Here is a 102,852-nt window from a genome sequence, read left to right on the forward strand (position 1 = left end):
AGCGGCGAATTCCTTGCCCTGCAGCGCGTTCTTCTGGCCGCGCGAGCGGATCTGGTCGGCCAGCAGACGTTCCAGCAGTTCGGCGGCCAGGTTCTTGGTCGGCAGCTCGCGGATCTGGGCCAGGAACCGCTCGTCCAGCAGGCTGATGTCCGGCTTCTCCAGCCCCAGCGTGCGGTAGAGGTCGTTCACGCCTTCCACCAGCACGCCCTTGGCCACCAGCTGGCGCAGCGCGGCCTCCTTCTCCAGCCGGGACATGCCGCCGGCCGAGCGGGTCAGCTTGATCAGGCTCACGCGCACGGCCTGGAAGAAGGCGATTTCCTCGCGCGCCGCCATGGCCTCGGCGCGGGTACCGGCCAGGGCCTGGGCCTTGGTCAGCTTGGCCACCTGGTCCAGGTAGGCGCGCACGCCGCGGTTGCGGCCCTTGTCGTCGGGTTCGGGATCCAGCTTGAGGATGTGCTCCATCGCCGGCGCCAGCAGTGCCAGAGCGCGCTTCGGATCCTCGAAACCGCCGTAGTCGAAGCTCGCGAAGAACTCCTTGCGGATCACGTCGAGCGTGTCGAGCAGGATGCCCAGCGCGGCACCGGAGGTGTCCACTGGCTCACGTTCGGCACCGCTGTCGCGGGTGTACTGGCGGATCGCCTTCTTCAGTTCCTCGCCGATGCCGATGTAGTCCACCACCAGGCCGCCGGGCTTGTCCTTCCAGATGCGGTTGGTGCGTGCGATCGCCTGCATCAGCCCGTGGCCCTGCATGGGCTTGTCCACGTACAGGGTATGCACGGGCGGGGCGTCGAAGCCGGTCAGCCACATGTCGCGCACGATGACCAGTTCCAGCGGCACCTCGCCCGCTTTCAGGTCCTCGGGGGACTGCTTGAAGCGCTTCTCCAGCAGCTTGCGGTCGGCCTTGTCGGTGCGGTGCGGCTGGTAGTGCGGCGGGTCGGCCGAGCTGCCGGTCATCACCACCTTGATCCGGCCGGTGTTGATGTCGTCCGAGTGCCACTCGGGCCGCAGCTTGACGATCTCGTCGTACAGGCGCACCGCAGCCTCGCGCGAGACCGCCACGATCATCGCCTTGCCGGCCACCGATTCCTTGCGCGCCTCCCAGTGCTGCACCAGGTCTTCGGCCAGGGTGGCCATCCGGCCGTCGGCCATGGCCAGCGCTTCCAGCCGGGTGTGGCGGCTGGCGGTGCGCTGCTGTTCGGCCTCGTCCTCGTCGCCGGTGGCGTCGAGGAACTCGTCCATCAGTGCCTGCTTCTCGGCTTCGTTGAAGCGCAGCTCGATGATGCGCGACTCGTAGCTGACCGGCACCACCGCTTCGTCTTCCTGCGCGGCGATCATGTCGTAAACATCGACATAGCTGCCGAACACGGCTTCGGTGTCGCGGTCGTCCAGGCTCACCGGGGTGCCGGTCATGCCCAGGTAGATGGCGTTGGGCAGGGCATCGCGCATGTACTTGGCCAGGCCGTACTTGGTCTGGCCAGTCTTGGTGTCCAGGTCGGCGCGGAAGCCGTACTGGGTGCGATGCGCTTCGTCGGCGATCACCACCACGTTGTCACGCTCGCACAGCACCGGCACCGAGGTCTGGCCCGGCTCGGGCGCGAACTTGTTGATGGTGGTGAAGAACACGCCGCCGGCCTGAACCTGCGACAGGTGGCGGCGCAGGTCATCGCGGCTGTCGGCCTGCACCGGCGTTGCGCGCAGCGACCAGGCCCTGTCGGCGAAGGTCTCGTAGAGCTGGCCGTCGAGGTCGTTGCGATCGGTGACCATCACCACGGTCGGGTTGCGGAACTCCGGGCGGTCGCGCAGCGCCATCACGTAGAACAGCGCCAGCAGCGACTTGCCCGAGCCCTGGGTGAACCAGATCACGCCACCCTTGCCGTCCTTGCGCTGGACCAGGGCCTCCACCGCCCGCGCCACGGCCTTGCGGACACCGTGGTACTGGTGCCACTGGGCGATGATCTTGAAGCTGGCCCCACCGTCGGCCCCGCCGTAGGCGACGAAGCCACGGAAGAAGTCCAGCAGGGTGGCCGGGTCGAGCAGGCCGCGCATGAGCACTTCCAGCTCCAGCTGCTCCTTGCCTACCTTCTTCCCGTCCAGCAGCCGCCAGCGCGAGTAGCGGGAAAGATCCGCGCTGAGCGAGCCGTAGCGCGCCACCGTGCCGTCGGACACCACGTTGAGCAGGTTGAACCAGAACAACTGGGGGATCTGTGCCTTGTAGGCCTGGATCTGGTTCCACGCGCCGACGTAGTCGGCGTTGAGGTCGGCCGGGTTCTTCAGCTCGATCACCACCAGCGGCAGGCCGTTGACGAACAGCACGATGTCCGGCCGGCGCAGCTTGGCGCCCTGCACGGTGAACTGGCGAACGGCGAGGAGGTCGTTGTGACCGGTGGAGTCGACCACGGGGACCCGCAGGACCTCCCGGCGGCCGTCGCTGGCGGTGCGCTCAAGCGGCACGCCATTGCGCAGCCAGTCGTAGACCTCACGGTTGCCGTCGATGAGGGACTGGTGGCCGTAACCAGCGACCTTGGCAACCACAGCGTCCACTTCGGCCGCTGACAGGGTGGGGTTGAGGCGGGCCACGGCCTCCCGGAGCCTTGGCGCCAGGACCACTTCCGTCCAGCGTTCGCGCGCCTGGAGCTCGCCGCCAGGCGCAACCGTCTCGCCCTCCAGGACCGTCCAGCCGATACCGGCCAGCCAGTCCAGGCAGGCGTCTTCGAGGTGGTTCTCTTTCATTCCCTTTGCGATCCCGGTGTCCCCCGGGGGCAGTATGCCGCCGAACGATTCCGGCGTCCGGGGCGTCCGGAGGTGTCATGCAAAGGGCCACGTTGGGCCTCGACTGCCCATGGGCCTGGTTCGGGTGTCAGGGTCGTTTCGAGGCGGTCGCCCGCACCTGTGACACTCGGACCTCTCAGAACCCGTTACGGCCATTCGGCGATGTTCGGGGAGGGGAGGGTTGCAACCCTGCGGATGGCGGCCCCAGGAAGCCTGTGACAGTCGAACTGTCACAAAAAAGCCCGCGTCAGAGGCGGGCTTTCATCGCGTGAATCACTGAATTTTCAAGTAAATCTGGTGGCTATGGGTGGACTCGAACCACCGACCCCAGCATTATGAGTGCTGTGCTCTAACCGGCTGAGCTACATAGCCACGCGGTGAACCGCGAATTTTTCACTTTCCGGGGTGGGCTGTCAATGCTCCCCCGCTTGTGGCCCCGACGGGGCCATGGCAGAGTCGGACCCAGTTGATCTTTTTGGAGTCCGCATCGTGATCGATCCGGACGGATACAGGCCGAATGTCGGCATCGTCCTCATGCGCACGGACGGCCAGGTGTTCTGGGCGCGCCGGGTGCGCCGGGACGGCTGGCAGTTCCCGCAGGGCGGGATGCGCAGCGACGAGACCCCGACCGAGGCCATGTACCGGGAACTGCACGAGGAAACCGGCCTGTTGCCCGAGCACGTGGAAATGCTCGGGGCGACCCCCGGCTGGCTGCGTTACCGCCTGCCCAGCCGTGCCATCCGCAGGGGCGGACCCGGCCCGGTCTGCATCGGCCAGAAGCAGGTCTGGTTCCTGCTGCGCCTGGTCGGGGAGGAGTCGCTGGTGCGCTTCGACGCCAGCGAGACCCCGGAATTCGACCACTGGCGCTGGGTGGACTTCTGGTACCCGGTGGAGCACGTGGTCACCTTCAAGCGCGGGGTCTACGCCCGGGCGCTGCGCCACCTGGCGCCGCTGGCCGAGAAGGCCGGGGCCACCGTCCGGCAGATGCCGCCGGCGGCCCTGGAAGCCTGGATGCCCGGCAGCGCGGCCGGCCACAACCGGCCGCGGCGGCGCACGCGTGGTCCGCGGGGCCAGCGTTCATCGGCCTGAACGTGCCTGGCTGAACGGGTCAGAACGAGGGTTCGTTGCGAGCCCCTCGCAATTGACAGCGATTCTCATCCCTGTTTGAATGGCACCGTTCCCCGAAGGTAGCCAGAACGTGTACGTCTGCCTCTGCAACGGTGTCACCGACCGCCACATCCGCGAAGCCGTCGAGAAGGGCTGCGGGAGCGTCGGGGAACTGACCATGCGCACCGGCCTTGGCGCCAACTGCGGCTCCTGCCTGGGCATGGCCGCCGAGATGGTCGAGCAGATGCGCGCCGAGCTGCCCTTGCCGATCCTGGCCGCAGCCGCCTGACCGCGCGCCGCGGGCGCGCCAATTGATCACGATTCGCGTTACCTCGCCGCTTCCCGCGGCGCGCTAGAGTGCGCCCGTTCCCCCTGCGACACGGAGCTGCGGCCATGAAAGGCGACGCCAAGGTCATCGAATACCTCAACAAGGCGCTCTACAACGAGCTGACCGCGATCAACCAGTACTTCCTGCACGCCAAGATGCTGAAGAACTGGGGCCTGAAGGAGCTGGCCGAGCACGAGTACAAGGAGTCGATCGACGAGATGCGCCACGCCGACTGGCTGTCCGAGCGCATCCTGTTCCTCGAAGGCCTGCCGAACTTCCAGGCGCTGGGCAAGCTGCGCATCGGCGAAGGCCCGCGCGAGCTGCTGGAGTGCGACCTGGCGCTGGAGATGGACGGCATCCCGCTGCTGCGCGAGGCCATCGCCTACTGCGAGTCGGTCGGCGACTTCGTCAGCCGCCAGCTGTTCGCCAAGATCCTCGACAACGAGGAAGAGCACGTCGACTGGCTGGAGACCCAGCTGGACCTGATCGGCCGGATCGGCGAGCAGAACTACTTGTTGAGCAAGCTCGAGGACTGAGCCACCGCCGCCTGCGCCTGGGTGGCCGACAGCCACCCCTGCAGGGCCACGCGCGCGCGGGCGAATTCGGCGATCAGCAGGGCCACGGCCACCGCCGGCCGTTCCAGGGTGTTGGAACGGGCGCCCAGCTCGATCCGCTTGGCCGCCGCCGACAGCGCCAGCGCGCCGACGTTGGCGCTGGACGACTTCAGCGCATGCGCGGCCTCGCGCATCACTTCCAGGTCCGGGATCGCCGAGGCCTGCTCCAGCAGCCGGATCAGGCGCGGCGCGTCTTCCAGGAACAGGTTGACGATCGACAGGGCTTCGTCGCCGGCGATCTCGCGCAGCTCGTCCAGCATCTCCGGCTCCAGCACCGGCGGCGGAGGCGGCTGCGTGGTCGGCGCGTCCTGCGGGACCGGTTCGGCGGCAACGGGCGTGGCCGGCGCGGCCGTGGCGGGCGCCGGGGCGGCGGGCGTGGTGGCGTGCATATCGGCAACCGGGTTCGCGCTGGAAGGCGGTGGGACAGGTGCAGCGACGCTGGGTGGCGGCGCAGGCGCAACCTGGGCGGCCGGAACGGCCGGGGCCGCCGGAACCGGAGCAGTCGCATGTGCTGCCGGGGCAGGGGCCGGCGCCGGTGCGGGCGCATGCGCAGGTTCGGCCGGTCGCGAGCTGCGCACCGGCGCGCTGCGCAGCCAGCGGCGCAGGCAGGCATCGAGCTGGTCGCGCGCGACCGGCTTGGACAGGTAGTCGTCCATGCCCGCGTCGAGGCAGCGCTGGCGGTCGCCGGCCATGGCGTTGGCGGTCATGGCCACGATCGGCAGGCGATGGCCCGGGCCCTGGCCGGCCTCGATCTCGCGCCAGCGGCGCGTCGCCGAATAGCCATCCAGCACCGGCATCTGGCAGTCCATCAGGACCAGGTCGTAGACTCCGCTGGCCATGTGCGAGAGCGCGACCTCGCCGTTGGGCGCGGTGTCGCAGTCGTAGCCCAGCACCGACAGCAGCTTCTGCGCGACCAGCAGGTTGACCGGGTTGTCCTCCACCAGCAGCAGGCGCGCCGGCATGCCGGCCGGCGCCGGTTCCGGGTTCGGCGGGGTCGGGTCGGGGCCACTGGGCAGTTCGCGGGCGACCGCCGGGGTGATCGTCTCCACCGGGGCGGGGACCGGGGTGGGCTCCTGCACGGGCGCGGGCTGCGTTTCCAGCAGGGCGGTGCGCAGGTCGGCGTCCGGCACCTGCCGCGGCAGGATGGTGGTGCCTTCGCGCAGCTCGTCCGGGATCTCCTCCTCGCCGTACAGCCAGACCAGGCGGATCCTGGCGTTGGCCGGCGTGCGCAGCAGCGTGCGGTGCAGGGCGCGCGCGCTGTGGCGCAGGCCGTCGTAGTCGGCGAGCACCGCGACGAAGCCTTCGGTCTGCCCCGGCGACGGCGGTTGGCGCAGGCGCTCCAGCGCTTCCTGGGTGGTCTCGACGATGCTGACGGTGACGCCCCAGTTGGGCAGCAGCAGGGCGATGCGCTGGCGCAGGCGCAGGTTCGGGGTGATCGCCAGCACGCGCCGCGCGTCGTGCGCGGTCTGCCGGATCTGCACGTCGCCGATCACCTTCAGCAGCGGGATCTCGAACCAGAACGTCGCGCCCTGGCCGGGCTCGGACTGCACGCCGATGCGCCCGCCCATCAGGTCGACGATGCGCTTGCAGATCGCCAGGCCCAGGCCGGTGCCGCCGTACAGGCGGGTGGTGGAGGCGTCGGCCTGGGTGAAGGCGCGGAACAGGCGCGCCTGCTGCGCATGGCCGATGCCGATGCCGGTGTCGCGCACCTCGAAGCGCAGCAGGTGCTGTGCCGGGGTCTCGCCCAGCCGGCGTACCGCCAGGTGCACGCCGCCGCGCTCGGTGAACTTCACCGCGTTGCCGAGCAGGTTGGTCAGCACCTGGCGCAGGCGCACCGGGTCGCCGCGCACCGGCAGGCGTACGTTCGAATCGATCTGCAGGTCCAGGCGCAGGCCCTTGCCCTCGGCCGGGCGCTGCATCAGCTGCAGCACGCCTTCCAGCAGCTCGCGCAGGTTGAAGCTGGTGATCTCCAGCTCGAGGCGGTTCGCTTCCAGCTTGGAGTAGTCGAGGATGTCGTCGACGATGCGCAGCAGCTGCTGCGAGGATTCGTGCGCGGTGCGCAGCATCTCGCGCTGGTCCGGGGCCAGGTTGCCGCGCGCGATCAGGTCCAGCATCGGGATGATGCCGTTCAGCGGCGTGCGGATCTCGTGGCTCATCGTGGCCAGGAACTCGCCCTTGGCCAGCGCCGCCGACTCGGCCGCGCGCTTGGCCTGCAGCAGCTGCTGCTCGAGCTGGTCGTGGCGGTTGACGTCGCGCTGCAGCAGGTTGCACTCGTCCTCGGCCGCCGCCGCGCGGGCCAGGGCCTCGTTGAGGTCGCGCGCCAGCGCGCCGGCCGACAGCAGCGAGACCAGCGCCAGGCCCAGGGTCAGCAGGGCCAGGCCGCCGGCCACGCGCCACCACGACGCATCGGCGTTGCCGGTCAGGACCAGGCCGATGGCGACCACCGTGCAGGCCCCCGCCATCGCGGTCAGCACGGGCCAGATGCGGCGCAAACCCGGTGCAGCCATCACAGCACCGCGTTCTTGAAGTCGAAGTCCAGTTCCGAACCGACCGAACTGACGAGGTTGCCCTGGATGTAGTCGATGCCGCCCATCCACATCGCGGCGGCCGCCTGCGGATCCTCGATCTGCTGGCCGATCACCTGCAGGCCGAGGCGGTGGGCCTGGTCGATGACGCCGCGCAACTCGTCGCGCAGCTGCGGGTCGTTGTGCGCGGCGGCGAAGCGCGAGGACATGCGCACGTAGCCCAGCGGCAGCTGGTTGAGCAGGGCCTCGGCCTCGGCGCCGGGCTCGAACTGGCTCAGGCAGAACTGCACGCCGGCGGCCATCAGCCGGCGGCAGAACTCGCCCAGGGTCACGCTGTGGATCAGCGCGTCGCCCAGGCGCAGGTCGATCACCACCGAGGTGCCGTCGATGCCACGGTCGGCGATGGCCTGCAGCAGCCAGCCGGCGAAGGCCTCGCGGGCCAGGGTGCGCGGCGACTGCGAGACGAACAGGCGCAGCGGGCTGCCGGCGGCGTTGCGCCCGGCGATCATCTCCAGCGCGTGGTCCATGATCTGCTGGTCGAAGTCGGCGATGCGGCCGCTGGCCTCGGCCGCGGGCACCACCTGGCCGGCCGACAGCAGGCTGCCGTCGGGACGGCGCAGGCGCAGCAGCACCTGGTACTGGGCCTGCTCGTTGCCGGCCACCGCCACGATCGGCTGGTAGGCCAGTTCCAGCTGGCCTTCGAGCAGGGCCATGCGCTCCTGCGCCTCGGCGTCGCTCGGCGGCTGGTAGGCGGCGATGCCTTCGCTGCTCAGGCGCGCCTGCAGGGCGCTGCGTTCGGTCGCCTCCAGGGCGCTGCCGGCGTCGTCGAAGCCGGTCGACAGCGCGGCATAGCCGACCGAACTGCGCAGCTGCACCTGCTCGTCGTCGCGCACAAGGAAACCGCGCGCAGAGAGGCCGCCGCGCAGGTCGCGCGCGATCCGTTCCAGGTTGGCCTCGTCCTCGTCCGGGAGCAGGGCCAGGAAGCTGTTGTCGTTGAGCCGCGCCAGCGGCGCCGGCGCGACGATCCGCGCCAGGGCGATGCCGGCCTGCGCCATCAGCCGCTCGAACGCGGCGTAGCCGTAGCGCTCGCGCAGGCCCAGCGCGCTGGCGACCTCGATGAAGAACAGGCCGCCGTGGGCCTTCGCCGCCAGCGCCGCGTCGACCTGCTGCAGCAGCCAGCCGCGGGTGGCCAGGCCGGTATCCGGGTGCTTGCGCAGCACCCCGCCGTGCGGGGTGGACTGGCGCAGCTGCGCGCGGGTGCGCTGGATGCGGTTGGACACCGCCGCGATCAGGTGACGCGGGCGGATCGGCTTGGTGAGGAAGTCATCGGCGCCGCTCTCGAGGACCTCGAACTGGCGCTCCGGGTCCGGGTCGCCGGTCAGGAACACGATCGGCAGCAGCTGGAACTCCGGCTGCTGGCGGATCAGGGTGGTCAGGCGCATGCCGTCCAGGCCGGGCATGTGCAGGTCCATCAGGATCAGGTCCGGGTCGAAGCGGCCGATCGCGTCGATCACCCCGTCCGGTTGCAGCTGCACTTCGGCCTGCATGCCGGCGCCGTGCAGCACGCTCTGCGCGAACAGCGCCTGGGTGCGGTCGTCCTCGACGATGAGGATGCGGTAGGGCGAATCGGCCGGACCGGTCTGGCGCGCGGACGCGCCGGCATCGGCGGCGGTGCTGCGCACCAGCAAGGGTGCCGGGGTGGGCTCGGGTGCGATGGCCGGGGCGGCGGCCACTTCGGGGGCCGGCGCGGCAGCGACGGGCGCCGGCCGGGTTTCCGGCTCGGCGACGGCGGCCGGGACGGGTTCGGAGGCGACGACTTCCAGGTGCGGCGTCGCCGGCGGGGCGGGCGCCTCGCTGGCGTCGGCCACCCAGCGCCGCCAGTAATGCGGCGGCGGGGTTTCAGCGCGCACTCGCTGGCGGGCAGCCGCGTCCTCCGGCACCGAAGCGGGTTCTCGAACGGCCATCAGATTTCCCCCTGCTGGGACCGCATTATGTGAACAAGAGCACTCATTCGAACAAGTCCGCTCCCCGGGCGGTTCATGCCGCCGGTCTGGTGAACAGGCGCCGCGCGCCGCGGGTGAACATCCGCCAGATCCACCACACCACCAGCGCGCCGAGCAGGCTCGTGCCGAGCACCAGCACCAGGGCGATCCACGGATGGGCGATGGCCAGGGCCAGGCCGCCGACCACGACCGTGTCCTCGGCCACCGAGGCGACCCAGTTGCTCGCCGGTTCCGGCGAGGTGTTCAGCAGCGCCCGGGTACCGGCCTTGAGCCCGTGGCTGGCCAGGGCCACGCCAGCGCCGGCTGCCAGCGCGCCGGCGCCGAGCTGGCCGTCCGGCGACAGCGCGGCCGCCGCGAGGAAGGCGCCGGCCGGGATCCGCGCGAGGGTCTGCAGCAGGTCCCACACCGAATCCACGCCGGGGATCTTGTCGGCGAAGAACTCGGCCAGCGCCAGCGCGCCGGAGGTGCCCAGCACCCACCACGAGGTCGTCGGCTCCAGCGCCGGCGGCAGGTCGACCCAGCCCAGCAGCCCGGCCAGGCCCACGCCGAACACGGTCAGGTAGGCACGGATGCCCGCCATCCATGCCAGCAGGATGCCGATCACGTAGATGTGGGCGTCGGTCATGGCGATCTCCCTGGGGCCTGCGGGCGTTTGCCCGGTCCGCGCAGGCGCTGCGCTAGACTGCCCCGTCCGCCCCGGAGTATAGGCAGAAAACGGGCCGTGCCCGACCACGCGATGAGCGAACCGCTTCCCCGATTCCAGGTAGTGCCCCGCCGTCCCGGCCTGCCGCCGCGTGGCTGGCTGATCGCCATCGGCGTCGCCTGGCTGCTGACCCTGGCCGGCACCTGGATGCTGGCCACCTGGCTCGCCGAACCGGGCCTGGGCGACACCCGCGCGAAGCTGCGCGCGGCCGAGCGCACCGTGGCCCAGCAGAAGCGCCAGATCGACGAGCTGGACCAGCGCCTGGTGACCCTGGCGCGCTCGGACCAGATCAGCCGCGCCGCCAACACCGAGCTGCAGTCCTCGCTGGCCGAGCGCGACGAGGAGATCTCCGCGCTGCGCGCCGACGTGGCCTTCTACGAGCGGCTGGTGGGCTCGACCTCGCAGCGCAAGGGCCTGAACGTCCACTCGATCGACTTCTCGCCGACCGAGGCGGGGACCTGGAACTACCGCGTCGTGCTGACCCAGAATCTGAACCGGGGCGCGATCAGCCAGGGCCAGATGCGCTTCGCGGTGGAGGGCGTGCGCGCCGGCAAGCTGGCCACGATCGCCTGGGACGAGCTGCACAACCGCGCCGACACGCCCGGGCAGGACTATTCCTTCCGCTATTTCCAGGAATTGACGGGCAACGTGATGTTGCCCAAGGATTTCACCCCGCAGCGTGTGCGAATCTCGCTGCGTGGCGGCGCCGGCAGCGTCGAGCAGACCTTCGACTGGAAACCCGCGGGGAGCGGAGGGGGAAACTGAACATGTTCAAGAGCAAGTCGACCCAGCGCGACGGCTTCGCCATCGACACCCTGATCGGCCCGGACGTGGTCATCCGCGGCGACCTGGAATTCAGCGGCGGCCTCTACGTGGAAGGCCGCATCGTCGGCAAGGTCTCCGCCATCGACGGCAAGGCCGCCAGCCTGCTGCTGGCCGAGCAGGGCAGCATCGAGGGCGAGATCAGCGCCCCGGTGGTGATCATCAATGGCAGCATGACCGGCGACGTCCATGCCGGCGAACGGATCGAGCTGGCGCAGAAGGCGCGGGTCGAGGGCAACGTCCATTACACCGTGGTGGAGATGAGCGCCGGCGCGCAGCTGACCGGCCGCCTCGTCCACGCCGGTTCCGGCCAGGGCAAGGTCGTCCCGCTGGCCGAGGCCGGCGCCACCCCGATCACCGCCGCCAAGGCCGCCAAGGCTTGATCCGGGGCCGCTTCGGCCCCATCTTGGCGGGATGGAAATCCTGCCCACCTACCAGCAGCTCGAGCAGCCGCTGCGCTTCAGCCATGCCGCCGCCAGCAAGGTGCGCGAACTGATCGCCGAGGAAGGCAACGCCGACCTCAAGCTCCGCGTGTACATCCAGGGAGGCGGGTGCTCCGGCTTCCAGTACGGCTTCGAGTTCGACGAGAACCAGGCCGAGGACGACATGGCGGTGAACACCGACGGCGTCACCCTGCTGGTCGACCCGCTCAGCCTGCAGTACCTGATGGGCGCGGAAGTCGACTACAGCGAAGGCCTCAGCGGCGCCCAATTCGTGATTCGCAACCCCAACGCCAAGACCACCTGCGGCTGCGGCAGCAGCTTCAGCGTCTGACCTTGGGCGTCGCGATGTCCCCGCCCGGCGGCCTCGGCGGCTACGCGTTCGCGCAACCGTCCCTGGACCGCGCCGATCCGCTGCGTGGCGATGCCGGCGCGCTGCGCGCGCTGTGGCCGGCCGCGCGGCTGCTGGTGCTCGACGCCGAGGGCCGCGCGCCCGCCGATGAAGCCGGCGATCCGCTGCCGCTGCTGGGCGCCGATGTCGGCGGCGGACCGGGCACGGCGATCTTCCTCGGCCGCGCCGGCGAGGAAGCCTGGTTCGCCATCGACCTGGCCACGCTGCCGGCGCTGCAGGCGCCGCAGTGGATCGACCTGCGCCGCGCCGCCGCGCAGTGGCCCGCGCAGGTCGCCAGCGCTTTCGCCTATGCCCGCGGGATGCTCTACTGGCAGGCCCGCTGCCGGTTCTGCGGGGTGTGCGGCGGCCCGGTGGCCTTCACCCGTGGCGGCTTCGTCGGCCACTGCGACCAGTGCGGCACCGACCACTATCCGCGCGTCGACCCGGCGATCATCGCCGCGGTCAGCGACGGCGAGCGCCTGCTGCTCGGCCGCCAGTCCAACTGGGCGCCGCGGCGCTGGTCGGTGCTGGCCGGCTTCGTCGAACCCGGCGAAGCGCCGGAGCAGACCGTGGTGCGCGAAGTCCACGAGGAAACCCAGGTGCGGGTGCGCGCCTGCCGCTACCTGGCCGCGCAGCCGTGGCCGTTCCCCGGCGCGCTGATGCTCGGCTACGAGGCACTGGCCGAACCCGACCCGCCGCAGGTGGACGGCGAGCTGGAGGAGGCGCGCTGGTTCACCCGCGAGGAGATCGGCGCGGCTCTGCAGCACGACGGTTCGGAAGCAGAAGGCATCCTGCTGGCGCCGCCGATCTCGATCGCCCGCTCGCTGATCGAACACTGGTACCGCCACGGTCCGCTGATCACGCAGGCTTAGCGTCGGGCGCCCGCCGCCCGGGCTAGAATCGCCGGAGGGAGGATCCCCTTCGATGTTCACAACGCTGGTCGCCGTCATCGCCGCGCTGGTGCTGGGCCACGTCGCGCCCGCGCCGGTGGCCTCCCTGCGTCGCTTCCACTGGTACACCCGCTGGCTGGAATGGCTGGGCGGGCAGGCCGCGGACGGCGGCTTCTGGCGCGGCCGCTACGGCATCGCGCTGGCGCTGCTGCCGCCGGTGCTGCTGGTGGCGCTGGTGCAGGTCGCCCTGTCCGGTCGCTGGCTGGGGCTGGTGAGCCTGCTGTTCGGCGTGCTGATGCTGGCCTGGACCTGGGGGCCGCGCGACCTGGACACCGACGTCGAGTCGGTGCTCGATGCCCACGACCTCGATACCCGCCGCGCGCGCCTGGCGCAGCTGGCACCGGCTCCCGACACGGTGATGGCCGAAGGCCCGACGCTGCCGGGCAACGTGATGCGCAGCGCGCTGCGCCGCTGGTTCGCGCCGCTGTTCTGGTTCCTGCTGCTCGGTCCGGCCGGCGCGCTGCTGTACCGCCTGGTCGAGCGCGCCGCCGTGGCCAACCCCGGCGTGCTGCCGGAAGAGAACGCGGCCGGCACCCGGGTGCTGCTGCAGTGGCTCGAATGGCCGGTGGCGCAGCTGATGACCCTGGCGCTGGCGTTGGCAGGCAACTTCGACCTGGTGTTCCGCGCCTGGCGCGGTGCCGGCGGCGACCGCTGGCAGCCGGAGAGCCTGTTCCTGGAGGCCGTCGGCCGCGCCGCGGTGAGCGGCGAGCTGGCCGAGGAAGCCGAGGACTACCTGCGCGAGGGCCGCACCCTGCCGGTAAGCGGCGAGCTGCTGGAACTGCGCGACGCGATGAGCCTGGTCTGGCGCATGCTGCTGCTGTGGCTGGCCCTGCTGGCGCTGCTGGTCATCGCCGGCTGGGTGAGCTGATTCCGGCTACCGGCGCCGGTCAGGTTTGCTGGCGCCAATCACGACAAGGGCCTCGACACGGCGGCTTGCCTCCGCCTCGCCGCGCCGGGAACGCACATCGGCGCTGGCCACGCTTGGCGCATCGCCACGCGCACGCCAGCCCACCGCTACACGGTGGTCGGGCTCAGCCCGGCGCCAGCAGGGTGAAGGGGAACCACGGCAGGTTGCGCGCCACCCAGTACACCGGCAGCACCACCAGCCACAGCTTCGGTTCCATCACCACCGTCATCAGCGGGCGCAGCACGCGCGGCTGCCAGCCCTGGCCCCATGCCGCCATCAGCGGCATCAGCGGCAGCATCAGCATCGCCAGTGGGTTCATCGCGAAGGCGCCGGCGATGTCGCCATGGACCAGCGCGTGCAGGGCGCGGGTCAGGCCGCAGCCGATGCAGAACAGCCCGGTGAACTGGCGGAACATGCATGGCGGGAACGGACTTCCCGCCACGTTGGGATCGAACGTGCGCAGCAGCCACACGCCGGCGCCGGCCGCGATCGCGGCCGACACCAGCGCCAGTACCCACAGCGCACGCCGTGCAGCCATCGCGCGCTTACTGCGCCTGCTGCATCTGCTCGATCCACTGCTGGTACTCGGCCATGCCGCCGCTGGAGTACATGTAGATGTTCAGCAGCAGGCCGATGATGGCCAGGGCGGTGGCGACCCAGCACCAGGTCTTGGCGTTGGCCGAGGCGCGGCGCGCGCCGTCGATGTCGCCGGCGGCCAGCAGGCCGTTGACCTTGGCCGCGAACACGATGGCGACGATGCCGACCAGGCCCAGCGGGCAGCACAGGCAGGTGGCCAGCACGGTCGAGATGATCGCCCACGCCAGGTAGTTGGGGACCGGCCCGTAGGCCTGGGCGGTGTTCGGGGTGGGGGGCGGGACGTAGCTCATTGCATTGCCTCCTGCGGACGTGTGTTGGATGCGGTGGGTGCTTCGGCTGCGACGACGCCGGCGAGCGGACGTCGCCGGAGGTGCCTTGCTACGGGCCCGTTCCCGTGCCCTGCGGTCCCCCCCGGACCGTTCGTCGCAAGCCTAACCGACCGGCCGCCGGCGGCAAAGCGGCATCGCGGCGCTTCAGGCCGCGTCGCCGCGCAGTGCGCGCACCTGCGCTTCCAGTGCCGCGGCGGTGACGCCCTCGCCCGGCATCGGTGGCGCCACGGCCACGTCCACGTGGGCACGGAACCGGCGCGGCACGCGCATCCGGCCCAGGCGCGAATCGCGCCGGCTCCACATGCTCGCCCACATCCCGCGCAGCGCCATCGGCACCACCGGCACCGGGCGGCCGGCCGCCGCGGCGCGCTCGAGGATCTTCTCCACGCCCGACTTGAACGGGGCGATTTCCCCGTCCTTGGTCAGCGCGCCCTCGGGGAAGATGCACACCAGCTCGCCCTCGGCCAGCGCCGCGTCGATCTCGTCGAAGGCGCGCTGCATCAGCGCCGGGTCTTCGCGCGCGCCAGCGATCGGGATCGCGCGGGCGGTGCGGAAGATCCAGCGCATCACCGGGATGTTGAAGATCCGGTAGTACATGACGAAGCGCACCGGCCGCGGGATGCTCGCCGCCAGGATCAGCGCGTCCATGTAGCTGACGTGGTTGCACACCAGCAGCGCCGCGCCCTCGTCCGGCACGTTCTTCTCGATGCCGTGCAGGCGCAGCCGGTACAGCGCGCGCACCATCACCCAGCTGAGGAAACGCATCAGGAACTCGGGCACGATGCTGAAGATCCAGATCGCGACCAGGGCATTGGCGATGGCCAGGGCCAGGAACAGCTGCGTGCTGCTCAGGCCCAGCACCTGCTGGGCGACCAGGCCGGTGACTGCGGCCAGGACGATGAAGCCGGAGTTCTGGATGTTGACCGCGGCGAACACGCGCGACATCCGCGACAACGGCGTGCGGCTCTGGATCAGCGCGAACAGCGGCACCAGGAAGAAACCGGTGAACACGCCGATGCCGAGCAGGTCGACGATGATCCGCGTGCTGCCAGGCTGCTGCAGGAAACCCGCCAGGTCCAGGCCGCCGACCGGCGCCGGGCCGGGGCGGGCGAAGTACAGGTCCAGCAGGAAGCCGGTCATGCCGAACGCGCCCAGCGGCACCAGGCCGATCTCGACGGTGCGCGCGGACAGCTTCTCGCACAGCAGCGAGCCGGCGCCGGTGCCGATCGAGAACAGCGCCAGCGCGCCGATGTAGAGCACCGCCGAATCGGAACGGCTGCCCAGGTGCACCTCGGCGTAGGCCGGCAGCTGCGAGGTCAGCACCGTGCCGAAGAACCAGAACCAGGACACGCCGAGGATGGCATTGCGCACCGCCAGCTGCTCGCGCGCCATGCGCAGCACTGCCAGCGACTCGGGCAGCGGGTTCCAGCGCACGCGCAGCTGCGGCTCGCCGGCGTCGATCCGCGGGATCAGCCGCGCGACCAGGTTGCCGGTCACCGCCAGCGCGACGATGGCGGTGGCCGCGGTGGCCGGGCCGTACTCGCCGGCCAGCTCGAAGATCAGCACGCCGCTGATCATGCCGCACAGGATCGAGATCGAGGTGCCCATCTCGACCAGGCCGTTGCCGCCGGTCAGCTCTTCCGGCTTGAGGATCGCCGGCAGCACCGAGTATTTCACCGGCCCGAACAGGGTCGACTGCACGCCGGTGAGGAACAGCGCCACCAGCAGCACCGGCATGGCCTGCAGCAGGAAGCCGACAGCCGCCAGCGACATGATCGCGATCTCCATCGTCGTGGTGATCACGATCAGCCGCTGCTTCTCCAGCTTCTCGGCGACCTGCCCGGCGATGGCCGAGAACAGGAAGTAGGGCAGGATGAAGATCGCCGGGGCGATCACCGCGTAGAGCGAGCGCTCCTGGGTGCTGACCCCGAGGAAGAACAGCAGGCCGATGATCGCCTGCCGGTAGAGGTTATCGTTGAACGCGCCCAGCGCCTGCACGATGAAGTAGGGCAGGAAGCGGCGCTGCGTCAGCAGCGAGAACTGGCTGTAACCGGACATGCACGTCTCCGCGGGACTGCGCGGAGCCTAGCAGACGGCCCGCGCCGGCTGCCCGGGTCCCCGGTCGCCGCCGCAACGGTCCGTTGCGGTCCGCCCGTGCCGGCCAGCGGCGCGGGCGCGTACAGTGGCCGGGCCCACCCCGAGGTTATCGCGCGATGTCCGCCACCACGCCCATGCCGGCCGCCTTCCTCGGCCATGGCAGCCCGATGAACGCGCTGGAGCGCAACCGCTATACCGAGGCCTGGCGCGCGTTCGGCGCCTCGGCGCCGCGGCCACGCGCGATCCTGGCGGTGTCGGCGCACTGGTACGGCAACTTCACCGCGGTCACGGCGATGCCGAAGCCGCGCACCATCCACGACTTCTACGGCTTCCCGCAGGCGCTGTTCGACGTGCAGTACCCGGCGCCGGGCCTGCCGGAACTGGTCGAGGAGGTCGCCGACGCGGCGCGCCCGGACCAGGTCGGCGCCGACGTCGATGGCTGGGGCATCGACCACGGCACCTGGTCGGTGCTGGTGCATGCCTTCCCCGACGCCGACGTGCCGGTGGTGCAGCTGTCGATCGACGCGCGCCGCCCGCCGGAATGGCACCTGGCGCTGGGCGCGAAGCTGGCGGCGCTGCGCGGGCGCGGGGTGATGGTGGTCGGCAGCGGCAACGTCGTGCACAACCTGCGCGCGATCGACTGGAACCGGCCCGATGGCGCCTTCGACTGGGCGCGCCGCTTCGAGGAGGACGCGCGCGCGCTGATGCTGGAGCGGCCCGCCGACGTGCCCTCGCTGGTCGCGCACCCGGACTACCGCCTGGCCGTGCCCACGCCGGACCACTTCCTGCCGCTGCTGTATGTCGCCGGGCTGGCCGCCGCGTCCGCGCGCGCACCCGACGTACTGGTCGACGGCTACGCCTACGGTTCGCTGTCGATGACCTCGTACGCGCTGGACGCGCATTGCCCGCAGGCCGCGGGTGGCGAGGGCGCCGCGCCGCTGGCCACGGCCCTGCCGCCGGAAGACGCCAACGTCTGAGCAGGCGGCGGCGTTACCATCGGCGCTCCCCACGGAGCCTGCCCATGACGATGACCCTGCGCGCCTGTGTCCTGCTGTCGCTGCTGTTGCCGGCCTCCTGGGCGACGGCCGCCGATGCCGTCACCGGTGCGGCGGCACGGCAGCAGCCGGCGATGGTCGAGTGGCGGCGCGACTTCCATCGGCACCCGGAACTGGGCGGGCACGAGGTGCGCACCGCCGACACCATCGCCCGCGAACTGCGCGCGATGGGCCTGGAGCCGCGCACCGGCATCGCCCGCACCGGCGTGGTCGCGGTGCTGAAGGGCGCGTTGCCCGGGCCGCGGATCGCCCTGCGCGCGGACATGGATGCGCTGCCGGTGAAGGAGGAGACCGGGCTGGCGTTCGCTTCCACCGCCACCTCGAGCTATCGCGGCCAGCCGGTAAGCGTGATGCACGCCTGCGGCCATGACCTGCACATGGCGATCCTGCTGGGCGTGGCGCGCGCGCTGGTCGAGCGCCGCGACAGCCTGCGCGGCGAGGTCATGTTCGTGTTCCAGCCCTCGGAGGAAGGTCCGGACGAGCCGGGTGCGCCGTTCGGCGCGCGGCTGATGCTCGACGAGGGCGTGTGGAAGGATTTCCGTCCCGAGGCGGTGTTCGGCCTGCACGTGTGGTCGTCGCTGCAGGTCGGCCAGGTCGGCTTCCGCAGCGGACCGCTGCTGGCCAGCGCCGATGAATGGACGTTGACCGTGCGCGGCAGGCAGACGCACGGCTCGCGGCCGTGGGACGGCGTCGATCCGATCACCATCGGCGCGCAGGTGCTGCTGGGCACGCAGAGCATGATCGCCCGCCAGGTGAACATCGCCAGCACGCCGGTGGTGCTGACCGCCGGCCAGTTCAACAGCGGCGTGCGCTTCAACATCATTCCCGACGAGGCGGTGCTCGTCGGCACGCTGCGCACCTTCGACCCGGAGGTGTGCGAGGACGTGGTCGCGCGCTTCCGTCGCATTGCCGATGCCTACGCGCAGGCGGCCGGCGGCAGCGCGGAGCTGTCGGTGGTGAGCAATGCGCCGGCGACGGTCAACGATCCGGCACTGGCGCGGCGGGTGCTGCCTTCGCTGCAGGCTGCGGTGGGCGCGGACAACGTGGTCGAGATGCCGCTGCAGACCATCGCCGAGGATTTCTCGCAGTTCGCCAACGAGGTGCCCGGCGCGTTCTTCCTGGTCGGCACCACCCCGGCGGGGCAGGACCCGGCGAAGATGCCGATCAACCACTCGCCGAAGTACGCGCCGGACGAAGCGGCGCTGGAGCTCGGCGCGCGGGCGATGCTGCAGGTGGTGCTGGACTACCTGGGCGGCGAGCCGGGCTGAGGCTTCAGCGGATCCGCGGCTGCGCCGCGAACCACGGCCGCAGCCGGCGCAGCGCCTCCTCCACGTGCACCGTGGCCGGGGCGAAGCTGAAGCGGATGAAGTGGTGGCCGTCCACCGGATCGAAGTCCACGCCCGGGGCCAGGGCCACGCCGGTGTCGGCGAGGATGCGCCGGCACAGCTCCAGGCTGTCGTCGCTGAGGTGGGCGACGTCGGCCCAGATGTAGAACGCGCCATCGGGCGGGGCGATGCGCTCCAGCCCCAGGTCCGGCAGCGCCTCCAGCAGCAGCTGGCGGTTGCGCGCATAGGTGGCGCGGTGGCCTTCCAGCTCCTCCGTGCAGTCCATCGCCACCAGCGCCGCCTGCTGGCTGGGCGAAGGCGGGGTCAGGAACAGGTTGCCGGCGTAGGCGCGCGCGGTGTCCACGTGCGCCGGCGGCACCAGCAGCCAGCCCAGGCGCCAGTCGACCATCGAGTAGTACTTGGAATAGCTGTTCACCACCATCGCGTCCGGCGCGTACTGCAGGATCGAGTGCGCCGGCCGGGTGTAGTGCAGGCCGTGGTAGATCTCGTCGGACAGCAGCACGATGCCGCGCTCGCGGCAGACCGCGGCGATCGCGCGCAGCTCGTCGGGTTCGATGATGGTGCCGGTGGGATTGGCCGGGCTGGCGAGGATCACGCCGGCCGGCGCCGGATCCAGCGCGGCGATGGCCGCGGCCGTGAGCTGGTAGCGGCTCTCCGGGCCGCAGCCGATCTCCACCGGCTGCAGGCGCGCGGCGATGGCGGTGTTGCGGTAGGCGATGTAGCCGGGACGGGCGAAGGCGATGCGGTCGCCGGTCTCGAAGCGCGAGAGCATCGCCAGCAGCAGCGCGGGCGAGGCGCCGCAGGTGAGGATGAGCTGCGCCGGATCGATCTCCACGCCGTAGGCATCGCGGTAGTGGCGGGCGATGCGCTGGCGCAGCGGCACGCTTTCCCAGTAGCCCGGTGGCGGCTGCCCGAGGCCCTCGCGCACCGCCGCCAGCGCCGCGGCCGGCGCCGGCGTAGAGGGCTGGCCGAACTCCATGTGCACCACGGAGCGGCCTTCGGCCTCCAGCGCACGCGCCAGCTGGCTGATGGCGATCGCGCGGAACGGTTCGACGCGACCGCCCATGGCTCAGTGGCCCTGTTCGCGGGCGATCGCGCGCCAGCCGATGTCGCTGCGGTGGAACCCGTTGGCCCAGTGGATCGCGGCGACGCCGGCATAGACACGGCGCTGCGCGTCGGACACCGAATCGCCCAGCGCGGCCACGCACAGCACGCGGCCGCCGGCGCTGACCACGCGGCCTTCCGCGTCCAGCGCGGTGCCGGCATGGAACACCTTGGTATCGGCGGGGACCGCGTCGAGGCCTTCGATCACGTCGCCGGTGACGGGCGATTCCGGATACGGGCGCGCGGCCATCACCACGCCCAGCGACGGGCGCGGATCCCAGTGCGCCTGCACCTCGTGCAGGCGGCCGTTGATCGCCGCCTCGACCAGTTCGACCAGGTCCGACTGCAGGCGCAGCATCACCGGCTGGGTCTCCGGGTCGCCAAAGCGCACGTTGAACTCGATCACCTTCGGTGCGCCGTTGCGGTCGATCATCAGGCCGGCATAGAGGAAGCCGGTGAACGGGATGCCGTCGGCGGCCATGCCGGCCACGGTCGGCTCCACCACCTCGCGCATGATCCGCGCATGCACCTCCGGGGTGACCACCGGTGCCGGCGAGTACGCGCCCATGCCGCCGGTGTTCGGGCCGGTGTCGCCGTCGCCGACGCGCTTGTGGTCCTGCGAGGTGGCCATCGGCAGCGCGGTCCTGCCGTCCACCATGGAGATGAAGCTGGCCTCCTCGCCCTCGAGGAATTCCTCGATCACCACCCGCGCGCCGGCGTCGCCGAAGGCGTTGCCGGAGAGCATGTCGCGTACCGCGGCCTCGGCTTCCTCCAGGGTCATGGCCACGATCACGCCCTTGCCGGCGGCCAGGCCGTCGGCCTTGACCACGATCGGAGCGCCCTTCTCCCGGATATACGCCAGCGCGGCGTCGACGTCGGTGTGCACGGCATAGAACGCGGTGGGAATGCCGTGGCGGGCGAGGAAATCCTTGGCGTAGGCCTTGCTGCCTTCCAGCTGCGCCGCCGCGGCGGTGGGGCCGAAGATGCGCAGGCCGGCCTCGCGGAAGCGGTCGACCACGCCGGCCACCAGCGGCACCTCCGGACCGACCACGGTCAGCGCCACGCCCTCGTCGCGGGCCAGCTGCAGCAGGCCGTCCAGGTCGGTGACCTTGACCGGCGCGTTGCGGCATTTCGTCTCGGTGGCGGTGCCGGCGTTGCCCGGGGCGACGATCACTTCGGACACGCGCGGCGACTGCGCCAGCTTCCAGGCCAGCGCGTGCTCGCGCCCACCGGATCCGATCACGAGGACTTTCGACATGGTGGAAGGAATTCGACGGAAGGGGAGCGCGATTCTAGCCTGCCGGGGCGTCGCCCCGGCCGCGCTCAGTCCTTCTCGTGGTGGCCGAAGGCCGGGTGCAGCACGACTTCGCCGGCGGAGGCGGCATCGGTGAAGCGCAGCGCCTGGAACGCCCCCTCGGGGGCGCCGGGCAGGGTCAGCAGCGGCTCGGCCTCGAAGCCGAAGCGGCCGTAGAAGGCCGGGTCGCCCAGCACCACGCAGCCGTTGGCCTCGCGTTCCTGCAGGATCTGCAGGCCGGCGTGGAGCAGCGCGCTGCCGACGCCGTGGCCCTGGTCGGCAGGGTCCACCGCCAGCGGACCGAGCACGTACCATCCGTCGCCATCGCGCGAGGGCCGAGCCGGCGAGAAGGCGATGTAGCCGGCGACGCGGCCGTCGATGTCGGCCACCAGCGAGACCGCCAGGGCGTGGTCGGCGCGCAGGGTGTCGACGATGCGGCATTCCAGCCTGCCTTCGCCGGGTGCGTCGGCGAAGGCCTTGCGCAGGACCTCGTTGATGCCCCCGGCGTCTTCCGGGATTTCCTCGCGGATCCACATGGCTGCACTCCCTGCATGGACTGGGCGCCAGCCTAGCCCGGCAGGCCGGAGCGCGGGATCAACGCGCGCCCCGGCGGGAACCGGTCAGTGGCGGAAGTGGCGCACGCCGGTGAAGACCATGGCGATGCCGTGCTCGTCGGCGGCGGCGATCACCTCGGCGTCACGCATCGAACCGCCCGGCTGGATTACCGCCTTGATGCCTGCGGCGGCCGCGGCGGCGTCGATGCCGTCACGGAACGGGAAGAACGCGTCCGAAGCCATCACCGAGCCCTCGACCACCAGGTCCGCGTCGGCGGCCTTGATCCCGGCGATGCGCGCCGAATACACGCGGCTCATCTGCCCGGCGCCCACGCCGATCGTGCGGTTGTCCTTCGCGTAGACGATCGCGTTGGACTTCACGAACTTGGCGACCTTCCAGGCGAACAGCAGGTCGGCGAACTGGGCCTCGGTCGGGGCCAGCTTCGTCACCACCTTCAGTTCGTCGCGGGTCACCACGCGGTCGTCGGCGGTCTGCATCAGCAGGCCCGAACCGACGCGCTTGACGTCGATGAAGCCCGGCGATGGCGGCGCCATCGGGATGCGCAGCACGCGCACGTTGGCCTTCTTCGTCGCATATTCCAGGGCGCCGGCGTCGTAGTCCGGGGCCAGCAGCACCTCGACGAACTGGCGGTCGAGGATGGTCTTCACCGTGGCCGCGTCGAGCGGGCGGTTGAAGGCGAGGATGCCGCCGAAGGCGCTGGTCGGGTCGGTGGCGTAGGCCAGCTCGTAGGCCTCGCCCACGTTGGCCGCCACGGCCACGCCGCAGGGGTTGGCGTGCTTGACGATGACGCAGGCCGGGGCGTCGAACTGGCGCACGCATTCCCAGGCCGCATCGGCGTCGGCGATGTTGTTGTAGCTCAGCTCCTTGCCCTGCAGCTGGGTGAAGGTGGCCAGCGAGCCCGGCGCCGGATGCAGGTCGCGGTAGAACGCGGCCTGCTGGTGCGGGTTCTCGCCGTAGCGCAGGTCCATCACCTTGACGAAGCTGCCGTTGGACTGGGCCGGGAACTGCGCGCGCACCGGCACTTCAGCCGAGGTGTCGGTGACGGCGGACAGGTAGTTGCTGATCGCCGCGTCGTACTGGGCGACGCGGTTGAACGCGGCCACCGACAGGGCGAAGCGGGTGGCGGCGGAGAGCTGGCCGTCATTGGCTTCCAGCTCGGCCAGCAGGCCGGCGTACTGCTCCGGCGAGGTGGCCACGGCCACGCGGGCGAAGTTCTTGGCCGCGCTGCGCAGCATCGCCGGGCCGCCGATGTCGATGTTCTCCACCGCGTCGGCCAGGGTGCAGTCCGCCTTGGCGGTCACCGATTCGAACGGATACAGGTTCAGCACCAGCAGGTCGATCGCACCGATGCCGTGCTGCGCCATCACCGCGTCGTCGATGCCGGCGCGGCCGAGCAGGCCGCCGTGCACCAGCGGATGCAGGGTCTTGACCCGGCCGTCCATCATTTCCGGGAAACCGGTGACCTCGGACACGTCCTTGACCGGCAGGCCGGCTTCGCGGATGGCGCGGGCGGTGCCGCCGGTGGACAGCAGTTCGATGTTGCGCGAGGCCAGGGCGCGGGCCAGGTCGATCAGGCCGGTCTTGTCGGAAACGGACAGCAATGCCCGGCGCACGGGCAGGAGGTCGGCGGTCATGGGGTCGGGGTGGTGCGGGAGGAAGGAGCGGAATTATAGCCGCCCACCCCGCATCGACCCGCGGGTCGGCCCCGGCCGCCCGGCCCGGGCCGGTCAGGCCAGGCCGTAGTCCTTCAGTTTCTTGCGCAACGTTGCCCGGTGGATGCCCAGCAGGGCCGCGGCGCGGCTCTGGTTGCCCTCGCAGTGGTTGAGGACTTCCACGAACAGCGGGATTTCCATCTCGCGCAGCACGATCTCGTACACGTCGTTGGCTTCCACGCCATCGAGGTCGCGCAGGTAGCGGCGCACCGACTGGGCCACGTGCTCGCGCAGCGGCGGGCGGGAAGCGGTGCGGCCGGAGTCGGCGCGGGAGCTGGCGTTCTGCTGCACGGGAATTCCGGATCTGCGGATCCGCATCGAAGCGGGCAGGGGAGTCTAGCGCGGCAGCCGGGTCGCTGCCATTGGGCCTTGGCCGCGATCCGCGCGTTCAGCGGAATTCGAACGAGAACGCCACGGTGCCCGGCGCGGGCTCCTGCACCATAAAGGTGATCTGCGCGCTCTGTCCCGGAGACAGCAGCGTGTCCGGCGCGGCGCCGAGGTATTCGGCGGGCAGGAACACGCGGCTGCCGAGCACGCGCCCGTCGGCATCGGACAGGGCCAGCTGCAGCGCCGGCCAGGCCTGCGCCCAGCGCGCGTCGTTGCGGAAGCTGGCGTCCACGCGCAGCGCGCCCGGCTGCGCCGCGGGACGCACCTGGCGGTCGAGCATGGTGAACGCGGCCGGTTCGTGCCACGGCGGCAGCTCGCACTGGAACACGCCGCACAGCATGGCGACCACCGGCCGCCAGCGCGCATCGGCGGCCAGGCGCGCGCGGTCGGCGAGCAGCACCTGCACGACCAGCAGCAGGGCCAGCAGCGCGATCAGCGGCCATTGCCAGCGCGCCGCGCCGCGGCGTGGCGCCACGGCTGCCGCCAGCGCTGCGGGCGCAGCCGCGCCGGCGTTTTCGGCGGCGGCAGTGAACCGCTGCGCGGTGTCATCCGCCGGCGAGGACGCGGCGATGTCCGCTTCGACCGGCGCAGCGCCTGCAGCCGCGGCCGTCGCCGGGTCCATGCCCATCTCCTCGCCGCTGCCCGGCTCGTCTTCCAGCGGCCGGCCGCAACGCGGGCAGGCGGCCGGCAACGGCCGCGACTGCGGGTGGTAGGCGACCAGGAACTGGCAGTGCGGGCAGGGATAGAACATGCCCGCTATTCAAGCATGCCCGGCCCGGCGCCTGCGATCCGGGCAAGTCCGATGCCGCGGGCGCAGCTCAGCGGCGCACGCCCTCGATGCGCACCCAGTCTTCCTCGGTGGCCACTTCCAGGTCGTCGAACCACTCGGCGTAGCGCTGCAGCAGTTCGCCCTCCTGGCCGCGGAGGATGCCGGACAGGGCGATCCGGCCGCCCGGGGCGACGCGCGCGGCGAGCACCTCGGCCAGCGCGTCCAGCGCCACGGCCAGGATGTTGGCGACCACGATCGGATAGGTCGCGGCCGGCTCGTCCTGCGGCAGGTACACGGCCAGGCGCTCGCCGACCTCGTTGCGCGCGGCGTTGTCGGCGCTGGCCAGCAGCGCCTGCGGGTCGTTGTCCACGCCCACTGCCTGCGCGGCGCCGAGCTTGAGCGCGGCCAGGGCGAGGATGCCCGAGCCACAGCCGAAGTCGAGCACGCGCACGCCGTCGAGCATGCCTGCGCCGGCGAGCCGGTCCAGCCAGCGCAGGCACAGCGCGGTGGTCGGATGGGTGCCGGAGCCGAAGGCCAGGCCCGGGTCCAGGCGCACGATCGCCGCCTGTGCGTTGTCGGCCTCCGGCGGCAGCTCGTGGTTCCACGGCACGATCCAGGTGCGCTCGCCGAAGCGCATCGGCTTGAACGTGTCCAGCCACGCGCGCTCCCAGTCCTGGTCCTCGACCGTGCGGAACGAGGCGCTGGCCCAGTCCAGCTCCGGGTCGAAGGCCTCCAGCGCGGCGAGCAGGGCCAGCGCGTTGGTGCCGGCGTCGAACAGCGCGGTCAGCACCAGCGATTTCCAGATCGGGGTCTCGCCCACGCCCGGTTCGAGGATGGCGCGCTCGTTCGGGGTGTCGGCGTCGGCGTCGAGCAGGGTGACCGACAGCGCGCCGACGTCCTCCAGCGCGCGCTCGTAGCGCGGCTGCTCGGCTTCGGTGCTGCGCAGGCTCAGTTCCAGGTAGGGCATGGCGTCGTGGGGCGGTGCGTGCGGGGAATGCGATTGTCTCACGCGCCGGCGAGGGCGGCCCCGCAAGGCGGATCTACGCCGATGCGGGGCTCCCGGTGCAGGAGGCGCCGGCAACGGCCGGCCTCCACGACGCAAAGGGGCCGGCGATGCCGGCCCCCGTGCGTTCCCCTGCGATCGCACGATCAGCCGAGGGCGATGGACTGGTTCTTGCGTTCGGCCAGGCGCTTTTCCAGGTAGTGGATGTTCTGGCCGCCGGCCTGGAAGCCCTTGTCGCGCATGATCCGCTGCTGCAGCGGGATGTTGGTCTTGATGCCGTCGACCACCATCTCGCTCAGCGCCACGCGCATGCGGCAGATCGCGGTCTCGCGGTCCGGGCCGTGCACGATCAGCTTGCCGATCATCGAGTCGTAGTTCGGCGGCACGCGGTAGCCCTCGTACACGTGGGTGTCCACGCGCACGCCCGGGCCACCCGGGGCGTGGAAGTGCTGGATCAGGCCGGGGCTGGGGAAGAACGTTTCCGGGTCCTCGGCGTTGATGCGGCACTCGATGGCGTGGCCGTTGAGGACCACGTCCTCCTGGCGGATGCGCAGCTTCTGGCCGGCGGCAATGCGCAGCTGCTCGGCGACGAGGTCGATGCCGGTGACCATCTCCGTCACCGGATGCTCCACCTGGATGCGGGTGTTCATCTCGATGAAGTAGAAGCGGCCGTCCTCGTACAGGAACTCGAAGGTGCCGGCACCGCGATAGCCGATGCGCAGGCAGGCCTCGACGCAGACCTTGCCGATCTGCGCGCGCTGCTCCGGGGTGATGCCCGGCGCCGGCGCTTCCTCCACCACCTTCTGGTGGCGGCGCTGCATCGAGCAGTCGCGCTCGCCGAGGTGGATGGCGTTGCCCTGGCCGTCGGCGAGCACCTGGATCTCCACGTGGCGCGGGTTCTCCAGGAACTTCTCCATGTAGACCTCGCCGTTGCCGAACGCGGCCTTGGCCTCGGTCTTGGTGGTCTCGATGGCCGCCTTCAGCGCGCCCTCGGCGTGGACCACGCGCATGCCGCGGCCACCACCGCCGCCGGCGGCCTTGATGATCACCGGGTAGCCGATCTCGCGCGCGATGCGGGTGTTGGCGACGATGTCGTCGCCCAGGGGGCCGCCGGAACCGGGCACGCAGGGCACGCCGGCGGCCTTCATCGCACGGATTGCCTCGACCTTGTCGCCCATCAGCCGGATGGTGTCGGCCTTGGGGCCGATGAAGATGAAGCCGGACTGCTCCACGCGCTCGGCGAAGTCGGCGTTCTCGGAGAGGAAGCCGTAGCCGGGGTGGATGGCCTGCGCGTCGGTGACTTCGGCCGCGGCGATGATCGAGGCCATGTTGAGGTAGCTGTCGGTGGAGGGCGCCGGGCCGATGCACACCGACTCGTCGGCCATGGCCACGTGCTTGAGGTTGCGGTCCACGGTGGAGTGGACGGCCACGGTGCGGATGCCCATCGCGTGGCAGGCACGCAGGATCCGCAGGGCGATCTCGCCGCGGTTGGCGATGACTACTTTATCAAGCATGGGATTCGGGATTCGGAATTGGGGATTCGTACAAGGCGCCCGGATCGCGAACGGTTCGCGCGGTGTCGAGCGAGCGGATCAATGCATTGAGTCGGGAGAACGTGCGATCGAGCTGGTCGTTGGTTTCGGCGTCGTGTTCGCAGTAGCCCAGGCGCCCGCCGATCTCCAGCTGGGTACCGGTTTCGGCGAGGGAACCTCGTGCCATGGACAGGAAGCGCAGGTATTCGGCGGTCGAGCAGCGGGCGCCGCCCTCCGCGATGTTCGACGGTCCGCTTACCGCCGCCCTGCGCAACTGCATGCTGAGGCCAAGCCGTTCTTCTTGCGGGAAACGGGCCGTGATCCGGTAGATCGACTCGACCAGCGCCATCGCGTCGCGCCATACGTCCAGGCGCTCGTGCGGTCGCTGCTTTTGCGAATCACGAATCACGAATCACCAATCCCGTCGTGACCGGCGTCAGCCGATCACGAACAGCGGCTGGTCGAACTCGATCGGCTGGCCGCTTTCGCACAGGATCGCGACGACGGTGCCGGCGACGTCGGCCTCGATCGGGTTGAACATCTTCATCGCCTCGATGATGCCCAGCGTCTCGCCGGCCTTGACCTGCTGGCCGACGGTGACGAACGGCGGCTTGTCCGGGGCCGGGGCGGCGTAGAAGGTGCCGACCATCGGCGCGCGGACCACGTGGCCCGGCGGCAGCTCGGCGCCGGCCTTGGGCGTGCCGCCGGTGGCGGCCTCGACCGGCGAGCTCATCGGCATCGGCGCCGCCGCCGGGGCGGCGGCCGGGCTGCGCACTTCCAGCGCGGCGGCCGGGGCGGCCACGGCCACGCCGGTCGGGATGCGCGACAGGCGCACGCTTTCCTCGCCTTCCTTGATCTCGATTTCGGCGAGGTTGGATTCTTCCAGCAGGTCGATGAGCTTCTTGATCTTGCGCAGGTCCATGATGGCCTCGGTGTTGCAGAAAGGGGGGGCGGTCAGCCCGGCAGGCGCGCGAGCGCGGCGTCCAGGGCGTAGCGGTAGCTGTCGGCGCCGAACCCGCAGACCACGCCGACCGCCTTGTCGCTGAAGTAGCTGTGCTGGCGGAAGGGTTCGCGGGCGTGCGGGTTGGACAGGTGGATCTCGATGAACGGGATCGCCACCGCCGCCAGCGCGTCGCGCAGGGCGACGGAGGTATGGGTGAAGGCGGCGGGGTTGATCAGGATGAAGGCGGTGCCGTCGCCGCGCGCGGCCTGCACCCGGTCGACCAGGGCGTGCTCGGCGTTGGACTGGAACGATTCCAGCGCGTGGCCGGCAGCGCGGGCGCGCGCGGCCAGGTCGGCATCGATGTCGGCCAGGGTGGTGCGGCCGTAGACCTCCGGCTCGCGGGTTCCGAGCAGGTTGAGGTTGGGGCCGTGCAGGACCAGCAGTTTGGCCATGGAACGTTGCGGAACCGGAAAGGGCGGCAGTCTGCGCGAAGGCGCCATTCGTGTCCAGTTCGGCGAAGTTCGCAGTGTTTCAAGCAAATGTTTGAATTGCGGCTGGCTTCCCGCCCCGGATGCGACTGGCGTCAGGGTTCCGCCGATTTTCCCCCTCCTCCGGGAGAGGGGCCAAGGGCGAGGGTCGGCAGCGCCGCGGCGGTCAAACCCTGGCGCCAGCCCTCGGCAGCGCGCTCAATCCCGCGCCCACCCCTCGATCTCCCCGGCCTCGAACGGCCCCAGCTTCTGCCGCACCACCCGCCCGCCCGCGTCGACCAGCACGCTGTACGGCAGCAGGCCGCGGGTATTGCCCAGGTGCACGCTGGCGTCGGCCGGGCCCGGCTGGTCGAGCAGGATCGGGTAGTCGACCGGGACGCGGGCGAGGAAATCACGCACGTTCTCCGGCGTGTCCAGGGCCAGTCCCACCACCTGCACCCCGTCGGCGCCCTGGGCGCGGGCGTAGCGCTGCAGCTCGGGCATTTCCTCGACGCAGGGCCCGCACCAGCTGGCCCAGACGTTGACCAGCAGCGGGCGTCCGGGCGCGATCGCGGCCAGATCGACGACGTTGCCGTCCAGGTCCGGAAGCCGGATCACTGGCATCGCATCACCCGGCCTGGCCGGGTCGACCCCCGCGGGAACCGCGGCCGCGGCCGCCGCCTCGTCGCGCGCAGCCTGCCGGCCCTGCCACCAGCCGGCGGCCACCAGCCCCAGCCCGCCCGCGGCCAACGCCACCAGCAGCAGGCGCCAGGTGGCCGGGTTCATCGCGCCGCCGCACGCAGCAGGGCGTCCTCGACGATGGCGCCGGTCAGCACCGGCGGCAGCACCGCCGGCGGCGCGCCCGGGCCGTAGACCACGTACAGCGGCACGCCCACGGCCTTGTGCTCCTCGAGGAAGGCGCTGATCTGCGGGTCGGCATTGGTCCAGTCGCCGCGCATGTAGACCGCGTCCGCGCGCTGCAAGGCGGTGTGGAAGGCCTCGCTGGACAGCACGTTGCGCTCGTTGGCCTTGCAGGTGACGCACCAGTCGGCAGTCATGTTCACGAACACCACCCGGTCCTCGCCGCGCAGGCGGTCCAGCGCCTCGGGCGAGTAGGCGAGCACGCCGTCCTCGGCGGCGCGCGCCGCCGGCGGCGCCAGCCGGGTCACGCCCCAGGCCGGCAGGATCGCCACCAGCGCCAGGGCCAGGGCCAGCGCCTTGCCGACGCGGCGGCCCTGCCAGCGGCTGCGTTCGAACCACCACAGCGCCAGCGCCAGCACCGCCGCGCCGGCCAGCACCAGGGCGACCGCATCCACGCCACGCTGGCGGCCGAGCACCCACAGCAGCCACACCGCGGTGAGGTACATCGGGAAGGCGAGCACCTGCTTGAGCGTCTCCATCCACGCACCCGGCTTCGGCAGCCGCCGCGCCAGCGCCGGGACGAAGCCGATCAGCAGGAATGGCAGGGCCAGGCCCAGGCCCAGCATCAGGAACACCAGGATCCCGACCGCCGCCGGCGCGGCGAAGGCGTAGGCCAGCGCCGGGCCCATGAACGGGGCGATGCACGGGCTGGCGACCACGCAGGCCAGCACGCCGGTGAGGAAGTCGCCGGCCGGGCCGCTGCGCCCGGCGGCCAGGCCGCCGCCGATGCCGGCGCCGAGGGTGAACACCCCCGACAGGCTCAGGCCGACGGCGAACATCAGGTAGACCAGGGCGGCCACGAACCACGGCTGCTGCAGCTGGAAGCCCCAGCCGGCGGCCATGCCTGCGCTGCGCAGCGCCACCACCAGCACGCCGACCGCGGTGAACGCGACCAGCACGCCGGCGGTGTACCAGAGCGCGTGCCGGCGCGCGTGGGCGCGGCTCTCGCCGCTCTGCGCCAGGCCCAGGGCCTTGAGCGAGAGCACCGGCAGCACGCACGGCATCAGGTTGAGGATCAGGCCGCCGAGCAGGGCCAGCACCAGGATCCCGGCCAGCGCCGGGGCCGAGGCCTTCGGCGGCGCGGTGCTGCGCAGGGCATTGCCGGCCGAGGCGTCCGGAACGGAGGTGGCCACACCGGCTTCGTCCGCAGCGGCTGCCTCGGCGGCAATGGCCTCGGCGGTCGCGCTCGCGGGCGTCGCCTCCGGCAGCGGCGGTGCCTCGCGCGGCGGCGGGGTGGCGTCGACCGTGCCGGCCGGCAGGTCCACCAACAGCCGGCGGGTCATCGGCGGATAGCAGATGCCGTCGGCCTGGCAGCCCTGGAAGGTCGCCACCACGGTGGCCTGCGCCGGATTGGCGTGGCTGCGGTGCACCGGCAGCTGCACCTCGACCGCGTCGAAGAACACCAGCACGTCGCCGAAATGCTCGTCGCGGTGGCGGCTGCCCTGCGGCCAGCGCGGGGCCTGCAGCTTGAGGCCCGGGTCGCCCTCGAGCACGAAGCGGCTGCGGTCGCGGTAGATGTAGTAGCCCGGCGCCGGCTCCAGCCGCACCAGGACGCGGTTGCCGCCATCGGCGATGGCGTCGGCGGTGAAGGCCTGGGCTTCGGGCAGGGCGGCCTGGCCGGGCAGCTGCAGGCCGCGCCGGTTCGCGCCGCCGAACACGGGCAGGCCGCCCGCCGTGCCGCCCACGGGCAGGTCCACCTGCAGGCGCCGGGTCTGCGGCGGGTAGCAGATGCCGATGTCGGCGCAGCCCTGGTACTTCACTTCCAGCTGCACGGGCCCGGCGCCGGGGGTGGCGCCCTCGAGCATCGCCAGCAGTTCGCCGCGGTAGGTCTCCACCGGGCCGAAGAATTCGTCGGTGTGGCGGTCGCCGTCGGGCAGGCGCAGCTCGCCGCCGGACAGGCCGCCGCTGGCCTTCACCGAGGTGCGGTGCCGGTACAGGTAATAGCCGTCGGCGATCTTCCAGCGCAGCTCGACCCGGTCGGGCGCGGGGGCGCTGGCGGAGAGCACGAAGGCCTGGTCGACCGGGAGCAGGTCGTCCTCGTCGACGGCCAGGGCGGGCAAGGCAGGCAGCAGCAGGCCCAGGGCCAGCAGCAGGCGGAACAGGCGGGGGAGGGGGGAGGTCATCGCAGCGGGGTCAGTCGCGGGTGGCGGCAGCCACCCAGTCCAGGTAGGCGGGCAGGCCGGCCCCGGCTTCGACCGCGACGATCTCGGGGAGTTCGTACGGGTGCAGGGCGCGCAGGCGCTCCACCAGGGCGGGCAGGCGGTCGGCCGGGGTCTTGGCCAGCAGCAGCACCTCGTCGGCCTGCTCGACCGCGCCCTGCCAGCGGTACACCGAGCGCATCGCCGGCAGCTGGCTGACGCAGGCGGCCAGCCGCTCCTCGACCAGGGTGGTGGCCAGGCGGTGGGCGGTGTCGGGGTCGGGGCAGCTGCAGAACACGAGATGGACCGGCATGCGCGGAAGTGTACCCGGCCCCCCTTGAAAGTCCTCCGGGCCTACCCCATCTGCCACTTCAACCCCGGTCCCCGCACCGGGTTTCGCCCGCCCGCGGCGCTGGCAGTCGCCCCCGACGAGTGCTAGAGTGGCCGCCCTTTTTCCAACCCAGTCAATCACTTGAGAGGGATTGAAATGAGCAACATCAAGCCGCTGTACGACCGCGTTGTCATCAAGCGTACCGAGGAAGAGAAGGTCTCCGCCGGTGGCATCGTGATCCCGGATTCGGCCACCGAGAAGCCGATCAAGGGCCAGGTCATTGCGGTCGGCGAGGGCAAGGTGCTGGACAACGGCACCGTGCGTGCCCCGAAGGTCAAGGTCGGCGACCAGGTCCTGTTCGGCAAGTACGCCGGCACCGAGGTCAAGCTCGACGGCACCGAGTACCTGGTGGTGAAGGAAGACGACATCTTCGCCGTGCTGGGCTGAGTGCCCGCCGTCCCCGTTTCCCGACTCCAACCAAATCAACTGAGGTAATACCACAATGGCTGCCAAGGATATCCGCTTCGGTGAAGACGCCCGCGCCCGCATGGTGCGCGGCGTGAACGTGCTCGCCAACGCCGTCAAGGCGACCCTGGGCCCGAAGGGCCGCAATGTCGTGCTCGAGAAGAGCTTCGGCGCCCCGACGATCACCAAGGACGGCGTGTCCGTCGCCAAGGAGATCGAGCTGGCCGACAAGTTCGAGAACATGGGCGCGCAGATGGTCAAGGAGGTCGCCTCCAAGACCTCCGACAACGCCGGCGACGGCACCACCACCGCCACCGTGCTGGCCCAGGCGCTGATCCGCGAGGGCATGAAGGCCGTGGCCGCCGGCTTCAACCCCATGGACCTCAAGCGCGGCATCGACAAGGCCGTCGTGGCCGCCGTCGAGGAGCTGAAGAAGCTGTCCAAGCCCACCGCCGACGACAAGGCCATCGCCCAGGTCGGCACCATCTCGGCCAACTCCGACGAGTCGATCGGCAACATCATCGCCGAGGCGATGAAGAAGGTCGGCAAGGAGGGCGTGATCACGGTCGAGGAAGGCTCGGGCCTGGAGAACGAGCTGGACGTGGTCGAGGGCATGCAGTTCGACCGCGGCTACCTGTCGCCGTACTTCATCAACAACCAGCAGAGCATGCAGTGCGAACTGGATGATCCGTTCATCCTGCTGCACGACAAGAAGATCTCCAACGTCCGCGACCTGCTGCCGATCCTCGAGGGCGTGGCCAAGGCCGGCAAGCCGCTGCTGATCGTGGCCGAGGAGGTCGAGGGCGAGGCCCTGGCGACCCTGGTGGTCAACACCATCCGCGGCATCGTCAAGGTGTGCGCGGTCAAGGCCCCGGGCTTCGGCGACCGCCGGAAGGCGATGCTGGAGGACATGGCCGTGCTGACCGGCGGCACCGTGATCTCCGAGGAGGTCGGCCTGCAGCTGGAGAAGGCCACCATCAAGGACCTGGGCCGCGCCAAGAAGGTGCAGGTCTCCAAGGAGAACACCACCATCATCGACGGCGCCGGCGACACCGCCGCCATCGAGGCGCGCATCAAGCAGATCAAGGCGCAGATCGAGGAGACCTCCTCGGACTACGACCGCGAGAAGCTGCAGGAGCGCGTGGCCAAGCTGGCCGGTGGCGTTGCCGTGATCAAGGTCGGTGCTTCGACCGAGATCGAGATGAAGGAAAAGAAGGCCCGCGTCGAGGACGCCCTGCACGCCACCCGCGCTGCGGTCGAGGAAGGCGTGGTCCCGGGCGGCGGCGTCGCCCTGATCCGTGCGAAGGCCGCGATCGAAGGCCTGAAGGGTGCCAACGAGGACCAGAACCACGGCATCCAGATCGCCCTGCGCGCCATGGAAGCCCCGCTGCGCGAGATCGTCGCCAACGCCGGCGAGGAGCCCTCGGTGGTCGTCAACCAGGTCAAGGCCGGCACCGGCAACTTCGGTTACAACGCCGCCAACGGCCAGTACGGCGACATGGTCGAGTTCGGCATCCTGGACCCGACCAAGGTGACCCGCACCGCGCTGCAGAACGCGGCCTCCATCGCCGGCCTGATGATCACCACCGAAGCGATGGTGGCCGAGCTGCCGAAGAAGGAAGAGCCGGCGATGCCGGGCGGCATGGGCGGCATGGGCGGCATGGACTTCTGAGTCCTGCTGCAGCCAACCGCTGCATCCGCTGTACAGGAAACCCCGCCGCGAGGCGGGGTTTTCTTTTGCGTGTCGCCCGGCGCGCGGCCGCGTCCGGCCGCCGTTGCCGCTGAAACGGTTGCGCGGCCCGGAAGCGGCTGTTATCAATGGCCCCGTGAACACGCCGCGCGCCAGCTTCTACTTCTGGTACTACTTTCCGAAGCCCATGGCGGAGGAAGGGTTGCGCGCGTCCTGAAGTTCGAACAGACACGACACACCCCGGAAGCCGCCAGAGACCCTGGCGGCTTTTTTGTCGCCACCTCCGGCGGGATCGACCGACATCCCAGGAGCACCCAGATGGCACCCCACACCGACGACCTGCGCATCCGCCGCATCGATACGCTGGTTTCCCCGGCCCGGCTGATCGCCGAGCTGCCCTGCACCGAAGAGGCGTCGCAGACCGTCGCCGACGCGCGCCGCGCCCTGCACCGCATCCTGCACGGGCAGGACGACCGCCTGGCGGTGGTGATCGGGCCGTGCTCGATCCACGACCCGGCCGCGGCGATGGAATACGCGCAGCGGCTGCGCCCGCTGCGCGACAGCCTCGGCGACGCGCTGGAGATCGTGATGCGCGTGTACTTCGAGAAGCCGCGCACCACGGTCGGCTGGAAGGGCCTGATCAACGACCCGGACCTGGACGGCAGCTTCAACATCAACAAGGGCCTGCGCCTGGCGCGCGGGCTGCTGCGCGACATCAACCTGCTCGGCCTGCCGGCCGGCTGCGAGTACCTGGACACGATCTCCCCGCAGTACATCGCCGACCTGGTCGCCTGGGGCGCGATCGGCGCGCGCACTACCGAGAGCCAGATCCACCGCGAGATGGCCTCCGGCCTGTCCTGCCCGGTGGGCTTCAAGAACGGCACCGACGGCAACGTGCGCATCGCCGCCGATGCGGTGATGGCGGCCTCGCAGCCGCACCATTTCCTGGCCGTGACCAAGGATGGCCATTCGGCGATCGCGGCCACCGCCGGCAACCCGGACGGACATGTGATCCTGCGCGGCGGCAAGGCGCCGAACTACGACGCCGACAGCGTGCAGGCCGCCGCCGAGGTGCTGGCCAAGGCCGGCCTGCCGGCGCGGATCATGATCGACGCCAGCCACGCCAACAGCGGCAAGAACCCGGACAACCAGCCGGCGGTGGTCGAGGCGATCGCCCGCCAGGTGGAAGGTGGCGACGGACGGATCATCGGCGTGATGGTGGAAAGCCACCTGGTCGGTGGCCGCCAGGACCTGGTCGACGGCCGCGCCCCCACCTACGGCCAGAGCATCACCGACGGCTGCCTGGACTGGGGGCGTTCGGTCGGCGTGCTGGAGCGGCTGGCGGAGTCGGTGCGTACGCGCCGCGCGCTCGCCCGGGAAAGCGCCGCGGCCTGACGGCAGTGGGCACTCGCGCGGGCAGCGGGCTGCCTTGCGCACGTGGCCGCTTCAGGCATGCTGCACGCCATGGACACGCTGCAACGGGCGAAGGCATGGAGCCGCGATGGATGGCGTCGCGGGATCACCTGGTGGCTTCGACGCCCGCGCTGGCTGCGCCGCGCGCTGTGGACCATCGTGCTGGCCTGGGGCGGTTACCTGGTGCTGGGCAACCTGCTGCTCAACACCCTGCTGCATCCGCTGGCCAATCGCCGGCCTGACGCGTTCCAGGCGCAGTGGGGCCTGGCGCATACGCTGTTCCCCGGCCACGTATCGGCGCGGCAGGTCCGCCTGCAGGGACAGGTGCGCGATCTTGCCTGGGACGTGCAGGCCGACCATGTGACGGGTCGCATCGCGTTGTGGCCTCTGCTGCGCCGCGAGCTGCGCGTGCCCTCGGTGGTGGCCGGCAATGTCGGCGGCGGCGTGCGCCACGTCGACCGCGCGCGACCCGCGCCGGCACCGCGCGCCGGTGGCTGGACCCTGCTGTTCGAGCGCATCGCCAGCGACAGCGTGCGCGAAGGCCACTACGACGGCCTGGTGCTGGAAGGCAACGGCACCGCGACCTTCGGCTTCGCCAAGCAGCTGCGCGGCGGGCCGATGCAGGTGTTCGACTCGACCGTGCATTTCGATGGCGCGCGGGTGCGCTCCGGCGCGAACACCCTGCTCGATGGCGCGACCCTTGATGGCGCGTTCTCGATCGCACGACATACGCACGCCGAAGCCTCCGGGCTGCGCACCCTGCTGCTGACCGACGGCACGCTGAGCCTCGATGCCGAAGGCGCTTCGCTGCGCGGCTACGTGGATCCGGACGGGCAGTTCCGCGTCGGTCTGGCCCCCGGCGGCGGGCGCCTGCAGGGGCGCCTGGTGATCGATGACGGCGTGCTGCAGCCCGGCGGCCGGCTGGTGTGGACCGCGCCGATGCGGGGTACCGGCGTGGCCGGCGACGTGCTGGACGACACCCTGAGCGTGGCAGTGCAGGTGGACGACGACATCGGCCTGCGCCTGCAGGTGCCCGGCCGCGACGGCGGCCCGCTCGACCTCGATGCCGAGCTGCGCCTGCAGGGGCGCCAGCTGCCGGTACAGGGTGCGCTGGCCGAGCTGCTGCCGCGCGCCTCCGGGCATGTCGCCGGGCGCTGGCACTTCCCCTCGCTGGGCTGGGTGGCACCGCTGTTCAACGCGCCGCCGTGGTTCGCGCTGGAAGGCGCCGGCGAACTGCGCGCGGACCTGCGCGTGGAGGGTGGCCAGGTCGCGCCGGGCAGCCATGTCGAGTTGCCGGAAGTGGATGCGGTGGCCACGGTGATGGGCACCGTCGTCAGCGGCCGCGGGCGCGTGCGCGCGGAGCTGGGCAATGGCGACGCCGGCACGCTGCAGACACGGCTGGAGGCGGCGCTGGACGGCTACGCGATCGCCGCCGCCGACGCGCCGCAGGCGCCGTTCGCGCGCGGCGACAACCTGCGGCTGGACGTGATCGTCGACGGCATGCCCGCACGCGGCGAAGGCCTCGCGGCGACGACGGCGCGGCTGCGCTTCAGCGATGCGGTCGTACCGGACCTGCGCGTGTACAACCGCTTCCTCTCCGGGCAGATGCGCATCGACGGCGGCCAGGGCAGCGCCAGCGCCGACCTGCGGCTCGACGGCCGCGGCAACCTCGGCCATGGCCAGGCCAGCGTGCAGGGCAGGGGCGCGCGGATGTCGTTCGCCGGCCGCCAGCTGCGCGGCGACCTCGGCATCGACGCGCACCTCCGCCGCGCCGACCTGGAGCAGCGCCGCTTCGATCTCGACGGCAGCAAGGTGCGGCTGCGCGACGTCAGCTTCCGCGACGCCGCCGGCCGCTCCCGCCAGGGCTGGTGGGCGGACGTGGACCTGCCCGAGGCGCGGATCGTCCTGCCCGCCGCCGCTCCGGCGCTGGTGCACGGGCGGGTTGGCGTCCAAGCGCGCGACGCCGGCTTCCTGCTCGACCTGTTCGGCGACGCCGACCGCCCGCGCTGGATGGAACGACTGGTCGATTCCGGCAAGGCCCGGGCCGAGGGCCGGGTGCGCTGGCAGGGCGACACGCTGGTCCTGGACGGCGTGCATGCGCGCAACGACCGCTACGACGTCCACGCGCGGTTGAAACTGTCCGGCGGCCAGCGCCGGGGCCAGCTGCTGGCCAGCATGGGGCCGCTTACGGCCGGACTGGACCTCCAGGGCGAGCGCCACCAGTGGCACCTGTTGCGCGCGCGGGAGTGGTTCGAGGCGCAGCCGGCGCTGCTGCACTGAGCGGGCAGCCCGGTGCCGGCTCGGAGCGCTCGTGCGATGGTTTCATCTGATACCGGTGTCATCCTGCAGGTTTCCCCTATTCAGTAAATTTCCCAGTAAAAACAGGAAATTGAACCTGCCGGTGCTGTTTTGCAGTGCAGCGTGCAAAGCCCCTAACGTCTCCTTCACGATGGCCCCGCATCCCGACGTGGGGGAGGGAGCAGGCCCGCTGGCAGTTCGCTGCAAGCGGGCTTTTTTTATCTCCGGACCGGACACCCGGTGGCATTGCCGCGACCTGCGCCGCGTGGACAAGCCGGCGTGCGCACGCGACCGGACGCGCCCGCGACGCATGCCACAATCGCGGCGATGACGACTTCCGCCGCTTCCCCCTCTCCTGCCGCTGCCACTGATCGTGACGCACTGCGCGAACGCATCGGCGCGCGCGCCCTGGCCACGCTGCGCGGCGCCTCGCCGCGGCACGCGGCCCTGCTCGAGGACGCAGGCCTGTGCGAGCGGGTGCAGCGGGTGGCGCTGGCCAGCGACTTCGCGATCGAAACCCTGCGCCGGCAGCCGGCCCTGCTCGAACACTTGGCCGCCGCCGATCCGGCGCCGTTGCCGGCGCCGGTGCTGGATCCGGAACAGCCGACGGCCTGGCCGACGCAGCTGCGCCTGTACCGCACGGCCTGTTCGACCCGGCTGGTGTGGCGCGACGTGCTCGGCCTCGACGACGTCGAGGCCACGCTGGCCGGCAGCACGCGCCTGGCCGAGGAGTGCCTGCAGCTGGGCCTGGACGCGGTGGAGCGCGAATTCGCCGGGCGCCATGGCGTGGTCCGCAGCCCCGACGGCGCGGTGCAGCGGCTGGTCGTGTTCGGGCTGGGCAAGCTCGGCGGCGGCGAGCTGAACTTCTCCTCCGACGTCGACCTGGTCTACGCCTACCCGCAGGACGGCGAATCCGACGGCCGTCGCGCGCTGGCCGCGGAAGACTACTTCGCACGGCTGGGCCAGCGCCTGGCCAAGCTGCTGGACGAGACCACCGCCGACGGTTTCTGCCACCGCGTCGACCTGCGCCTGCGCCCGTTCGGCAGTGCCGGCCGGGTGGCCTGGTCGTTCGCGGCGATGGACGGCTACTTCCAGCGCGAAGGCCGCGACTGGGAACGCTACGCCTGGCTCAAGGCGCGCACCGTCGCCGGCGACATCGCCGCCGGCGAGGCCTGGCTGGAGACGCTGCGTCCGTTCGTCTACCGCCGCTACCTTGACTACACCGCGCTGGACGGCCTGCGCACGATGAAGGCGGCGATCGTCGCGGAGATGCAGCGCCGCGACATGGCCGAAGACCTCAAGCGCGGCCCCGGCGGGATCCGCGAGATCGAATTCCTGGTGCAGTCGCTGCAGCTGATCCGCGGCGGCCGCGAGCCGGAGCTGCGCGGGCGCAGCCTGCTGCCGGCGCTGCAGGCGCTGGTGGCTGGCGGCCAGATCGCCCCGGACCACGGTGCCATGCTGGCCGACGCCTACCGGTTCCTGCGCCGGCTGGAGAACCGCGTGCAGATGCTGCGCGACGCCCAGACCCACGCGCTGCCGGAGTCGGCGGAGGACCGCGAACGCCTTGCCCTGGCGCTGGACCGCGACAGCTGGGAAGCGCTGCACGCCGAACTGGCGCAGTGGCGGACGCAGGTATCGGCCGAGTTCGAGGCGCTGCTGGTGCCGCGCCGCGGCACCGCCGCGCCCGACGCGCTGGAAAGCTACTGGCGCGCGCTGCCCGACGGGGCCGGCGCCGACACCCTGGCTGCCGCCGGTTTCGCCGATGCCGAAGGCGCCGACGCGGCGCTGCGCGACTTCGCCCGCAGCGGCGGCGTGCGCGCACTGTCCGATGCCGCCCGCGCGCGCCTGGACCGGGTGGTGCCGGCGCTGCTGGGCGCGGCGGCCGGTTCGGCGCAACCCGAAGCCGCGTTGCGGCGCCTGCTTGGGGTGCTGCAGGCGATCCTGCGCCGCGCCAGCTACCTGGCCCTGCTCGACGAACAGCCCAGCGCGCTGGCGCGTCTGGTCGACGTGCTGGCGCGCAGCGCGCTGCTGGCCGAGCGCATCGCCAACTACCCGCTGCTGCTGGACGAACTGCTCGACGCGCGCGTGGCCGGGCCGATGCCCGACGCCGACGCGATGCACGCCGCCTGCGCCGCCGCCGCGCAGGACGAGGATCCCGAAGTCGCGCTGCGCTCGCTCAACGAGGTGCGCCAGGCGTTGAGCTTCCGCATCGCCCTGGCCACGCTGGACCGTCGCCAGCCGGCCGAGGACTGCGCGCGCCGGCTGGCGGCGCTGGCCGACGCGGTGGTCGTGCAGGTGCTGCGCATGGCCGAGTCCGAGGTGCGGGCCGCGCACGGCGAGCTGCCGGGCGGACGCTTCGCGGTGATCGGCTATGGCAGCCTCGGCGGTCGCGAGCTGGGCTTCGGGTCGGACCTGGACCTGGTATTCCTCTACGACGCCGATCCGACCGCAGTCTCCACCGGCGCGCGCGCGCTGGAAGCCTCGCGCTGGTACACGCGCTTGGCGCAGAAGGTCGTTGCTTTGCTCGGCGCGGTAACCAGCGCAGGGCGCCTGTACGAAACCGACATGCGCCTGCGCCCGGACGGCGGCAAGAGCCTGCTGGTGTCCTCGCTGGCCAGCTACTCCGAATACCAGCAGCAGCGTGCCTGGACCTGGGAACACCAGGCGCTGGTGCGGGCGCGCCCGGTCGCCGGCGAGGCTTCGCTGCTGGTCGACTTCGAACAGGTGCGTGCGCAGACCCTCGGCCGCGCCCGCGATGTCGCCGCACTGGCCGCCGATGTCGGGCAGATGCGGCAGCGCATGCGCGCCGAGCTGGACCGCAGCGATGCGGGGCGCTTCGACCTCAAGCAGGGCGCCGGTGGCCTGGTCGACCTGGAATTCCTGTTGCAGTTCGGCGTGCTCGCCCGTTCGGCGCAGGTGCCGGCGTTGCTGGAGCCGCGCGACAGCCCCGGCCTGCTGCAGGCGCTGGGCGACTGCGGCTGGCTTGAAGCAGGGGAGATGGAGGCGCTGCACCAGGCCCACCAGGTGCTGCTCGAAGCCGGCCTGGCCTGCACCCTCGACCGCCGTCCGCGCCTGACCGCCGAAACCGACGCGATCGCCGGAGCGCGCGCCGCGATCACCCGGGCGGTGGCGGCGCACGGGCTGGCGTTCGATCCGCCCGCGGCGTAGCGCAGCGCGGCGCGTACGCGTCGCCCAGCGCCGGTGCAAGCGGCTACAGCGACAGCCGCTCGCGCACGATTGCGGCCACCCGCGCGGTCTCGCGCAGCGGCACCGCCGGGAACGGCGTGGCGGCGGCGTTGAACGGACGCACCCGGCCGCGCTCCAGCAGCGAGCGCAGGAACACGCCGATCCGTCCGTCCGCGCAGCCGGCCTCCAGCACGTGCACCGGCGCGCGGGTCGCGCAGGCCTCGGACACCATGTTCACCGAGTCGGGCGTGCACACCAGTTCGTCGGCGCAGGCGAGCATGCCGGGGTAGGGATTGGCGCCGCTGCCGTCCCACAGCAGGCCGGGCAGGCCGCGCAGGCCGTTGCGCAGCGCGTCCATCGCGGCGGCCGGCGTGCGCCGCGACACCGTGGCCAGCAGGCTGCCGCCTTCGGCGGACACGCGCTGGCGCAGCGCATCGAGCAGGTCCGGCAGCGCTTCGACCTTCCATGGCGCGTGGCGGGTCGGGCCGCCGACGAGCAGGACGATGCGTGGCCGCTGCAGCCGCTGCAGCGCCGGATAGCGTGCCGCCGCGGTGGCCAGCCAGTCTTCGTCGACGGGGTTGAGGCTGCCGAGCACGGACACTACATTTTCGCCGCGCAGGCCGTCGTGCCCGGGTGCGACGACGACGTCCCAGTGGCGGGTGTCGATGCGCGGGTCGAGGATCTGGACCACGCGCGCGCCGCGTCCCCGCAGCAACCGCGTCGCCAGCGCGCCCTGGCGGCCGCAGCCGATCGCCAGTGCGGGCGGGTGCGCCAGGTCCGCGGCGAAGTCCGGGCCGAACGCATGCGTCGCGCCCGGCAGCAGCCGTGGCGCCACCCAGCGCCACGGCGCCTGCGGGAACAGCGCCGGCGCATGCGGAGCGGCGGAGTGCAGCGCGCGCGCGAGCGCTTCGGCCTGGCGCAGGTTGCCGGCGTTGCCGTCGGTCAACACCCAGGTGCCGCCATCCGTCGCGGGTCGTTGCGAAAACGACATTGATTCGTTCCGTACTGATCTGGCGCCGACTGCTGCTGCAACAGCCTACACTGTGGCAAGCCTTGGGGAGGGCCAACGATGGCCCGAAGCCTGCCCGCAGAAACTGATAGAAGGACCACCATGCCGCACCCGCTGAACGACGCCGCCCTCGACCAGCTGTTCCGTACCGCCCGTACCTACAACGCCTTTTCCGGCGAAGTCAGCGACCAGACCCTGCGGCAGCTCTATGACCTGGTGAAGTTCGGTCCCACCCAGGCCAATACCACCCCGGCCCGTTTCGTCTTCGTGAAGTCGCCCGAAGCCAAGGCCAAGCTCGGCCCGGCGCTGGCCGAAGGCAACTACGCCAAGACCATGGCCGCGCCGGTGACCGTGATCATTGGCCGCGACGAATCCTTCCACGAGAAGCTGCCCTACCTGTTCCCGCACACCGACGCCAAGGCCTGGTTCGACGGCCCGCGCGAGAACCGCTACACGCCGTCGCTGCGCAACTCCTCGCTGCAGGCCGGCTACCTGATCCTGGCCGCGCGCGCGCTGGGCCTGGACGCCGGCCCGATGACCGGCTTCGACGCCGCCAAGGTCGACGAAGCGTTCTTCGCCGGCACCAGCATCAAGTCCGACATCCTGGTGAACCTGGGCAAGGGCGATCCGGCCAGCATCTTCCCGCGTTCGCCGCGGCTGTCGTTCGACGAGGCCGCGCGCATCGAATGACGCGTCGTTAGCGTCGATCGCCGCACCATCCACCGCGTTCCAACCTCAACGACACTCCCAGAAAGGAGCCCACATGCGCATCCGCCTGCTTTCCGCCGCCGCACTGCTGTCCCTGGCCGTCGCCCCGGCGTTCGCCGAGCCGGTCACCTACAAGCTCGACCCGAGCCACACCAACGTGCTGGCGCAGTGGAGCCACTTCGGCTATTCGCATCCGTTCGCGCATTTCGGCGATGTCGAGGGCACCCTCGTCTACGACGCCGACAACGTGGCCGGCTCCAGCGTCGAGGTGACCCTGCCGCTGTCGGGCCTCAACGGCTTCAGCGAGAAGTTCAACGAGCACCTGCGCAGCGCCGACTTCTTCGACGCCGCGAAGTACCCGACCGCCACCTTCAAGAGCACCAAGGTCGACGACCTCGGCGGCAACAAGCTGAGGGTCGCCGGCGACCTGACCATCAAGGGCATCACCAAGCCGGTGGTGCTGCGAGTGGTCCTCAACAAGGCCGAGGAGCACCCGATGAGCAAGGCCCCGGCGATCGGCTTCGACGCGACGGCGAAGATCAAGCGCTCCGACTTCGGCGTCGGCGCCTACGCCCCGAACGTCAGCGACGAGGTCACCGTGCGCATCACCACCGAAGCCGTGGCGCCGAAGACCAGGTAATTCCCCCCCCTGCGCGGCGGTCGTCCCCTCCCCCCGGAACTGCCGCGCCCGCCGGCCCGTGGACCACGGGCCGGCATTTTTTTGCCCGCCGGCGCCCTGGCGGGCGGCGGGCCGCGGGCCCCGCTGCTAGAATCGGCACCTGTTTCCGCTCCATCCCCGCATGCCATGACCAGCACCGCCAACGCGCCCGCCAACGCCGAGAAGCGCTACACCGTGCACCGCAGCGACCTGCCGCTGAGCTGCCCGACCCCGGAAATGGCGCTGTGGAACTCGCACCCGCGGGTCTACCTGCCGGTGCAGGACGAGCCCGACCACCAGGCCCAGTGCCCCTACTGCGGCGCGGTCTACCAGCTGGTCGACTGACCTCCCGCCCGGCCGCGGACCGGCCCGCCGATGCGCCGCCTGACCGTGGTCCAGCTGCTGCCGGCGCTCGGGTCCGGCGGCGTCGAACGTTCAACCCTGGAAATCGCCGCGGCCCTGGTGGCTGACGGCCACCGCGCGATCGTGGTCTCGGCCGGCGGCCGCCTGGTGCCGGCGCTGCTGGACAGCGGCGCCGAACACGTGGAGCTGGATATCGGCCGCAAGTCGCCGGCGGTGCTGCGCCACGTGCCCGCGCTGCGCGCGCTGTTCCGCCACGAGCGCGCCGACATCGTCCACGCCCGTTCGCGCCTGCCGGCCTGGCTGGGGCGGATGGCGCTGGGCAGCCTGCCGGCCGGGCAGCGCCCGCGCTGGGTCACCACCGTGCACGGGCTCAATTCGCCCGGCCGCTACAGCGCGGTGATGGCCAGCGGCGAACGCGTGGTCTGCGTATCGCGGACCGTGCACGACCATGTGCGACGGCATTACCCGGCGGTGGATCCGGCGCGGCTGCGGGTGATCCCGCGCGGTATCGACCCGGCGCAGTTCCCGCGCCGGCCCTATCCGGACGAGGCCGCACGCGCGCAGGTGGCGCAGGAACATCCGGCGCTGGCCGGCATCGGCCCGCTGCTGCTGCTGCCCGGGCGCGGCACCCGTCTCAAGGGCCATGCCGACGCCCTGCAGCTGCTGGCCACGCTGCGCGCCGGACCCTTCCCCGATGCGCGGCTGTGGCTGCCCGGCGCGCGCGAGGCCGGCCGCGACGCCTATATCGAGGAACTGCTCGCGCAGGCGGCGGCCCTGGGCATCGCCGACGTCGTGGCCTTCACCGCGCCGACCGCGCGGATCGCCGAGGCCTACGCGGCCAGCGACCTGGTGCTGCAGCTGTCGCGCAAGCCCGAAGCCTTCGGGCGCACCGTGGTCGAGGCGCTGGCGGTGGGACGGCCGGTGCTGGGCTGGGCGCATGGCGGCGTCGGCGAACTGCTGGAACGCCTGCAGCCGGGCGGCGCGGTCGCGCCTTTCGATACCGCCGCGCTGGCCACGGCCGCCGCCTCACTGCTGCGCACGCCGCCGGCGATGCCGGAGGCGATCCCGTTCACGCTGCAGGCGATGCAGCGGCAGACCCTGGACCTGTATGCCGAACTGGCCGGCTGAGCACGAAGCGGCCCGCGCCCGCGCCTTCGCCTGGACGCCGGCCTGGGTGCTGGCCTTCGTCGCGCTGTGGCCCTGGCCGGGCCCGGCCGAAGGCGTGCTGGCGCTGGGCGCGCTGGCGGTGCTGGTGCAGCTGGCGCTGTGGGCCGGCAAGGGCCGTGCGCTGCCGCTGGACCGCGGCGCGTTCTGGCTGGCGGCCGGCGTGTTCGCGGCGTACTGGCTGCCGGAGCTGCTGTCGGCGCCCGATGCGCTGGATCGTGGCCGCGCGTGGAAGGAAGTCGTCGCCGACCTGCGTTACCTGCCGTTCCTGTGGGGCGTGGCGATCACCCTGCATTCGGCGCGCGGACGCGCCGTGGTGTCGACCGGGCTGGCGCTGCTGCTCGCCGCATGGACGCTGGACGCGCTGCTGCAGGCGCTGACCGGCACCAGTCCGCTGTTCTGGAGCCTCGACGCGCTGCGGCGGCTGGCGACCGGCGGCGGATCGTGCAGCGCCGCCGAAGCGCTGGCGGTGGACCGGCTCAGCGGCGTGTTCGGGCCGTGCAACCTCAAGCTGGGCCTGGTGCTCGCCAGCCTGTCGCCGTTCCTGCTGGACGCCGCGTGGCGGCGTGGCGCCCGCATCGGCTGGGGCGTGGCGGCCGTGGCCCTGGGCGTGGCGATCCTCCTGGGCGGCGCCCGTGCGGCATGGATCAGCTATGCGCTGGTGCTGGCCTTCACCGGCTGGCGGGTGCTTGGCGCACGCCGCCTGCTGGCCTTCGCCGCTGCCGGCGTGGTCGCGCTGGGCGCGCTGTACATCGCCTCGCCGCAGCTGCAGCAGCGCGTGGCGCGCACCGCGCTGGCGTTCGAGGCGGCGGGCGAGGGCGTCGACGGCGCGCTCTCCGGCCGCGCGCGCATCTGGCAGGGCGCGGCCTGCATGGTCGCGGCGCATCCGCTCAACGGCGTCGGCGTGCGCGGGTTCCGCGAGGCCTGGTCGCAGTGCGATCCGGCGCCCGCACAAGCGCCTGCCTGGGGTGGAGGCGAGGCCTTCCACGCCCACCAGCTGGTGCTGGAAGTGCTCAGCGAGACCGGCGCCCTCGGCCTGCTGCTGTGGCTCGCCGGCGCCTGGCTGGTATGGCGCAGCTGGCGCACGGCCACGGCCGCCGTGCGCGAACGCGCGCATCCCGCGCTGCTGGCGCTGGCGGTGACCGCGTTCCCGCTCAACACCCACCTGGCGTTCTATTCGACCTTCTGGGGCGGCCTGGCGATGCTGCTGTGCGGGCTGTACATCGGTGCGCTGAAAGGGCGCGAGGCGTGAGCCCCTCTCCCGAGGAGAGAGGAGAGAGGGGAGAGGGGAGAGGGGAAGCTACGACCTCGATGCGCCCGAACACGCGGTCGTGCGCGGGTATCACCAGCAGGTCGCCGGCTGATGCGGTGAGGAGGGCGCCTTGACGTTGAAGCCCCCTGAGGAGGGTGAAGACGCGCCTCAGCGCGACCCCGGCAGCGTCGCGTCGCGGTCGTAGTAGTTGCTGCGGCCCTGCGGCTGGCGCTTGAAGCGGCGGTGGATCCACAGGTACTGCGCCGGCGCCTCGCGCACCATCGCCTCGATCGCCGCGTTGACCTTCGCGGTATCGGCGACCACGTCCTCGCCCGGGAAGTCCGGCAGCGGCGGCGCTACCCGCAGGATGTAGCGGCCGCCCTCGCGGCGGTGGAAGAACGGCACCACCGCGCAGCCGGTCAGGCGCGCCAGCTGGTGCGTCGCGGTGATCGTCGAGGCCGGCATGCCGAAGAACGGCGCGAACACCGTGTCCTTGCCGCGCATGTCCTGGTCCGGCGCGTACCAGAGGAAGCCGCCCTTCTTCAGGTGCCGCACCGCGCCGCGGATGTCGCCGTTGCCGAACATCGCCGTCGCGTAGCGCAGTCGCCCGCGCTTGACCGCCCACTCCATCACCGGGTTGCGATGGCGACGGTACATCCCGGCCAGCGGCACCTGGCCGCACATCAACCGGCCGCACATCTCCAGGGTCATGAAGTGGCCGGAGACCAGCAGCACCCCGCGGCCCTGTTCCTGCAGCGCGCGCAGGTGCTCCATGCCCTCGATCGTGGCCTGCGAACGCATCGGCTCGTCCTTGCCCCACCACGCGCGGGCGAACTCGAACAGGCCGATGCCCAGCGCGTCGAAGCTGTCGACCAGCAGGCGCCGGCGCCAGGCTTCCGGCTCGTCCGGGAAGCACAGCGCCAGGTTCACGTCGGCCGCGCGCCGGCGGGTCCGCGCCAGGCGCAGCGCCAGCCAGCCCACGCCGCGGCCGATCGCCCGCTGCCACAGCCATGGCAGGCGCGCGGCCGCCACCGCCAGGCCCAGCCCCAGCCACGAGAGCCACAGGCGGGGCGTGAAGGGCGGGCGCGGGGGTACCTGGTCGGGTGCGGTCATGCGGGAATTCTAAGCCCTGCACGCGATCGCCGCGTCCGCCTCGGCTATGCTGCGCCGATGCCGAACGAAGCGATACGGAAGGAACCGGGCGAAGGCTACGTGCGCGCGCTGTATTCGTTCGCGCTGTACCTGCTGTCGCCGTTCACGCTCTACCACCTGATCGCCCGCGGGTTCCGCGTGCGCGAATATTTCCGGCGCTGGGACGAGCGCTATGCCGCCTACGGCACCGAGCCGGGCACCCCCTGCGTGTGGCTGCACGCGGTCTCGGTGGGCGAGGTCAACGCCGCCGCGCCGCTGGTGAACGTGCTGCTCAAGGAGCGGCCGGACATCCGCTGGGTCATCACCACCATCACCCCGACCGGCTCGGAGCGCGTGCGCGCGCTGTGGGGCGAGCGCGTCGACCACGTCTACCTGCCGTACGACCTGCCGGGCAGCGCCGCGCGTTTCCTGCAGCACTTCCGCCCCAGCCTGGCCCTGATCATGGAAACCGAGCTGTGGCCGAACATGCTGTTCGGCTGCCGCGACCTGCGCATCCCGGTGTACATCCTCAACGCGCGCCTGTCGGCGCGCTCGCTGCGCGGCTACCGCCTGCTGCGGCCGCTGATCGGACGTGCGCTGCGCACGGTCAAGTGCGTGGCCGCGCAGTCGCTGGCCGACGGCCGCCGCTTCATGAAGCTCGGCGCGCTGCCCGAACAGGTCCGCATCCTGGGCAACCTCAAGTACGACATCACCGTGCCGGAAGGCCTCGACGCCTTCCGCAGGGAGTTCTCCGCCGCGCTCGGCACGCCGCGTCCGGTATGGCTGGCGGCCAGTACCCACGAGGGCGAGGAGGCCGACGTCATCGAGCTGCACCGACGCCTGCGCGCGCGCTGGCCGGAGCTGCTGCTGGTGTGGGCGCCGCGCCATCCGGAGCGCTTCGCGCGGGCGCGGGCGCTGGCCGCCGAGGCCGGCTGGGCCGTGGGTTCGCGCTGCCAGCACCGCTGGCCGCGGCCGGCCGAGGACGTGTTCGTGGTCGACACGCTGGGCGAGCTGATGATGTTCTATGGCTGTGCCGACGTGGCCTTCGTCGGCGGCAGCCTGCAGGCGATCGGCGGCCACAACCTGCTGGAGCCGGCCGCGGTGGGCACGCCGGCGGTGACCGGGCCGCACCTGCACAACTTCGCCGAGATCTCCGCGCGGATGAAGGAAGCCGGCGCGCTGCGCGTGGGCGCCGACGTCGACGGCGTGGCCGCGGAACTGGAAGCGCTGCTCGCCGATCCCGCCGCGCGCGCGGCGATGGCCGCCGCCGGCACCGCGCTGATCGACCAGGGCCGCGGCGCGCTCGCGCGCACCCTGGCGATGCTCGGCGAGGACCTGCCGGCGCCGGTGGCCGCGCTGCAGGGCACCACCGCGACGGCCTGAGCCCCGCGCGAGATCCGGAAAAGGAAAGGGCCGCCCGGAGGCGGCCCTTTCCACATGCGAGGTGCGGCGGCGCTTACTGCTGGTTCGCCGGACGCGACAGCTGCGCCTCGGCGTCGGCGGTCAGCAGCGCGTTGATCTGGCGCAGCTGGTCCACGTCGAGCTCGCCGGTGGCCTGGGCCAGCAGCAGGCGGTTGAGCAGGAAGTTGTAGCGCGAACGCGCGTACTCGACGTGCGCCTGGAACAGGGTGCGCTGGTTCTGGACCACGTCCAGCACGGTGCGGGTACCGACTTCCAGGCCGACCTGCGAGGCGTCGAACGCGCTCTGCGCCGAGACCACCGCCAGGCGACGGGCCTCGACCTCGCTCACGCCGGCGACGAGCGCCTGGTAGAGGTTGCGGGTGTTGCGGTCCAGGGCGCGGCGCTGCTGCTCGTACTGGTCCTGGGCGATGTCGCGCTGGGCGATCGCCTGGCGCACGCGCGACTGGGTCGCGCCGCCGGAGAACAGCGGCACGCTCAGGGTCAGGCCGATGCTGCTGCCGGTGGTGTCGCCGCGCTGCGTACCGGTGCCGGTGGTATCGCCCCAGGCCGCATCCTTGCCCCAGCCGCTGCTCAGCGACAGGGTCGGGTAGTGGCCGGCGCGCGCGGTCTGCACGCTGTGCTCGGCGGCCTCGGCCTGCAGGCTGGCGGCGCGTAGCGACGGGTTGTTCTGGATCGCCGCGGCGACCCATTCGTCGGCGCTGGCGCGCAGCGCCGGCAGTTCCGGACGGAAGTCGGCCGGCAGCGCGCGCAGCTGGTTCACCGGCTGGCCGGTCAGCTCGGCCAGGGCCTGGTAGGCGTCTTCCAGCGCGTTGCGGGCGAGGATGGTGTTGGCGCGGGCCTCGTCGTACTGGGCGCGGGCCTCGTGCACGTCGGTGATCGGCGCCAGGCCGACCTCCAGGCGCTTGTCGGCATAGTCGAACTGGCGCTTGCCGGCGGCCTCGTTGGTCTCGGCGGCGGCCAGCGACTCGATCGCCACCAGCACGTCGAAGTAGGCGGCGGCGGTGCGCACCATCAAGTCGTCGTTGGCCGCGTCCAGGGTCTGGTCGGCGGCCGCGCTCAGCGAGCGCTGCGCGCGCAGGCTGGAGAACTGGCCCCAGTTGAACAGGGTCTGGGTGGCGGACAGGCCGTAGCTGCGCGAGCTGCTGGTGCGCGAACCCGGGACGCCCTCGACCTCGGTGCGGCTGCGCTTGTAGGAGGCGTCGCCGGACAGCTGCGGCAGCAGCGCGGCGCGGGCCTGGACCTGGCCTTCCTTGGTGTAGAGCGAGTTGGACTCGGCGATCGCCAGCGTCGGGTCGCCATTGCGGGCCATCTCGTAGGTCTGCAGCAGGTCGGCGGCCTGCGCGCTACCCGCGGCGAACGCGGCGGCCAAAGCCAGGACGAGGGAACGGCGGATCATCAGCGGCTTCCTTTCTTGGTGGGCGCCTCCCGGTCAATCGGGAGGCGTCGAGGGGGAAAATCAGTGCCGACCGCGCCGTGCGGCTGCGGTCAGAACAGGAACTGCGGGACCGGCTCGGCGCCGTGCAGGTACTCCAGCTCGGTCTCGAACAACGATTCGGTGGCCGCGGCGTTGACACCTTCGCCCTTGACCACGCGCACGGCTTCCATCACCGGCGCCTGGCCGCGGACCACGAACAGGCGGCCACCCGGGCGCAGCCACGCCAGGAAACGCTCCGGGATCCCGGTGACCGCGCCGGTCACGCAGACCGCGTCGAAGCGGCGCTCGCCGGGGTCGTACGCGAACGCGTCGGCGGTTTCGATGCGGACGTTGACGCCCAGGCCGGTCGCGTCCAGGCGCGCGCGCGCGGCGGCGGCCAGTTCCGGTACCAGTTCCAGGCTGATCACCTCGCGGGCCAGTGCGCCCAGGCAGGCGCTGGCGTAGCCGCTGCCGGTGCCGATCTCGAGCACGCTGTCGCCGGGCTTCAGCTGCAGGGCCTGCAGCATGCGGCCTTCGACCACCGGCTTCATCATCTTCGCGCCGTGGCCGAGCGGGAGCTCGAGGTCGGCGTAGGCGAGGGCACGGTGCGACTCGGGCACGAACGCCTCGCGCGGCAGGCGCCCGATCACGTCCAGCACGGCGAAGTCCAGCACCTCCCAGGGGCGGACCTGCTGCTCGACCATCAGTTCGCGGGCACGGGCGTAATCGATCGTCATGGGGATTCATCCAACGCGGGGAGCCGGCATTCTACCGGGCCCGGCCGCGGCTTGCCGGAAAGGATGCGGGGGCGGGCGCCCATGGCTCAGTGCCGGAAGTCACCGCGACCTCCGTCCCGCGGCCGTGGCGGCCCGGCTCAGGCGCCATACGCCCGCAGGAAGAACTCGACGGTGGCGTCGATGTGCCGATCGACCTCGTCCGGGCCGGGGGCCTCGCACAGTCCGCAGGCCATCAGCGGGTGCAGCTCGCCCTTGAGCAGGGAGAAGAACTGCGAGGCGGCCAGCGGCACGTCGTCGATGCGCAGCCGGCCCTCGTCGACGTGGGCCTGCAGGAACACCGCGAACACCTCCTGCACCCGGCGCGGGCCGGCGTTCCAGAACAGCTGGCGCAGCGAGTGCTCGGCGGTCCCGGGGGTGTTCATCATGCGGTGGATGCTGATCGCCTCCTCGCTGGTGATCAGCGAGAAGAAGGCGTGGCCGATGGTGCGCAGCTGCTCGCGCAGCGGCCCGGCCGGCGGGCTGACGAACAGGTCGTCCGGCAGCACCTCGCGGCACTTGGCGGCGATGGCCTCGGAGAACAGCGTCTCCTTGTCGCCGAAGTGGCTGTAGACGGTCAGCTTCGAAACCCCGGCCTCGCCGGCGATCTGGTCCATGCTCACGCCCTGGTAGCCCTGTTCGAGGAACAGACGCTTGGCGGCATCCAGGATCGACGCGCGCTTGCCCAGGTCCTTCGGCCGGCCGGGGCCGGGGGACTGCGCGGGAGCGGCAGCGGCGGGGTTCTTGAGGCTCATGCGGCAATACTAGACTACGAAGTTTTCTATTTATACCATACCGGCTGGTTCAATTATTGAACGCAGGCGGCGACGATGAAGAAGGGACTCCGCTGGGCCGGTCTGCCGGTCCTCGCATTCGCGACCGTGCTGGCCGCCGGCTGCGGCCGCGGCGAGCAGGCCACCGAGGCGCCGCGCCCGGTATGGGTGGTGCAGCCGCAGGCCGCCGGAGGCGGCGCGCTCGCCTTCGCCGGCGAGGTCCATGCGCGCGAGGAGAGCCCGCTGTCGTTCCGCATCGGCGGCAAGCTGGTGCGGCGGCTGGTTGATGCCGGCGCGCGGGTGGAGCAGGGCCAGGTGCTGGCCGAACTCGACCCGGCCGACCAGGACCTGCAGGCCCGCGCCGCGCAGGCGCAGCTGGCCGCCGCCGAGGCCGAGGCCACCCGCGCCAAAGCGGACCTGGACCGCTACGCGAAGCTGGTCGAGCAGCAGCTGGTCAGCCGCTCGGCCTACGAGGCGCAGAAGACCGCCTACGAGGCCGCGGCCGGCCAGGCCCGCGCCGCCCGCGCGCAATACGAAGTGAGCCGGAACCAGGCCGGCTACGCCGAGCTGCGCGCGCCGCGTGCCGGCGTGATCGCCTCGCGCCAGGCCGAGGCCGGGCAGGTGGTCGGCGCCGGGCAGACCATCTTCGTGCTTGCGGCCGACGGCGGCCGCGAGGTCGCCATCGACCTGCCGGAAGACCGCATCCGCGAGTTCAAGGTCGGCGACGCGGCCAGGGTCGAGCTGTGGAACACGCCGGGCCGGCAGCTGCCGGGCCGGATCCGCGAGATCGCCGCGGCCGCCGATCCGCAGACCCGCAGCTTCGCCGCACGCGTGGCGCTGGACGACTTCGCCCAGGGCGAGGTCGAGCTGGGCCAGAGCGCGCGCGTGTACCTGGCGCAGGCCGCGGCGGGCGGTGGCCTGCAGGTGCCACTGTCGGCGCTGCAGCGCGGCGACAAGGGCGAGGCCGCGGTGTGGGTGGTGCGCGAGGGCCGCGCCGTGCGCGTGCCGGTGGAGGCCGGCCGCTTCGGCAGCGAGACCGTGCCGGTGGCAGGCAAGGACCTGCAGGCGGGCGACTGGATCGTCGCCGCCGGCGGACACCTGCTGCGCGAGGGCGAACCGGTGGCGCCGGTGGACCGCGACAACCGCCCGGTGGCCGCGGCGGCCGCGCGCGCGAAGGTGGACTGAGCCATGCGCCGCTTCAACGTCTCGGCCTGGGCGCTGCACAACCGCGGGCTGGTCCTCTATTTCATGATCGCCCTGGCGGTGATCGGCTCCTGGTCGTACCTGCGGCTGGGCCAGAGCGAGGACCCGCCGTTCACCTTCAAGGCGATGGTGGTGCGCACGCTGTGGCCGGGCGCCACCGCCGAGGAGGTGTCGAAGCAGGTCACCGAGCGCATCGAGAAGGCGGTGATGAACACCGGCAAGTACGAGTTCGTGCGCAGCTATTCGCGCCCGGGCGAGTCGCAGGTGATCTTCATGGCGCGCGACTCGATGAAGTCGAAGGACATCCCGGACCTGTGGTACCAGGTGCGCAAGAAGGTCGGCGACATCCGCGCGACCCTGCCGGAGGGCGTGGTCGGGCCGTTCTTCAACGACGAGTTCGGCGACACCTTCGGGAATATCTACGCGCTGACCGGGCCGGGCTTCGACTACGCCATCCTCAAGGACTACGCCGACCGCATCCAGCTGGAACTGCAGCGGGTGCCGGACGTGGGCAAGGTCGAGCTGGTCGGCCTGCAGGACGAGAAGGTCTGGATCGAGATCGACAACACCCGCCTGGCCACCCTGGGCATCCCGCTGCAGCAGGTGCAGCAGGCGCTGGAGGGGCAGAACGCGGTGGTGCCGGCCGGCTTCTTCGAGACGCCGTCCGAACGCGTGCAGCTGCGCGTGGACGGGCCGTTCCGCAGCGTCGAGGAAATCCGCGCGTTCCCGATCCGCGCCGGCGGCCGCACCATCCGCCTGGGCGACGTGGCCACGGTGAGCCGCGGTTTCTCCGACCCGGCCGCGCCGCGCATGCGCTTCATGGGCCAGGACGCGATCGGCATCGCCGTGGCGATGAAGGACGGCGGCCATATCCTGCGCCTGGGCGAGGAACTGGAGGCGCGCTTCGCCAAACTGCAGGAGACCCTGCCGGCGGGCATGGAACTGCGCAAGGTCTCCGACCAGCCGGAAGCGGTGCGCGAATCGGTCGGCGAGTTCGTGCGCGTGCTCGCCGAGGCGGTGACCATCGTCCTGCTGGTCAGCTTCTTCTCGCTGGGCTTCCGCACCGGCCTGGTGGTGGCGGTGTCGATCCCGCTGGTGCTGGCGATGACCTTCGCGGTCATGTACTACTTCGGCATCGGCCTGCACAAGATCTCGCTGGGCGCGCTGGTGCTGGCGCTGGGCCTGCTGGTCGACGACGCGATCATCGCGGTGGAGATGATGGCCATCAAGATGGAGCAGGGCTTCGACCGCCTGCGCGCGGCCAGCTTCGCCTGGGAGTCCACCGCCTTCCCGATGCTCACCGGCACCCTGATCACCGCCGCCGGCTTCCTGCCGATCGCCACCGCCGCCTCGAGCACCGGCGAGTACACCCGCTCGCTGTTCCAGGTGGTGACCATCGCCCTGCTGGTGTCGTGGATCGCAGCGGTGCTGTTCATCCCGTGGCTGGGCGACCGCATGCTGCCGGACCTGGCGCATCCGCAGCCGCCGAAGCCCGGCAGTTTCGCCGCGCGCCGGCGCGCCTTCCGCGAGCGCCTGGCCGACCGCTGGCCGCAGTACGCCTTCGTCCTGGCGCCGGCGCCGCTGGACGCGCACCACCATGACCCGTACCAGCGCCCGTTCTACGTGCGCTTCCGCCGCCTGCTCGACGCCTGCCTGCGCCGGCGCTGGCTGGTGATCGCGATCACCGTCGGCCTGTTCGTGCTGTCGCTGGTGATGTTCCGCTTCGTGCCGCAGCAGTTCTTCCCGGATTCGACCCGGCCGGAGCTGATGGTCGACCTGGAGCTGGCCGAAGGCGTCTCCCTGCGCGCCACCGAGGCCCAGGCGAAGAAGCTGGAAGGCCTGCTGCAGGAGCGCGAGGACATCCGCAACTACGTGGCCTATGTCGGCACCGGTTCGCCGCGCTTCTACCTGCCGCTGGACCAGCAGCTGCCGGCGACCAACTTCTCCCAGTTCGTGGTGCTGGCGAAGGACCTCGAGGCGCGCGAACGCGTGCGGGCGTGGCTGCTCGACGAGGTCGCGCCGCAGTTCCCGGAACTGCAGTTGCGCGTGACCCGCCTGGAGAACGGCCCCCCGGTGGGCTACCCGGTGCAGTTCCGCGTCTCCGGCGAGCACATCGAGCAGGTTCGCGCGATCGCCCGCCAGGTCGCGGAAAAGGTGCGCGCCAACCCGCACACCACCAACGTCAACCTCGACTGGGACGAGCCGAGCAAGGTCGTGCGCCTGGAGGTCGACCAGGACCGCGCCCGCGCGCTGGGCGTCAGCAGCGCGCAACTGGCGCAGTTCCTGTCGGCGCAGCTGTCCGGCTACACCGCCAGCACCTACCGCGAGGGCAACGAGCTGGTCGGGATCATGCTGCGCGGCGGCGCCGGCGACCGCGAGCAGCTGGAACTGCTCGGCAGCCTGGCGGTGCCGACCGGCGACGGCGGCAGCGTGCCGCTGTCTCAGGTCGCGCGCCTGCGCCAGGTGTTCGAGGACGGCATCATCTGGCACCGCGACCGCCTGCCGACGATCACCATCCGCGCCGACATCCGCGACGAGCTGCTGCCGGCGGCGGTGACCGCGCAGATCGACCCGACCCTCGACGGGCTCCGCGCGGGCCTGCCGCAGGGCTACCTGCTGCAGGTCGGCGGTTCGGTCGAGGATTCGGCGCGCGGCCAGAACTCGATCAAGGCCGGCCTGCCGCTGTTCCTGGTCGTGGTGACCACCCTGCTGATGCTGCAGCTGCGCAGCTTCTCGCGCACGGTGATGGTGCTGGTGACCGCGCCGCTGGGCCTGATCGGCGCCACCTGGTTCCTGCTGATCTTCCGCATGCCGTTCGGCTTCGTCGCCATGCTCGGCACCATCGCCCTGGCCGGCATGGTGATGCGCAACTCGGTGATCCTGGTCGACCAGATCGAGCAGGACATCGCCGCCGGCCACGACCGCTGGCACGCCATCGTCGACGCCACGGTGCGCCGCTTCCGCCCGATCGTGCTGACCGCGCTGACCGCGGTGCTGGCGATGATTCCGCTGTCGCGCAGCGCCTTCTACGGCTCGATGGCGGTGGCGATCATGGGCGGCCTGGTGGTGGCCACCGCGCTGACCCTGCTGTTCCTGCCGGCGCTGTATGCGGCGTGGTTCCGGGTGAAGCCGGAAGAGGCAACAGCCTGACGGGCGGGACGGTGTAGCCGAAGCAGTGCCGCTGCTTCGGCTATGCCCGGGCACCCCGATGAAGCCGCTCTCCCCTCGGGAGAGGGAAACCCGGGTGCGCTTCGCTCACCCGTCGGCCAGCGCCGTCGTCCCCGCGAATCACCAGTCACGAATCCCGAATCACGAATCCCGAATCACGAAACCCCGCGCAACAGCGCCACGAATGCCTGCGCCGCCCGCGACAGCGTGCGGCCGCCGTGCACGACGTAGCCCAGCTGGCGCTGCAGCTTCACCCCGTGCACCGGCAGCACCTGCACCTGCGCGTCGAGCATCGTCTCCGGCAGCGCGCCCCAGGCCAGGCCGACGCTGACCATCATCTTGATGGTCTCCATGTAGTTGGTGGTCATCCGCAGCTGCAGCGACAGGCCGCGGCGGGTGAAGGTCTCGGCGACGATGCGGTGGGTGAAGGTGCCGGCGTCCGGCAGCACCGCCGGATGCGCGGCGATGTCGGCCAGGCTCACCTTCGCCAGTCGCGCCAGCGGATGGTCCGGGGCCACCGCGAAGCGCAACGGGTCGTCCCACACCGTGGTCGCCTGCAGTGGCGGCTCGGTCGGGCCCAGCGTGGTCACCGCCAGTTCCACATCCCCGTGCAGCACCTGCGCGTAAGCCTGCTCCGAGTCGAGGAAGCGGATGTCCAGCGCCACCTGCGGATGCAGCGCGGCGAAGCGGCGCAGCAGCGCCGGCAGGCGATGCAGGCCGATGTGGTGGCTGGTGGCCAGGCTCAGGCGGCCGCCGATGTGCTGGCCGAGGTCGTGCAGCGCCCGCCGCGCCGCCTCGGCTTCGGCCAGCATCTGCCGTGCCCGCGGCAGCAGCAGTCGCCCGGCCTCGGTCAGCACCACCTGGCGGCCGAGCCGGTCGAACAGCCGCGCCTGCAGCGAGTCCTCCAGCTGGGCGATGCGCTTGCTCACCGCCGGCTGGGTCAGGTGCAGCTGCTCGGCGGCCGCGGAGAAGCCGCCGTGCTCGGCGACGGCGACGAATGCGTTCAGTCCGGCCCAGTCCATCGCGCGGCTCCATGGATTCCTGCTGGGAATCCAGTGGATGAAAAATATGCATTTGAGTTATCGATGGCAAGCCGGCACGATGGCCTTCCAGCCGGCGGCGCCGCACCGCGCGCACCGCCACGCCAGAACCGATCCGAGGCAGCAGATGGCCGGCAAGACCCTGTACGACAAGCTGTGGGAGATGCACGAGGTGAGCCGTCGCGACGACGGCTCCTCGCTGATCTACATCGACCGCCACATCCTCCACGAAGTCACCTCGCCGCAGGCCTTCGAGGGCTTGCGCCTGGCCGGCCGCAGGCCGTGGCGGGTGGACGCCAACATCGCCACCCCCGACCACAACGTGCCGACCACCAAGGCCGAGCGCGCCGGCGGCCTGGCCGCGATCGTCGACGAGGTCTCGCGCCTGCAGGTGCAGACCCTGGACGAGAACTGCGACGACTTCGGCATCCTCGAGTTCAAGATGGACGACGCCCGCCAGGGCATCGTCCACGTGGTCGGCCCGGAACAGGGGGCGACCCTGCCGGGCATGACCGTGGTCTGCGGCGACTCGCACACCTCCACGCATGGCGCCTTCGGTGCGCTGGCCCACGGCATCGGCACCTCCGAGGTCGAGCACGTGCTGGCCACGCAGTGCCTCATCGCCAAGAAGATGAAGAACATGCAGGTGCGCGTGGAGGGCAGGCTGCCGTTCGGCGTCACCGCCAAGGACATCGTGCTTGCGGTGATCGGGAAGATCGGTACCGCCGGCGGCACCGGCCACGCGCTGGAGTTCGCCGGCAGCGCGATCCGCGACCTGTCGATCGAAGGCCGCATGACCATCTGCAACATGGCCATCGAGGCCGGCGCGCGCGTGGGCATGGTCGCCGTCGACGAGAAGACCATCGAATACGTGAAGGGTCGCCCGTTCGCGCCGAAGGGTGAGCAGTGGGACGCGGCGGTGGCGCTGTGGCGCACCCTGGTGTCCGACCCTGACGCGCACTTCGACACCGTGGTCGAGCTGCGCGCCGAAGACATCAGGCCGCAGGTCAGCTGGGGCACATCGCCGGAGATGGTGCTGGCGGTGGACCAGCAGGTGCCGGATCCGGAGCGCGAGGCCGATCCGGTGCGCAGGGATTCGATCGAGCGCGCGCTGAAGTACATGGGCCTGCAGCCGAACCAGCCGATCACCTCGATCCGCCTGGACCGGGTGTTCATCGGCTCGTGCACCAACTCGCGCATCGAGGACCTGCGCGCGGCCGCCGCGGTGGCGCGCGGGCGCAAGGTCGCGCCGACGGTGAAGCAGGCGCTGGTGGTGCCGGGCTCGGGCCTGGTCAAGGCGCAGGCCGAGGCCGAGGGCCTGGACAAGGTGTTCGTCGAGGCCGGCTTCGAATGGCGCGAGCCGGGCTGCTCGATGTGCCTGGCGATGAACCCGGACCGGCTGGGCCCGGGCGAGCACTGCGCCTCCACTTCCAACCGCAACTTCGAAGGGCGCCAGGGCGCCGGTGGCCGCACCCACCTGGTGAGCCCGGCGATGGCCGCCGCCGCCGCGGTGGCCGGCCACTTCGTGGATGTCAGGGAGCTTGACGCGCTCGCCCCGTGAGCCGTCGCGACGGGTCGTTGCTTCCAGCCAATCCCGAATCCCCAATCCCGGATCCCGAGACTTCCATGAAAGCTTTCACCACCCATACCGGCCTGGTCGCCCCGCTGGACCGCGCCAACGTCGATACCGACCAGATCATCCCCAAGCAGTTCCTCAAGTCGATCAAGCGCACCGGCTTCGGCCCGAACCTGTTCGACGAGTGGCGCTACCTGGACATCGGCCAGCCTGGCCAGGACAACAGCAAACGCCCGCTCAACCCGGACTTCGTGCTGAACTTCCCGCGCTATGCAGGCGCCAGCGTGCTGCTGGCGCGCGAGAACTTCGGCTGCGGCTCCTCGCGCGAGCACGCGCCGTGGGCGCTGGACGAGTACGGCTTCCGCGCGATCATCGCGCCGAGCTTCGCGGACATCTTCTACAACAACAGCTTCAAGAACGGCCTGCTGCCGATCGTGCTGAAGGTCGAGGAAGTCGACGAGCTGTTCCGCCAATGCGAGGCCACCGAAGGCTACCGCCTGACCGTGGACCTGGCCACGCAGACGGTGACCCGCCCGGACGGCGTGCAGTACACCTTCGGGATCGATGCCTTCCGCAAGCACTGCCTGCTCAACGGCCTGGACGACATCGGGCTGACCCTGCAGGAGAAGGACGCGATCGTGGCCTTCGAGGCGCGCCACCGCGCGGCGCAGCCGTGGCTGTTCGGGGCGGGTTGACCGCCCCTGGCAGCGGACCTCTCACTTCACCGCTGGCAGCAGCTTCCCGGTCAGCAGGCGGAAGGTGAGCCGGGGCGCGTTGGGCACCTGGTAGCTGGTGGTGGTGACGACCACCACCATGTCCTGCGCCGGGAAGACCCGCACCGTGTTGCCGTCGGTGCCGTTCATCGCGAACGAATCGAACGCGCGTCCCTGGCTGGTCTCGTGGTGCAGCCACCACAGGTAGCCGTAGTCGATGCCGTCCTCGATGCGCGCATGTGGGCGCGTGGATTCGGCCACCCACGCCGCCGGCACCAGCTGGCGGCCGTTCCATTCGCCGCCGCGGCGGTACAGCTCGCCCAGCGCGAGCAGGTCGCGGCTGCGCAGGGACAGGCCGCCGCCGGCCTGGGCCAGCCCCAGCGGCGAGAACTCCCAGGCCGGGGCCTCGATGCCCAGTGGGCCGAACAGCTTCTCCTGCGCGCAGTCCTGCAGCGGCCGGCCGACGGCCTCCTGGATCGCCGCGCCCAGCGTGGTTACTCCGGCGGTGCAGTAGCGGAAGCTGCGCCCGTACGGCGCGTCGTCCGGCCGCGTCATCCACGCGGCGAAGCCCTGGATCGGCAGGTCCAGGTAGAAGCCGACCCAGTCCTCGACCAGGTACATGCGTTCCTCGTTGCCGCGCGACCACTGGTTCCAGTCGTCGCATTCCAGCAGCGAGGACATGGTCATCAGGTCCTCGACGGTGATCGCGTCCTTGCGCGGATCCGGGTTGGCTGGCGGCGGCCGGTGCAGTAGCGGCAATACCGGCGTCTGCGCATCGAGCCTGCCTTCGCCGCGGGCGATGCCGGCGAGCATGCCGGCGACGGTCTTGGTGGCCGAGCGCGTGTTGCGCAGGGCTTCGGCGCCGCCTTCGTCGAAATAGCGCTCGTAGACCAGCACGCCATCGCGGGCCACCAGCACGCTGGTGACCTCGGCGAAGTCGCCGGCTTCGATCGCGCGTTCCATGTCGGCGAGGGCCGCCGGGTCGAGTCCGTGTTCGGCGGGCGGTTCGACGCGCCAGGCCGGCTGGGCCGACGCGATGGGGGCGAGCAGGGCGAGGAGCGGGACGAACGGGAAGCAGCAGCGGCGCATGCGTGACTCCGGCAGTCTGGGAGGAGCGGAGGCTGGCACGAAGCGGCCCGCGCGGCAGGGGGGCGTGCGACGGAACCGGAGGCGGGCCGACGGAGCGGGGGAAGAGCGGGGTGGAACGGCGGGCCGGCCCGCCGCCGGATGCCGGGTTGGGCCAGTCGCCGCGCCGGCGCGGGCGCCTAGTACACGCCCTGCGCCAGCATCGCATCGGCCACCTTCACGAAGCCGCTGATGTTGGCGCCGTCCACGTAGTTGACCGAGCCGTCCCTGCGCCGGCCGTGGCGCACGCAGTTGCCGTGGATGTCCTTCATGATCGCGTGCAGGCGCTCGTCGACCTCGGCGTGGTGCCAGGACAGGCGCAGCGCGTTCTGGCTCATCTCCAGGCCGGAGGTGGCCACGCCGCCGGCGTTGGAGGCCTTGCCCGGCGCGTACAGCGTGCCGGATCCGAGGAACACGTCGACCGCTTCCAGCGTCGAGGGCATGTTCGCGCCCTCGGCCACGCAGATCACGCCGTTCTTCACCAGGGTGCGCGCATCGTCGCCGTCCAGCTCGTTCTGGGTGGCGCAGGGCAGGGCGATCTCGGCGGGGATGTGCCAGGGGCGCCTGCCGGGCAGGTAGTCGAAGCGCGGATCGTCGCCGAGTTCGGCCAGGCGGCCGCGGCGTTCGTTCTTCAGCGCCATCACCGCCTCGATGGCTTCCATGTCGAAGCCGTCGCGCGCGTACAGGGTGCCGTCCGAATCGCTGAAGGTCAGCACCCTGCCGCCCAGGTCGGTGGCCTTCGCCGCCGCGTACTGGGCGACGTTGCCGGAGCCGGAGACGAGCACGCGCGCGCCGCGGGTCGGGCGCCCGGCGTGGTGCAGCATCTGCTCGACGAAGTACACCGTGCCGTAGCCGGTGGCTTCCGGGCGCATCAGGCTGCCGCCATAGGCCAGGCCCTTGCCGGTGAACACGCAGCCGGCCTGGTTGGACAGCTTCTTCATCATGCCGGCCATGTAGCCGACCTCGCGCGCGCCCACGCCGATGTCGCCGGCCGGCACGTCGGTGTCCGGGCCGAGGTGGCGGTACAGCTCCAGCATCAGCGCCTGGCAGAAGCGCATCACCTCGCCGTCGCTCCTGCCCTTGGGATCGAAGTCCGAGCCGCCCTTGCCGCCGCCCATCGGCAGCGTGGTCAGCGCGTTCTTGAAGGTCTGCTCGAAGGCCAGGAACTTCAGGATCGACAGGTTCACCGTCGGGTGGAAGCGCATGCCACCCTTGTACGGGCCGATCGCCGAACTGTGCTGCACGCGCCAGGCGCGGTTGACCTGCACCTGGCCGCGGTCGTCGACCCAGCTGACGCGGAACTGCAGCACGCGCTCCGGTTCGACCAGGCGCTCGAGCAGGCCGTCGCGCGCGTACCCGGGGTGGCGTTCGAGGAACGGCCACAGGCTGGCCGTGACCTCCTTCACCGCTTGCAGGAACTCCGGCTGCCCGGGGTCGCGGCGCTGGACCCGTTCGAGAAAATCCTGCCTTGAGCCTGGCATGGCGCATCTCCTGGATGGCGCCCGCTGGCGGGCGCCAGCCGGGCGTGCGCGGCTCAACCCAGCCGCTCGATCACCGCCTGCGCGGCCTGCTGCGTGTCGACGGCCTGGCCCGCCGCGGCGAGGTCGGCGGTGAACACCTTCGCGTCCAGCGCCGCCGACACCGCGGCCTCGATCGACGCGGCCTCGGCCTCCAGCCCCAGCGAATGGCGCAGCAGCATCGCCGCGCTGAGGATGGTCGCGTAGGGGTTGGCGATGCCCTTGCCGGCGATGTCCGGGGCCGAACCGTGGATCGGTTCATAGATCCCGGTCCTGCCGTCGCCCAGCGAGGCCGAGGCCAGCAGGCCCAGCGAGCCGGCCAGCATCGAGGCCTCGTCGGTGAGGATGTCGCCGAACATGTTCTCGGTGACCACTACGTCGTAGGCGCGCGGCTTCGACAGCAGGTGCATGGCCATCGAGTCGACCAGCTGGTGTTCGAGGGTCACGTCCGGGAACTCCTCGCGCACGATGCGGCTGGCCACGTCGCGCCACAGGCGCGAGGTCTCCAGCACGTTGGCCTTGTCCACCGAGGTGAGGTGGCCGCGGCGGCTGCGCGCCAGAGCGGCGGCGCGGCGCACCACGCGCTCGATCTCCCCGACGGTGTAGCGGCACACGTCGCTGGCGTCGGTTTCGCTGCGGGTGCGGTCGCCGAAATAGATGCCGCCGGTCAGCTCGCGCACGATCACGATGTCGACGCCTTCCAGCAGCTCCGCCTTGATCGGCGAGGCGCCCAGCGCCGCCGGGTGCGGGCGCACCGGGCGCAGGTTGGCGAACAGGCCCAGCGCCTTGCGGATCGCCAGCAGGCCCTGCTCGGGACGCACCTTCGCGTTGGGATCGGACCACTTCGGGCCGCCGACGGCGCCGAGCAGCACCGCGTCGGCGCCCCTGGCGGCTTCCAGCGTGGATTCCGGCAGCGGCACGCCGTGGCGGTCGATGGCGACGCCGCCGATGTCGTGTTCCTGGAAGGCGAAGCTGTGGCCGTGGCGGCGGGCGACGGCTTCGAGGACGGGCAGGGTGGCCGAGACGATCTCCGGGCCGATGCCGTCACCAGGCAGGACGACGATGTTGGCGTGCATTGGGTTCTCGTGTTGGAGCTGCGGGAAAGTCGTTCGTGGGTGGTCGCGGCGTCGCCGGGCTTGCGGCGTCAGCCGCCCGCGGGCGTGGCCTCGCCGTCCGCCACTGCCGCGTCCGTCTTCGGCGCGAAGGCGCCGGCATGCGGGGCCGGGGCGCCGTTGTGCGGCCACGGCGTGTCGGCGGCGCGGCGCGCCAGGGCGCGGTGCACGGCGGCATCGAAGGTCAGCGTGGCGGCGGGATTGCTTTCGGCGATCGGCATCGGAATGTCCGCGGTTGCAGGCGGCGCCGGGAGGCGTCGCGTGGATGGATGTGATGGGCGCAGGCGTGGCCCGGCCGGATGCCGGGCCGGGCGCCAGCGTCAGGCGGTGGCGAACTGTTCGCTGGCGGCGCCGCGGCGTTGCCGCAGCAGGCGGTTGGCCACGTCCAGCCAGGCCAGCGCGCTGGCCTCGATGATGTCGCGGCTGGTGCCGGTGCCGTCGTACTCGGTGTCGCCGTGGCGCACGCTGAGGTTGGCCTCGCCGCGCGCATCGGTGCCCAGGCCGACGCTGTGTACCTGGTAGCTCTCCAGGCTCAGCTGCACGCCGGTGGCCGCGGCCAGCGCCGCGAACAGGGCGTCGACCGGGCCATCGCCCTCGGCGGTCTCGCGTACGCGCTGGCCTTCCGGATCGGACAGCTCGACCGTGGCGCTGGCGCGCTGGCCGGCGTCGCTGACCGTCATCGAGGCCAGGCGGTAGCCCTCGCCGTCGCGGGTGTCCTGCATCAGCGCCTGCAGGTCGGTGTCGGTGACCACGCGCTGCTGCTCGCACAGCGCCTTGAACTGGGCGAAGACCAGTTCCAGCTCGGCCTCTTCCAGGTAGTAGCCCAGCGCACGCAGGCGCTGCTCGACCGCGGCGCGGCCGCTGTGGCGGCCCAGCACCATCTGCGTGTCCGGCCAGCCCACGTCCTGCGGGCGCATGATCTCGTAGGTGCCGCGGTGGCGCAGCATGCCGTGCTGGTGGATGCCCGACTCGTGGGCGAAGGCATTGCTGCCGACCACGGCCTTGTTGCGCTGGACCGGCATGCCGATCAGGCGCTGCAGCAGCTGCGAGGTCGGGACCAGGCGGCGGGTGTCGACGCCGGTATCGGCCTCGAAGAACGCGTTGCGCACCTTCAGCGCCATCACGATCTCCTCCAGCGCGCAGTTGCCGGCGCGCTCGCCGATGCCGTTGATGGTGCACTCGACCTGGCGGGCGCCGCCCTCGATCGCGGCCAGGGTGTTGGCCACGGCCAGGCCCAGGTCGTTGTGGCAGTGCGCGCTGAAGACCACGTCGCCGGCGCCCGGCACCTGCGAGATCAGGCGCTGGAACAGGCCGCGGATCTCCTCCGGCGTGGTGAAGCCGACGGTGTCGGGGATGTTGATGGTGGTGGCGCCTGCGGCAATCGCCGCGGCCACGACCTCGTGCAGGAAGTCCTCCTCGGTGCGGGTGCCGTCCTCGGTGGAGAACTCGATGTCGTCGATGTGGCCCCGGGCGAAGGTGATGCTCTCGACCACCCGGTCCAGCACCTGCTGGCGGCTCATGCGCAGCTTGTGCTCGCGGTGCAGCGGGCTGGTCGACAGGAACACGTGCAGGCGCGGGCGGGCGGCGGCCTCCAGGGCACGCAGGGAGATGTCGATGTCGGACTGCAGGCAGCGCGACAGCACCGCCAGGGTCGGTTCGCGGATCTCGCGGGCGATCAGGGCCATGGCCTCGCGGTCGGACTGCGAGCTGGCCGGGAAGCCGGTTTCGATGATGTCCACGCCCAGGTCGGCCAGGGCGCGGGCCATCACCAGCTTCTGCGGCGGGGTCATGCTGCAGCCGGGGGACTGCTCGCCATCGCGCAGGGTGGTATCGAACACCCGGATTCGGGCCGGGGAGACCTGGGGGTTGGCTTGGGACTGTTGCGCGTTCACCAGGTGAACTCCTCTTCGCTGACTGGCCGGGGCGCGTGCGGCGCCATCGGGGCTGAAATGGTGGTGGGGTGGAACAGGTTAGCGGCTGGGCGTCGCCTGGGCACCGCGTTCTTCCCTCCCGGAAGCGCGGTGCCCTCCGGGTCGGCGGCGGCGAGCCCGGCGGTGCGTCGGCGCGGTTTGCGCGGCGGCCGCGGCCGCACCTCGGAAAGCAGGGCGGCCAGGGTGACCGCGTCGATGTTGCCGCCGGAGACGACCGCGCACTTGCGCTTGCCGGCGACGCGGCGGCCGGCGGCCAGGGCCAGGGCGCCGGCGCCCTCGGCGATCAGGTTCTCCTCCAGGGCCAGCCGCACCAGGGTCTCGCGCAGCTCGGCCTCGCGCACGACGACCACGTCGTCGAGCAGGCGCGCGCACAGGCGGCGGGTGATGAAGCCCGGCACCTTGACCCGCACGCCGTCGGCCAGCGAGGGCACCGGGTCGATCTCGCGGACGTCGCCGCGGATCGCGCGGGCCATCGAATCCACGCCCTCGACCTGGGCGCCGACCACGCGTACGCCCTGCGACTTCAGCGCCAGGGCCACGCCGGAGGCCAGGCCGCCGCCGCCGATCGGGACGATGACCACGTCCGGCGCGTAGGGCGCGATCTCGATGCCGATCGTGCCCTGGCCGGCGATCACGTCCGGGTCGTCGAACGCGGACAGGAAGCGGTAGTCGTTCTGTTCGGCCAGCTGGCGGGCGAAGGCGTAGGCCTCGTCGTAGCTGTCGCCGTGCTGGCGCACGGTCGCGCCCCAGTGGGCGACGCCGGCGATCTTGGTCTGCGGCGCGCCGTGCGGCATCACCGTGATCGCCTGCACGCCCAGGCGGTAGGCGGCCCAGGCCACGCCCTGGGCGTGGTTGCCGGCCGAGGCGCAGATCACCGGGCGGTGGTCGCCGCGCTCCTGCGCGGCCAGCATCGCGTTGAGCGCGCCGCGGACCTTGTAGGAACCGGTGCGCTGCAGGTTCTCCAGCTTCAGCATCACGCCGAAGCGCTCGGCGTGGTGCATCGGCGTCACCGGCAGGAAGCGGCGCAGCCGCGACTGCGCGGCCAGCACCTCGGCGACGCCCACGTCGAGGACACCGACGTCGCCGACGTCCGCCTCCTTCGAACCGGAGCTGGCGCGGCCGCTCTCAGGCATGGCCGCCGTCCCGCGCGAGATGTCGAAGAAGGCACCTCCGCACCACGGCCTCCGCGCGGGCGGCCATGGCGACGGGGGCGACGGCAGGCAGGCGGCCCATCACGCCGCCTCCTGCGCGCCGGTTTCCAGCGGCGCGATCTCGACCGACTCGCAGTCGTAGACCTTCTGCAGCTGGCGCTTCAGCGTTTCCGCCGGGCGGCTGCCGTCGACGACCAGCTGCAGGCGCCAGCGGCCGTCGCCGGCGTCGGCGCCGCCGCTGATGTGCCGCGGCGCGAATCCGCGGCGCTCGGTCATCCCGATCACCCGGACCAGCGCGCCCTCGACGGGCTTCAGCACCAGGTCAAGCCGGTAACGCATGCGCGGACTCCGCCTTCTGTTCGTTGGGGTTGGACTCCAGCATCTGGCTGTTGGCCGTGTTCGGCGGCACCAGCGGCCAGACGTTGGCGCGCGCATCGATCTTCACGTGCAGCAGGCCGGGGCCCGGCGCGGCCAGCAGCGCGGCCAGCGCGTCCTCGACCTCGCCGCGCTGGGTGATCGCGGTGGCGGGAATGCCGCACACCCGCGCCAGGGCGGCGAAGTCCGGGTTGTCGGACAGGTCGATCTCGCTGTAGCGCTTGTCGAAGAACAGCTCCTGCCATTGCCGGACCATGCCCAGCGAGCTGTTGTCCAGCAGGATCATCTTGATCGGCAGCTGGCAGCGGGCCACGGTGACCAGCTCCTGCACGTTCATCATGAAGCTGCCGTCGCCGGAGACCATCACCACCGGGCGGTCCGGGCAGGCGAACTGCGCGCCCATCGCCGCCGGCAGGCCGAAGCCCATCGTGCCCAGCGCGCCGGAGGTCAGGTGGTTGCGCGGATGGCTGAAGCGGCAGTGCTGCGCCACCCACATCTGGTGCTGGCCGACGTCGCAGGCGACCACCGCGTCCGGGGCCAGCTCGCTGACCCGCTTCAGCAGCGCCGGCGCGTAGATGTCCTGGCCGGGCGCGTCGTAGCGGGCGGCGTGGCGTTCGCGGTTCTTGGCGCAACGCTGGCGCCAGTCGCTCTGCGCGTGGTTGGTCGAATAGCTGCGCGCGGCGGCGGCCAGCGCACGCAGGCCGGCGCGGACGTCGCCGGGCAGGGCGATGTCGGCGGTGCGCAGCTTGGAGATCTCGTAGGCGTCGGCGTCCAGGTGGACGACCCGGGCGAACGGCGCGAACTCGGCCAGCTTGCCGGTGGCGCGGTCATCGAAGCGCGCGCCGACCACCACCAGCAGGTCCGACTCCTGCACGGCGATGTTCGCCGCGCGGCTGCCGTGCATGCCCAGCATGCCCAGGAACTGCGGGTGGTTGCCCGGCAGCGCGCCCAGGCCGCGCAGGGTCAGCACGGTGGGGATGCCGCTGGCCTCCACGAACTGGCGGAACTCGTCCACCGCATCGGCCAGGGCGATGCCGCCGCCGCCGTAGACCACCGGCTTCTCGGCGCCGGCAATCGCGGCGATGGCCTCGGCCAGCGCCGCGTCGGCCGGCGCTGGCTCGCGTTCGACCACCGCCGGCACGTGTGCCGGCAGGTGCGCCGCCGGACCGACCTGCACGTCCTTCGGCAGGTCGACCAGCACCGGGCCGGGCCGGCCCTCGCGGGCCAGGCGGAAAGCCTCGGCCAGCACGTGCGGCAGGTCGTCGACCTTCCGCACCAGGAAGCTGTGCTTGACGATCGGCATGGTCATGCCGAACACGTCCAGCTCCTGGAAGGCGTCGGTGCCCAGCAGGCTGGTGGGCACCTGGCCGGTGATGCAGACCATCGGCACCGAATCCAGCATCGCGTCGGCGATGCCGGTCACCAGGTTCGACGCGCCCGGGCCGGAGGTGGCCACGCACACGCCGACCTTGCCGCTGGCGCGGGCATAACCATTGGCGGCCAGCGCCGCGCCCTGTTCATGGCGGACCAGGATGTGGCGCAGTCCCGAGTCCACCAGCGCATCGTAGAACGGCATGATCGCGCCGCCCGGATAGCCGAAGATCGTATCCACCCCCTCGGCTTCCAGCGCGTGCGCGACCCAGGCCGCGCCATTGCGCAGCCCGGCCGCCGCTGTGGGGGAGGTGGCGTTCATGCGGCTGCGGTCCTCTGCGCGTCGGCGTCGTCGGTATCCGGCTGCGCCGCGCCGGCCTGCAGCCAGACCATCTTCGCGCGCAGCTCCTTGCCGACCTTCTCGATCGGGTGGTCCTTGTCGGCCTGCTGGAAGCGCTTGTAGTTCGGCAGGCCGGCTTCGTACTCGGCCACCCAGTTCTTGGTGAAGGTGCCGTCCTGGATGTCCTTGAGCACGTCCTTCATGCGTGCCTTGACCGAGGCGTCGATGATCCGCGGGCCGCTGACGAAGTCGCCGTACTGCGCGGTCTCGGAGATGAACTCGAGCATGCGGGTGATGCCGCCTTCGTAGAACAGGTCGACGATCAGCTTCAGCTCGTGCAGGACCTCGTAGTAGGCGATCTCCGGCTGGTAGCCGGCTTCCACCAGGGTCTCGAAACCAGCCTGGACCAGCGAGGAGGCGCCGCCGCACAGCACGGCCTGCTCGCCGAACAGGTCGGTCTCGGTCTCTTCCTTGAAGGTGGTCCTGATGACGTTGGCGCGGGCGCCACCCAGGCCGGCGGCGTAGTCCAGCGCGTACTGCTCGGCCTTGCCGGACCTGTCCTGGTAGACGGCGTAGATGCACGGCACGCCGCGACCGATCTCGTACTCGCGGCGGACCAGCGCGCCCGGGCCCTTCGGCGCGACCAGGACCACGTCCAGGTCCTCGCGCGGGGCGATCATGCCGAAGTGGACGTTGAGGCCGTGCGCGAACAGCAGCACCGCGCCCTGCTTCATGTTCGGCTCCAGCACTTCGGCGTAGAGCTTCTTCTGGACCATGTCGGGGGTCAGCACCGCGACCAGGTCGGCGTCCTTCACCGCCTCGGCAGGCGACTTGACCACGAAGCCGTCGGCCTGCGCCTTCGCTTCGGTCGGGCCGCCCGGACGCAGGCCGACGGTCACGTCGAAGCCGGAGTCGCGCAGGTTCAGCGCATGCGCGCGGCCCTGGCTGCCGTAGCCGACGATCGCGATCTTGGGAGAGGTGCTGCTGGTCATGGGTGTGGTCCTGTGCGGTAGCGGTGTGGTGAAGGGGTTGGAATGTGCCGCAATCAATTCGTTTCTGCTGTTAGCTTCCGCCGGGCCCTGAAACAAAAAACCCCGCGCCTTTCGGTGCGGGGTTTTCGGAATCTGGCGTCTTTTCTGCTTACACGCCGGTTCGTCCCGCACCTGTTGGCGAGCTAATAAGGACGAGGACAAGGACCGACGCGGAGTTCGCGTTCTGGACGTTGGCCGGTGGCGTGTGGCGGTGCAGCATGGGCCTAGGGAAGCACGCGACTTTGCGGCTTGTCAAGTAACTGTTCCGGCCGCTCTACTGTTGCACCTGCAACCGTGGAAACGCAGCACAATCCAGGTGCATGCGGAGTCCCGTTCCGCGGCCTTCCTTCCATGTCCCACGGCGCTGCAGGCGCCGCCCATCCAGCCTTCGCCCGATGCCCGAATACCGCTCCAGGACCTCCACCCACGGTCGCAACATGGCCGGGGCCCGCGCGCTGTGGCGCGCCACCGGCATGCAGGATGGCGACTTCCAGAAGCCGATCATCGCCATCGCCAACTCGTTCACCCAGTTCGTGCCCGGCCACGTCCACCTCAAGGACCTCGGCCAGCTGGTGGCGCGCGAGATCGAACGCGTCGGCGGCGTCGCCAAGGAGTTCAACACGATCGCCGTGGACGACGGCATCGCGATGGGCCACGACGGCATGCTGTATTCGCTGCCCAGCCGCGAGCTGATCGCCGACGCGGTGGAGTACATGGTCAACGCGCACTGCGCCGACGCGCTGGTGTGCATCTCCAACTGCGACAAGATCACCCCGGGCATGCTGATGGCCGCGCTGCGGCTCAACATCCCCACCGTGTTCGTCTCCGGCGGACCGATGGAGGCGGGCAAGACGCGCCTGGCCGACCACAAGCTCGACCTGATCGACGCGATGGTGATGGCCGCCGATCCGAGGGCCTCGGATGAACAGGTCGCCGCGGTGGAACGCAGCGCCTGCCCGACCTGCGGCTCGTGCTCGGGCATGTTCACCGCCAACTCGATGAACTGCCTGACCGAGGCGCTGGGCCTGTCGCTGCCGGGCAACGGCACGGTGCTGGCCACGCATGCGGACCGCGAGGCGCTGTTCAAGCGCGCCGGCGTGACCGCGGTGGAGCTGTGCCACCGCTGGTACGGCGCCGGCGACGAGAGCGCGCTGCCGCGCGGCATCGCCAGCTTCGCCGCGTTCGAGAACGCGATGGCGCTGGACATCGCCATGGGCGGCTCGACCAACACCATCCTGCACCTGCTGGCCGCGGCCCAGGAGGCGGAGGTGCCGTTCACCCTGCGCGACATCGATCGCCTGTCGCGGCGCGTGCCGCAGCTGTGCAAGGTCGCGCCGAACACGCAGAAGTACCACATCGAGGATGTGCACCGCGCCGGCGGGATCATGGCGATCCTCGGCGAACTGGCGCGCGGCGGGCTGATCGACACCAGTGTGCCGACCGTGCATTCGAAGACCCTCGGCGATGCGCTGGCGCGCTGGGACGTGGCCGCCACCGCTGACGAGGCGGTGCACACTTTCTTCAAGGCCGGCCCGGCCGGCATCCCGACCCAGGTCGCCTTCAGCCAGGCCACGCGCTGGCCGTCGCTGGACATCGACCGCGCCGGGGGCTGCATCCGCGACGTCGACCACGCCTTCTCCAGGGAGGGTGGCCTGGCCGTGCTCCACGGCAACATCGCCGTCGACGGCTGCGTGGTGAAGACCGCCGGCGTCGACGAATCGATCCTGGTGTTCGAGGGCCCGGCTCGGGTCTACGAAAGCCAGGACGCGGCGGTGAAGGGCATCCTCGGCGACGAGGTGCAGCCGGGCGAGGTGGTTGTGATCCGCTACGAAGGCCCCAAGGGCGGCCCGGGCATGCAGGAGATGCTGTATCCGACCAGCTACCTGAAGTCGAAGGGGCTGGGCAAGCAGTGTGCGCTGCTCACCGACGGCCGTTTCTCCGGCGGTACCTCGGGCCTGTCGATCGGCCACGCCTCGCCGGAAGCGGCGGCCGGTGGCGCGATCGGCCTGGTGCGCGACGGCGACCGCATCCGCATCGACATCCCCGCGCGCACCATCGACCTGCTGGTCCCGGACGAAGAGCTCGCCGCGCGTCGCGCCGAACAGGACGCCAGGGGCTGGAAGCCGGCGCAGCCGCGCGCGCGCAAGGTCAGCACCGCGCTGAAGGCCTACGCGCTGCTGGCGACCAGCGCCGACAAGGGCGCGGTACGCGACCGGGCGCTGCTGGATGGCGCCTGATCGCCTGCGCCGCATTGGCGGCGCCGCACTGGCTGCATTGACGCTGGCGCTGGCGTGGACCGGGGCCGGGGCAAGTGCGCCGGGCGACGGCAATGGCGGCGCGCCATGGGTCGTGGCCACCTACGCCTATCCGCAGCGCGACCGTGCCGCGGCGGTGCAGCCGCTGGCCGATTACCTCGCGCGCCGTTCCGGCCATGCGGTGCAGGTCAGGATCCTGCCGTCGCCCACCGCCCTGGTGGAAGCGCTGCGCGCCGGCGAGGTGGACGTGGCCGTGCCCAACCTGCACGGCTACCTGCAGGCGCGGGCGGGCGAGGGTGCCATCGTCGCGCTGCCGGTGCCCGACGTGCCGCCGGTGCAGGCCGACCGTTACCGCGCGGTGCTGGTGGCGCGCGATGGCGCCACCACGCTCGCGGATCTGCCGGAACGCGCGCGCGACCTGCGCCTGGCGCTGGTTGGCGCGGATTCGGCGTCCGGTGGTTTCGTCCCGATGGCGGCGCTCCGTGACCTGGGACTGGATCCGCGCACCGGCTTCGCCGCGCTCGACTACGCCGGCTCGCATGCCGCGGCGCTGCAGGCGGTAGCCGAGGGCCGGGCCGATGTGGCCGCGCTGGCGGCCGATGTCTACGACGCCGCGCCGCCCGAAGGCGTGCACGAACTGTGGCGTTCCGGGCCCATTCCGCCCGGGCCGCTGCTGTGCCGCGCCTCGGCCGCGGTGGACTGCGGGCAGGTCGCCGGGTGGCTGCTGCAGGCGCACAGCCAGGCTCCGGCGGTGATGGCCGCGCTGCGCGCGGGTTGGCCGGAGTTCGGCGATGCGACCGCATTCACGGTCGCGCCGCCGCTGCAGGACCTGGCCATCGACTAGGCGCGACCGGCGCGGCGGGATCGTCTATCTTCGGCCGATCCCGCAATGGTGCACCGGCATGTCCCTGCTTCGATCCTCGCTGCTCCGAACCTCCGTCCTCTGCGCCGCGCTGCTGCCGCTGGCCGCCGGCGCCGCCGACCGCATCACCGGCGAACTGTTCGCCACCCGCTCGGAAGTGATCGCGCCGCATGCGATGGCGGCCACCTCGCATCCGCTCGCCACGCAGATCGCCCTGGACGTGATGAAGCAGGGCGGCTCGGCGGTGGACGCGGCGATCGCCGCCAATGCCGCGCTCGGCCTGATGGAACCGACCGGCAATGGCATCGGCGGCGACCTGTTCGCGATCGTGTGGGATCCGAAGACTAAGAAGCTTTACGGCTACAACGGCTCCGGCCGCTCGCCGAAGTCGCTGACCCTGGAGGAGTTCCAGCGCCGCGGCCTCAAGGACATCCCGCCGCTGGGCCCGCTGCCGGTGTCGGTGCCCGGCGCGGTCGACGGCTGGTTCGCGCTGCACGGCCGCTTCGGCCGCCTGCCGATGGCCGACAACCTGGCGCCGGCGATCCGCTACGCCCGCGAAGGCCATCCGGTACACGAGGTGATCGCCTACTACTGGGACCGCTCGGTGCCGCGGCTGTCGCAGTTCCCGGGATTCAAGGAGCAGTTCACCATCGACGGCCGCGCCCCGCGCAAGGGCGAGCTGTGGAAGAACCCGAACCTGGCCGACACCCTGCAGACGATCGCCGACGGCGGTCGCGACGCGTTCTACAAGGGCGCGATCGCCCGCACCATCGATGCCTACTTCAAGGCCAACGGCGGCTTCCTGTCCTACGAGGACCTGGCCGCGCACCAGGGCGAATGGGTCGAGCCGGTCTCGACGAACTACCGCGGCTATGACGTGTGGGAGCTGCCGCCGAACAGCCAGGGCATCGCCGCGCTGCAGATGCTCAACATCCTCGAAGGCTACGACTTCTCGAAGATCGCCTTCGGTTCGCCCGAGCACGTGCACCTGTTCGTCGAGGCCAAGAAGCTGGCCTTCGCCGACCGCGCGCGCTTCTACGCCGACCCGGCGTTCCAGCCGGCACCGGTGGCGAAGCTGGTGTCCAAGGAATACGCCGCCCAGCGCCGCCAGCTGATCTCGATGGACAAGGCCCTGCGCGAGGCGCAGCCGGGCACGCCGAAGCAGCTGGAGGAGGGCGACACCATCTACCTGACCACCGCCGACGCCGACGGCATGATGGTCTCGCTGATCCAGTCCAACTACCGCGGCATGGGCAGCGGCATGGCGCCGACCGGGCTGGGCTTCATCCTGCAGGACCGCGGCGAGATGTTCGTGCTGGCCGGCTGCGATGCCGAGCCGCGGCATCCGAACTGCTACGCGCCGGGCAAGCGTCCCTTCCAGACCATCATCCCGGCCTTCATCACGAAGGACGGCAAGCCGTGGGCGAGCTTCGGCGTGATGGGCGGGGCGATGCAGCCGCAGGGCCACGTGCAGATCGTGATGAACCTGGTCGACTTCGGCATGAACCTGCAGGAGGCCGGCGACGCGCCACGCATCCAGCACGAGGGCTCGACCGAGCCGACCGGGCAGGGCACGGCGATGTCCGATGGCGGCGAGGTCAACCTGGAGACCGGCTTCCCCTACGAGACCGTGCGCGCGCTGATGCGCAAGGGCCACCGCATCATCTTCGCCGACGGGCCGTACGGCGGTTACCAGGCGATCCACCGCGACCCTGGCAGCGGCGTCTATTACGGCGCCTCGGAAAGCCGCAAGGACGGGCACGCGGCCGGTTACTGAGCCGCCGGTGCGCCGCGGCGCCGCGGGCATAGGAGGTATGCGCGCTGCACATGCGCGCCGCAGCGTGTAAGGTCGGCCGGCCCGCAGGGTCGCGGGCCACCCGCCGGGAGTCGTACGCATGCGCATGCCTGGAAGCTTCTTCGCCGGCCCCCTCCGGCTCGTGCTGTGGTGCCTGCTGTCGTTGCTGCCGCTGGCCGCGCCGGCGGCGGGACAATCGGGATTCGTGCAGGTCGAAGGCACGCGCTTCGTGCTGGACGGCAGGCCCTACCGCTTCGCCGGCGCCAACTTCTGGTACGGCGCCTATCTCGGCGCGCCTGGCGACCTCGGCGACCGCGAACGCCTGCGCGCCGAACTGGACCAGCTCAAGGCCGCCGGCATCGACAACCTGCGCGTCCTGGCCATGTCCGAGGCCAGCGGCTTCAGGCGCGGGGTCAGCCCGGCGATCATGGCCGAGCCAGGGAAGTACGACCAACAGCTGCTGCAGGGCCTGGACTACCTGCTGGCGGAGATGGCCCGCCGCGACATGAAGGCGGTGCTCTACCTCAACAACTTCTGGCAGTGGTCCGGCGGCATGTCGCAGTACGTGTCCTGGGCCACCGGCGAACCGGTGCTGGATCCGGACGCCAACGGCGACTGGGACGGCTTCATGCAGAACTCGGCGCGCTTCTATGGCATCGCCGAGGCGCAGGCCTGGTACCGCGATGCGATCCGCCAGGTGGTCGGCCGCACCAGTACCGTCACCGGCGTGGCCTACATCGACGATCCGACGGTGATGTCCTGGCAGCTGGCCAACGAGCCACGCCCGGGCAGCGACCGCGACGGTCGCGCGAACTTCGAGGCCTACCGCGCCTGGATCGACGACACCGCCGGCTTCATCCGCCGGCTGGCGCCGAAGCAGCTGGTCAGCACCGGCAGCGAGGGCGAGAAGGGTTCGCTGGGCGACATGGACCTGTACGCACAGGCGCACGCCACGCCCAATGTCGATTACCTGACCTTCCACCTGTGGCCGTCGAACTGGGGCTGGATCGACCACGGCGACCCGGCGGCGCGGCTGGAATCCGGGCTGGCCACCTCGCTCGACTACATCGACCGCCACATCGAGGTGGCCGGGAAGCTAGGCAAGCCGATCGTGCTGTCGGAGTTCGGCCTCAACCGCGATGGCGGTTCCTACGATCCGGCCTCCGGCGTGGAGGCGCGCGACCGCTTCTACCGCGCCGTCTACGAACGCCTGCTGAAACGCGCCGGCGAGGGCAAGGCCATCGCCGGCTCCAACTTCTGGGCCTGGGGCGGGCGCGGCCGTACGAGCAACCCCGACTGGATGTGGAAGGCCGGCGACCCGTTCACCGGCGATCCCCCGCAGGAAGCGCAGGGCCTGTTCTCGCTGTTCGACAGCGACAGCTCGACGCTCGGGCTGGTCTCCGCCCACGCCCGCGCGATCCGCGCGCTGCCCTGATCCGCCGGGCTATTCCTTCGAGTAGGGCGGCGGTGCAGGCCCGCGGGTGTGGTGCGGGCCGTAGACCCAGTGTTCCAGCGCGTGGCGCAGCTGCTGGGCGCGGCGGCGGCGCACTTCGCGTGCGTGCGCGAGGGTGCGGTGCATGGCCAGGATCACCAGCGCCAGCAGCAACGCGAACGGCAGCGCCGAGATCGTGACCAGCCCCTGCAGCGCGTCGAGCCCGCCGGCCAGGAGCAGGGCCGCCGCGACCACGGCGATGGCCACGCCCCAGGCGAGCCGGCGCAGCGGCGGCGGGTCGCCGGCATGCTCGCTGGACATGCTGGCCAGCACCAGCACCGCCGAATCGGCCGAGGTGATGAAGAAGATCACCAGCAGCAGGACGGCCACGCCGCTCAGCAGGGTGCTGCCGGGCAGCTGCTCGAACAGGGCGAACAGCACGTTCTGGTAGCCGCTTTCCAGCACCGGCCGCAGGTCGGTCACGAACAGCTGCTGCCACAGCGCCGTGCCGCCGAACACCGCGAACCAGGCGAAGCCCAGCAGGCTGGGGGCCAGCACGCTGCCGACCACGAACTCGCGGATGGTGCGGCCGTAGGACACGCGCGCGATGAAGGTGCCCACGAACGGCGCCCAGGAGATCCACCACGCCCAGTAGAAGATCGTCCAGTCGCTGACCCAGGCGCTGCCGGAGAACGGCGACATGCGCAGGCTCATCCCGACCAGCCGGTCGAGGTAGCCGCCGAGGGCGTTGGTGAACACGTCGAACAGGAACGCGGTCGGGCCAAGCGCGAGCACCAGCAGCATGAGCAGCGCCGCCAGCGCCAGGTTGAAGCTGGATAGCCATTTGATGCCGCGCTCCACGCCGCTGAGCGAGGACGCCATGTACAGCACGAAGGCCACGGCGATCACCACCAGCTGCATGGTCGTGCCGGACGGGGTGCCGAACACGGTGGCCAGGCCGGCGACGATCTGCAGCGCGCCAAAGCCGAGGGTGGTGGCCACGCCGATGGCGGTGGCGACCACCGCGGCGATGTCCACGCAGTGGCCGGCCCAGCCGCGGTGGTGGCGGCCGAGGATGGGCTGCAGCAGGTCGCTGAGCTGGCCGCGCCCGCGCCGGTTGTACTGGAACCAGGCCATCGCCAGCCCGACCAGCGCGTAGATGGCCCAGGGATGGAGTCCCCAGTGGAAGAACGAGTAGCGCATCGCCGCGCGCGCGGAGGCCATGCTCCGCGGCTCCAGGCCCTCCGGAGGGTTGAAGTAGTGCGACAGCGGCTCGGCCGCTCCCCAGAACACCAGGCCGATGCCCATGCCGGCGGCGAACAGCATCGCCAGCCAGCTGCCCACGGAGAAGTGCGGCTCGGCATCCTCGCCGCCGATGCGCAGCTCGCCCATGCTTCCGAACGCCAGGTACAGCATGAACAGCAGGGTGGCGAAGACCACCAGCAGGTAGAGCCAGCCGGTGTTGGCAAGCATGCCGCCGAGCAGGTCGCTGACCACCGCGGCGAACCGCGCCGGCGCCAGGCCGGCCGCGGCGGCCAGCAGCACGATGACCAGGAAGGAGATGCGGAAGACCATGCCGGCTCCGGGGGCGCCTCGGGCGGGCAGTCTAGCAACGGCCCCCGTGGGCGCTCCGTCGCCGCGGGCGGCAGCGGAACGCGGTCTGTGGTCTAATCGGCGCCGAAGCGGGGGTACCGCGGCGCCGGCACGGGTCGACGGTTGAGACAGTCCCTTGGAACCTGATCCGGTTGATACCGGCGTAGGGAAGCTTCGCAGGACGGGATGCGTCCGTCCTGTGTCCGCCCGCTTCGGGCGACTCGCAAGGCCTGCCCGATGGGGCGGCCGCGCGTCGTCCTGGACCGCACCCGATGGTGCGGTGGCCCCTTACCGGACGGACACCCGCATGAATGCCATTCCCGCCTCGCTGCTGCAGCAGACCGCGCAGCTTTCCGAATCCGTCACGCGGCCCATCCCGGGCTCGCACAAGATCCACGTCGAAGGCTCGCGCCCGGACATCCGCGTGCCGATGCGCGAGATCGCGCTGACCCGAACGCCGACCGTGTTCGGCGGCGAGGACAACCCGCCGGTCACCGTCTACGACACTTCCGGTCCGTACACCGATCCGGATGCGCGCATCGACCTGGCCGCCGGCCTGCCGGCGCTGCGCGCGCAGTGGATCGCCGAGCGCGGCGACACCGAGCAGCTGCCCGGGCTGACCTCGGAGTTCGGCCGCGCCCGCGAGCACGACCCGAAGCTGGCGCCGGTGCGCTTCCCCGGGCGCATCCTGCCGCGCCGTGCCAAGGCCGGCGCCAACGTCACCCAGATGCACTACGCGCGCCGCGGGATCATCACCCCGGAGATGGAGTTCGTCGCCATCCGCGAGAACCAGCGGCTGGAGGCGGTGCGCGACGCCGGCCTGCTCGCCCAGCATCCGGGCGAGAGCTTCGGCGCCAGCATCCCCAAGGTCATCACCCCCGAATTCGTGCGCGACGAGATCGCCCGCGGCCGCGCGATCCTGCCCAACAACATCAACCATCCGGAAAGCGAGCCGATGATCATCGGCCGCAACTTCCTCACCAAGATCAACGCCAACATCGGCAACTCCGCGGTGTCCTCCGGCATCGCCGAGGAGGTGGAGAAGCTGGTATGGGCGATCCGCTGGGGCGGCGACACGGTGATGGACCTGTCCACCGGCAAGCACATCCACGAGACCCGCGAGTGGATCATCCGCAACTCGCCTGTACCCATTGGCACGGTGCCGATCTACCAGGCACTGGAGAAGGTCGACGGCCGCGCCGAGGAGCTGACCTGGGAGATCTTCCGCGACACGCTGATCGAGCAGGCCGAGCAGGGCGTCGACTACTTCACCATCCATGCCGGCGTGCTGCTGCGCTACGTGCCGCTGACCGCAAAGCGCGTCACCGGGATTGTTTCCCGCGGCGGCTCGATCCTGGCCAAGTGGTGCCTGGCGCACCACAGGGAGAACTTCCTCTACACCCACTTCGAGGACATCTGCGAGATCATGAAGGCCTACGACGTGGCCTTCTCGCTGGGCGACGGCCTGCGCCCGGGTTGCATCGCCGACGCCAACGACGCGGCCCAGTTCGGCGAGCTGGAGACGCTGGGTGAGCTGACGAAGATCGCGTGGAAGCACGACGTCCAGACCATGATCGAAGGCCCCGGCCACGTGCCGATGCAGCTGATCAAGGAGAACATGGACAAGCAGCTGCGCGAGTGCGGCGAGGCGCCGTTCTACACCCTGGGCCCGCTGACCACCGACATCGCCCCCGGCTACGACCACATCACCAGCGCGATCGGCGCGGCGATGATCGGCTGGTTCGGCACGGCGATGCTCTGCTACGTGACGCCGAAGGAACACCTGGGCCTGCCCAACCGCCAGGACGTGCGCGACGGGATCATGGCCTACAGGATCGCAGCGCATGCCGCCGACCTGGCCAAGGGCCATCCCGGCGCGCAGGTGCGCGACAACGCCCTGTCCAAGGCAAGGTTCGAATTCCGCTGGGAGGACCAGTTCCACCTCGGCCTGGATCCGGAGAAGGCCAAGGAGTTCCACGACGAGACCCTGCCGAAGGAAGCGCACAAGCTGGCGCACTTCTGCTCGATGTGCGGCCCGCACTTCTGCTCGATGAAGATCACCCAGGACGTGCGCGACTACGCCGCCGAGCACGGGGTGGACGAGCAGGCCGCGCTGGAGAAGGGCATGGCCGAGAAGTCGGCGCAGTTCCTCGAGCAGGGCGCGAAGGTCTACCAGGCCGGTTGAAGCCTGGCCGCGGCTCCCTCTGCCGCGGCCAGGCGGGCGGCACCGGCCACCGGCCGCACGGGGGAGAGAGATCCGATGCGGCCGGGGCCAGTGTGGAAGCACCGGCGGGGATGCCGTTATCCCGTAATGGCTGGCCGGCTTTGCCGTTCCTGGCGAAGCCGGTCGGGCCGCGCGCGCGGGCCGCATGAGTCGCGAATGAACGCCGGGTATGCCACGGATACGCCCCCGTACGAAAGGCACATGGCCGGGCCAGGAAGCGACGGGTAGCGTGCGGGCTTCGCTTCGTGCGGGATGGCCCGCGGCATGACCTGCCGCGCCCGCGACCGGAGCGGCGGCGGAGCGCCGGACGCTCCACTGACCGGAACACAGGGGTTTGGATGGTGGCGCAGGCGGAAGGCGCCCCGGGCGGCACTGCGACGACGGACGGCAGTCGGCTGCGCGTGGGAGACCACGAGATCGACATCGCCCGGCGGGTGGTGTCGCGACCGGGCAATGGCGGGACCGTCCGGCTGACACTGAAGTCGCTGCAGGTCCTGCTCGCGCTGGTCGAGGCCGAGGGCCGCGTGGTCAGCCGCGAGCAGCTGCTGGCGAAGGTCTGGCCGAACACGCTGCCGACCGACGACGTGCTCACCCAGGCCGTGGCCCAGCTGCGCCGCGCCTTCGAGGACAGCCGCGAGGCGCCGCGCTACATCGAGACCATCGCCAAGGGCGGCTACCGGTTGCTGGCCACGCATCGCCGGGTCGGACCGGAGGCGGAGTGCGGCCCGCCGGCGGCTGCCGTACAGGAAACCGCAGCGTCCGCCGCCCCGGCGCATGAGGTGGTTGCCGTGCCCGCGCCGCAGGCGCCGCGCCGGGCCTCGCGCGCGCCCGCGTTCGTCCTGGCACTGGTCGCCATCGTCCCGATCGCCGCCGGCCTGTTCCTTTGGCAGGCGCGCAACCCGGTGCCCGTGGCCGCGGCGGCGGCGCCGACCGGTGCGTCGCCAGCGGTGCAGTACCAGGCCATCGCCTCCACGCCGATGCGCGAACGCGCGCCGGCGCTGTCGCCGGATGGCGCCCTGGTCGTGTTCTCGCGCCAGGCGCAGCCCGATGGACCGCACGCGCTCTACCTGCAGCCGCCGGCCGACGCCAGCGCCCGCCAGCTGACCTTCCCGGGCGCCGGCGCCGGCGACCAGCTGCCGGCCTGGTCGCCCGACGGACAACGCATCGCCTTCGTGCGTACCGGCGCAGGCGGTTGCCGGATCATGGTCGTGGCCGCGACCGGTGGCAGCGAACGCGAGGCCGGGCGCTGCGAGGACGGCCACTTCGCCGCGTTCGACTGGACCCCGGATGGGCGCGCGCTGGTGATGGGCGGACGCAGTGGCGGCACGGACCAGTCCGCGCCGCTGCGCCGGCTCGACCTGGCCAGCGGCCGCTGGGACGTGCTGCGCTACGAAGGCGCCGGCATCGACACCCTGCCGCGGCATTCGCCGGACGGGCAGTGGCTCGGCTTCCGTCGCGGCACCTCGCTTGGCGACCTGTGGCTGATGCCGGCCGCTGGCGGCACGCCGCGGCAGCTGACCCGCCTGCACGGCGACATCCGCGGCTGGGACTGGCTGCCGGATGGCAGCGGCCTGGTCTTCAGCCTGATCAAGGAAGAGGCGCGGCTGTACCGGCTCACCTTGGCCGACGGCACGATTAGCGGACTGCCGCCGCTGGGCAAGGGCAATCCGATCCATCCCAGCATCGCCGATCGCGCATGGGCGATGACCTTCGAGATCGACCGCTTCCACAGCGGACTGTATGCCTTCGACCTGGACGGACCCGGGGAGACGGCTGGCCACGGCGAACCGGTATTCGCTTCCAGCGGCGTGGACATGATGCCGGCGATCTCGCCGGACGGCGCCACCCTGGCCTTCGTCTCCGACCGCAGCCTGGCGGCGCAGCTGTGGATCGCGGAGATCGCCCAGCCGCAGACGCTGCGGGCGGTGCCCGGGATCGTGCCGGTGCCACGGCATCCGCCGGTGTGGTCGGCGGACGGGCGCCGGCTGCTGGTGCTTGGCGCCACCGGCAAGGGCGGCGACCGCCTGTTCGAGGTCGATGTCGGCCTCGACACGGTGCGGGTGCTGCCGGTGCCGGGCGTGCCCGCGTTCGCCGCGTATCCGCCCGAGCCTGGCCAGTTGCTGGTCGGGGTCGACGGCGGCGGCGGACGCATGCGCCTGGTCCGCTACCAGCTGCCGGAGTGGCGCGAACTGGCCAGCCTCGACGACGTCGCGGTGGCGCGGTACGACCATGACGGCGATCGCGTCTGCTTCACCCGTCCGGCGCGTGCCGGCCTGTGGTGCGCGGATCCCTCGCTGGGCAAGGTGGTCGAGCTGAGCCGGACCACGCCGGTGCCGGACCAGTACCGCGAATGGGCGATCGCCGGCGGACGGATCTTCTCCACCGGCCCGGCGCCCGGTTGCGCGACGGCGTGGACGGAGATCGGCGGCAAGGCCGACGGCGCGGTGCGCTGCCTGTCGCGCCTGCACACCGTGGTCGCCGGCTCGACCAGCGTCGATGCAGCCGGTCGGCGGGTGTACCTGTCGCTGCCGCTGGAGCAGAACGTCGACGTCGGCTGGGCTTCGCTGCAGCCGTTGCGCGGCACCGGCGCCGCCGGTGCAAGTGATTGACCCGCAAGGGATCGGAACGCCTGGCGAGATAAATATCGGAAAGATTTCGGCGCAGTTTCCTGTCTCCCGCGGCCCCGCGCGGCAAACAGATGGCCATGTTCCCCCGAGGAGATGGCCATGGAGATCAGGACACTGTGCGGTGACCGCGGACAGGCGCTGGAGCTGCACTGGCCGCGCGGCTGGCGCGAGCGCCCGCTGCTGGCGACGCTGGCGCGCGGCGCGACGCTGGAGGTGACCGCGCCGGCCGCCAGCATCTGGCTGGTGCTGCGCGGCGAGGTCGAGCTGCAATGCCGCGAGGGCCGCTTCGCCCTCGGCACCGGCGAATGGCTGTACCTGGACCGCGACTCGCTGCCGTCGGTGCGCGCCGGCTCGCGCGCGCTGGTGCTCGGCCTGGCCCTGTCCTGCGGATTGCAGGCGCAGCTGCAGCAGTCGGCCTACGCGCCGATGTATCCAGGCCGGGGCCATGCCCCGCCGGTGGCGCGGCGCATGGTGCTGGGGCTGTGGCGCCAGCTGTGGCTGGCTGCCGCCGCGGAGGGCCCGGACGTGCCGCGCCTGCTCACCCGCCTGCTGCGCGCCCTGGCCAGCCTGCAGGAAGACTGCAGCGCGCAGGTCGACCGCTGTCCCGGACGTTCGCTGCACCGCCGCCGCCAGGTGTTCGCGCGCATGCAGGGCGCGCTGCAGTACCTGGAAGGCAACCTCGACCGCACCGTGCGCAGCTCCGAGCTGGCCGCGCGCGCCAGCATGTCGGTCTGGTACTTCACCAAGACCTTCCAGGCCGTGTATGGCGAGCCGCCGCAGGCGGCATCGACGCGGCTGCGCCTGGCCCATGCGGCGCGGCTGCTGCGCGACGGGCGCCTCGCCGTCAGCGAGGTCGGGGCGGCCTGCGGCTTCGAGAACAACTGCAGCTTCTCGCGCGCATTCCGTGCGCAGTTCGGGCTGCCGCCGTCGCTGTACCGCATCCATGGAGGGGTCCTGCCGCCACTCCAGGCAAACGCAGCGGACATGCACGGCCAAGCGGGTTGAGCACACGTCTCCTTAACGTCTTGTTGCCATCCGGCCCATCTCTCACGTCACTGGAGAATCCCTTATGAAGTTGCATCATCCGCGCCCCGCATCGAAGTGGGCGGCGTTGCCGCTGGGCATCGCCTGCGCCCTCGCCGCGGGCAGCGCGGTCGCCCAGGAGGCGGCTGCCGACGAACCGCAGACCCTCGACCGGATCCAGGTCACCGGCTCGCGCCTCAAGCGCGCCGACATCGAGGGCGCGGTGCCGGTCACCGTCATCGACCGCGCGGCAATCGACGCCAGCGGCGACGTCTCGGTGGCCGACGTGCTGCGCGACACCACCTTCTCGTCCTTCGGCAACTTCCGTCCGCGCTCGGGCAGCACCGCCCAGTCCACCGCGGACATCGACCTGCGCGGCCTCGGTTCCGACCGTACCCTGGTCCTGATCGACGGCCGCCGCGCGCCCTACGCGCCGTCCACCGGCACCAGCGCCGACCTCAACACCATCCCGCTGGCCGCGGTCGACCGCATCGAGATCCTGTCCGACGGCGCCTCGGCGCTGTACGGCTCCGACGCCATCGGCGGCGTGGTCAACATCATCCTGCGCAAGGACTTCGACGGCGCCGAAGTGCGCATCGGCAAGGGCAACACCGCGATCAAGGGCGGCGACACCGACGAAGCGTCGCTGGTGGTCGGCACCTCGTCCGACCGCGGCTCGCTGCTGTTCGGCGCGTCCTACAACTCGCGCGGCATGGTCTTCACCCGCGACCAGCACGGCGGCGACGTGCGCGGCGCCTCGCCGTACGGCAACAACTTCTATTTCGAGAGCGACACCGCGCCGGGCGAGGAGGGCGAGTTTGGAGGCGCGCTGCCGGGCTACGCCTGCAACGACCCGGGCTTCTGGATGAACCAGGGCAACTGCGTGTTCGACTACAACTCGGTGCAGGCCGACGAGGCTTCGGTGAAGAACCGCTCGCTGTTCGCGCGCGGCGAATACCGGATCAACGAGGACTGGACGCTGTACGCCACCGCCAGCTACAGCCACGCCAGCAGCTTCGGCCGCTACGCGCCGACCCCGGGCGTGCTGTACGTGGCCGAGGGCACGCCGAACGACCCGGTCAAGGGCGACGGCCGCGGCGCCTTCATCTACCACCGCTACGCCGCCGCCGGCAACCGCGACGACTTCGTCGACAACACCGTGCTGGACATCAACGCCGGCGCCAGCTGGCGCGCGAGCGACCGCCTGCAGGTGGACTTCGGCCTGCGCCGCAGCAACGCCGACTTCGACCAGATCGGCCGCGGCTACATCGTCACCCCGCTGGCCGAGGCCGCGGCGGCCGACGGGCGCTACAACCTGTTCGATCCGTTCGGCAACCCGGAGGAGGTGATCAAGGGCATCACCACCACCACCACCCGCGACGGCAAGTTCGACATCGCCGAAGCCTACGCGACCGCCACCCTGGACCTGTTCGACCTGGGCGGCGGCACCTCGGCGATCGCCTTCGGCGCCGAGTACCGCGAGGAGAACTACGCCGACATCTTCGACTCGCTGTCGGAAGCCGGCGTGGTCGCCGGCTCGGCGGGCAACTCGGCCGCCGGCAAGCGCGAGATCCAGGCGGCCTACGCCGAATGGCTGTTCCCGCTGGCGCCGAACTTCGACTTCACCCTGGCCGCGCGCTACGACCGCTACAGCGACTACGGCAGCGACGTCTCGCCGAAGGTCTCGCTGCGCTGGCAGCCGCTGGACAACCTGACCCTGCGCGCCTCGGCGGGCGAGGGCTTCCGCGCCCCGGCCCTGCCGTACATCCACTCCAAGCGTTCGTTCTCCGCCGAGCAGGTCTCCGACTACCGCACCTGCCTGGCGATCGGCTACACCTCGGCACAGTGCGGCGGCGACGCCAACAACGACGGCATCGCCGACGGTCCGGAGGCCGGCGACGTCTCCTACCAGGTCGACAGCTACATCTCCGGCAACCCGGAACTGGAGTCCGAGCACTCGCGCCAGTACAGCATCGGCCTGGCCTGGGATGCGACCGACTGGCTGAACATGACCCTGGACTACTACGGGATCCAGATCGAAGACCGCATCCGCCAGATCGAGTACCAGGAGCTGGTGAACTTCGACAACAACGGCGTGGCGCTCCCGCCGGGCACCTCGGTGACCCGCCGCAGCAACGGCGCGATCAGCGAGATCGTCACCGCCTACGCCAACGAGGGCACGCTGGACACCCGTGGCCTGGACCTGAACCTGCGCGTGCGCCTCGCCACCGGCTGGGGCCGCTTCGACCACTGGCTGCAGGTGGGCAAGGTCCTGGAGTTCACCGTCACCGACGGCAGCAAGGTGACCGACCGCCTCGGCTGGGTGACCGCGCCGGACATGCGCGCCAGCCTGCGCAACACCTGGACCGAGGGCAACCTGAGCCTGAGCTGGAACATCAACATGATCGGCTCGCAGGAGAACCCGGCCAAGCCGCCGGCCTACGGCTACGTCGCCGGCGGCGAGGGCACCCGCATCGGTACCTACACCACCCACGACCTGTCGGCCAGCTACAAGCTGCCGTGGGAAGGCACCGCCACCTTGGGCGTGGTCAACGCGGGCGACCGTTATCCGGAGCTGGTCGGCTACAGCAACCGTCCGTGGAACTTCAACCTCTACGACGGCTACGGCCGCACGGTGTACATCCGCTACGCGCAGACGTTCTGATGCGCTGACGCGGTACGGTGACGGGGGGAGGCCTGGCGGCCTCCCCCCGTTTCTTCATGCCTTGCGCATGCTCACGACGGGCGGCCGCGGGCCGTGCTAGCGTTCGCCGCTACTGCATGCCACGGAGGCCACCATGCGTCTTTCCCGCATCCTGCCGACGGCCTGGCTTGCGTTCGTGCTGCTGCTCCTGGCCGGCTGCGCCAGTGGCCCCACGATCCGCGCCGACGCCGACCCGCAAGCCGATTTCGGCCGCTACCGCAGCTGGGCCTTCTACGAGCCCATCGCGATGGAGGCCAACGGCTACACCAGCTTCACCACCGAGCGCATCCGCGAGGCGGTCCGCCGCGAGATGGACGCCCGCGGCTACATCTATGACCCGGCGGCGCCGGACCTGCGGGTGAACTTCCAGGGCATCGTCCAGGACCGGACTGACGTCTACACGATGCCGCGCACCGACTACCAGTACTTCTACAGCTACCGCGCCCGCACCTACGTCGCGGTGCCGGTGTGGTACGACGAGACCCAGGTGCGCCAGTACCGCGAGGGCACGCTGACCGTCGACCTGGTCGACGCGCGGCGCAACCACCTGGTGTGGACCGGCTCGGCGATCGGCCGCGTGACCCGCAAGACGCCGCAGGAGCGCGCCGCAGACGTCGACGCGGCAGTGGCCGCGATCTTCGCGAAGTACCCGTACCGCGGCGGGATCGCGCCATGAGCCGGGTATCCGGCGGCGGCGTGGTGCGCGCCGGGATCGGCTTCGGCACGGCCCTGGCGATCACCATTTCCTGGACGGCGAACAAGTCCCTGCTGTGGGTGCTGGTGCACGGCATCCTCGGCTGGATCTACGTCGTCTACTACGCGCTGGTCTACCACCTCTGAGTGGCGAGGTTCTGGCACCTGCGCTGGTGGGTGCTGGCCAGGCGGCATCCGTCCGCATGGCTGCTGCTGGTGCAGCTGTGCGGGCTGCTGCTGTATCCGGCCCTGGACGGCATGCCGATGGGCAACGTCCTGGTCACCATCTTCGGCGCCATCGTCCTGGCCCTGGCGCTGTGGGTGGTCAGCCGCAGCCCCACCGTGGCCTGGCTCGCCTGGTGCCTGGCCCTGCCGGGTGCGACCTTCTCGCTGCTGGCGGCGTGGCGGGCGGATCCGCAGATGCTGGCCCTGGGCCATGTCTTCGAGGGGGCGCTGTACTTCTACACCGCGGCCGGCCTGATCGCGTACATGCTGCAGGACCACGAGGTCACCAGCGACGAGTTGTTCGCCGCCGGCGCGACCTTCACCCTGCTGGCCTGGGGGTTCGCCTTCGCCTTCTCGGTCTGCCAGATCCTGCGGCCGGGCAGCTTCGTCGCCGCGGTGCACCCGGAATACCAGCGCAGCTGGATCGAACTGCTCTCGCTGAGCTTCAGCATGCTGTCGGGCGTGGGCCTGAGCGACATCATGCCGGTGCGGCCGGGCGCGCGCGCGCTGGTGATGCTGTCGCAGTTCGCCGGGGTGATGTACATCGCCCTGGTGGTGTCGCGGCTGATCGGGCTGAGTATCCTGCGCCACGGGCAGCGGCGTCCCTGAACCCCTGAACGGCCATGCCGACCGGCACTACAGGTTCCCCCGCGGGTGCGGGACAATCGACCGCTCATTCGCGCCGTGAGTCCCGATGAAGCTGCAGGTCCCGTTTCTCCAGCTCCCCGTCCAGTTCGACGCCGCCGCCCTGGCCGCCGAAGTCGCCGCCGTCGATCCGCGCTGGTGGCGCGGGCGTACCCAGCAGGACGACGGCAACAGCGCGCTGACCCTGGTCACCACCCACGGCGATCCCGACAGCGACGAGCTGTCCGGGCCGATGCGGCCGACCCCGGCGCTGCAGCAGTGCCCGTACATGATGCAGGTGCTGGAGACCCTCGGCGCGACCTGGGGCCGCGCGCGGCTGATGCGCCTCAACGGCCAGGCCGAGGTCCGCGCCCACGTCGACATCAACTACTACTGGCGCGAGCACATGCGCGTGCACGTGCCGATCGTGACCACGCCCGACGTGCGCTTCCAGTGCGGCGAGGGCGAAGTGAACATGGGCGCCGGCGAATGCTGGATCTTCGATACCTGGCGCCGCCACCGCGTGCTCAACGCCGGCCAGGAGACGCGCATCCACCTGGTCGCCGACACCGTCGGCGGCGAGCGCTTCTGGGACCTGCTGGCGCAGGCGCGGCCGCCGGGCCAGCGCGGCCCGGAATGGCAGCCACGGCTGGTGCCGCCGCAGCCGGGAAAGCCGGCGCCGGTACTGGATTTCGAGACCTTCAACGCGCCGAAGGTGATGTCGCCGTGGGAGCTGCGCGAGCACATCGTGTTCCTGCTCGGCGAGACCGTGCCGGATCCGCGGCTGGGGCCGATCCAGCAGGCGCTGCTGCGTTTTTCGCGGCGCTGGCAGGCGCTGTGGGCGGCATTTGGCGACAGTGGCGAAGGCCTGGCGCGCTACCGCCGCCTGCTCGACGGCGTAGGCGCGGAGCTGGAAGCGCTCGGTGCCGGCCAGCTGGGGCTGAAGAACGAGCTGGGCTTCCTGCAGGTGCTGCACGTGCAGGTGCTCGGCATGGCCCTGGCGACGCCGGCCGACCAGGAAGACGAATCGCGCCTGGACCGCCACGGCTACGGCGGTGGCGAAGGCGTGCACGCCGGCGCGATGGCGGTGCCGGAACCGGTCGAGGCTGCGCCCGCGCAGGCGCCCGTGCGCCGCGCCGGCAGCGATCCGCTGTTCGAGCGGCCGCTGTTCATCGTCAGCCCGCCGCGCTCGGGTTCGACCCTGCTGTTCGAAACCCTGGCGCAGGCGCCGGGGCTGTACTCGCCGGGCGACGAAAGCCACGCGCTGATCGAGGGCGTGCCGGGCCTGGCGCCAGCCGCCCGCGGCTACGAATCCAACCGCCTGCTCGCCGGCGACGCCACCCCGCAGGTCGCCGCCGCGCTGCGCGAGCGCTTCTTCCGTTCGCTGCGCGACCGCGAAGGCCGCGCGCCCAGCGGTGCGCCGGTGCGGATGCTGGAGAAGACGCCGAAGAACGCGCTGCGCATCCCGTTCCTGCGCGCGGTGTTCCCCGAGGCCCGCTTCGTCTTCCTGTACCGCGATCCGCGGCAGGTGCTGGGCAGCATGATCGACGGCTGGAACTCGGGCAATTTCCGCATGTACCCGCAGCTGCCGGGCTGGCAGGGGCCGACCTGGTCGTTCCTGCTGACGCCGGGCTGGCGCGAAACCAGCGGCCAGCCGCTCGAAGTGGTGGTGGCGAAACAGTGGGCGTCCGCGGTGCAGGTCCTGCTCGACGACCTGATGGAGCTGCCGGTCGACAGCTGGATCGCGATCGACCACGCCGGTTTCGTCGCCGACCCGCAGGGCCGGATGGAACGCCTGTGCGCGTGGGCGGGGCTGGACTGGGACCGCCGCCTGGGCGCGCAGCTGCCGCTGTCGCGCTACACCCTGACCGCGCCGGATCCGCAGAAGTGGCGGCGGCACGAGGCGGGGATCGAGGCGAACCGTGCGGCCTGGGAAGCCCAGGCCGAGCGGGCGCAGGCGCTGCTGGCGAAGTTCGCCCGCTGAAAAGCAACGGGGCGCCATCGCGGCGCCCCGTCCGGTGCTGGCGGGTGGCCGGCCGGGCCGGCACCCGCTTCGCGCGATCAGGCCTTGTCGGCCACGCGCTTCATCGATTCGACCAGGATCTGCTTGGCCTCGGCGGCGTTGCCCCAGCCGGAGATCTTCACCCACTTGCCCTTCTCGAGGTCCTTGTAGTGCTCGAAGAAGTGGCCGATGCGCTCGAGCCAGTGCGGGGAAACCTGGTTGATGTCCTCGACGTGGGCGTAGCCGTTGAACACCTTGGCCACCGGCACGGCCAGGATCTTCTCGTCGCTGCCGGCCTCGTCGGTCATCTTCAGCACGCCGACCGGGCGGCAACGCACCACCGAGCCCGGGATCAGCGGCAGCGGCAGCACCACCAGCACGTCGGCCGGGTCGCCGTCGCCGCACAGGGTGTTCGGCACATAGCCGTAGTTGCAGGGGTAGCGCATCGGCGTGGACAGGATGCGATCGACGAAGATCGCGCCGCTTTCCTTGTCCACTTCGTACTTGACCGGCTCGGAGTCCTTCGGGATCTCGATGACGACGTTGATTTCGTCGGGCGGATTGCGCCCGGAATTGACCTGGTCGAGACCCATCTGCTGCTCCGTAACTGAGGGTGGAAATAGGGCGGTTATTTTACGCTCTTGCCTGTTGCGCCGCACAAACCCCCTGGCGGGTGCCCCCGGAAGCGCGAAGCCCCGGCCAGGCCGGGGCTTCGTTTCCAGCAGTATCAATGACTTGGGCCATGCTGGCGGCGGGCGCCCGGCGCCGGCATGGCGGCCAGGCCTACAGCAGTGGCACCAGCAGCAGGGCCACGATGTTGATGATCTTGATCAACGGGTTGATCGCCGGGCCGGCGGTGTCCTTGTAGGGATCGCCGACGGTGTCGCCGGTGACCGCGGCCTTGTGCGCCTCCGAGCCCTTGCCGCCGAAGTTGCCGTCCTCGATGTACTTCTTGGCGTTGTCCCAGGCGCCGCCGCCGGTGGTCATCGAGATCGCCACGAACAGGCCAGTAACAATAGTGCCGATCAGCAGCCCGCCCAGCGCCTTCGGTCCCAGCAGCAGGCCGACCACCACCGGCACCACCACCGGCAGCAGCGAGGGCAGGATCATTTCCTTGATCGCCGACTTCGTCAGCATGTCGACCGCGCGGTCGTACTGCGGCTTGCCGGTGCCCTGCATGATCCCGGCGATCTCGCGGAACTGGCGGCGCACTTCCTCCACCACCGAGCCGGCGGCGCGGCCCACCGCCTCCATCGCCATCGCGCCGAACAGGTACGGGATCAGGCCGCCGATCAGCAGGCCGATGATCACGTAGTGGTCGGACAGGTCGAAGGCGAAGGTCTGGCCCGGATTGCTGGCCTGCAGGTTGTGGGTGTAGTCGGCGAACAGGACCAGCGCGGCCAGCGCGGCCGAACCGATCGCGTAGCCCTTGGTCACCGCCTTGGTGGTGTTGCCGACCGCGTCGAGCGGGTCGGTGACGTTGCGTACGTCCGGCGGCAGTTCCGACATCTCGGCGATGCCGCCGGCGTTGTCGGTGATCGGGCCGTAGGCGTCCAGCGCCACGATCATGCCGGCCATCGACAGCATCGCGGTGGCGGCGATGGCGATGCCGTACAGCCCCGCCAGCGCGTGGGCGCCCCAGATCGCCGCGCACACCGCGACCACCGGCAGCGCGGTCGATTTCATCGAGACGCCGAGGCCGGCGATGATGTTGGTGCCGTGGCCGGTGGTGGAGGCCTGCGCGACGTGGCGCACCGGAGCATAGTCGGTGCCGGTGTAGTACTCGGTGATCCACACGATCAGGCCGGTGAGCACCAGGCCGATCAGGGCGCAGCCGTACAGCGCCGAGGCGCCCACCGGCGAGTTGCCCATCAGCGCGGTGGTGACCGGCCAGAACGCGATCGCCGCCAGCACGCCGGACACGATCACGCCCTTGTACAGGGCGCCCATGATCGAACCGCCTTCCTTGGTGCGCACGAAGAACGCGCCGATGATCGAGGCGACGATCGACACGCCGCCCAGCACCAGCGGGTAGAGCACCGCGTTGGCGCCCACCTGCTCGAGCATCAGCCCGCCCAGCAGCATGGTCGCGATCACCGTGACCGCGTAGGTTTCGAACAGGTCGGCGGCCATGCCGGCGCAGTCGCCGACGTTGTCGCCGACGTTGTCGGCGATCACCGCCGGGTTGCGCGGATCGTCCTCGGGGATGCCGGCCTCGACCTTGCCGACCAGGTCGGCGCCGACGTCGGCGCCCTTGGTGAAGATGCCGCCGCCCAGGCGCGCGAAGATCGAGATCAGCGAGGAGCCGAAGGCCAGGCCGACCAGCGCGTGCAGGTTGTCGGCCTGGCTCAGCCCGAGCTTCTGCAGCAGCCAGTAGTAGCCGGCCACGCCCAGCAGGCCCAGGCCGACCACCAGCATGCCGGTGATCGCGCCGCCGCGGAACGCCACGTCCATCGCCGGGCGCAGGCCGCGGCGCGCGGCCTCGGCGGTGCGGACGTTGGCGCGCACCGACACGTTCATGCCGATGTAGCCGGCGGCGCCGGACAGGATCGCGCCGATGGCGAAGCCGATCGCCGTGTACCAGTTGAGGAACACGCCGACCAGCACGAACAGCACCACGCCGGCGATGGCGATGGTCAGGTACTGGCGGTTGAGGTAGGCGCGCGCGCCTTCCTGGATGGCGGCGGCGATCTGCTGCATGCGTTCGTTGCCCGCGGGCTGCGCGAGGATCCAGCGTGCGGACACGATGCCGTAGAGGATGGCGAGAACAGCGCAGAGCAGAGCCAGCGCCAGGCCGTATTGTTCCAGCATGAACCCCTCCCAAGGTTGGTGGATGCCGTCCAGCGAGGACGAACATGGGGCAACGCCGGACGAGTCGTGAAGCACTGGAACGGACTCGAAACCGAGGCGCGTTACACCGTGTTCAACATCCCTGGAGTGGGGTCGAGTATGACCACGGCAGGGCGCCAAGGCCACATGCCGTTCATGCGGGGGGTGACAGGCTTTGCATTCCACCGGCAATCCACCGACCCGATGACCCCCGATCGGACCCTGACCCGCCGCACTCCACGCGCCACCGTCCGCCACGCCGCCCCGCGCCCGGGCAACCGTGAACTGTTCCGCCAGGCCCTGCTGCTGGTCGTGTTCGCCACCGTCGCCGCGATCGCCTTCCCGCTGCGCGCGGCCGAGCCGCAGCCCCGCCGCGGCGAGCGTCCGCCGGGCACGCCGCAGGCGGTGGGCGCCCTGCATACCGTGCGCACCATCCCCGAGGCCTGCATCCGCCTGGAAGGCATGTTCACCGGCGACGCATCCGCGCCGTACCGGCTGCAGCCGGTGCCGGTGGGCGGCACCTGCCAGGCGCGCGCGCGCTGGATCGAGCCGGCGCAGGCGCGGCCGGCCGGGGCGGAGGGCTGGGTGTTCGAGGACCGGATCCGGATCCCGGCCGCCGGCTGTCCTTCGCAGGAGGCCGTGGTCGAGGTCTGGCACAAGCCGGTCGAACAGCCGCTGGCTCGTGATGGCCAGGGCCAGGTGCGGATCTACCTGCAGGATGCGCAGAAGCAGGCGGCCGCGGGGAAGATGGCGCCGCTGCCGGAGTTCACCGCGCGGATGAAGTTCGCCGGCAAGCCCTGCGGCTGAGGCAGGCCGCCCGTAAACGGAAGGGCCGCCGCCGGTTCCGGCGACGGCCCTTGCCGTGTCCGTCTGCTCAGCCTTCCCAGGCCGGCAGCTTCTTCTTCACCGCGACGTTCTCGAGGGTGACGTACTTCGGCAGGCCGTCGCGGCCCCAGGCCAGAGGCGCCTCGCCGCGGACCAGCGGCTCCAGGTACTCGCGCGCCTTGGCGGTGATGCCGAAGCCGTCCTTGCGGATGAAGCCGGCCGGCATGGTCTTCTCGTGGTTGGCGACCTTGTGCAGCGGCGCCGCCTCGATCTTCCAGCGGTACGGCGCGGACGAGGTGCGCACGATCACCGGCATCACCGCGTTCTGGCCCTTCAGCGCGTACTGCACCGCGGCCTTGCCCACCGCCTGCGCCTGTTCCCAGTCGGTCTTGCTGGCGACGTGGCGGGCCGAGCGCTGCAGGTAGTCGGGCAGGGTCCAGTGGACCTTGTAGCCCAGCGCGTCCTTGACCTTGCCGGCCAGGTACGAGGAAACGCCGCCGAGCTGGGTGTGGCCGAACGCGTCCTTGCCGCCGCCGGCGTCGGCGACGAACCTGCCGTCCTTGTCGCGGATGCCTTCGCTGGCCACGACCACGCACCAGCCGACCTTCTTCACGACCTTGTCGACCTGGGCCAGGAACGCGGCCTCGTCATAGGCGCGCTCGGGGAACAGGATGACCTGCGGGGCGTCGTCCGGGGTCTGCCCGGCCAGGCCGGCGGCCGCGGCCAGCCAGCCGGCGTGGCGGCCCATCGCCTCGTAGACGAACACCTTGGTCGAGGTCTCGGCCATCGCGGCCACGTCCAGCGCGGCCTCGCGCACGGACACGGCGGTGTACTTGGCGGCCGAGCCGAAGCCCGGGCAGGTGTCGGTCACGGCCAGGTCGTTGTCGATGGTCTTCGGCACGCCGATGCAGGTCAGCGGGTAGCCGAACTCCTTCGCCAGCTGCGAGACCTTCCAGGCTGTGTCGGCCGAATCGTTGCCGCCGTTGTAGAGGAACCAGCGCACGTCGTGGGCCTGCAGGACCTGCAGCAGGCGCTCGTACTTGGCGCGGTCGGCTTCCAGCGACTTGAGCTTGTAGCGGCACGAGCCGAAGGCGCCGCCCGGGGTCTGCGCCAGGCCGGCGATGGCCGCGGCGGATTCCTTCGAGGTGTCGACCAGCTCCTCGCGCAGGGCGCCCAGGATGCCGTTGCGGGCGGCCAGCACCTTCACGCCGCGGGCGCGGGCCTCGGCGATGACACCGCTGGCGGTGGCGTTGATGACAGCGGTGACGCCGCCGGACTGGGCATACAGGAGGGTGCCTTGCTGCTTGGCTCGAGCCATGGTTGGGAATCCTCGGGATGGGGCGGTTTCTTGGGACTGCGGTGCCGGATGCGGTAAGCTGCGCCGCGATGGTGCGGTGCAATGCGGAGCGCGCGGGCTGCAAAGTCTAGCGCCCCGGGCCGCGTGGGAACATTTCTCCAGGGAGCAATCGATGCGACTGGTACTACTCGGCCCGCCCGGTTCGGGCAAGGGAACGCAGGCGGCGCGCCTCAAGGAAACCCTTGGCGTCCCCCATATTTCGACCGGCGACCTGCTGCGCGCCGAAGTGGCGGCGGGCACTCCGCTGGGCCTGCAGGCCAAGGAAGTCATGGCGCGGGGCGACCTGGTGTCCGACGAGATCCTGCTGGGCATGCTGGAATCGCGGCTGGGCCGCGAGGACGTGACCGGCGGTTTCATCCTCGACGGCTATCCGCGCAACCTGGCCCAGGCCGATGCGCTGGACGGGCTGCTGGCCAAGATCGGCCAGCCGCTGGACGCGGTGGTGCAGCTGGACGTGGCCACCGACCTGCTGGTCGAGCGCATCGCCGGCCGCGCCCAGGCCGAAGGCCGCGCCGACGACAACCCGGAATCGGTGCGCAAGCGCCTGCAGGTCTACAACGATTCGACCGCGCCGGTGATCGGCTTCTACGAGAACCGCGGCACGCTGACCCGCATCGACGGCGTCGGCACCATGGACGAGATCACCGCCCGGATCCTGGCCGCCCTCAAGAAGGCCTGATCCACCGTCCAGCGCAAACGAAGCGCGCGTCGCCGCAAGGTGGCGCGCGCTTTTTCGTGGGCGCGGTGGAAGCGGTTGCAGGAGGGCTGACAACGGAAACGGCAACGGTAACGGTAATAGCCACAGCCACAGGCACAGGCACAGCAAAGGCAACGGCATCGGGGGGGCGAGCTCCGGATGGGGCCGCCGCCCCAAGGGGGTATGGCGCATCGCGCGGTTCCGCGTCCTGCTCCAACGCGCGAACGCGGCACATCCATGTGCCGCTTGCGCCATACCCCCTTGGGACGACGTCCTCGGGTGCGTTGGGGCCATGGCTTCTATCGGCGTCGCGGAAAGCCCGTCATCCCGCAAGTCGCGCCGCCCGTAGAGTCGGGCTTGCCCGACTCCCCCGCCCTGATGTCCCAGCACACGCGAAAGGCAGCGGGGCAAGCCCCGCTCTACAGGGGCGTCCCCTTCCGGGACGGGAAGGAAACAGCGAACGAAGCCACGACCCGAACGCACCGAAAGACGCGGTAGCGCGGGGGTATGGCGCAAGCAGGCCATGGATGGCCTGCGTTCGCGCGTTGGAGCCATGGACGGCGGAACCGCGCGATGCGCCATACCCCCGCGCTGCCGCGGCTCCGTCCGAAGCTCGCACACGCCGCTGCCGTTGCCGTTGCTCCTTCCGCCCCACCGCCCGCTGGCCCGCAATCCGGTGCATGAGCGGCCCAAATCCCCGCGCCCTTGGGCGACAATCGGCGCATGAGCACCATCCATATCCTCGGCATCGCCGGCACCTTCATGGGGGGCGTGGCCGCGCTGGCACGCGAACTGGGCTATAGCNGCGAGCAGGACCGCAATGAGGACGGGGATACCGGGAAGGGAACGGATCGGAAGCTCTTTCATGGCGTGTCTCCTGGGTGCAAGACGAAGATATCAATTTGATATCAGTCGTCAAGTCCCCGGCTCCCCAGGCCTCTCTCCCGCCGGGAGAGGGGTTGCCGCGCCATCCCAAGGCACCTTGCTCCCATGCTCTGGCTGCGCCCTTCGCGGTGTATCCCCGAGGAGCAGAGCCGCCAGCTCCGGACGGGGCCGCCGCCCCAAGGGGGTATGGCGCATCGCGCGGTTCCGCGTCCTGCTCCAACGCGCGAGCGCAGCACATCCATGTGCTGCTTGCGCCGCGCCGGGAATGAACAAGGGCGCTGGCGACGTCTGGCGCGTCGCCACGCGCCAGCCTCCTTACCGCCTCAGCCGGCGCCTGATGACACCCCTTGGGACGGCGTCCTCAGGATGCGTTGAGGCGATGGCTTCTATTGGCGGCGCGAGAAGCCCCTCTCCCACCGGGAGAGGGGTTGGGGAGAGGGTCGGTGTGCTGGCGTGGCGAGAGATCCCTACCCTCACCCCTGCCCCTCTCCCGGAGGGAGAGGGGAGGTAGAAGCCACAACCCCAAAGCACCGAAAGACGCGGTAGCGCGGGGGTATGGCGCAAGCGGCACATGGATGTGCCGCGGTCGCGCGTTGGAGCAGGACGCGGAACCGCGCGATGCGCCATACCCCCGCGCTGCCGCGGCTCCGCCCGAAGCCCGCGCCCCCAACGCTGTTGCTGTTGCTGTTGCTGTTGGCGTTGCCGTTGCTTTGGCCAGGCCGTCCGGCGAGGGCCGGAAGATGGGAAGGTCAGCCGCTTCGCACCTTCGCGACCTGGGACCCGTGAGTTGGCAGGGCACCGACCCTCACCCCCTGCCCCTCTCCCGGGGGGAGAGGGGAGGAACGCCTACCGCGTCGTCAGCTTGAGGCCGACGATGCCGGCGACGATCAGGCCGATGCACAGCAGGCGGGCGACCGTGGCCGGTTCGCGGAACACGATCATGCCCAGCAGCGCGGTGCCGACCGCGCCGATGCCGACCCACACCGCGTAGCCGGTGCCCAGCGGGAGGGTCTTCAGCGCCGTCGCCAGCAACCAGAAGCTGCCGAGCATCGCCACGCCGGTGACCACGCTGGGCACCAGGCGGGTGAAGCCTTCGGAATATTTCAGGCCGACCGCCCAGACCACTTCCAGCAGGCCGGCCAGCACCAGGTAGATCCAGGCCATCGCGTTCCTCCTTCTGTGCGCCAGGCCACAAAACGCGAAAGCGGCCCGGAACGTGGTTCCGGACCGCCGTCGGTCCTGCGTTCGCGGCGGTGCCGCGGGCGGGTCGTCCCGCCTGGTTTTCTCAGCAGGCGCCAGTATGCCCGGCGCCGCCGCAACCGCGCGTAACCGTCACTCCACCAGGTTGCGGCCGTGGAACAGCTCCTCGATCTCGCGCTTGAGCAGCGCCTCGATGCGCATGCGCTCCTTGAACGAGAGGTTGCGGGCCTTCTCCTCGAACAGGTACGTGTCGAGGTCGAACTCCTTCAGGTGCATCTTCGTGTGGAAGATGTTCTCCTGGTAGACGTTCACGTCGATCATCTCGTAGCGCGAACGGATGTTCTTCGCCAGGAAGTCCTGGATAGAGTTGATCTTGTGGTCGATGTAGTGCTTCTTGCCCTTGATGTCGCGGGTGAAGCCGCGCACGCGGTAGTCCATCACCACGATGTCGGACTCGAAGCTCTCGATCAGGTAGTTCAGCGCCTTCAGCGGGGAAATCACCCCGCAGGTGGCCACGTCGATGTCCGCGCGGAACGTCGCGATGCCGTTCTGCGGATGCGTCTCCGGGTACGTATGGACGGTGATGTGGCTCTTGTCCATGTGCGCGACGACGGCGTCGGAGATGACCTCCTTGCCCGCCTGCTTCTTGTCGATCACCGGCTCCTCGGAGATGAGGATGGTCACCGACGCACCCTGCGGGTCGTAGTCCTGGCGGGCCACGTTCAGGATGTTGGCGCCGATGATCCGGGCCACGTCGGTCAGGATCTGGGTCAGGCGGTCGGCGTTGTAGGCCTCATCGATGTACTCGATGTAGCGCTGGCGCTCGTCCTCGGAGACCGCGTAGCAGACGTCGTAGATGTTGAAGCTGAGCGCCTTGGTGAGGTTGTTGAAGCCTTGCAGCCTCAGGCGCGGCAGGGGTTTGACCACGGCGGTCATGCCTCTGGGGGGTGGAAAACGCGCCATTATGGGCCAAACCGGCCCGGGGTGATATGCAGGGCGTGAAGATGTACGTGAAGGATTTGCCCACGGGGTCCGAGCGGGCTATCTTCGGCGGTCATTTTCCCCCGTCACCCCTAGGAAAATCCTGCCGTGAGCCCCGTCCTGCGCTTCACCAGCAGCCCCCTGTCGCTGGACCAGGCCGCCGTCGAGCGCTTCCTGGCCCATTGCCAGCGTCGCCGTTACCCGAACCGGACCGACGTGTTCCGTCCCGGCGACCCGGCTGGCACGCTTTATTACGTCGTCAACGGTTCGGTCAGCATCATCGCCGAGGAAGAAGACGGGCGTGAACTGGTCCTCGGCTACTACGGACAGGGCGAGTTCGTCGGTGAAATGGGCCTGTTCATCGAATCCGACAGCCGCGAGGTGATCCTGCGCACGCGCAGCGCCTGCGAGCTGGCCGAGATCAGCTACGACCGCCTGCAGCAGCTGATGCTTGGCCCGCTGGCCGGCGACGCCCCGCGCCTGCTGTACTCGATCGGCGTCCAGCTTTCCCGCCGCCTGCTGACCACCAGCCGCAAGGCCAGCCGCCTGGCCTTCCTCGACGTCACCGACCGCATCGTGCGCACCCTGCACGACCTGGCCAAGGAACCGGAGGCGATGAGCCACCCGCAGGGCACGCAGATGCGCGTCTCGCGCCAGGAACTGGCCCGCCTGGTCGGCTGCTCGCGCGAGATGGCCGGCCGCGTGCTGAAGAAGCTGCAGGCCGACGGCCAGCTGCACGCCCGCGGCAAGACCATCGTCCTCTACGGGACCCGCTGAGGGTCGCCGGAGCACGCCGGCCCCTACTACACAGGGGGACGGGCCGGCGACGCTCCGTGGTTCCGCGAAGACCCGGCGCCCTGGCGGCGCCGCAGGCCATGGCGCGCCGGCCCGACCGGGTCGGTGGCGCTGCACACATGCTCCACGCAGGCCCGGCAGCCGGCCACGGATACGCCGGTCAGGCGGCCGCCACCGGATCGCCGCCGCGGTCGCGGCAGCCCCAGTTGAGGATCGGCGTGCCGGCCGGCAGCACGCGGCGGAAGAATTCCACCCGGTTGCGCTTGGGATTGACCACCACCGGGCGCCGTGCCGCCTTCAGCAGCGGCAGGTCGGCGCTGGAGTCCGAGTAGGCCACCTCGATGTCGCCGTAGCCGCGCTCGCGCAGCATGCGCATCTTTTCCTCGTTGTGGCAGTGGCGGGTGGCCACCACCGCACCCAGCCGCGGGCCGACCGCGGTACCCACCACCGGCACGTCCTCGTGGGCGACGAAGCCCAGGATCGCCCGCGCCAGCTCCGGCGGCGCGCCGGTGGCCACGACCACCCGGTCGCCACGCGCGCGGTGCGCCGCGAACACCTCCAGCGCCACCGGCAGCAGCCGCGACGCGATCTCCTCGCGGTGCGTGGCCACGTAGCGGTCGATCACCCGGTCGAACTCGCGCACCCGGTGCACGCCGAAGCTGCCGATCCACACGTAGCCGGAAATGCCCCAGCGCCGCGTCGGCAGGAACGCCACCATCGGCCCCAGCACCGGCGTAGCCAGCAGCGCCGCCAGCACCCGCAGCGGATTGCGGCGGATCATCCAGGCGAACAGGTGGCTGCCGGAATCGCCATCGTAGAGGGTGTGGTCGAAGTCGAAGACCACCAGGGGCGCGTCGTCGCGCGGTCTCGGGTACGGTCCGCTCGTCATGCGTCGAAGAACAGCTGGCGCAGCGCCTCGCCCGGTTCCTCGGCGCGCATGAAGGTTTCGCCCACCAGGAAGGCGTTGACGCCGGCGGCGCGCAACCGCGCCACGTCGGCGTGCTCCAGGATCCCGCTCTCGGTGACCAGCAGGCGGTCGCGTGGCACCGCGTCCTTCATGTCCAGGGTCACGTCGAGCGAGACCTCGAAGGTACGCAGGTTGCGGTTGTTGATGCCGACCAGCGGTACCGGCACCTGGATCGCCCGTTCCAGCTCGTCGATGTCATGGACCTCGACCAGCACGTCCATGCCGAGCTCCAGGGCCAGGCCGGACAGGTCGGCCAGCTGCTCGTCGCCCAGCGCCGAGACGATCAGCAGGATGCAGTCGGCGCCGAGCATGCGCGCCTCGTGCACCTGGTAGGGGTCGATGGTGAAATCCTTGCGCAGCACCGGCAGGGTGCAGGCGCCGCGCGCCTCCTGCAGGTACGCATCCGACCCCTGGAAGAAGTCCACGTCGGTGAGCACCGACAGGCAGGACGCGCCACCGAACTCGTAGCTCACCGCGATGTCGGCCGGGCGGAAGTCCGGGCGGATCAGGCCCTTGGACGGGCTGGCGCGCTTCACCTCGGCGATCACCGCCGGGTCGCCGTGGTCGATCGCCGCCTGCAGCGCGGCGGCGAAGCCGCGCACCGGGCCGGCGTCGCGCGCGCGCGCGACCACTTCGGCCAGCGGCAGGCGCGTGCGGCGTTCGGCGATCTCTTCACCCTTGCGGGCGAGGATGGTCTGGAGGATGTCGCTCATCGGTGGGGCGCGGGTCCAGGAAACACGGCGGACCGGCATTCTCGCACGAGCCGGCGACGGGCCGGGTGGCCCTGCGGCGTACGCCGCGCGCGCCGGCGCGCCGCCTCAGTCGGGCGAACCGGGGTCGTCGCGCCCGGCCTCGTAAGCCGAGGCGCGCTCGATCCGGCCGACCCGCAGCTCGTAGTGCGTGTACCAGTGGCGGCGGCCGTGCCGGCGGATCTCGGCATGCTCGGCCTGCGCGCGCCAGGCGGCGATCGCCGCCTCGCTCTCCCAGTACGACACGGTGATGCCGAAACCGTCGGCACCACGCACCGATTCCACGCCCAGGTAGCCCGGCTGCCGCCGGGCCAGCGCGAGCATGCGCTCGGCCGCCGCCGCGTATTCCTCCGCATCCGCCGCGTTGCACTGCGAACTGAACACCACCGCGTAGTACGGCGGCGCCGGAAGCCGGGCGAAGCCGCCGCTCACGAAGCCGGCACCGCCGCGGCCAGTTCGCGGGTGGCCGCCACGTAGCGGTCCAGCGCCTGCCGCGCCGCGCCGCTGTCGAGCGCTTCGCGGGCCAGGCCGATGCCGTCGGCGATGCTGTCCGCCACCCCGGCCACGTACAGCGCCGCGGCGGCGTTGAGCACCACGATCTCGCGCGCCGGGCCGGGCGCGCCATCCAGCACGCCCAGCAGCATGCCGCGCGACTGCGCCGCGTCGGCAACCTTGAGGTTGCGGCTGGCGGACATGGCGATGCCGAAGTCCTCCGGATGGATCTCGTATTCGCGCACCTGGCCGTCGCGCAGCTCGCCGACCATCGTCGCCGCGCCGAGCGATATCTCGTCCATGCCGTCGCGGCCCCAGACAACCAGCGCACGCTCGGCACCCAGCTCCTGCAGCACGCGCGCCTGGATGCCGACCAGGTCGGGGTGGAACACGCCCATCAGGATGTTCGGCGCGCCCGCGGGGTTGGTCAGCGGGCCAAGGATGTTGAAGATCGTGCGCACGCCCATCTCGCGGCGTACCGGCGCCACGACCTTCATCGCCGGATGGTGGATCGGCGCGAACATGAAGCCGATGCCGGTGCGTTCGATCGACTCGGCCACCTGCTCCGGCTGCAGCTCGATGGCCGCGCCCAGCGCCTCCAGCACGTCGGCGCTGCCGGACTTCGACGACACGCTGCGGTTGCCATGCTTGGCCACCCGCGCACCGGCCGCGGCGACCACGAACATCGAGCAGGTGGAGATATTGAAAGTATGTGAACCGTCCCCGCCGGTACCGACGATGTCGACCAGGTGGCTGCGATCGGCCACCTCGACCGTGCGCGAGAACTCGCGCATCACCTGCGCCGCGCCGGCGATCTCGCCCACCGTTTCCTTCTTCACCCGCAGGCCGGTCAGGATCGCCGCCGACATCACCGGCGAGACGTCGCCACGCATGATCTGGCGCATCAGCGCGACCATCTCGTCGTGGAAGATCTCGCGGTGCTCGATGGTGCGCTGCAGGGCTTCCTGCGGGGTGATGGTCATGGTCGTGGGGCTGTGCGGGGTACCCGACGAGTTTATCGCGGTGGGGACCGCGTAGCCCCTCTCCCCCCGGGAGAGGGGTTGGGGAGAGGGTCGGTATACCCGCGTGGCGAGAGGTCCCGACCCTCACCCCCTGCCCCTCTCCCGGTGGAAGAGGGGAGAAAACGAAGCCACGACCCGAAAGCGCCCGAAGACGCGGTAGCGCGGGGGGGTGTCACCAGCAGGCCGCTGGCTGATGCGGTAAGGAGGCTGGCGCGTGGCGACGCGCCAGACGTCGCCAGCGCCCGGGTTCATTCCCGGCGTGGCGCAAGCGGCACATGGATGTGCCGCGCTCGCGCGTTGGAGCAGGACGCGGAACCGCGCGATGCGCCATACGCCCGCGCTGCCGCGGCTCCGTCCGAAGCCCACACACCCCATGCATTCAACAGCAAGCACTGACAATGCGGCGAGGCAGCTGGCGCGTGGCGACGCGCCGCACGTCGCCAGCGCCCTCGTTCATTCCCG

General features: G+C 71.1%; 86 protein-coding genes, 1 tRNA gene and 1 riboswitch (1 of these 88 cut by a window edge). Of the genes, 40 read left to right on the plus strand and 47 right to left on the minus strand.

The features are described 5' to 3' along the window. Both M503_RS0113935 and M503_RS0113940 read right to left on the minus strand, forming a co-directional pair. Positions 1–2,730, minus strand: the 5' portion of a protein-coding gene (locus M503_RS0113935) for a type I restriction endonuclease subunit R (protein ID WP_028918744.1). It extends 399 nt beyond the left edge of the window; the window shows 2,730 of its 3,129 coding nt (coding positions 1–2,730); the start codon lies at positions 2,728–2,730; its stop codon lies off the left edge, out of view. Between the two features lie 334 nt (positions 2,731–3,064). Beyond that, positions 3,065–3,141: transfer RNA gene (locus tag M503_RS0113940), tRNA-Met, on the minus strand. Positions 3,142–3,258: 117 nt separating this feature from the next. Between M503_RS0113940 and M503_RS0113945 the strand changes: the two genes are divergently transcribed. From M503_RS0113945 to bfr, 3 genes are all read left to right on the plus strand, one after another. Next, positions 3,259–3,858 carry an RNA pyrophosphohydrolase gene (locus M503_RS0113945; protein ID WP_028918743.1) on the plus strand — a complete coding sequence of 200 codons (600 nt, stop codon included), beginning with the start codon at positions 3,259–3,261 and terminating at the stop codon, positions 3,856–3,858. A 109-nt stretch (positions 3,859–3,967) separates the two neighbouring features. Beyond that, complete coding sequence (locus tag M503_RS0113950) at positions 3,968–4,165, plus strand: (2Fe-2S)-binding protein (protein WP_024867578.1); 198 nt, start codon at positions 3,968–3,970, stop codon at positions 4,163–4,165. A 104-nt stretch (positions 4,166–4,269) separates the two neighbouring features. Next, positions 4,270–4,740, plus strand: coding sequence for a bacterioferritin (bfr, locus tag M503_RS0113955; protein ID WP_024867579.1), 471 nt, complete (start codon positions 4,270–4,272; stop codon positions 4,738–4,740). Here the strand turns inward: bfr and M503_RS0113960 are convergent. The 3 genes from M503_RS0113960 to M503_RS0113970 all read right to left on the minus strand — a co-directional run bounded on the left by M503_RS0113960 (position 4,713) and on the right by M503_RS0113970 (position 9,971). Continuing rightward, on the minus strand, positions 4,713–7,325 hold the full coding sequence (locus M503_RS0113960) for a hybrid sensor histidine kinase/response regulator (RefSeq protein WP_028918742.1): 2,613 nt from the start codon (positions 7,323–7,325) through the stop codon (positions 4,713–4,715). The genes bfr and M503_RS0113960 overlap by 28 nt on opposite strands. Beyond that, entirely contained in the window at positions 7,325–9,307 is a 1,983-nt protein-coding gene (locus tag M503_RS0113965; RefSeq protein ID WP_028918741.1) for an EAL domain-containing protein, read from the minus strand. The genes M503_RS0113960 and M503_RS0113965 overlap by 1 nt, the downstream gene beginning before the upstream one ends. A gap of 73 nt (positions 9,308–9,380) precedes the next feature. Then, a complete protein-coding gene (locus M503_RS0113970; protein ID WP_028918740.1) occupies positions 9,381–9,971 on the minus strand; it encodes a DUF4126 domain-containing protein in 591 nt (196 codons plus the stop codon). A gap of 111 nt (positions 9,972–10,082) precedes the next feature. On the opposite strand from M503_RS0113970, the gene M503_RS0113975 reads away from it, so the two are divergent. From M503_RS0113975 to M503_RS0113995, 5 genes are read left to right on the plus strand one after another with little or no spacing between them, the layout of a single operon-like run. Beyond that, the gene (locus tag M503_RS0113975; RefSeq protein ID WP_028918739.1) at positions 10,083–10,814 is read left to right on the plus strand and encodes a DUF6776 family protein; all 732 of its coding nucleotides are present in this window, start codon (positions 10,083–10,085) and stop codon (positions 10,812–10,814) included. Positions 10,815–10,816: 2 nt separating this feature from the next. Then, on the plus strand, positions 10,817–11,254 hold the full coding sequence (locus tag M503_RS0113980) for a bactofilin family protein (protein ID WP_028918738.1): 438 nt from the start codon (positions 10,817–10,819) through the stop codon (positions 11,252–11,254). A gap of 31 nt (positions 11,255–11,285) precedes the next feature. After that, complete coding sequence (erpA, locus tag M503_RS0113985; protein WP_024867585.1) at positions 11,286–11,645, plus strand: iron-sulfur cluster insertion protein ErpA; 360 nt, start codon at positions 11,286–11,288, stop codon at positions 11,643–11,645. 14 nt (positions 11,646–11,659) lie between these two features. Next, a complete protein-coding gene (nudC, locus tag M503_RS0113990; protein ID WP_028918737.1) occupies positions 11,660–12,574 on the plus strand; it encodes an NAD(+) diphosphatase in 915 nt (304 codons plus the stop codon). Positions 12,575–12,626: 52 nt separating this feature from the next. Next, positions 12,627–13,520, plus strand: a complete 894-nt coding sequence (locus M503_RS0113995; RefSeq protein WP_028918736.1) for a cobalamin biosynthesis protein — start codon at positions 12,627–12,629, stop codon at positions 13,518–13,520. A 163-nt stretch (positions 13,521–13,683) separates the two neighbouring features. On the opposite strand, the gene M503_RS0114000 is transcribed toward M503_RS0113995, so the two are convergent. From M503_RS0114000 to M503_RS0114010, 3 genes are all read right to left on the minus strand, one after another. Beyond that, the gene (locus tag M503_RS0114000) at positions 13,684–14,097 is read right to left on the minus strand and encodes a DUF2752 domain-containing protein (RefSeq protein ID WP_024867588.1); all 414 of its coding nucleotides are present in this window, start codon (positions 14,095–14,097) and stop codon (positions 13,684–13,686) included. Positions 14,098–14,104: 7 nt separating this feature from the next. Further along, complete coding sequence (locus tag M503_RS0114005) at positions 14,105–14,446, minus strand: CD225/dispanin family protein (RefSeq protein ID WP_024867589.1); 342 nt, start codon at positions 14,444–14,446, stop codon at positions 14,105–14,107. Positions 14,447–14,629: 183 nt separating this feature from the next. Continuing rightward, positions 14,630–16,543: an MFS transporter gene (locus M503_RS0114010; protein ID WP_028918735.1), complete on the minus strand. Its 1,914-nt coding sequence runs from the start codon at positions 16,541–16,543 to the stop codon at positions 14,630–14,632. A 155-nt stretch (positions 16,544–16,698) separates the two neighbouring features. Here M503_RS0114010 and ygiD point away from each other — a divergent pair, with 155 nt between their 5' ends. Both ygiD and M503_RS0114020 read left to right on the plus strand, forming a co-directional pair. Continuing rightward, positions 16,699–17,559, plus strand: coding sequence for a 4,5-DOPA dioxygenase extradiol (gene ygiD, locus M503_RS0114015; RefSeq protein WP_028918734.1), 861 nt, complete (start codon positions 16,699–16,701; stop codon positions 17,557–17,559). Between the two features lie 44 nt (positions 17,560–17,603). Next, complete coding sequence (locus M503_RS0114020) at positions 17,604–18,905, plus strand: amidohydrolase (protein WP_037061520.1); 1,302 nt, start codon at positions 17,604–17,606, stop codon at positions 18,903–18,905. A gap of 4 nt (positions 18,906–18,909) precedes the next feature. Here M503_RS0114020 and M503_RS0114025 read toward each other — a convergent pair whose 3' ends face one another. From M503_RS0114025 to cutA, 14 genes are all read right to left on the minus strand, one after another. Then, positions 18,910–20,049 carry a pyridoxal phosphate-dependent aminotransferase gene (locus M503_RS0114025; RefSeq protein ID WP_028918732.1) on the minus strand — a complete coding sequence of 380 codons (1,140 nt, stop codon included), beginning with the start codon at positions 20,047–20,049 and terminating at the stop codon, positions 18,910–18,912. 3 nt (positions 20,050–20,052) lie between these two features. Then, positions 20,053–21,345 (minus strand): phosphoribosylamine--glycine ligase, encoded by a 1,293-nt coding sequence (gene purD / locus M503_RS0114030; RefSeq protein WP_028918731.1) that lies wholly within the window; start codon positions 21,343–21,345, stop codon positions 20,053–20,055. Positions 21,346–21,410: 65 nt separating this feature from the next. Continuing rightward, positions 21,411–21,917, minus strand: coding sequence for a GNAT family N-acetyltransferase (locus M503_RS0114035; RefSeq protein ID WP_028918730.1), 507 nt, complete (start codon positions 21,915–21,917; stop codon positions 21,411–21,413). Between the two features lie 84 nt (positions 21,918–22,001). Continuing rightward, positions 22,002–23,591 carry a bifunctional phosphoribosylaminoimidazolecarboxamide formyltransferase/IMP cyclohydrolase gene (purH, locus tag M503_RS0114040; protein WP_028918729.1) on the minus strand — a complete coding sequence of 530 codons (1,590 nt, stop codon included), beginning with the start codon at positions 23,589–23,591 and terminating at the stop codon, positions 22,002–22,004. Positions 23,592–23,684: 93 nt separating this feature from the next. Then, positions 23,685–23,987 (minus strand): DNA-binding transcriptional regulator Fis, encoded by a 303-nt coding sequence (gene fis, locus M503_RS0114045; RefSeq protein WP_051414640.1) that lies wholly within the window; start codon positions 23,985–23,987, stop codon positions 23,685–23,687. Positions 23,988–24,057: 70 nt separating this feature from the next. Then, a complete protein-coding gene (locus M503_RS0114050) occupies positions 24,058–24,807 on the minus strand; it encodes a DUF3426 domain-containing protein (protein ID WP_051414641.1) in 750 nt (249 codons plus the stop codon). 67 nt (positions 24,808–24,874) lie between these two features. Further along, the gene (prmA, locus tag M503_RS0114055; RefSeq protein WP_028918726.1) at positions 24,875–25,792 is read right to left on the minus strand and encodes a 50S ribosomal protein L11 methyltransferase; all 918 of its coding nucleotides are present in this window, start codon (positions 25,790–25,792) and stop codon (positions 24,875–24,877) included. A gap of 182 nt (positions 25,793–25,974) precedes the next feature. After that, on the minus strand, positions 25,975–27,342 hold the full coding sequence (gene accC, locus M503_RS0114060; protein WP_024867600.1) for an acetyl-CoA carboxylase biotin carboxylase subunit: 1,368 nt from the start codon (positions 27,340–27,342) through the stop codon (positions 25,975–25,977). Continuing rightward, on the minus strand, positions 27,335–27,769 hold the full coding sequence (locus M503_RS0114065; protein WP_028918725.1) for a four helix bundle protein: 435 nt from the start codon (positions 27,767–27,769) through the stop codon (positions 27,335–27,337). The genes accC and M503_RS0114065 overlap by 8 nt, the downstream gene beginning before the upstream one ends. Positions 27,770–27,796: 27 nt before the next feature. Continuing rightward, a complete protein-coding gene (gene accB / locus M503_RS0114070) occupies positions 27,797–28,282 on the minus strand; it encodes an acetyl-CoA carboxylase biotin carboxyl carrier protein (protein ID WP_024867602.1) in 486 nt (161 codons plus the stop codon). A gap of 32 nt (positions 28,283–28,314) precedes the next feature. After that, on the minus strand, positions 28,315–28,755 hold the full coding sequence (aroQ, locus tag M503_RS0114075) for a type II 3-dehydroquinate dehydratase (RefSeq protein ID WP_028918724.1): 441 nt from the start codon (positions 28,753–28,755) through the stop codon (positions 28,315–28,317). 234 nt (positions 28,756–28,989) lie between these two features. Next, the gene (locus M503_RS0114080) at positions 28,990–29,556 is read right to left on the minus strand and encodes a TlpA family protein disulfide reductase (RefSeq protein ID WP_028928312.1); all 567 of its coding nucleotides are present in this window, start codon (positions 29,554–29,556) and stop codon (positions 28,990–28,992) included. Further along, positions 29,553–31,814: a protein-disulfide reductase DsbD family protein gene (locus M503_RS0114085; protein WP_051414642.1), complete on the minus strand. Its 2,262-nt coding sequence runs from the start codon at positions 31,812–31,814 to the stop codon at positions 29,553–29,555. Before M503_RS0114085 ends, M503_RS0114080 begins: the two co-directional genes overlap by 4 nt. Positions 31,815–31,824: 10 nt before the next feature. Next, on the minus strand, positions 31,825–32,142 hold the full coding sequence (gene cutA / locus M503_RS0114090) for a divalent-cation tolerance protein CutA (RefSeq protein ID WP_028928314.1): 318 nt from the start codon (positions 32,140–32,142) through the stop codon (positions 31,825–31,827). Positions 32,143–32,316: 174 nt separating this feature from the next. Here cutA and groES point away from each other — a divergent pair, with 174 nt between their 5' ends. The 5 genes from groES to glnE all read left to right on the plus strand — a co-directional run bounded on the left by groES (position 32,317) and on the right by glnE (position 41,194). Continuing rightward, complete coding sequence (gene groES, locus M503_RS0114095) at positions 32,317–32,607, plus strand: co-chaperone GroES (RefSeq protein ID WP_024867607.1); 291 nt, start codon at positions 32,317–32,319, stop codon at positions 32,605–32,607. Between the two features lie 55 nt (positions 32,608–32,662). After that, a complete protein-coding gene (gene groL, locus M503_RS0114100; RefSeq protein WP_028928315.1) occupies positions 32,663–34,297 on the plus strand; it encodes a chaperonin GroEL in 1,635 nt (544 codons plus the stop codon). Positions 34,298–34,633: 336 nt separating this feature from the next. Beyond that, positions 34,634–35,710: a 3-deoxy-7-phosphoheptulonate synthase gene (locus M503_RS0114105; protein WP_028918721.1), complete on the plus strand. Its 1,077-nt coding sequence runs from the start codon at positions 34,634–34,636 to the stop codon at positions 35,708–35,710. Positions 35,711–35,779: 69 nt separating this feature from the next. Then, the gene (locus M503_RS0114110; protein ID WP_028928316.1) at positions 35,780–38,008 is read left to right on the plus strand and encodes a hypothetical protein; all 2,229 of its coding nucleotides are present in this window, start codon (positions 35,780–35,782) and stop codon (positions 38,006–38,008) included. A 345-nt stretch (positions 38,009–38,353) separates the two neighbouring features. After that, positions 38,354–41,194: a bifunctional [glutamate--ammonia ligase]-adenylyl-L-tyrosine phosphorylase/[glutamate--ammonia-ligase] adenylyltransferase gene (gene glnE, locus M503_RS0114115; RefSeq protein WP_081721068.1), complete on the plus strand. Its 2,841-nt coding sequence runs from the start codon at positions 38,354–38,356 to the stop codon at positions 41,192–41,194. Positions 41,195–41,237: 43 nt separating this feature from the next. Here glnE and M503_RS0114120 read toward each other — a convergent pair whose 3' ends face one another. Further along, a complete protein-coding gene (locus M503_RS0114120; protein WP_028918719.1) occupies positions 41,238–42,203 on the minus strand; it encodes a mitochondrial fission ELM1 family protein in 966 nt (321 codons plus the stop codon). 120 nt (positions 42,204–42,323) lie between these two features. On the opposite strand from M503_RS0114120, the gene M503_RS0114125 reads away from it, so the two are divergent. From M503_RS0114125 to M503_RS0114145, 5 genes are all read left to right on the plus strand, one after another. Further along, the gene (locus M503_RS0114125; RefSeq protein ID WP_028918718.1) at positions 42,324–42,911 is read left to right on the plus strand and encodes a malonic semialdehyde reductase; all 588 of its coding nucleotides are present in this window, start codon (positions 42,324–42,326) and stop codon (positions 42,909–42,911) included. 73 nt (positions 42,912–42,984) lie between these two features. After that, positions 42,985–43,569: a YceI family protein gene (locus M503_RS0114130; RefSeq protein ID WP_028918717.1), complete on the plus strand. Its 585-nt coding sequence runs from the start codon at positions 42,985–42,987 to the stop codon at positions 43,567–43,569. A gap of 165 nt (positions 43,570–43,734) precedes the next feature. Then, entirely contained in the window at positions 43,735–43,932 is a 198-nt protein-coding gene (locus M503_RS0114135; RefSeq protein ID WP_024867615.1) for a zinc-finger domain-containing protein, read from the plus strand. A 30-nt stretch (positions 43,933–43,962) separates the two neighbouring features. Further along, positions 43,963–45,078 (plus strand): glycosyltransferase, encoded by a 1,116-nt coding sequence (locus M503_RS0114140; RefSeq protein ID WP_028918716.1) that lies wholly within the window; start codon positions 43,963–43,965, stop codon positions 45,076–45,078. Then, complete coding sequence (locus tag M503_RS0114145; protein ID WP_028918715.1) at positions 45,059–46,366, plus strand: O-antigen ligase family protein; 1,308 nt, start codon at positions 45,059–45,061, stop codon at positions 46,364–46,366. The genes M503_RS0114140 and M503_RS0114145 overlap by 20 nt, the downstream gene beginning before the upstream one ends. Before the next feature lie 168 nt (positions 46,367–46,534). Here M503_RS0114145 and M503_RS0114150 read toward each other — a convergent pair whose 3' ends face one another. Next, the gene (locus M503_RS0114150) at positions 46,535–47,479 is read right to left on the minus strand and encodes an LpxL/LpxP family Kdo(2)-lipid IV(A) lauroyl/palmitoleoyl acyltransferase (protein ID WP_028918714.1); all 945 of its coding nucleotides are present in this window, start codon (positions 47,477–47,479) and stop codon (positions 46,535–46,537) included. A 72-nt stretch (positions 47,480–47,551) separates the two neighbouring features. On the opposite strand from M503_RS0114150, the gene waaA reads away from it, so the two are divergent. Beyond that, entirely contained in the window at positions 47,552–48,880 is a 1,329-nt protein-coding gene (waaA, locus tag M503_RS0114155; protein ID WP_028918713.1) for a lipid IV(A) 3-deoxy-D-manno-octulosonic acid transferase, read from the plus strand. A 73-nt stretch (positions 48,881–48,953) separates the two neighbouring features. Here waaA and M503_RS0114160 read toward each other — a convergent pair whose 3' ends face one another. The 3 genes from M503_RS0114160 to M503_RS0114170 form a co-directional block, all read right to left on the minus strand. Then, positions 48,954–50,315, minus strand: coding sequence for a TolC family outer membrane protein (locus tag M503_RS0114160; protein ID WP_028918712.1), 1,362 nt, complete (start codon positions 50,313–50,315; stop codon positions 48,954–48,956). Between the two features lie 89 nt (positions 50,316–50,404). Further along, positions 50,405–51,070 (minus strand): protein-L-isoaspartate O-methyltransferase family protein, encoded by a 666-nt coding sequence (locus tag M503_RS0114165; RefSeq protein ID WP_024867621.1) that lies wholly within the window; start codon positions 51,068–51,070, stop codon positions 50,405–50,407. Positions 51,071–51,207: 137 nt separating this feature from the next. Next, positions 51,208–51,861: a TetR/AcrR family transcriptional regulator gene (locus tag M503_RS0114170; protein ID WP_028918711.1), complete on the minus strand. Its 654-nt coding sequence runs from the start codon at positions 51,859–51,861 to the stop codon at positions 51,208–51,210. 75 nt (positions 51,862–51,936) lie between these two features. Between M503_RS0114170 and M503_RS0114175 the strand changes: the two genes are divergently transcribed. Further along, a complete protein-coding gene (locus M503_RS0114175) occupies positions 51,937–53,064 on the plus strand; it encodes an efflux RND transporter periplasmic adaptor subunit (protein WP_028918710.1) in 1,128 nt (375 codons plus the stop codon). A 3-nt stretch (positions 53,065–53,067) separates the two neighbouring features. Beyond that, entirely contained in the window at positions 53,068–56,232 is a 3,165-nt protein-coding gene (locus M503_RS0114180) for an efflux RND transporter permease subunit (protein WP_028918709.1), read from the plus strand. A 173-nt stretch (positions 56,233–56,405) separates the two neighbouring features. On the opposite strand, the gene M503_RS0114185 is transcribed toward M503_RS0114180, so the two are convergent. After that, positions 56,406–57,272, minus strand: a complete 867-nt coding sequence (locus M503_RS0114185; protein ID WP_028918708.1) for a LysR family transcriptional regulator — start codon at positions 57,270–57,272, stop codon at positions 56,406–56,408. A 145-nt stretch (positions 57,273–57,417) separates the two neighbouring features. Here M503_RS0114185 and leuC point away from each other — a divergent pair, with 145 nt between their 5' ends. After that, a complete protein-coding gene (gene leuC, locus M503_RS0114190) occupies positions 57,418–58,851 on the plus strand; it encodes a 3-isopropylmalate dehydratase large subunit (RefSeq protein ID WP_028918707.1) in 1,434 nt (477 codons plus the stop codon). A 65-nt stretch (positions 58,852–58,916) separates the two neighbouring features. After that, positions 58,917–59,561, plus strand: coding sequence for a 3-isopropylmalate dehydratase small subunit (leuD, locus tag M503_RS0114195; protein WP_028918706.1), 645 nt, complete (start codon positions 58,917–58,919; stop codon positions 59,559–59,561). 21 nt (positions 59,562–59,582) lie between these two features. Here leuD and M503_RS0114200 read toward each other — a convergent pair whose 3' ends face one another. The 9 genes from M503_RS0114200 to ilvC all read right to left on the minus strand — a co-directional run bounded on the left by M503_RS0114200 (position 59,583) and on the right by ilvC (position 69,493). Further along, positions 59,583–60,668 (minus strand): serine hydrolase domain-containing protein, encoded by a 1,086-nt coding sequence (locus tag M503_RS0114200; RefSeq protein WP_028918705.1) that lies wholly within the window; start codon positions 60,666–60,668, stop codon positions 59,583–59,585. 176 nt (positions 60,669–60,844) lie between these two features. Further along, entirely contained in the window at positions 60,845–62,185 is a 1,341-nt protein-coding gene (gdhA, locus tag M503_RS0114205; RefSeq protein ID WP_028918704.1) for an NADP-specific glutamate dehydrogenase, read from the minus strand. Between the two features lie 53 nt (positions 62,186–62,238). Continuing rightward, positions 62,239–63,297, minus strand: coding sequence for a 3-isopropylmalate dehydrogenase (leuB, locus tag M503_RS0114210; protein ID WP_028918703.1), 1,059 nt, complete (start codon positions 63,295–63,297; stop codon positions 62,239–62,241). Between the two features lie 68 nt (positions 63,298–63,365). After that, the gene (locus M503_RS0114215) at positions 63,366–63,554 is read right to left on the minus strand and encodes a hypothetical protein (RefSeq protein WP_028918702.1); all 189 of its coding nucleotides are present in this window, start codon (positions 63,552–63,554) and stop codon (positions 63,366–63,368) included. A 99-nt stretch (positions 63,555–63,653) separates the two neighbouring features. Then, positions 63,654–65,225, minus strand: a complete 1,572-nt coding sequence (locus tag M503_RS0114220) for a 2-isopropylmalate synthase (protein WP_051414643.1) — start codon at positions 65,223–65,225, stop codon at positions 63,654–63,656. Continuing rightward, complete coding sequence (locus tag M503_RS0114225; RefSeq protein WP_028928318.1) at positions 65,222–66,397, minus strand: threonine dehydratase; 1,176 nt, start codon at positions 66,395–66,397, stop codon at positions 65,222–65,224. Before M503_RS0114225 ends, M503_RS0114220 begins: the two co-directional genes overlap by 4 nt. 99 nt (positions 66,398–66,496) lie before the next feature. Then, positions 66,497–66,754, minus strand: coding sequence for an ACT domain-containing protein (locus tag M503_RS0114230; RefSeq protein ID WP_028918700.1), 258 nt, complete (start codon positions 66,752–66,754; stop codon positions 66,497–66,499). Beyond that, positions 66,738–68,483: an acetolactate synthase 2 catalytic subunit gene (ilvG, locus tag M503_RS0114235; protein WP_028918699.1), complete on the minus strand. Its 1,746-nt coding sequence runs from the start codon at positions 68,481–68,483 to the stop codon at positions 66,738–66,740. The genes M503_RS0114230 and ilvG overlap by 17 nt, the downstream gene beginning before the upstream one ends. Next, positions 68,480–69,493, minus strand: coding sequence for a ketol-acid reductoisomerase (gene ilvC / locus M503_RS0114240; RefSeq protein ID WP_028918698.1), 1,014 nt, complete (start codon positions 69,491–69,493; stop codon positions 68,480–68,482). The genes ilvG and ilvC overlap by 4 nt, the downstream gene beginning before the upstream one ends. Before the next feature lie 434 nt (positions 69,494–69,927). Here ilvC and ilvD point away from each other — a divergent pair, with 434 nt between their 5' ends. The 4 genes from ilvD to M503_RS0114260 all read left to right on the plus strand — a co-directional run bounded on the left by ilvD (position 69,928) and on the right by M503_RS0114260 (position 75,879). After that, a complete protein-coding gene (gene ilvD / locus M503_RS0114245) occupies positions 69,928–71,769 on the plus strand; it encodes a dihydroxy-acid dehydratase (RefSeq protein ID WP_028918697.1) in 1,842 nt (613 codons plus the stop codon). Further along, on the plus strand, positions 71,759–72,631 hold the full coding sequence (locus tag M503_RS0114250; protein ID WP_081721069.1) for a phosphate/phosphite/phosphonate ABC transporter substrate-binding protein: 873 nt from the start codon (positions 71,759–71,761) through the stop codon (positions 72,629–72,631). The genes ilvD and M503_RS0114250 overlap by 11 nt, the downstream gene beginning before the upstream one ends. 58 nt (positions 72,632–72,689) lie before the next feature. After that, a complete protein-coding gene (ggt, locus tag M503_RS0114255) occupies positions 72,690–74,426 on the plus strand; it encodes a gamma-glutamyltransferase (protein WP_155952079.1) in 1,737 nt (578 codons plus the stop codon). Positions 74,427–74,544: 118 nt separating this feature from the next. Then, complete coding sequence (locus M503_RS0114260) at positions 74,545–75,879, plus strand: glycoside hydrolase 5 family protein (protein WP_028928319.1); 1,335 nt, start codon at positions 74,545–74,547, stop codon at positions 75,877–75,879. Positions 75,880–75,888: 9 nt separating this feature from the next. Here M503_RS0114260 and M503_RS0114265 read toward each other — a convergent pair whose 3' ends face one another. Beyond that, on the minus strand, positions 75,889–77,451 hold the full coding sequence (locus M503_RS0114265; RefSeq protein ID WP_028918694.1) for a BCCT family transporter: 1,563 nt from the start codon (positions 77,449–77,451) through the stop codon (positions 75,889–75,891). 99 nt (positions 77,452–77,550) lie between these two features. Then, a riboswitch (TPP riboswitch) is annotated at positions 77,551–77,657 on the plus strand. Between the two features lie 119 nt (positions 77,658–77,776). Between M503_RS0114265 and thiC the strand changes: the two genes are divergently transcribed. From thiC to M503_RS16930, 8 genes are all read left to right on the plus strand, one after another. Then, positions 77,777–79,654, plus strand: coding sequence for a phosphomethylpyrimidine synthase ThiC (gene thiC, locus M503_RS0114270; protein ID WP_028918693.1), 1,878 nt, complete (start codon positions 77,777–77,779; stop codon positions 79,652–79,654). Positions 79,655–80,094: 440 nt separating this feature from the next. Next, the gene (locus M503_RS16590) at positions 80,095–82,302 is read left to right on the plus strand and encodes a winged helix-turn-helix domain-containing protein (RefSeq protein WP_197017237.1); all 2,208 of its coding nucleotides are present in this window, start codon (positions 80,095–80,097) and stop codon (positions 82,300–82,302) included. A gap of 117 nt (positions 82,303–82,419) precedes the next feature. Then, entirely contained in the window at positions 82,420–83,325 is a 906-nt protein-coding gene (locus M503_RS16595) for a helix-turn-helix transcriptional regulator (protein WP_197017238.1), read from the plus strand. A 64-nt stretch (positions 83,326–83,389) separates the two neighbouring features. Further along, positions 83,390–86,008, plus strand: a complete 2,619-nt coding sequence (locus M503_RS0114285; protein WP_081721070.1) for a TonB-dependent receptor plug domain-containing protein — start codon at positions 83,390–83,392, stop codon at positions 86,006–86,008. Between the two features lie 133 nt (positions 86,009–86,141). After that, complete coding sequence (locus M503_RS0114290; RefSeq protein WP_028918691.1) at positions 86,142–86,723, plus strand: DUF4136 domain-containing protein; 582 nt, start codon at positions 86,142–86,144, stop codon at positions 86,721–86,723. Then, the gene (locus M503_RS17665; protein WP_197017239.1) at positions 86,720–86,887 is read left to right on the plus strand and encodes a hypothetical protein; all 168 of its coding nucleotides are present in this window, start codon (positions 86,720–86,722) and stop codon (positions 86,885–86,887) included. Before M503_RS0114290 ends, M503_RS17665 begins: the two co-directional genes overlap by 4 nt. Then, entirely contained in the window at positions 86,888–87,574 is a 687-nt protein-coding gene (locus tag M503_RS0114300; protein WP_231472381.1) for an ion channel, read from the plus strand. It begins immediately after the preceding gene. A gap of 85 nt (positions 87,575–87,659) precedes the next feature. Beyond that, positions 87,660–89,573, plus strand: a complete 1,914-nt coding sequence (locus tag M503_RS16930) for a sulfotransferase (RefSeq protein WP_051414647.1) — start codon at positions 87,660–87,662, stop codon at positions 89,571–89,573. A gap of 77 nt (positions 89,574–89,650) precedes the next feature. Here the strand turns inward: M503_RS16930 and ppa are convergent, their stop codons facing one another. Both ppa and M503_RS0114320 read right to left on the minus strand, forming a co-directional pair. Beyond that, positions 89,651–90,184 (minus strand): inorganic diphosphatase, encoded by a 534-nt coding sequence (ppa, locus tag M503_RS0114315; RefSeq protein ID WP_024867660.1) that lies wholly within the window; start codon positions 90,182–90,184, stop codon positions 89,651–89,653. A gap of 190 nt (positions 90,185–90,374) precedes the next feature. Further along, a complete protein-coding gene (locus tag M503_RS0114320; protein ID WP_028918689.1) occupies positions 90,375–92,402 on the minus strand; it encodes a sodium-translocating pyrophosphatase in 2,028 nt (675 codons plus the stop codon). Between the two features lie 222 nt (positions 92,403–92,624). Here M503_RS0114320 and M503_RS0114325 point away from each other — a divergent pair, with 222 nt between their 5' ends. Then, positions 92,625–93,227, plus strand: coding sequence for a hypothetical protein (locus M503_RS0114325; protein WP_231472382.1), 603 nt, complete (start codon positions 92,625–92,627; stop codon positions 93,225–93,227). Positions 93,228–93,294: 67 nt separating this feature from the next. Here M503_RS0114325 and M503_RS0114330 read toward each other — a convergent pair whose 3' ends face one another. Further along, the gene (locus M503_RS0114330) at positions 93,295–94,563 is read right to left on the minus strand and encodes a 6-phosphofructokinase (protein WP_028918687.1); all 1,269 of its coding nucleotides are present in this window, start codon (positions 94,561–94,563) and stop codon (positions 93,295–93,297) included. A gap of 151 nt (positions 94,564–94,714) precedes the next feature. Here M503_RS0114330 and M503_RS0114335 point away from each other — a divergent pair, with 151 nt between their 5' ends. Further along, positions 94,715–95,281 carry an adenylate kinase gene (locus M503_RS0114335; RefSeq protein ID WP_028918686.1) on the plus strand — a complete coding sequence of 189 codons (567 nt, stop codon included), beginning with the start codon at positions 94,715–94,717 and terminating at the stop codon, positions 95,279–95,281. 1,749 nt (positions 95,282–97,030) lie between these two features. On the opposite strand, the gene sugE is transcribed toward M503_RS0114335, so the two are convergent. Next, positions 97,031–97,348, minus strand: coding sequence for a quaternary ammonium compound efflux SMR transporter SugE (sugE, locus tag M503_RS0114345; protein WP_028920722.1), 318 nt, complete (start codon positions 97,346–97,348; stop codon positions 97,031–97,033). 168 nt (positions 97,349–97,516) lie between these two features. Continuing rightward, positions 97,517–98,311: an adenosylmethionine decarboxylase gene (gene speD, locus M503_RS0114350; RefSeq protein WP_024870477.1), complete on the minus strand. Its 795-nt coding sequence runs from the start codon at positions 98,309–98,311 to the stop codon at positions 97,517–97,519. Between the two features lie 162 nt (positions 98,312–98,473). Here speD and crp point away from each other — a divergent pair, with 162 nt between their 5' ends. After that, complete coding sequence (crp, locus tag M503_RS0114355) at positions 98,474–99,142, plus strand: cAMP-activated global transcriptional regulator CRP (protein WP_024870476.1); 669 nt, start codon at positions 98,474–98,476, stop codon at positions 99,140–99,142. A gap of 178 nt (positions 99,143–99,320) precedes the next feature. On the opposite strand, the gene M503_RS0114360 is transcribed toward crp, so the two are convergent. The 4 genes from M503_RS0114360 to trpD form a co-directional block, all read right to left on the minus strand. Further along, on the minus strand, positions 99,321–100,049 hold the full coding sequence (locus M503_RS0114360; RefSeq protein ID WP_028920723.1) for a haloacid dehalogenase-like hydrolase: 729 nt from the start codon (positions 100,047–100,049) through the stop codon (positions 99,321–99,323). Next, positions 100,046–100,840 carry an indole-3-glycerol phosphate synthase TrpC gene (gene trpC / locus M503_RS0114365; RefSeq protein WP_028920724.1) on the minus strand — a complete coding sequence of 265 codons (795 nt, stop codon included), beginning with the start codon at positions 100,838–100,840 and terminating at the stop codon, positions 100,046–100,048. The genes M503_RS0114360 and trpC overlap by 4 nt, the downstream gene beginning before the upstream one ends. A 105-nt stretch (positions 100,841–100,945) precedes the next feature. Further along, positions 100,946–101,308, minus strand: coding sequence for an antibiotic biosynthesis monooxygenase family protein (locus tag M503_RS0114370; protein ID WP_028920725.1), 363 nt, complete (start codon positions 101,306–101,308; stop codon positions 100,946–100,948). Continuing rightward, the gene (gene trpD / locus M503_RS0114375; protein ID WP_028920726.1) at positions 101,305–102,351 is read right to left on the minus strand and encodes an anthranilate phosphoribosyltransferase; all 1,047 of its coding nucleotides are present in this window, start codon (positions 102,349–102,351) and stop codon (positions 101,305–101,307) included. Before trpD ends, M503_RS0114370 begins: the two co-directional genes overlap by 4 nt. Positions 102,352–102,852 lie beyond the last annotated feature (501 nt).

The sequence above is a fragment of the Pseudoxanthomonas suwonensis J47 genome, from assembly GCF_000513955.1.
In the GTDB taxonomy this organism is placed as follows: domain Bacteria; phylum Pseudomonadota; class Gammaproteobacteria; order Xanthomonadales; family Xanthomonadaceae; genus Pseudoxanthomonas; species Pseudoxanthomonas suwonensis_C.

Bases quoted from the DNA above. Each gene is read 5' to 3' on its own strand.
- M503_RS0114260 (WP_028928319.1), top strand. From the start codon at position 74,545: ATGCGCATGCCTGGAAGCTTCTTCGCCGGCCCCCTCCGGCTCGTGCTG.
- M503_RS0114150 (WP_028918714.1), bottom strand. From the start codon at position 47,479: ATGACCGCACCCGACCAGGTACCCCCGCGCCCGCCCTTCACGCCCCGC.
- M503_RS0114285 (WP_081721070.1), top strand. From the start codon at position 83,390: ATGAAGTTGCATCATCCGCGCCCCGCATCGAAGTGGGCGGCGTTGCCG.
- thiC (WP_028918693.1), top strand. From the start codon at position 77,777: ATGAATGCCATTCCCGCCTCGCTGCTGCAGCAGACCGCGCAGCTTTCC.
- M503_RS0114215 (WP_028918702.1), bottom strand. From the start codon at position 63,554: ATGCCGATCGCCGAAAGCAATCCCGCCGCCACGCTGACCTTCGATGCC.
- M503_RS0114160 (WP_028918712.1), bottom strand. From the start codon at position 50,315: ATGATCCGCCGTTCCCTCGTCCTGGCTTTGGCCGCCGCGTTCGCCGCG.
- M503_RS0114320 (WP_028918689.1), bottom strand. From the start codon at position 92,402: ATGCTGGAACAATACGGCCTGGCGCTGGCTCTGCTCTGCGCTGTTCTC.
- fis (WP_051414640.1), bottom strand. From the start codon at position 23,987: ATGCGGATCCGCAGATCCGGAATTCCCGTGCAGCAGAACGCCAGCTCC.
- purH (WP_028918729.1), bottom strand. From the start codon at position 23,591: ATGACCGCCGACCTCCTGCCCGTGCGCCGGGCATTGCTGTCCGTTTCC.
- leuD (WP_028918706.1), top strand. From the start codon at position 58,917: ATGAAAGCTTTCACCACCCATACCGGCCTGGTCGCCCCGCTGGACCGC.
- M503_RS0114250 (WP_081721069.1), top strand. From the start codon at position 71,759: ATGGCGCCTGATCGCCTGCGCCGCATTGGCGGCGCCGCACTGGCTGCA.
- M503_RS0114225 (WP_028928318.1), bottom strand. From the start codon at position 66,397: ATGCCTGAGAGCGGCCGCGCCAGCTCCGGTTCGAAGGAGGCGGACGTC.
- leuC (WP_028918707.1), top strand. From the start codon at position 57,418: ATGGCCGGCAAGACCCTGTACGACAAGCTGTGGGAGATGCACGAGGTG.
- accB (WP_024867602.1), bottom strand. From the start codon at position 28,282: ATGGACCTGCGCAAGATCAAGAAGCTCATCGACCTGCTGGAAGAATCC.
- purD (WP_028918731.1), bottom strand. From the start codon at position 21,345: ATGTCGAAAGTCCTCGTGATCGGATCCGGTGGGCGCGAGCACGCGCTG.
- cutA (WP_028928314.1), bottom strand. From the start codon at position 32,142: ATGCCGGTCCATCTCGTGTTCTGCAGCTGCCCCGACCCCGACACCGCC.
- M503_RS0114000 (WP_024867588.1), bottom strand. From the start codon at position 14,097: ATGGCTGCACGGCGTGCGCTGTGGGTACTGGCGCTGGTGTCGGCCGCG.
- ygiD (WP_028918734.1), top strand. From the start codon at position 16,699: ATGTCCGCCACCACGCCCATGCCGGCCGCCTTCCTCGGCCATGGCAGC.
- M503_RS0114135 (WP_024867615.1), top strand. From the start codon at position 43,735: ATGACCAGCACCGCCAACGCGCCCGCCAACGCCGAGAAGCGCTACACC.
- M503_RS0114175 (WP_028918710.1), top strand. From the start codon at position 51,937: ATGAAGAAGGGACTCCGCTGGGCCGGTCTGCCGGTCCTCGCATTCGCG.
- aroQ (WP_028918724.1), bottom strand. From the start codon at position 28,755: ATGGCCAAACTGCTGGTCCTGCACGGCCCCAACCTCAACCTGCTCGGA.
- M503_RS0113970 (WP_028918740.1), bottom strand. From the start codon at position 9,971: ATGACCGACGCCCACATCTACGTGATCGGCATCCTGCTGGCATGGATG.
- M503_RS0114025 (WP_028918732.1), bottom strand. From the start codon at position 20,049: ATGGGCGGTCGCGTCGAACCGTTCCGCGCGATCGCCATCAGCCAGCTG.
- M503_RS0114080 (WP_028928312.1), bottom strand. From the start codon at position 29,556: ATGAACCCGGCCACCTGGCGCCTGCTGCTGGTGGCGTTGGCCGCGGGC.
- prmA (WP_028918726.1), bottom strand. From the start codon at position 25,792: ATGCCCTACCTGGAACTGAGCCTGCGCAGCACCGAAGCCGAGCAGCCG.
- M503_RS0114290 (WP_028918691.1), top strand. From the start codon at position 86,142: ATGCGTCTTTCCCGCATCCTGCCGACGGCCTGGCTTGCGTTCGTGCTG.
- nudC (WP_028918737.1), top strand. From the start codon at position 11,660: ATGTCCCCGCCCGGCGGCCTCGGCGGCTACGCGTTCGCGCAACCGTCC.
- M503_RS0114085 (WP_051414642.1), bottom strand. From the start codon at position 31,814: ATGACCTCCCCCCTCCCCCGCCTGTTCCGCCTGCTGCTGGCCCTGGGC.
- M503_RS0113960 (WP_028918742.1), bottom strand. From the start codon at position 7,325: ATGGCTGCACCGGGTTTGCGCCGCATCTGGCCCGTGCTGACCGCGATG.
- bfr (WP_024867579.1), top strand. From the start codon at position 4,270: ATGAAAGGCGACGCCAAGGTCATCGAATACCTCAACAAGGCGCTCTAC.
- ilvC (WP_028918698.1), bottom strand. From the start codon at position 69,493: ATGACCAGCAGCACCTCTCCCAAGATCGCGATCGTCGGCTACGGCAGC.
- M503_RS0114145 (WP_028918715.1), top strand. From the start codon at position 45,059: ATGCCGAACTGGCCGGCTGAGCACGAAGCGGCCCGCGCCCGCGCCTTC.
- M503_RS0114200 (WP_028918705.1), bottom strand. From the start codon at position 60,668: ATGCGCCGCTGCTGCTTCCCGTTCGTCCCGCTCCTCGCCCTGCTCGCC.
- M503_RS0114035 (WP_028918730.1), bottom strand. From the start codon at position 21,917: ATGTGGATCCGCGAGGAAATCCCGGAAGACGCCGGGGGCATCAACGAG.
- M503_RS0114140 (WP_028918716.1), top strand. From the start codon at position 43,963: ATGCGCCGCCTGACCGTGGTCCAGCTGCTGCCGGCGCTCGGGTCCGGC.
- gdhA (WP_028918704.1), bottom strand. From the start codon at position 62,185: ATGCCAGGCTCAAGGCAGGATTTTCTCGAACGGGTCCAGCGCCGCGAC.
- M503_RS0114185 (WP_028918708.1), bottom strand. From the start codon at position 57,272: ATGGACTGGGCCGGACTGAACGCATTCGTCGCCGTCGCCGAGCACGGC.
- M503_RS0113975 (WP_028918739.1), top strand. From the start codon at position 10,083: ATGAGCGAACCGCTTCCCCGATTCCAGGTAGTGCCCCGCCGTCCCGGC.
- M503_RS0114005 (WP_024867589.1), bottom strand. From the start codon at position 14,446: ATGAGCTACGTCCCGCCCCCCACCCCGAACACCGCCCAGGCCTACGGG.
- M503_RS0114330 (WP_028918687.1), bottom strand. From the start codon at position 94,563: ATGGCTCGAGCCAAGCAGCAAGGCACCCTCCTGTATGCCCAGTCCGGC.
- trpD (WP_028920726.1), bottom strand. From the start codon at position 102,351: ATGACCATCACCCCGCAGGAAGCCCTGCAGCGCACCATCGAGCACCGC.
- M503_RS17665 (WP_197017239.1), top strand. From the start codon at position 86,720: ATGAGCCGGGTATCCGGCGGCGGCGTGGTGCGCGCCGGGATCGGCTTC.
- ilvG (WP_028918699.1), bottom strand. From the start codon at position 68,483: ATGAACGCCACCTCCCCCACAGCGGCGGCCGGGCTGCGCAATGGCGCG.
- M503_RS0114180 (WP_028918709.1), top strand. From the start codon at position 53,068: ATGCGCCGCTTCAACGTCTCGGCCTGGGCGCTGCACAACCGCGGGCTG.
- M503_RS16595 (WP_197017238.1), top strand. From the start codon at position 82,420: ATGGAGATCAGGACACTGTGCGGTGACCGCGGACAGGCGCTGGAGCTG.
- M503_RS0114020 (WP_037061520.1), top strand. From the start codon at position 17,604: ATGACGATGACCCTGCGCGCCTGTGTCCTGCTGTCGCTGCTGTTGCCG.
- M503_RS0114110 (WP_028928316.1), top strand. From the start codon at position 35,780: ATGGACACGCTGCAACGGGCGAAGGCATGGAGCCGCGATGGATGGCGT.
- M503_RS0113980 (WP_028918738.1), top strand. From the start codon at position 10,817: ATGTTCAAGAGCAAGTCGACCCAGCGCGACGGCTTCGCCATCGACACC.
- ggt (WP_155952079.1), top strand. From the start codon at position 72,690: ATGTCCCTGCTTCGATCCTCGCTGCTCCGAACCTCCGTCCTCTGCGCC.
- M503_RS0114130 (WP_028918717.1), top strand. From the start codon at position 42,985: ATGCGCATCCGCCTGCTTTCCGCCGCCGCACTGCTGTCCCTGGCCGTC.
- erpA (WP_024867585.1), top strand. From the start codon at position 11,286: ATGGAAATCCTGCCCACCTACCAGCAGCTCGAGCAGCCGCTGCGCTTC.
- M503_RS0114265 (WP_028918694.1), bottom strand. From the start codon at position 77,451: ATGGTCTTCCGCATCTCCTTCCTGGTCATCGTGCTGCTGGCCGCCGCG.
- M503_RS0114125 (WP_028918718.1), top strand. From the start codon at position 42,324: ATGCCGCACCCGCTGAACGACGCCGCCCTCGACCAGCTGTTCCGTACC.
- M503_RS16930 (WP_051414647.1), top strand. From the start codon at position 87,660: ATGAAGCTGCAGGTCCCGTTTCTCCAGCTCCCCGTCCAGTTCGACGCC.
- M503_RS0114230 (WP_028918700.1), bottom strand. From the start codon at position 66,754: ATGCGTTACCGGCTTGACCTGGTGCTGAAGCCCGTCGAGGGCGCGCTG.
- M503_RS0114360 (WP_028920723.1), bottom strand. From the start codon at position 100,049: ATGACGAGCGGACCGTACCCGAGACCGCGCGACGACGCGCCCCTGGTG.
- M503_RS0114325 (WP_231472382.1), top strand. From the start codon at position 92,625: ATGACCCCCGATCGGACCCTGACCCGCCGCACTCCACGCGCCACCGTC.
- M503_RS0113965 (WP_028918741.1), bottom strand. From the start codon at position 9,307: ATGGCCGTTCGAGAACCCGCTTCGGTGCCGGAGGACGCGGCTGCCCGC.
- sugE (WP_028920722.1), bottom strand. From the start codon at position 97,348: ATGGCCTGGATCTACCTGGTGCTGGCCGGCCTGCTGGAAGTGGTCTGG.
- M503_RS0114120 (WP_028918719.1), bottom strand. From the start codon at position 42,203: ATGTCGTTTTCGCAACGACCCGCGACGGATGGCGGCACCTGGGTGTTG.
- glnE (WP_081721068.1), top strand. From the start codon at position 38,354: ATGACGACTTCCGCCGCTTCCCCCTCTCCTGCCGCTGCCACTGATCGT.
- M503_RS0114010 (WP_028918735.1), bottom strand. From the start codon at position 16,543: ATGTCCGGTTACAGCCAGTTCTCGCTGCTGACGCAGCGCCGCTTCCTG.
- accC (WP_024867600.1), bottom strand. From the start codon at position 27,342: ATGCTTGATAAAGTAGTCATCGCCAACCGCGGCGAGATCGCCCTGCGG.
- trpC (WP_028920724.1), bottom strand. From the start codon at position 100,840: ATGAGCGACATCCTCCAGACCATCCTCGCCCGCAAGGGTGAAGAGATC.
- leuB (WP_028918703.1), bottom strand. From the start codon at position 63,297: ATGCACGCCAACATCGTCGTCCTGCCTGGTGACGGCATCGGCCCGGAG.
- M503_RS0113995 (WP_028918736.1), top strand. From the start codon at position 12,627: ATGTTCACAACGCTGGTCGCCGTCATCGCCGCGCTGGTGCTGGGCCAC.
- M503_RS0114165 (WP_024867621.1), bottom strand. From the start codon at position 51,070: ATGACGATCGATTACGCCCGTGCCCGCGAACTGATGGTCGAGCAGCAG.
- M503_RS0114105 (WP_028918721.1), top strand. From the start codon at position 34,634: ATGGCACCCCACACCGACGACCTGCGCATCCGCCGCATCGATACGCTG.
- groES (WP_024867607.1), top strand. From the start codon at position 32,317: ATGAGCAACATCAAGCCGCTGTACGACCGCGTTGTCATCAAGCGTACC.
- M503_RS0114335 (WP_028918686.1), top strand. From the start codon at position 94,715: ATGCGACTGGTACTACTCGGCCCGCCCGGTTCGGGCAAGGGAACGCAG.
- M503_RS0114050 (WP_051414641.1), bottom strand. From the start codon at position 24,807: ATGTTCTATCCCTGCCCGCACTGCCAGTTCCTGGTCGCCTACCACCCG.
- M503_RS0114170 (WP_028918711.1), bottom strand. From the start codon at position 51,861: ATGAGCCTCAAGAACCCCGCCGCTGCCGCTCCCGCGCAGTCCCCCGGC.
- ilvD (WP_028918697.1), top strand. From the start codon at position 69,928: ATGCCCGAATACCGCTCCAGGACCTCCACCCACGGTCGCAACATGGCC.
- ppa (WP_024867660.1), bottom strand. From the start codon at position 90,184: ATGGGTCTCGACCAGGTCAATTCCGGGCGCAATCCGCCCGACGAAATC.
- groL (WP_028928315.1), top strand. From the start codon at position 32,663: ATGGCTGCCAAGGATATCCGCTTCGGTGAAGACGCCCGCGCCCGCATG.